Genomic DNA, 114,926 nt, shown 5'->3' with positions numbered 1-114,926 from the left:
ATCACGCTGGTGATATCGCCAATTTTTGCCGACGCGACTTCAATGGACTGCATGGTGCTGATCGCCTGCGATACCACCTCGCCGCCGCGCGCCGCGGCCGCTGAGGCCTTGCTCGCCTGGTCGTTCGCTTCTGCCGCCGATTCATTCGACTGCGTCACGGAGGCGGTGATCTGCTCCACGGCGCTGGCCGTCTCGCGCAGGCTGGATGCCGCCTGCTCGGTACGTCCGGAAAGATCCTGGTTACCTGCGGCAATCTCCTGCGCGGCGTTTTTCACCGATTCGCTGGCGTCACGGAGCTGCACCATCACCACCGACAGCTTATCGCTGAAGGCGTTAAAGGCCTGGGCAATCTGCGCGACCTCGTCTTCGCCGTTATCCGGCAGGCGCTGGGACAGATCGTTAGTGCCGTTAGCAATGTTGTGCATCGCGTCGCGAATGTCGGACAAACGCTTGAGCAGGCGGGCAATCAGGAAATGCACAATCGCCGCGCTCAGGAGTGCGAGGATCACCAGCGAAATCCCCGAGGCTTTAAGCAGGGAACGCATGCCGGAGGTGGCGTCACCGCTGTCGAGCGCGACGACTAACAGCCAGTTTGTGCCCGGCACGGCTGTCGCCACGAAGGTTTTTTCCGCGTCGTTCAGCGTTCCGTCGACGGGGTTACCGCTTTTCAGCGCAGCAAAATCAATGCCCTTGATCGTCTCACCAAACGGTTTCAGCGTCAGAGCCGGATCGTTAGCGGCAATCACGCTGCCGTCGCTGTTCAGAAGCAGCCCGCTGCTGGCCGGGGTGGGATGGATCCCGCGCACGTTAGCCACCACGCTGTCCATCGCCACATCGCCCGCCACCACCGCTTTGAGCGTGCCATTTTCTTTCACCGGCACGGCGAAGGTTACCACCAGTTTACCGGTCCCCGCGTCAACGTAGGGCGCGGTGACAACCGGAGCGTCCGTGCTGACCACCTGCTGATACCACGGGCGAATAGTGGGGTCATAGTCCGCCGGAACGCCCGCCGGTTCAGAGAATTTCGCCGTTTTGCTGGCGTAGCCAACATAGACGTTGGTGAATCCACCCGCCTGCGCAAGCTGTTTAAACACCGGAACCGGGTCGTCATTCAGCGCAACGGTCTGCGCGGAGGCGATCACCGTCATCTTGCTTTTTACCCAGTCGGCAATCGCCATGTTATGGCTGGCGCTGGTGCTGGTCAGGATATCGCGCTGGGACTGCTGGTTATCCTGGCGCGTGACCTGGAAGTTGATAACGGTATTAAGGAGAAGGGCGACGACCAGACAGCCTGCCGTCGCCACGATGATGCGTGCACGAATCGATCTGAACATAAGTGAAATACCTGCTGTGTTGTTTCCATGCCTATCGGCAACCCCGCAGGTAAACTTGATGCTGAAACCGCGTCCATAAGAAAATAATATTTTTACGGGTTTATTATTAAAAAGTTAATACTTTATCGGCGGACAGCGTCCACTCGGCCAGCTCAACCAGCGTACCAATCTCTACGCCATCAATCAGCGGCAGACCGGTAATGCCGCGGCCGTCGGTGCAGGTCTTGCACAGCTTCACCGGCACGTTTTGCGCGGTGAGGATCTCCAGCATCTGCTGAATGTTATAGCCTTCTGCCGGTTTTTGACCCTTCAGCCCCGCGGTGACCGCGTCCGACATTAAAAAGAGTCGTAACGCCAGGTCGCTCTCTTTTTCACGCAGCGCAATCGCCAGGCGCAGGCTGTTGAAAAGGGATTCGCTGCCGTAAGCCGCACCGTTGGCGACGATCACAATCTTTTGCATGTTGACTCCTGTTCTTATAAAGGCACGAATATTGCTTAACTTTCCCGAGTTTCGCTGTTCTGGAGAGTAAGCATGACATTAATGGCTGGCATTTTGCCAGGCGCTGCTGAATGGCTCGAGCGCGCAAGAATGATGCGCCGGGAGCAGCTCAGCAAGCTGGCACAGCTTGGCGTGCTTGTGCACGGTATTAGCCAACTTGTGCATATGTTACAGTGCGAGCGTGGGGCGTCCAACGTCTGGCTCTGCTCACAGGGTAAGCTCTACGCCCCTGAATGCAAAGCCAGCCGGGCGCTGGTGGATGAAAACCTCGCTGCACTTTATGACATTCTTGAAAAACAGTCGCCGATCCCGGGAAGTACCGTTTGTGAACGTATCGGCGGCGCGCTTCAGAGCCTGGACATGCTTCCCGCGCTGCGCGACGGTGTTATTCAGCAAACGGTAACGGCGCCGCAGGCGATGGAACACTACTCCCGCATGCTTCGCCATCTGCTCAGTATCGTGCCGCAGCTCAATGACAGCATTGACGATCCGCAAATCGCCGGGCGTTTTGTTGCCCTTTATAGCCTGATGCAGGGGAAAGAGCTGGCGGGACAGGAACGGGCCCTAGGGGCGATTGGCTTCACGCAGGGCTTTTTCGATGATGTGACTCGCCAGAGGCTGGTTGACCGCATCGACGGGCAGCAGGCCTGCTTTGAAATTTTTCTCTCACACAGCTCCGCTGACGTCCAGACCACCTTTTCTCTCCACTGCCAGCCCGATCGTGAAACGGAGCAACTCCGGCGCGTAGCCTGTACTCGCCAGCCTGCCGCGGATGATGGCCTTACCGCTCTGGCCTGGTTTGCTCTGCAAACCGCGCGCCTTGAGCATCTGCGCACGCTGGAGGAGACGCTCATCGCCGATCTGATGACGGCGGTGGACGAGCGTATTTACCGTAACGATGAGTACGTGCCTCCCGCCGATGAGCAGGACGACCCGCTGATACAGTATCCGGAAAAACCGTTGCTCACCCTGGTGCGCCAGCAGGCACGCGAGATAGAACAGCTCTCGCGCCAGCTAGCATCGCTGCGCGATACGCTTGAAGAGCGCAAAGTCATTGATAAAGCGAAAAGCGTGCTGATGACCCACCAGAATATGAGTGAGGAACAGGCCTGGACGGCGCTGCGCAAAATGGCGATGGACAAAAACCAAAGGATGGTGGATATCGCCCGCGCGCTGCTAATGGTGAAGAATTTATGGCAGGTAACACCAAAGGAGTAGCTGCACGGTCAGCGGGCATTTTGTGCCTGATTAAGGTGCGTGCAGGCGAGGGGAGTTCGGTTAGCGCCCCGGAAACTGCGGGTTAAAACCTGGCATTCACTTTGCATTATCGGATTAACCATTTTTGACGATGCGCCAACGGCGGCGCATGCGTCTTCGGGATAAAGGCGTCCACTGGTGCTTCGGCATCGTGGGCGCTTTTTTTTGGTTTTTTTTCAGGAGTGGTTGGTCATGGCGGATTTGTCGAGACGGCGTTTTTTGCAGGCCAGCGTGCTGGCGAGTGGCGCAATGCTGTTACCGGGTATCATGCAGGCCGCATGGGCGGCAGGCTCGGATAAACCGGAGCAGGAAACGGTGCGCATCGGGTTTATCCCGCTGACCGACTGCGCCCCGGTGGTTATCGCGGCGCTGAAAGGCTTTGATAAAAAATACGGTATTACCATCGTGCCCACCAAAGAGGCGAGCTGGGCGGCTGTGCGCGACAAGCTGGTGGCGGGCGAACTCGATGCCGCGCACATTCTCTACGGCCTGCTGTACGGCCTGGAGCTGGGCATCGCCGGCAAGCCGCAGCAGATGGCGAACCTGATGACGCTCAATCAGAACGGCCAGGCGATTACGCTTTCCAGCGATCTGGCTGAGAAGGGCGTACGAGACCTTGACGGGCTGAAAAAGCTCATTGGGCAGCAGGCGCCCGGCACCTACACCTTCGCGCACACCTTCCCGACCGGGACGCACGCCATGTGGCTCTACTACTGGCTGGCCAGCGCGGGCATTAACCCCTTTGACGACGTGCGCACGGTGGTGGTGCCGCCGCCGCAGATGGTGATGAACATGCGCATTGGCAACATGGTTGGCTTTTGCGTCGGCGAGCCGTGGAACGCCCGGGCAATCAACGACCGCATCGGTTTTACCGCCGCCACGTCGCAGTCTATCTGGGCCGATCATCCGGAAAAAATCCTCGGTACGCGCCGCGACTGGGTGGCGAAAAACCCGCACACCGCGCGGGCGCTGGTGAGCGCGGTACTGGAGGCGGCGCGCTGGATCGAAGCCTCCCCGGAAAACAAACGCGAGACCGCGCAGATCCTCTCCCGCCGGGCGTGGCTCAACTGCAAAGAACAGTATCTCACCGGACGCATGCTCGGCGAGTACGACAATGGCCTGGGCCAGCGCTGGCAGGACGCGCACCCGATCCGCTTCTTCAACGAGGGGGCCGTCAGCTACCCGTATCTCTCCGACGGCATGTGGTTCTTAACCCAGTTCCGCCGCTGGGGCTTGCTCAAATCCGCGCCGGACTACGCGGGCATCGCGCAGCGCATTAACCAGACCGCGGTCTGGCAGGATGCCGCCACGGCGGTGGGGGGCATCAGCACACCGACTTCACCATTACGCAGCAGCACATTGATGGACGGCACCGTCTGGAACGGTACAGACCCGGAAGGATACGCCAGCCGTTTCGCCATTCACCGTAAAGAGGCCTGATTATGCAGCATCTGCAAAAGACGAATTCACACGAGACGCCGGAGAGTGGGGAGGTGATTGTCCTGCCTCCGGTGCAGGTTCGCCGCCGTACGCCGACGTTTGCGCGTCGGATTAACGCGATCCTCCAGCGCATCATCCCGGCGTTTCTCGGTCTGGGACTGCTGGTGGTGCTCTGGCAGCTGGCGGCGATTAACAGCAAAGGTTTCCCGACGCCGCTCAGCACGCTCGATTCCGCCATCACCCTGTTTGCCGATCCGTTTTATCGCGACGGGCCTAACGATATGGGCATCGGCTGGAACGTGCTCGCCTCATTACAGCGCGTGGCGGTGGGCTTTGGCCTGGCCGCGCTCGCCGGGATCCCGCTCGGCTTCCTGATTGGTCGCTTCACCTTTTTCTCTCGCATGTTCGGCCCGCTGATCGCGCTGTTACGCCCGGTTAGCCCGCTGGCCTGGCTGCCCATCGGCCTGCTGCTGTTCCAGAAAGCGGAACCCGCGTCGAGCTGGACCATTTTCATCTGCTCCATCTGGCCGATGGTGATCAACACCGCCGAAGGCGTACGCCGCATTCCGCAGGACTACCTCAACGTGGCCCGGGTGCTGCAGCTTTCCGAGTGGACCATCATGCGCCGCATTCTCTTCCCGGCGGTGCTGCCCGCGGTGCTGACCGGGGTGCGTCTCTCCATCGGCATCGCCTGGCTGGTGATCGTCGCCGCTGAGATGCTCACCGGAGGTTTAGGGATCGGCTTCTGGATCTGGAACGAGTGGAACAACCTCAATGTCGAAAACATTCTCATCGCCATCGTCATCATTGGCGTGGTCGGGCTGCTGCTGGAGCAGGGGCTGATGCTGATCGCCCGTCGCTTTAGCTGGCAGGAAAAATAAGGAGCGAACATGAAACCATTAATTCAGGTCCAGGCCGTGAGCCAGCGTTTTTCCACCGCCAGCGGCGAGTTTCTGGCGCTGCAAAACGTCTCTTTTGATATCCACGAGGGCGAAACCGTCAGCCTGATCGGGCACTCCGGCTGCGGCAAATCGGCGCTGCTGAACCTCATCGCCGGTATTACCCTGCCGACGGAAGGCGGGCTGATCTGCGACAACCGTGAAATCGCCGGGCCGGGTCCGGAGCGCGCCGTGGTCTTTCAGAATCATTCGCTGCTGCCGTGGCTCACCTGCTTCGACAACGTGGCCCTGGCGGTCGATCACGTGTTTCGCCACAGCATGAGCAAGGCGGAGCGCAGGGAGTGGATTGAGCATAACCTCGACCGCGTGCAGATGGGGCACGCCCTGCACAAGCGCCCGGGGGAGATCTCCGGCGGCATGAAGCAGCGCGTCGGTATTGCCCGCGCGCTGGCGATGAAGCCGAAAGTCCTGCTGATGGATGAACCCTTCGGCGCGCTCGACGCCCTGACGCGCGCGCATCTGCAGGACTCGGTGATGCAGATCCAGCAGGCGCTGAACACCACCATCGTGCTCATTACCCACGACGTGGACGAGGCGGTGCTGCTCTCCGATCGCGTGCTGATGATGACCAACGGCCCGGCGGCCACCGTCGGGGAGATCCTGCGCGTGGACCTGCCGCGCCCGCGCAACCGGGTGCAGCTGGCCGACGACAGCCGCTATCACCACATGCGCCAGCAGATCCTCCATTTCCTCTATGAAAAGCAGCCGAAAGCGGCGTAACGAGGGGGCTTTGATGCGACTGGTCATTATCGGAAATGGCATGGCGGCCACGCGGCTGATTGCCGCGCTCACCGGGCGTGCTGCCGGTCGTTTCGCTATCACCGTCATCGGTGACGAGCCGGAGCATGCCTATAACCGCATCCAGCTTTCGCCGGTCCTGGGCGGTGAAAAGCAGGCTGCAGACATCTGTCTGCAGGATGAAGACTGGTACCAGTCGCGCGGCGTGACGGTGCTGCGGGGTGAAAAGGCGATCGCCGTGAACGTGGACGCGCGGGAAGTGCAAACCACCGCCCGCACGCTGGGCTGGGACGCGCTGGTGTTTGCCACCGGATCAACGCCCTTTATTCCGCCAATCCCCGGCTGCGATGCGCCGCATGTGTTCACGTTCCGCACCCTGGAGGATACCCGTGCCATTCGGACGATCGCCGGTCCGGCGGTGGTGCTGGGCGGCGGCGTGCTCGGGGTTGAGACGGCGGCAGCGCTGGCGTGCTCAGGTGACAACGTCACGTTGGTTCATCGCGGTCCGTGGCTGATGGAGCAGCAGCTGGATCGGCAGGCGGGAATGCTGCTGGAAGAGACGCTGGCGGCGCGGGGCGTGCGCTGTGAGCTCGCCTCGGGCATCGCAGCGGTGAGCGGGAATAGCGTGACGCTGCTCAACGGGCGCCGCGTCGTCGCCGCTCGCGTGGTGCTGGCGACCGGCGTGCAGCCCAGCGTCGCGCTGGCGCAGGCCAGCGGCATTCGCTGCGCGCGCGGCATCGTGGTGGATCACCAGATGCAAACCTCCGAACCGAACGTCTACGCCATCGGCGAGTGCTGCGAAATTGACGGGAAGACGTTTGGCCTGGTCGCCCCCTGCCTGGCGCAGGCGGAAATCCTGGCCGCGCGGCTGGCCGGGGACGCTACCGCGCCGTTTACCCTGACCGACAGCGGGATGCGCCTCAAGGTGACGGGCGTGGAGCTGTTCAGCCTCGGCCGTGCGGCGGAGCAGGAGGGCGACGTGGTCTGGAGCGCATGGGATCCGCTGACCCGTCACTATCGTCGTTTATTGATCCATCAGGGGGCGCTGGCTGGCGCGCTGCTGATGGGCGACTGCCGCAGCGCGGCAACGTTTACCGATTTACTGGCAACGGCTGCGCCCGCCCACGCGGACTGGCTGTTCGATCGTTTCACTACGCAACCGCAGGTTGCAGGACAGAATGCTATGACAAAACCTACTCTGGTGGTGGTTGGGCACGGTATGGTCGGCCATCATTTCCTCGAAGACTGCGTTAAGCGCAATCTGCATCAGCAGTATCAGATTGTCGTCTTTGGCGAGGAGCGCTATGCCGCCTACGACCGCGTGCATTTGTCGGAATATTTTGGCGGCCGCAGCGCGGCGTCGCTCTCGCTGGTGGAGGGGGATTTCTTTGCCGACAGCGGCATTGAGCTGCGCCTGTCGCAGCAGATCGTCGCTATCGATCGCGACGCGCGCGTGGTGCGTACCGCCAGCGGGCATGAGACCCACTGGGAAAAGCTGGTGCTGGCGACCGGCTCATACCCGTTCGTTCCGCCCGTGCCGGGCAACGATTTGCCGGGCTGTTTTGTCTACCGCACTCTTGACGACCTGGACAACATTGCTGCACATGCGGCGGGCTCGCGCCGCGGCGTGGTGATTGGCGGCGGCCTGCTCGGACTGGAGGCGGCGAATGCCCTGAAGCAGCTCGGGCTGGAAACCCACGTGGTGGAGTTTGCGCCCAACCTGATGGCGGTCCAGCTCGACAACGACGGCGCGGCGATGCTGCGCAAGAAAATCGAGGCGCTGGGCGTCGGCGTTCACACCAGTAAAGCCACGACGGAGATCGCCACCGCGGACGGCGGGCTGGTGCTGCGCTTTGCCGATGGCGAACAGCTGGAAACGGACATGGTGGTCTTTTCGGCGGGCATCCGTCCGCAGGACGCGCTGGCGCGCAGCAGCGGGCTGGCTATCGGCGAACGCGGCGGGATCTGCATTGACGACGGCTGCCAGACCTCCGATCCGGACGTGCTGGCCATCGGCGAATGCGCCCTGTGGGAGGGGAAAATCTTCGGTCTGGTCGCGCCCGGCTATCAGATGGCGCGCGTGGCCGCCGCCGCGCTGACGGGAGAGGATAGAACCTTCACCGGCGCGGATATGAGCACTAAGCTCAAGCTGCTCGGCGTGGACGTGGCCTCGTTCGGCGACGCCCACGGGCGCACCCCGGGGGCGCTGAGCTACCAGTGGACGCACGGCCCGCAGCAAATCTACAAGAAAATCGTGGTCAGCCACGACGGCAAAACGCTGCTCGGCGGCGTGCTGGTGGGCGGCGTGCTGGTGGGCGATGCCAGCGAATACGCCACGCTGGTGCAGATGATGCTTAACGGCATCAGCCTGCCGAAAGAGCCGGAAACGCTCATTTTACCCGCGTCGTCAGGCAGCGCGCCAAAAGCGCTCGGCGTGGCGGCGCTGCCGGAAAGCGCGCAGATCTGTTCGTGTCATAACGTCAGTAAAGGCGATATTTGCCGGGCGGTGAGCGCGGGCGCGGCGGATATCGGCGCCGTTAAGCAGTGCACCAAAGTGGCGACCGGCTGCGGCGGATGTAGCGCGCTGGTGAAGCAGGTGATGGAGTTCCAGCTGGCGGAGCAGGGCGTGGAGGTGAAAAAGGACATCTGCGAGCACTTCCCGTACTCGCGCCAGGAGATTTACCACCTCGTGCGCGTCAACCATATCCGCACCTTTGACCAGCTTATCAGCCGCTACGGACAGGGGCACGGATGCGAGATCTGCAAGCCGCTGGTGGGATCGGTGCTCGCCTCCTGCTGGAACGAGTATCTGCTGAAACCGGCGCACCTGCCGCTGCAGGATACCAACGACCGCTACTTCGCCAACATCCAGAAGGACGGCACATACTCCATCGTGCCGCGCATGCCCGCAGGGGAAGTGACCGCCGACGGGCTGATTGCCATCGGGCAGATTGCGAAACGCTACAGCCTGTACAGCAAAATTACCGGCGGTCAGCGTATCGACCTGTTTGGGGCCACCCTCGAACAGCTGCCGGCGATCTGGCAGGCGCTGGTGGAGGCCGGGTTTGAAACCGGACACGCCTACGGTAAATCCCTGCGCACGGTGAAATCCTGCGTCGGCTCGACCTGGTGCCGCTACGGCGTGCAGGACTCCACCGGCCTCGCGGTCCGGCTGGAGCACCGCTACAAGGGCCTGCGCGCGCCGCACAAAATCAAAATGGCGGTCTCAGGCTGCACCCGCGAATGCGCGGAGGCGCAGAGCAAAGACGTAGGGGTGATTGCCACCGATAAGGGCTGGAACCTCTATCTGTGCGGCAACGGCGGGATGAAGCCGCGCCACGCGGATCTCTTCGCCAGCGATCTGGACGACGAAACGCTGATCCGCACCGTCGACCGTTTCCTGATGTTTTACATCCGCACGGCGGATCGCCTGCAGCGCACCAGCACCTGGATGGACAACCTGGAAGGCGGCCTCGACTATCTGCGGGAGGTGATCATCACCGACAGCCTCGGCATCGCCCACGAGCTGGAGCAGGAGATGGCCCGGGTGGTGGAAGCCTACCAGTGCGAATGGCAAACCACGCTCAGCGATCCCAGCCGCCTGGCGCTGTTCCGCACGACGGTGAACGAGACTGCGCCGGATGAAAGCAAGCGCTGGCAGGAAATTTGCGGCATCGACGATATCCCCGAGCAGGCGGGCATCGGCGCGCGGCTTGGACGTAAGCCGATTGCGCTCTTCCGCTTTGGTAAAACCGTTTACGCCCTCGACGATCGGGAGCCGGGCGGCGATGCGAACGTGCTTTCACGCGGCATTCTTGGCGATGCGGCGGGCGAGCCGGTGGTGATTTCACCGCTCTACAAGCAGCGCATTCGCCTGCGCGACGGCTGTCAGGTGGAGAGCGGCGAACCCGCGGTGCGCGCCTGGCCGGTGAAAATTGAAAACGGCAAGGTGTGGGTTGGCAGCGACGCCCTGGTAATGCGTGCGGAGGCCTCATGACGGAAACCCGGACAACGTGCCCCTACTGCGGGGTGGGCTGCGGCGTGATCGTCCGCGTGCAAGGTGAAGCGCTCAGCGTTCGGGGAGATGAAACCCATCCTGCGAACCTGGGTCGCCTGTGCGTGAAAGGATCGGCTCTGGGGGAGACCACGGGCTTACAGGGGCGGCTTTTGCGCCCGGTCGTTGACGGCCTTGAGGTGGACTGGGCGCAGGCGCTGAGCGCGGCAGGAGAGCGCCTGCGGGAGATTATCGATAAATGGGGGCCGCAGGCGGTGGCGTTTTACGCCTCCGGCCAGCTGTTGACCGAGGATTACTATGCCGCCAACAAGCTGATGAAAGGATTTATCGGCGCGGCAAACATCGATACCAACTCCCGGCTCTGCATGTCCTCGGCTGTGGTGGGCTACAAGCGCGCCTTTGGCGAAGACGTGGTGCCGTGCGGCTACGAGGATGTGGAAAACAGCGATCTGGTGGTGCTGGCTGGCTCGAACGCGGCCTGGACGCATCCGGTGCTCTACCAGCGGCTGGTGCAGGCGAAGCACGACAACCCGCGGATGAAGGTGGTGGTGATCGATCCCCGCAGAACCGCCACCTGTGATATTGCCGATCTGCATCTGGCGCTCGCCCCCGGCAGCGACGCCGGGCTGTTTGTCGGTCTGCTTAATGTGATTCAGGGAACGGATGAGTGGCCCGTTGAGCGCGTGGCGGCGTTTTGCGGCCTCTCGCCGCAGGATATAGGCACCTTTTATGACTGGTTTATGACGGCGCCCCGGGCCATCACGCTCTACACCATGGGGATCAACCAGTCCGCCAGCGGCAGCGACAAGTGTAACGCCATCATTAACGTTCATCTTGCCAGCGGGAAGTTCAACCGTCCGGGCTGCGGCCCGTTTTCGCTGACCGGACAGCCAAACGCGATGGGCGGACGGGAAGTGGGCGGGCTGGCTAACCAGCTGGCGGCGCACATGAACTTTGAGCCGGACGATCTCTCGCGGGTGGCGCGTTTCTGGGGAACGGAACGGCTGGCGCAAACCCCGGGCCTGATGGCGGTGGAGCTGTTTGACGCCATTGCCCGCGGCGAGGTGAAGGCGGTGTGGATCATGGGCACTAACCCTGCCGTGTCGCTGCCCGACAGCCACGCGGTGTGTCAGGCGCTGGCGAGCTGCCCGCTGGTGATGGTTTCTGAGGTGATGAAGGATACCGATACCAGCCGGTTCGCCCATATCCGTTTTCCGGCGCTGGGCTGGGGGGAGAAGGACGGGACGGTGACAAACTCGGAACGCCGCATTTCGCGCCAGCGCGCGTTTCTGCCCGCGCCGGGCGAAGCGAAGCCGGACTGGTGGATCGTCGCGCAGATGGCGAAACGGCTGGGCTACGGCGAGGCCTTTGCCTGGCAACATCCGCACGAGATTTTTTGCGAACATGCGGCGCTGACGGCCTTTGAAAATGACGGCGCGCGGGCATTGAATCTTCATGAACTGGCTGCGCTAACCCGTGAGGAGTGGGATCAGCTTGAGCCTTATCAGTGGCCGACGGGGAGTTTTCCGCGCCGAAACATCGTTCCCGTTATCCCTCTGTCGCACGGCGCGACGGTCAGCGCCTTATACCCGCTGATTCTCAACTCGGGGCGCATCCGCGATCAGTGGCATACCATGACCCGAACGGGATACGTGGCGAGGCTGATGCAGCATATCGCCGAACCGTTTGTTGAGGTTGGCCCGGCAGACGCCGTTCGTTTTTCCCTGTGCGACGGCCAGCTGGCGCGCATCAGCTCGCCGCGCGGCGTGATGGTGGCAAGAGTGCGAATCAGCGACGGGATACGGGAAGGCGAGGCGTTTGCCCCGATGCACTGGAACGCCGGGTTTGCCCGCCAGGGAAAGGTGAATGCGCTGGTGGAAGGGCGCTGCGATCCGGTTTCGGGCCAGCCAGAGAGTAAACAAACCGCCGTCAGGATCCTGCCCTGGCAGCCCGCCTGGCAGGGGGAACTCTATGCCCGGGAATGGCCGGAAATGCCCTCTTCGGCTTATTGGTGGCGTAAAGCCTCACGCCTGACGGTGGCGGGCGATCAACCGCTGCTGCCGTGGGTAATGGAATACGCCAGCGCTCGTGGCTGGCAGCTGCAGGTTGCGCAAACCGGCGAACGCAGCAGCGTGCTGGCCTGGCATGAAGGCCAGCTGATGCTGGGCTTCTGGGAGGGCTCCGCGTTACCGGCGCTGGCGCATGCGGTGATTGAAGCCGCTTTTCAATCCCCACCCGTGCTTCTCGCAGAACGCCACGCCTTGTTGAACGGGCAGAGCGTCGGGGAGGCGGCGGATCCGGGACGCATCATCTGCAGCTGTTTCAGCGTCGGGGAGAATGCGATACGGGAGGCGATCGTCGGCGGGTGTGATTCCGTCACCGCGCTGGGGGCGACGCTGCGCTGCGGTACGAACTGTGGCTCCTGCGTGCCGGAGCTGAAAGGGCTGTTTCAGGATAATCCTGAAATGTCCGCCTGGACTGCATTTCAAGGCTTATCGCGTTAACATAATAAGAGTTTATTCATTAACACAGGTTCTTATTTACGACGTTGATGGCTGTATCGTCCCGCATTCGTTTGCTGTTTTTACTCTCCCTTGTTACGGCCGGAGCCGTTCACGGTGCGCCGAATTCCTTTATCCAGCAGGCGCAAAATCCCTTCGATAATAACGGGGATAGTTTGCCCGACCTCGGCATGGCGGCGCCAACGGGCGAGGGGGAAAAACACCTGGCCGAAATGGCGAAAGCCTTCGGTGAAGCCAGCATGACCGACAATGGCATGACAACGGGCGAGCAGGCGCGTCAGTTTGCGTTTGGTCAGGTGCGCGACGCGGTGAGCGGCGAAGTGAACCAGCAGATTGAATCCTGGCTTTCGCCCTGGGGGAACGCCAGCGTGAACCTACTGGTGGATAACGACGGCAAATTTAACGGCAGCAGCGGGAGCTGGTTTATCCCCTGGAACGATAACAACCGTTACCTGAGCTGGAGCCAGCTTGGCCTGACCCAGCAGGCGGATGGTCTGGTCAGTAACGCCGGAATAGGCCAGCGCTGGGTCGCCGGGAAATGGCTGCTGGGTTACAACACGTTTTACGATAACCTGCTGGATGAAAACCTGCAGCGTGCCGGGCTGGGCGCGGAAGCGTGGGGGGAAAATCTGCGCCTGTCAGCCAACTATTATCAGCCCTTTGCTGGCTGGCGCGATCGCTCTGACGTCCAGGAGCAGCGCATGGCGCGCGGCTATGACGTCACCGCTAAAGCCTGGCTGCCGTGGTTCCATCATCTGAATACCAGCGTGAGCTTCGAGCAATACTTCGGCGATAACGTCGATCTCTTCAACAGCGGAACGGGCTATCACAATCCGGTGGCGGTGAATCTGGGGCTTAACTATACCCCCGTGCCGCTGGTCACCCTGACCGCCGCGCACAAGCAGGGCGAAAGTGGCGCGAGCCAGAATAACCTCGGGCTGAAGCTCAACTATCGCTTTGGCGTGCCGCTGGTGAAGCAGCTTTCCGCCGGTGAAGTCGCCGCCACGCGCTCCCTGCGCGGAAGCCGCTACGACTCGCCGGAGCGCAATAGCCTGCCGGTGATGGAGTTCCGCCAGCGTAAAACGCTGTCCGTCTGGCTGGCGACGCCGCCGTGGGATCTGAAAGGGGGCGAGACCGTTATGCTGAAGCTTCAGGTTCGCAGCGCGCACGGCATTCGTGAGATCCACTGGCAGGGGGATACGCAGGCGCTGAGCCTGACGTCGCCGTCCAAAAGCAACAGCAGCGACGGCTGGAGTGTAATTATGCCTGCCTGGGATGACCGTGAAGGGGCGACAAACCGCTGGCACCTGTCGGCGGTAGTGGAAGATGAGAAAGGCCAGCGCGTCTCGTCCAATGAGATCGTGCTGACCGTCGTGCAGCCGCTGGTCGCATTGCCGGACAACGACCCGCGCTGGAAGCTTCTGCCGGAGGAGTAATCCTTAAAAAATGCGTTCCTGATGCACCCACACCGCGGCTTCAACGCGGGATTTTAGCTTCATTTTCTTCAGCATATGCTTCACGTGCACTTTGACCGTGCTTTCGGTGATGTCCAGGCGGCGGGCGATCATTTTGTTCGGCAGCCCCTGGGCAATGAGTTTGAGAATATCGCGCTCGCGCGGGGTTAACTGGCTGACGTCGCGGTCAGAGGTGGCGCGATTGGCGCGCAGGCTGGCGGCCAGCACCGGCGTTAAGGCTTCGCTGAGAACCATCTCGCCCGCCGCGGCCTGCTGCAGCGCCTTAAGCAAGTCTTCCGGCTCCATATCCTTGAGCAGATAACCATCCGCCCCGCGCTTCAGCGCCGTGACCACATCCTCTTCATGGTTCGACACGCTAAAGACGACGATGCGCCCGGAAAGCGATTTTTCCCGCAGCTTGTCGAGGGTTTCCAGACCGTTCATGCCGGGCATATTCAGATCCAGCAGGATCAGATCGGGATCGAGGGATTCGGCAAGCTCAATGCCCTGTTCACCGTTGCTGGCTTCGCCAACCACGGTGATATCGGGCGCCATGCTGACCAGCTGTTTCACGCCAGTACGCAGCATCGGATGGTCGTCGATCAACAGGATGGATGCCGGTTCCTGATTAGTCATGGGTTTCTCCTTGAGCAGTTGTAAGCGGTTTCTCGGGAATAAAGGTGACCACGACTTCCGTGCCACCCGTCTCTCTCCGGCGAACCTGGCAATCACCGCGCAGGCTTTGGGCGCGGTCTCGCATAATAATTAAACCATAGTGGTTAGTGCGTTCGGCATTTTCCGGCACGCCGCGGCCGTTGTCGTGAACCGTGAGCTTCACCTGATTGCTGTGCTGGCTGACGGTGACCGTTACCGCCGTCGCGCCGGAATGCTTGAGCACGTTGCTCAGTGCTTCACGGGCGATTTGCAGTACATGTATGGCCTGGTGGGAGGGGACAAACCGCGGCGGCAGCTGGTAGTCCAGCTTCACCGGGAACCCCAGTCGGGCGCTAAATTCGTGACAGCTGGCCTCCAGCGCCGGGCGCAGACCCGGCTCGGTCAGCTGCAGACGGAAGGTAGTCAGCAGCTCGCGAAGCTGTATCCAGGAGGTGTTCAGCTCGTTGCGGATCTGGCTGAGCAGCTGCTTGTTGCTTTCGGGCATCTCCGCATCCTGCATCTGCAGGCAGCTCACCTGCATTTTCATACAGGAGAGCGACTGGGCGATAGAGTCGTGAAGCTCGCGGGCGATGGTCGCGCGCTCTTCCATGACGATCAGCTGCTGCTGCTTTTCCTGATGCCTGTCGAGCGCCAGCGTGGCCGTTAGCTGTTCGACCAGCGTATCGACCAGTTGCTGCTGGTCGTGGCTCAGGTGACGCCCGGCTGGCAGCGTTGCCAGCAGAATACCGTACTGGGTGTGGCTGTCGGTCAGGCGCCACTTCAGGGTGGTGCCGCCGGACGTCAGCGGCGGCAGGCCGCGAGGGCAAAGATGGCAGCCTTTGTCATCGCAGGACATATCCGACTGGCAGGTAAATTCCTGATGGTTATCTTCGTCTTCCACGTCGTAGACGCGCAGCTCAAGGTCGTGAAGGAGGGTCAGATTTTGCAGGCCGTTCAGCACCGGAGAGAGGCGTTCGCATAGCGGCACCTGCATGTGCAGACGACGGTTGGCCTGCCACAGGAAGGAGAGGATTTCGTTTTTCTGCTCCAGTCCGGCCGTTTTTTCCTGAACGCGCTGTTCCAGCACCGCGTAGCTCTCGGAGAGCTCTGCAGACATGGTGTTGAGCGCCTGGCCGAGCATGGCCATCTCGTTGCGCCCGCTGATGTGCGTGCGCTGGGTAAAATCGCGTGCGGTCACCGCGCGGGCCATTGCCAGCAGCTGTTTCCACGGGTTCAGCAGCCGCGCACGAAGCCAGACGATGGTGAAGATCAGCAGCAGCCCCATAAACAGCGCCATGGCGCGGTGCACCATCACCACCCGGTCGATGCGTAATTCGGTGGTTTGGTCGAAAGAGGAGACCAGCGCATCAATGCGTGAGACGAACCCCGCCACGTCCTGCGCAACGGTTTCCGTGCTGCGCGCCTGTTTCAGCCCGGGCTCCAGCTGGGTGTGCCAGTAGCCCTGAAGGGCTTTAAGCTGATATTGCTGACCGGCGCGGATGGCGGCGTTTTCCAGTTCGGGGCTGAAGACCGTGCGCTCCATTTCATCAATCAGAGGCCGATCGTCCTGCGTCAGGGGAACCGACGCCAGCAGGCGATAACTCTGCATGCGTAGCGAGCCTGCCTCGTTGATGGCATGCGCATTACCCTGTACGCCCTGTACCAGCCAGCCGGAGATCGCCATGCCGGTCACGCCGATGGCGGTGGACAGCAAAACAATCAGAGCGAGCTGATTCACGAGCGTCAGCGGAGATAAACATCTTTTTAACATAGAGGTGGCGTGCTCCTGACGTGGCCTGCTTGCAGGAATGGCGCTATTCTGGTGCATACCCTGGAGTATACCCATACCAATAAAGGATTACCCCTAAATTGCCAACGGAGTAGGGGGAAGGAGGTGGGGGTAGTCTGGAACCGTCAGTGCCGTGAAAAACCACGTCTTTTTTACCGAATTAGCCTACTCACTAAGGGTGAGGCCTTATTTTACGCCGCAAATTCTCCCACTTTTCCTTTGATTTATATCAACTTACCGCCGCCCTAAAGCCCTAATGTTTGCAGCATCATTCGAGAATCAGAGGTGTCTATGAGTCACTCATCCGCTCCCGAAAGGGAAAATGGTGCCGTTATTACAGACTGGCGTCCAGAGGATCCGGCGTTCTGGCAACAGCGCGGCCATCGTGTAGCCAGCCGGAATCTGTGGATTTCCGTGCCGTGTTTGTTATTAGCGTTTTGCGTATGGATGTTGTTTAGCGCGGTGGCGGTCAACCTGCCGAAAGTTGGGTTTACGTTTACGACCGATCAGCTGTTTATGCTGACCGCGCTGCCGTCGCTGTCAGGCGCGCTGCTGCGTGTGCCTTACGCGTTTATGGTGCCGGTGTTTGGCGGTCGTCGCTGGACGGCGTTCAGTACGGGTATCATGATCGTCCCCTGCGTCTGGCTTGGCTTCGCAGTGCAGGATACCTCTACGCCGTTCAGCGTGTTCGTGATTATTTCCCTGCTGTGCGGTTTTGCGGGTGCGAACTTCGCCTCCAGCATGGCGAACATCAGCTTCTTCTTCCCGAAAGCGAAGCAGGGCGGTGCGCTGGGCATTAACGGCGGCCTGGGGAATATGGGCGTCAGCGTGATGCAGTTGATTGCCCCGCTGGCGATCTCTGTTTCTATTTTCGCGGCCTTTGGCGGCGGTGGCGTTGAGCAGGCGGATGGTTCTTCCCTCTATCTGCAGAACGCCGCCTGGATCTGGGTACCTTTCCTGGTGGTCTTCACCCTCGCAGCCTGGTTCTTTATGAATGACCTGTCCGCGTCGAAGGCGTCGCTGAGCGAACAGCTGCCGGTGCTGAAGCGTGGACACCTCTGGGTGATGGCGCTGCTGTATCTGGCCACCTTCGGTTCGTTTATCGGCTTCTCTGCGGGCTTCGCGATGCTGTCGAAAACGCAGTTCCCGGAGATTCAGATCCTGCACTTTGCCTTCTTCGGGCCGTTTATCGGTGCCCTGGCGCGTTCGCTGGGCGGCATGGTCTCTGACCGTCTCGGCGGTACCCGCGTGACGCTGGTGAACTTCGTCGTGATGGCGGTCTTCTGCGCGCTGCTGTTTCTCACTCTGCCCGTCGACGGGCAGGGCGGTAACTTCATCGCCTTCTTCGGCGTGTTTATGGTGCTGTTCCTGACGGCCGGTCTGGGGAGTGCCTCTACCTTCCAGATGATCTCCGTGATCTTCCGTAAGCTGACGATGGATCGGGTGAAGGCGCAGGGCGGGAGCGAAGAGCAGGCCATGCGCGAAGCGGCGACGGATACGGCCGCGGCGCTGGGCTTTATCTCTGCCATCGGCGCGATTGGCGGCTTCTTTATCCCGAAAGCGTTCGGTATCTCTCTGGACCTGACCGGCTCACCGGCCGGTGCCATGAAAGTCTTCCTCGTCTTCTATATCGCCTGCGTTGTGATTACGTGGCTGGTATATGGCCGAAATACCAAGAAAAATAAGTAAGTGTGATTATCCGTTTACGCGGCCTTCGGGCCGCGTTTTTTTTGCCAACATAATAGTTACAACATACTTACGGCTTTTACGGCAGACGCCTGCGGTGACACTGTGATCGCCATCGCTTTGCAGGTGGCTCTACCCCTTAATACCTGAGATGTTAAATGTTGACTGGCTTTTTGTACGATAAAATAAAAATAACTCTATATTTCATGATGATATGAAATTTTTGAAGATACCGCTTTGGTGGTATTTGGTGTAACCCCTCGCCTGAAAGTCCCTCCTCGTCTTGATCGTTATCAATTCTCCCCCTCTTTCAGGGCGTTACCTTCGCTGCAAATCAGCAATGTCGATTTAGAGAGCCACAGGCTCCACACAGGAGATACCCGATGAGCAAATTTTTGGACCGGTTTCGCTACTTCAAACAGAAGGGTGAAACTTTTGCCGATGGGCACGGCCAGGTTCTGGATACCAACCGGGACTGGGAAGACGGTTACCGCCAGCGCTGGCAGCATGACAAAGTCGTCCGTTCGACCCACGGCGTGAACTGTACCGGTTCATGCAGCTGGAAGATTTTCGTTAAAAACGGTCTGGTGACCTGGGAAATGCAGCAGACCGACTATCCGCGCACCCGCCCGGATATGCCAAACCACGAACCGCGCGGCTGCCCGCGTGGTGCCAGCTACTCCTGGTATCTCTACAGCGCCAACCGTCTGAAATACCCGCTGATGCGCAAGCGCCTGATGAAAATGTGGCGTGAGGCGAAAGTACAGCACAGCGATCCGGTGGATGCCTGGGCGTCCATCATCGAAGACGCTGACAAAGCAAAAAGCTTCAAGCAGGCTCGCGGTCGCGGCGGTTTCGTTCGCTCCTCGTGGAAAGAGGTAAACGAGCTGATTGCCGCCTCCAACGTCTACACCGTCAAAACCTACGGTCCTGACCGCGTGGCGGGCTTCTCGCCAATTCCGGCGATGTCGATGGTCTCTTACGCCTCCGGCGCGCGCTATCTGTCGCTGATCGGCGGTACCTGCCTGAGCTTCTACGACTGGTACTGCGACCTGCCGCCTGCGTCTCCGCAGACCTGGGGCGAGCAGACCGACGTGCCGGAGTCCGCGGACTGGTACAACTCCAGCTACATCATCGCCTGGGGCTCTAACGTTCCTCAGACCCGTACGCCGGACGCGCACTTCTTTACCGAAGTCCGTTACAAAGGCACCAAAACCGTGGCGGTCACCCCTGACTACGCGGAAATCGCCAAGCTTTGCGATCTGTGGCTGGCGCCGAAACAGGGTACCGACGCGGCGATGGCGATGGCGATGGGCCACGTCATGCTGCGTGAATTCCATCTTGATAAGCCAAGCCAGTACTTCACCGACTACGTTCGCCGCTACACCGACATGCCGATGCTGGTCATGCTGGAAGAGCGGGAGGGCTACTATGCCGCGGGCCGCACGCTGCGCGCCGCCGATCTGGTGGATTCGCTGGGCCAGGAAAACAACCCTGAGTGGAAAACCGTTGCGTATAACAGCAACGGCGAGCTGGTGGCGCCAAACGGCTCTATCGGCTTCCGCTGGGGCGAGAAGGGCAAGTGGAACCTTGAGCAACGCAACGGCACCACCGGCGAAGAGACGGAGCTGCGCCTGAGCATGCTGGGTAGCCAGGACGAGATCGCCGAGGTCGGGTTCCCGTACTTCGGCGGTGAAGGTTCAGAGCACTTCAACAAGGTTGAACTGAAAAACGTTCTGATGCACAAACTGCCGGTTAAGCGCCTGCAGCTGGCCGACGGCTCTACCGCGCTGGTCACCACCGTTTATGACCTGACCATGGCGAACTACGGTCTGGAACGCGGTCTGGGCGATGAAAACTGCGCAACCGGCTATGACGACGTGAAGGCCTACACCCCGGCCTGGGCGGAACAGATTACCGGCGTGCCACGTGCGCACATTACCCGTATCGCACGTGAGTTCGCTGAAAACGCGGACAAAACGCACGGCCGTTCGATGATCATCGTCGGCGCGGGTCTGAACCACTGGTATCACCTCGATATGAACTATCGCGGTCTGATCAACATGCTGATCTTCTGCGGCTGCGTTGGTCAGAGCGGCGGCGGCTGGGCACACTACGTCGGCCAGGAAAAACTGCGTCCGCAGACCGGCTGGCAGCCGCTGGCGTTTGCCCTCGACTGGCAGCGTCCGGCACGCCATATGAACAGTACCTCCTACTTCTATAACCACTCCAGCCAGTGGCGCTACGAAACGGTCACCGCACAGGAGCTGCTGTCGCCGATGGCGGATAAATCCCGCTACAGCGGCCACCTGATCGACTTCAACGTGCGTGCTGAACGCATGGGCTGGCTGCCGTCGGCGCCGCAGCTGGGCACTAACCCGCTGCGCATTGCGGAAGCGGCGAAGCAGGCGGGCATGTCACCGGTGGATTACACCGTGAAATCCCTGAAGGATGGCTCTATCCGCTTTGCGGCAGAACAGCCGGAGAACGGTAAAAACCACCCACGCAACCTGTTCATCTGGCGCTCCAACCTGCTGGGCTCGTCCGGTAAAGGCCACGAGTACATGCTGAAATACCTGCTCGGTACCGAAAACGGTATCCAGGGGAAAGATCTCGGCAAGCAGGGCGGCGTGAAGCCGGAAGAGGTGGAGTGGAAAGATAACGGTCTCGACGGCAAGCTGGATCTGGTGGTGACGCTCGACTTCCGTCTGTCCAGCACCTGTCTGTACTCCGACATCGTGCTGCCAACCGCCACCTGGTACGAAAAAGACGACATGAATACCTCGGATATGCATCCGTTTATTCATCCGCTGTCTGCGGCCGTTGACCCGGCGTGGGAATCGAAAAGCGACTGGGATATCTACAAAGACATCGCGAAGAAATTCTCCGAAGTCTGCGTAGGGCACCTCGGCAAAGAGACCGACGTGGTGACGCTGCCAATCCAGCACGACTCGGCCGCCGAACTGGCGCAGCCGCTGGACGTGAAGGACTGGAAAAAAGGCGAATGCGACCTGATCCCGGGCGTGACCGCGCCGCACATTATTCCGGTTGAACGCGACTATCCGGCAACCTACGAGCGCTTTACCTCTATCGGCCCGCTGATGGAGAAAATCGGTAACGGCGGGAAGGGGATCGCCTGGAACACCCAGAGCGAGATGGATCTGCTGCGCAAGCTCAACTTCACCAAAGCGGACGGCCCGGCGAAAGGCCAGCCCATGCTGAACACGGCGATTGATGCAGCAGAGATGATCCTGACCCTGGCCCCGGAAACCAACGGTCACGTTGCCGTCAAAGCCTGGGCGGCGCTGAGCGAGTTCACCGGCCGCGACCATACGCACCTGGCGACGAATAAAGAGGAAGAGAAAATCCGCTTCCGCGATATTCAGGCGCAGCCGCGCAAGATTATCTCCAGCCCGACCTGGTCTGGCCTGGAAGATGAGCACGTGTCCTATAACGCGGGCTACACCAACGTTCACGAGCTGATCCCATGGCGCACCCTGTCAGGCCGTCAGTCGCTGTATCAGGATCACCAGTGGATGCGCGATTTCGGTGAAAGCCTGCTGGTTTACCGTCCGCCAATCGACACCCGCTCCGTGAAAGCGGTGATGGGCGCGAAATCGAACGGTAACCCTGAGAAGGCACTGAACTTCCTGACGCCGCACCAGAAGTGGGGTATTCATTCCACCTACAGCGACAACCTGCTGATGCTGACCCTGTCTCGCGGCGGTCCGATTGTCTGGATGAGCGAAACGGACGCCAAAGATCTGGGTATCGAAGATAACGACTGGATCGAAGTGTTCAACAGCAACGGTGCCCTGACGGCGCGTGCGGTGGTGAGCCAGCGCGTACCGGCCGGGATGACCATGATGTACCACGCGCAGGAACGTATCGTTAACCTGCCGGGGTCAGAAATTACCGAGCAGCGCGGCGGGATCCACAACTCCGTGACCCGTATTACGCCGAAGCCGACCCACATGATCGGTGGCTATGCGCAGCTGGCCTACGGCTTTAACTACTACGGCACCGTAGGATCGAACCGCGATGAGTTCGTGGTGGTACGTAAGATGAAGAATATTAACTGGTTAGACGGCGAAGGTAATGACCAGGTACAGGAGAGCGTAAAATGAAAATTCGTTCACAAGTCGGCATGGTGCTGAATCTGGATAAATGCATCGGCTGTCATACCTGCTCGGTCACCTGTAAAAACGTCTGGACCAGCCGCGAAGGTATGGAGTACGCCTGGTTCAACAACGTGGAAAGCAAGCCGGGCACCGGCTTCCCGACCGACTGGGAAAACCAGGAGAAGTGGAAGGGCGGCTGGATCCGTAAAATCAACGGCAAGCTGCAGCCGCGCATGGGTAACCGCGCGATGCTGCTGGGTAAAATCTTCGCTAACCCGCACCTGCCGGGCATCGACGATTACTACGAGCCGTTTGACTACGACTACCAGAACCTGCACAACGCGCCGGAAAGCAAACACCAGCCGATCGCCCGTCCGCGCTCGCTGATCACCGGTCAGCGCATGGACAAGATCACCAGCGGTCCAAACTGGGAGGAGATTCTGGGCGGCGAGTTCGAGAAGCGCGCCAAAGACCATAACTTCGAGAACATGCAGAAGGCGATGTACGGCCAGTTTGAAAATACCTTCATGATGTATCTGCCGCGCCTGTGCGAGCACTGCCTCAACCCGGCGTGCGTGGCGACCTGCCCGAGCGGCGCTATCTACAAGCGTGAAGAAGATGGCATCGTGCTGATCGACCAGGACAAGTGCCGCGGCTGGCGTATGTGCATCACCGGCTGCCCGTACAAAAAAATCTACTTCAACTGGAAGAGCGGCAAGTCTGAGAAGTGCATCTTCTGCTACCCGCGTATTGAAGCCGGAATGCCGACCGTCTGCTCAGAAAGCTGCGTAGGCCGTATTCGCTACCTCGGCGTGCTGCTGTATGACGCGGACGCGATTGAAAATGCCGCCAGCACCGAGCACGAGAAAGATCTGTATCAGCGTCAGCTGGACGTGTTCCTCGATCCGAACGATCCGAAGGTGATCGAGCAGGCCCTGAAAGACGGCGTGCCGCAGAGCGTCATCGACGCGGCGCAGCAGTCACCGGTGTACAAAATGGCGATGGACTGGAAGCTGGCCCTGCCGCTGCATCCGGAATACCGCACCCTGCCGATGGTCTGGTACGTGCCGCCGCTGTCGCCGATTCAGTCTGCCGCTGACGCGGGCGAACTGGGCAGCAACGGCATCCTGCCGGACGTGGAAAGCCTGCGTATTCCGGTTCAGTACCTGGCGAACCTGTTGACCGCAGGGGATACCCAGCCGGTACTGCTCGCGCTGAAACGTATGCTGGCGATGCGTCACTTCAAACGCGCGGAAACCGTAGACGGCGTGATCGATACCCGCGCGCTGGAAGAGGTTGGTCTGACCGAAGCGCAGGCGCAGGAGATGTACCGCTATCTGGCGATTGCCAACTACGAAGACCGTTTCGTGGTGCCGAGCAGCCACCGCGAGCTGGCTCGTGAAGCCTTCCCGGAAAAAAATGGCTGTGGCTTTACCTTTGGCGACGGTTGCCACGGGTCAGACAGCAAATTCAACCTGTTCAACAGCCGTCGCATCGATGCCATGGATGTGACCAGCAAAACGGAGCCGCACCAATGATTGAACTCGTCATTGTTTCGCGTCTGCTCGAGTACCCGGATGCTGCGCTTGCGCAGCATCAGCAGGAACTCTTTGATGCACTCGCGTCATCTGAAAACCTGGATAAAGACGATGCCCAGCGGCTTGGCGTTTTCCTCCGCGATCTGTTAGCGCGCGATCTCCTGGACGCGCAGGCGGACTACAGCCAGCTGTTTGACCGTGGTCGTGCGACCTCGCTGCTGCTGTTTGAACACGTTCACGGTGAGTCACGTGACCGCGGTCAGGCGATGGTGGACCTGATGGCCCAGTACGAACAGCACGGCCTGCAGCTCGATAGCCGCGAGCTGCCGGATCATCTGCCGCTGTATCTGGAGTACCTGGCGCAGCTGCCGAAAGAAGAGGCGCTGGGCGGTCTGCAGGATATCGCGCCGATCCTGGCGCTGCTCGGTGCGCGTCTTCAGCAGCGCGAGAGCCGCTATGCTGTTCTGTTCGATCTGCTGGTGAAGCTGGCCAACGCCGCGGTCGACAGTGAAAAAGTTGCGGAGAAAATTGCGGATGAAGCCCGCGATGATACCCCACAGGCGCTGGATGCGGTCTGGGAAGAAGAGCAGGTGAAATTCTTTGCTGACCAGAACTGCGGCGAGTCTGAAATCTCCGCTCACCAGCGTCGCTTTGCCGGCGCGGTTGCCCCGCAATATTTGAATATCTCTAACGGAGGACGGCACTAATGCACTTCCTGAATATGTTCTTCTTCGACATTTACCCGTATATCGCGGGCACCGTGTTCCTGGTGGGAAGCTGGCTGCGTTACGACTACGGCCAGTACACCTGGCGTGCGGCCTCCAGCCAGATGCTGGATCGTAAAGGGATGCATGTGGGCTCTAACCTGTTCCACATCGGTATTCTGGGGATTTTTGCCGGTCACTTCCTCGGGATGCTGACGCCGCACTGGATGTATGAAGCGTGGCTACCGATCGAGGTGAAGCAGAAGATGGCGATGATCGCCGGCGGTGCCTGCGGCGTGATGACTCTGGTGGGTGGCCTGCTGCTGCTGAAACGTCGTCTGTTCAGCCCGCGCGTGCGTGCGACCACGACCGCAGCGGATATTCTGATCCTCTCCCTGCTGATGGTGCAGTGCGCGCTGGGCCTGCTGACCATTCCGTTCTCGGCGCAGCATATGGACGGCAGCGAAATGATGAAGCTGGTCGGCTGGGCGCAGTCCGTGGTGACCTTCCACGGCGGAGCCTCCGCGCACCTGGACGGCGTGGCGTTTATCTTCCGCGTTCACCTGGTGCTGGGGATGACGCTGTTTGTGCTGTTCCCGTTCTCTCGTCTGGTGCATATCTGGAGCGCGCCGGTGGAGTACCTGACGCGCAAATACCAGATTGTGCGCGCCCGTCGCTAATTCGCCGTTTTGATACCAACCCCGCACTCGCGGGGTTTTTTTTCGCCCCAGCCCAGGTTATTGCCCGCGGCAGCAAACAGGATCAGCGCGCCGCCCGCCAGCTGCGTCAGGTTCAGCGAGTGTCCGAACACCAGATTATCGACAACGATCGCCACCACCGGATAGATAAACGACAGGGAGCCGGTAATGGGCGTAGGCAGCTTCTGGATCGCGCTGTAGAGCAGCTGGTACATAATGCCGGTATGGACGATGCCCAGCGTCAGCAGGATCGGCCAGGGAAAATCACCGGAAAATGACGACATGCTGGCAAACGGTAAAAGCATCACGACGCCCGTCAGCACCTGGATAAAGGCAATATGCTGCGGCGCAACGGATCTGAGCTTGCGGGCAATAATGGCCGTGACCGCATAGAAGAAAGCCGCGGCCATCGCCAGGCCGATTCCGGCGAGCCATTCACCGCCGTGCGCGCCGGTCAGCTCGCTGGAGAGCAAGATCACCACGCCGCCGAAGGCGAGGAACAGCCAGCCCCATTTCACCAGGCTAACGCGCTCACCTAAAAACATCCCCATTAAGACCAGCATAAACGGCTGGGTGTTATAGACCACGGTAGAAAGACCAATCGAGATCCGTTCATAGGCCGCGAAGAGCAGCAGCCAGTTCACCACGAGCGCTACGCCGCCGAGAATGGCCAGCAGCAGCGTGGTGCGGGTGAGGGGACTGAAGGGCTTTTGACTTGCTCGGATAAAAATAAAAAGCGCCATTGCCCCGATAAGACAGCGCCAGAACACCACCTCTGTCACTGGCAGACCGCTGAGTAAAACAAACGCACCGATAGAGCCGGAAATTAACATCGCCAGGCTCATTTGCAAGACGCCTTTATGAAAATCACGCATCATCCACCTCCTGATTGTATGACGCTATTGTCGAAAATCGCTGTCGGGTTTTACAGGGATGAGATAAGGTGAAATGCAGTGATGACTTTTTAAAATTAGGTGAAAACGATGGAATACCTTCTCGATGATATCGACCGTCAAATTTTAGCCTGTCTGGTCGAAGATGCGCGCATGTCTTTGAAGGTGCTCAGCGGACGCATCGGTCTGACTTCCCCCAGCACGGCAGAACGCCTGAAGAGGCTGGAAGAGCGCGGTGTGATTCAGGGGTATGGCGCACGGGTGAATCTGGCGGCGCTGGGGTATACGCTGCAGGCGCTGGTGCGCGTGCGTCCTTTGCCGGGGTTGTTGCATAAGGTGGATAAATACATTCAGGCGATGCCGGAGTGTATAGAGAGCGACAAAGTCACAGGGGAAGATTGCTTTGTGATTAGGCTGGTGGTGCGATCGATAGAGCAGCTGGATGAGTTGCTGGACGGCCTGGCGGAGCATGCCCAGTGCAATACGTCGATTGTGAAGAGTTCGCCGGTGAAGCGTCGTTTGCCGCCGATGTAGGCTTCTGGCTTCTGTCGCCGGGTGGCGGCTGCGCCTGCGAAGGTTTCCCCGTTACGGAAATGCATGATGCCTGGTGCAAAAAGGAGGTTTGGAGTTATTTGAAAGTGATGGTGGTGGGGGAAGGATTACTCGGCGCCTTGCGCCTCGCCCTTCGGGTCGTTGCCTGCGGCAACGCTTTCTCGCTACGCTCGAATCGAACCTTAGTCGAAGCTTCTCATCCTTCCCCGTTACGGAAATGCATGATGCCTGGTGCAAAAAGGAAGTTTGGAGTTATTTGAAAGTGATGGTGGTGGGGGAAGGATTCGAACCTTCGAAGTCGATGACGGCAGATTTACAGTCTGCTCCCTTTGGCCGCTCGGGAACCCCACCAGGGGTAATTCAAATTTTGAGGTCGTGCTGAGAGATGGTGGTGGGGGAAGGATTCGAACCTTCGAAGTCGATGACGGCAGATTTACAGTCTGCTCCCTTTGGCCGCTCGGGAACCCCACCACGGGGTAATGCTTTTTACTGGCCTGCTTCCTGCTGGAAGCGGGGCGCATCATATCAAATGAGGCGCCCCTGTAAAGCATTCCTTTAGGTAAATGAAGCTGTTTGCCTGCTTTTTATCCGTAAAGGCGCAAAGCTAATCAATTCATTTTCTGAAAGATTAAAGAATGATGGTTCTGTTGCCGTAGACAAAGACACGCTGCGCCAGCACCTGATACAGCGCACGACTGAGCACGTTCTTCTCAACGTCACGCCCTGCACGCATCATGTCCTCGGCCGTGTAGGTGTGGTCCACGTGAATCACGTCCTGCATGATGATTGGACCTTCGTCCAGGTTGTCATTCACATAGTGCGCGGTCGCACCGATGATCTTCACGCCGCGCTCGTAGGCCTGGTGGTAGGGACGCGCACCAATAAAGGCCGGCAGGAACGAGTGGTGAATGTTGATGATCTTGTTCGGGAAACGCGCCACGAAGGATGGCGTTAACACGCGCATGTATTTCGCCAGCACCACGTAGTCCGGGTTATGCGCTTCAATGGCCTGCGCCATCAGATCGTCGTGTTCTTCACGGGTATGGCCTTCGTGGCTCACCAGCTCGAACGGAATATCAAAACGCTCGACCAGCGTGCGCAGCGTCTCATGGTTGCCAATAACGGCAGCTATTTCCACGTCCAGACCGCCGTAGTTTGCTTTCATCAGCAGGTCGCCCAGACAGTGTGCTTCTTTGGTCACCAGGATCACGATGCGGCGTCGACCGGCTGGGGTCAGCTCGCGCACGGAACCTTCCGGAAGCGCGCTGTCGAGATCGGCAAGCAGGGTGGTGTCGTTGAAAATACCTTCGAGTTCGGTACGCATAAAGAAGCGGCCGGTACGGTGGTCAACGAACTCGTTGTTCTGCACGATATTCAGTTCATGTTTGTAGCAAATGTTGGTAATTCGTGCGATCAGTCCTTTTTGATCGGGACAGATGGTGCGCAGAACTTTACGTTGTAATGATTGCATCGCCGGGAAATCCTGTTTGTATTTGCGAAGTCTGGGTTGTCAGGCATTACTGCCCGCAACACTTTTTAAATTTTTTACCTGAACCACACGGGCAGGGATCGTTACGACCAAACTGTGGGCGCGTTCCGTCAATATAATACCACTGCCCGCTTTCCTTTAAGAACCGGGAACGCTCGATAATGGCACCTGGTTTATTATTCTCGGTAAAACGAGCAACAAAGCTGACGTAACCTTCATCCACATGACTGCCCGTTGAGGATTCATAGACGGTGAGGCCGAGCCACTGCGTGTTCGCGAAGCCGGCTTCGATGTCTTGTCTGAATTCGGCAGCATGGCAGGAGGGATGCCAGGTTTTAATCAGGTAGTCTGCGTCTTTGATCACAAAAGCGGTGTAACGTGAACGCATGAGGTGTGACGGGTCTGGTGCAACCTGATCGCCAGACAGATATCGCTGGCAACATAGGCTATACTCCAGAGCGCTACCACAAGGGCAGAGTTGAGACACGATTCTCTTCCTGGAACAAATAATAAAGGCGTAAAACGCTTCGGGTAGCACTATGTTAACTGAGCTGTTGCGTTGACGCTATGTCAGGAATCCAGGGGAAGTAAAACAGGGCTAATGAGAAAGGTTAAAATTGGACTGGCGCTGGGCTCAGGTGCAGCCCGGGGATGGTCACACATCGGCGTGATTAATGCCTTAAACAAGATGGGCATTAACGTAGATATTGTCGCAGGTTGTTCAATAGGATCGCTTGTCGGCTCCGCCTACGCGTGCGGGAAGCTTCCGGAACTCGAGACCTGGGTGCGTTCCTTCAGTTACTGGGACGTCCTGCGTCTGATGGACCTCTCGTGGCAGCGTGGTGGGCTGTTGCGCGGCGAACGTGTCTTTAACCAGTTCCGCCAGGTTATGCCTCTCGAAGACTTCACTGATTGTCAGATGCCCTTTGGCGCCGTCGCGACGAACCTCAGCACGGGACGCGAACTCTGGCTAACCGAAGGGGATATCCATCTTGCCGTGCGCGCCTCCTGCAGCATGCCGGGGCTTATGGCGCCTGTCCCACACAACGGTTACTGGCTTGTCGACGGTGGCGTTGTAAACCCGGTTCCCATCTCTCTGACCCGTGCAATGGGGGCGGATATCGTAATTGCCGTCGACCTGCAGCACGACGCCCACCTGATGCAACAGGACCTCATGCCGGTCAATCTCCAGAGCGAAGATGCCGAGGGCGAGAAACTGGCCTGGCATGAGCGCCTGCGCGGTAGAATCGGGCGTATGGCCGCGCGACGCTCGGTTGCCGCGCCGACGGCGATAGAAATCATGACCACGTCAATCCAGGTACTGGAGAATCGCCTTAAGCGCAATCGTATGGCAGGCGATCCGCCAGATATTCTTATTCAGCCTTACTGTCCGCAAATCTCTACTCTTGATTTCCATCGGGCTGAGGCCGCCATCGCAGCGGGCTCGTTAGCCGTCGAAAAGAAAATGGACGAATTGTTGCCTTTTGTGCAAACAGCACGTTAAGCACCTTTTTTTGACTACTTCAGCAAAATCTGACAGGCGATAGTGCCGATCGCATGCCACTATTTAGTTACTGTCAGCCAGGGGAGGAACCATGACGCAGCCATTGGCCGGAAAACACATTTTGATTGTTGAAGACGAGCCCGTTTTCCGATCGCTACTGGATTCGTGGTTATCCTCGCTGGGAGCAATCACTTCACTGGCTGAAGATGGTATAGACGCCCTGGAAAAAATGATCAGCATTACGCCCGATTTAATGATTTGCGACATTGAGATGCCGCGCATGAATGGGCTGAAGCTGGTTGAACATCTGCGTAACGAAGGCAACCAGACGCCGATTCTGGTGATCTCTGCCACAGAGAATATGGCGGATATCGCCAAAGCATTGCGACTCGGTGTCCAGGATATTCTGCTTAAACCGGTCAAGGATCTGAACAGGCTGCGAGAAACGGTCTTAGCGTGCCTGTATCCGAATATGTTTAATTCCCGGGTAGAGGAAGAGGAGCGTCTTTTCCAGGACTGGGATGCCCTGGTGAGTGATCCTCCTGCTGCGGCGAAACTGTTGCAAGAACTTCAGCCACCCGTACAGCAAACTATTTCGCACTGCCGCGTAAATTATCGTCAGCTGGTGGCGGCTGATCAGCCGGGACTGGTACTGGATATCGCACCTTTATCTGATTCCGACCTTGCGTTTTATTCTCTGGATGTCACCCGGGCAGGGGATAATGGCGTATTAGCCGCGTTACTTCTTCGTGCGCTTTTTAATGGTTTGCTGCAGGAACAGTTATCGCATCAGGGACAACGGCTGCCGGAGTTAGGCAGTTTGCTCAAACAGGTAAACCAGCTTTTTCGCCAGGCTAATTTGCCCGGACAGTTCCCGCTGCTGGTCGGCTATTACCACAGCGGTTTAAAGAATCTGATCCTCGTTTCAGCAGGTCTCAACGCTTCACTGAATACCGGTGAACATCATATTCAGGTGAGTAACGGCGTTCCGCTTGGGACATTGGGTACGGCGTATCTTAATCAAATTAGCCACCGCTGTTCCTCCTGGCAGTGCCAAATTTGGGGCGCCGGGGGACGGCTACGCTTAATGTTGTCCACGGAATAAGCAATTGGATCTTAATTTTAAGATTGCTTTACCTGTGTTTTACGGGGAGTGCTACTATCGCTGCCCAGATTCATGCGTATTTGTCCTAATTGATCGGCAACGCGTTCTTTTCAGACCCGGACTGCGGGGTGAGGCTGATATACTCAACGCGTTATTTATTGCATAAAAGTTCAAAACTTGAACAGCTCAGGAGAATTTGAATGGCTGCCCTAAATTCGAAAGTCAGAAAGGCCGTCATCCCGGTAGCGGGATTGGGGACCAGGATGTTACCAGCAACTAAGGCAATTCCTAAAGAGATGCTGCCTCTGGTTGATAAGCCATTAATCCAGTATGTCGTTAATGAATGTATCGCAGCCGGCATCACTGAAATTGTGCTGGTTACGCATTCATCAAAAAACTCTATCGAAAACCATTTCGATACAAGCTTTGAACTTGAAGCCATGCTGGAAAAACGTGTTAAGCGTCAGCTGTTAGAAGAAGTTCAGTCTATTTGCCCGCCTCACGTTACCATTATGCAGGTTCGTCAGGGCCTGGCTAAAGGTTTGGGCCACGCTGTGATGTGTGCACATCCTGTTGTAGGTGATGAGCCTGTAGCGGTAATTCTGCCTGACGTAATTCTGGACGAATACGAATCCGATCTTTCTCAGGATAACCTGGCAGAGATGATCAAACGTTTCGACGAAACCGGTAGCAGCCAGATTATGGTTGAGCCTGTTGAAGACGTGACGGCATACGGTGTGGTTGACTGCAAAGGCGTTAACCTTGAGCCGGGCGAAAGCGTGCCAATGGTTGGCGTGGTAGAGAAGCCTAAAGCCGACGTAGCGCCTTCAAACCTGGCTGTTGTAGGTCGCTATGTTCTGAGCGCTGAAATCTGGCCTCTGCTGGCGAAAACGCCTCCAGGAGCGGGTGATGAGATTCAGCTGACGGATGCCATTGATATGCTGATCGAGAAAGAGACCGTCGAGGCTTACCATATGAAAGGTAAGAGCCATGACTGCGGTAATAAGCTTGGTTATATGCAGGCGTTTGTTGAATATGGTATTCGCCACAATACTCTTGGTGAAGAATTTAAAACCTGGCTCAAAGAGAGCGTAGGTATTAAGAAATAAGCCACGGGTACATATGTCCGAAACCGGTGAGGCGCTGCCCACCGGTTTTTTTATGCCCTAAACACTTCTGAAACCTGTCTCTAAGTACAGTTATTAAAATTGCCAAATAATGCTTTATGACAGAGTGTAAGGGGATGTTTGCGACAAATTTAGGTTAAAAAAAATCCCGCATTACGCGGGATTTTTCTGAATACGGCTGGATTAATCCTTGATCAGGAAGTCGTCCAGCTGTTTACCTTGTTCGTCCATGGCTTTCTTGATAACAGCAGGAGTGCGGCCCTGGCCAGTCCAGGTTTTAGTTTCGCCGTTCTCGTCAACGTAGCTATATTTAGCAGGACGAGCAGCACGCTTGGCTTTAGTACCAGTTTTAGCTGCAGCCATGCTGTTCAGCAATTCATTTGGATCGATACCATCAGCAATCAGCATTTCACGATATTGCTGCAGTTTACGAGTACGTTCTTCGATTTCAGCAGCAGCTGCGCTTTCTTCTTCACGACGTTCATTAACTACAACTTCTAATTTTTCCAGCATTTCTTCAAGCGTTTCGAGGGTGCATTCTCTTGCCTGCGCACGAAGAGTACGGATGTTGTTCAGAATTTTAAGTGCTTCGCTCATTGTAGTAATCTCAAACTTATAATGGGGGGTGGTTTGTTGACCTAATAATAGAGCCATAAATTCAGTTGTGCAATAGCCAGGAATGTAAGGAATTCAAAAAATACTAAATAATGCCGCTATTATTAATTACGCTAACTTAAATTTCATCACCCAACAGTCTCGTTTGTTATCAGCTAACCCGGCTGGACCCGGTCGATTGCCTCTTTTTTTTGTGACATTTACCGCAGGAATTATAGTTGCGGCGGAGAAATATCAGCCTTTTGTATTAGTTCCCCACCGTGATGTTAAGACTGAAATAGTTAATAAATAGTGAATTTTAATGAACAGCGATTCCACTATAAAAAGCAGTGTTATGTTTGGCTAAACATATAACATATTGGCCAGGCTGAAGGAGTTTACTTCATGTTTTAGCGGGTTATTTTCATGAAAAGAAGGTTGTGAACTCCGCGCTGAAACGCTTCCTCTGTGTGCTACATCGCTGATGACCAGACAAATTATGGTACAATGAATCATCGGGAATATTACACATTGAATAGGGTTTTACGGCCAATGGCACAACTTTATTTCTACTATTCGGCAATGAATGCCGGGAAATCCACCGCGTTGCTGCAATCCTCGTACAATTACCAGGAGCGCGGGATGCGTACCGTTGTTTATACGGCTGAAATTGACGATCGCTTTGGCGCAGGGAAGGTGAGCTCCAGAATAGGGCTCTCGTCGCCTGCCAGACTGTTTAACCCTAAAACCGATCTATATGAGGACATTCGTACAGAACATGCTTTGCAGCCCATTCACTGTGTTCTGGTAGATGAGAGCCAGTTTCTGACGCGTGAACAGGTTCATGCCCTTTCAGAGGTGGTTGATGAGCTCGATATTCCCGTGCTGTGTTACGGCCTGCGTACGGATTTCCGCGGTGAGCTCTTTGCTGGTAGCCAGTATTTGCTTGCCTGGTCGGATAAGCTTGTCGAATTGAAAACAATCTGCTTCTGCGGTCGAAAAGCCAGCATGGTGCTTCGTCTTGACCAGGCCGGGAAACCTTATGCAGATGGCGAGCAGGTGGTTATAGGCGGTAATGAACGCTATGTTTCAGTCTGTCGTAAGCATTATAAAGAAGCGTTGTCTGTAGGCTCGCTGACGGCGATTCAACACGACAACAGGAAATAACGCCAGCCTTGTTATACAGACATAAAAAAAACCCGCCATAAAGGCGGGTTTTTTCTTCTGCTTTCAATTAAGCGCTTTTCTTCGCTTTCTTGTCAGCTTTGATGACAGGAACTTCTGTTTTCACAGCGGCAACGTCACCTTCTTTGAACTCACGACCGTAGAAGGTATCCAGCAGAATCTGTTTCAGCTCGGAGATCAGTGGGTAGCGCGGGTTAGCACCAGTACACTGGTCATCGAATGCATCTTCAGACAGCTTATCTACGTGAGCGAGGAAGTCAGCTTCCTGAACGCCTGCTTCACGGATAGATTTTGGAATACCCAGCTCAGCTTTCAGGCTTTCCAGCCATGCCAGCAGTTTCTCAATCTTCGCAGCAGTGCGGTCACCCGGTGCGCTCAGACCAAGGTGGTCTGCGATTTCAGCGTAACGACGGCGCGCTTGCGGACGGTCGTACTGGCTGAAAGCAGTCTGCTTGGTTGGGTTGTCGTTAGCGTTATAACGGATAACGTTGCTGATCAACAGGGCGTTCGCCAGACCGTGAGGAATGTGGAACTGAGAACCCAGCTTGTGCGCCATAGAGTGGCAAACACCCAGGAAGGCGTTCGCAAACGCAATACCGGCGATGGTTGCTGCACTGTGAACGCGTTCACGTGCTACTGGGTTTTTAGACCCTTCGTTGTAGGACGCTGGCAGGTTTTCCTTCAGCAGTTTCAGCGCCTGCAGAGCCTGACCGTCAGAGAACTCAGATGCCAGCACAGAAACGTAAGCTTCCAGGGCGTGAGTGACCGCATCCAGACCACCGAACGCACACAGTGATTTCGGCATCTCCATGACCAGGTTCGCATCAACGATAGCCATGTCTGGGGTCAGTGCATAGTCAGCCAGTGGGTATTTCTGACCTGTTGCATCGTCCGTTACTACTGCGAATGGCGTAACTTCTGAACCGGTACCGGAAGTGGTGGTTACCGCGATCATTTTCGCTTTTACGCCCATTTTCGGGAACTTGTAGATACGTTTACGGATGTCCATAAAGCGCAACGCCAGTTCTTCGAAGTGGGTTTCAGGATGCTCGTACATGACCCACATGATTTTCGCGGCGTCCATTGGGGAACCGCCACCCAGAGCGATAATCACATCTGGTTTGAAGGAGTTAGCCAGTTCAGCACCTTTACGTACCACGCTCAGGGTAGGGTCAGCTTCAACTTCAAAGAACACTTCAGTTTCAACGCCAGCCGCTTTCAGTACAGAGGTGATCTGGTCAGCGTAGCCGTTGTTGAACAGGAAACGGTCAGTCACGATGAGCGCACGTTTGTGGCCATCAGTAATCACTTCATCCAGCGCGATTGGCAGAGAGCCACGGCGGAAGTAGATAGATTTCGGAAGTTTGTGCCACAACATGTTTTCAGCTCGCTTAGCAACGGTTTTCTTGTTGATCAGGTGTTTTGGACCAACGTTTTCAGAGATGGAGTTACCACCCCAGGAACCACAACCCAGAGTCAGGGAAGGTGCGAGTTTAAAGTTGTACAGGTCACCGATACCACCCTGAGAAGCAGGGGTGTTAATCAGGATACGTGCAGTTTTCATCATCTGACCGAAGTGGGCAACGCGTTCTGGCTGGTTGTCCTGGTCGGTGTACAGACAAGACGTGTGACCGATACCGCCCATGGCAACCAGTTTCTCGGCTTTCTCTACCGCGTCTTCGAAATCTTTCGCACGGTACATGGCAAGCGTTGGAGACAGTTTTTCATGTGCAAACGGCTCGCTTTCGTCAACAACTTTCACTTCACCGATCAAGATTTTGGTTGTTGCCGGAACGGTAAAGCCTGCGAGTTCAGCAATTTTATATGCCGGCTGACCCACGATAGCGGCGTTCAGTGCGCCATTTTTCAGAATAATGTCCTGAACTGCTTTCAGCTCTTTGCCCTGCAGCAGGTAGCCGCCGTGGCTGGCGAAACGTTCACGAACAGCGTCGTACACGGAATCAACAACAACAACAGACTGTTCAGATGCACAGATCACGCCGTTATCGAAGGTTTTAGACATCAGTACAGACGCAACGGCACGTTTGATGTCAGCAGTTTCGTCGATAACAACAGGGGTGTTACCGGCGCCCACACCGATCGCTGGTTTACCGGAGCTGTATGCGGCTTTAACCATGCCAGGACCACCGGTCGCCAGGATCAGGTTAATGTCCGGGTGATGCATCAGCGCATTGGAGAGCTCAACAGAAGGTTGGTCGATCCAGCCGATCAGATCTTTTGGTGCGCCAGCAGCGATCGCCGCCTGCAGGACGATATCCGCAGCTTTGTTGGTCGCGTCTTTCGCACGTGGGTGTGGAGAGAAGATGATTGCGTTACGGGTCTTCAGGCTAATCAGTGATTTGAAGATAGCCGTAGACGTTGGGTTAGTTGTCGGAACAATACCGCAGATGATGCCGATAGGTTCAGCGATGGTGATGGTACCGAAGGTGTCGTCTTCGGACAGCACGCCACAGGTTTTCTCATCTTTATAGGCGTTGTAGATATACTCGGAAGCAAAGTGGTTTTTGATCACTTTATCTTCCACGATACCCATGCCGGATTCGGCAACGGCCATTTTAGCGAGAGGGATTCGAGCATCTGCAGCAGCCAGTGCGGCCGCGCGGAAGATTTTATCAACCTGTTCTTGGGTGAAATTGGCATATTCACGCTGGGCTTTTTTAACGCGCTCGACGAGGGCGTTCAGTTCAGCGATATTAGTAACAGCCATAATGCTCTCCTGATAATGTTTAAACTCTTTTAGTAAACCAGCGCTCGATACGTCACACAGTATAGACAGAGCCGATACGACTTGCGTAACACAAAGTAAAACAAAGAGTTACTTTCTGCGTCAGCACACTAATTTACTAAAAGAGCCTTACCTTAGCATCATCCCTTTTTGTCAGGTGATCTCCCTGGGGGCGTAACCAAGATTACTCACTTCTGAGTACGGAAATCATGATCTGCGTCAATTTTCCCCCAAGCTGATACCTTTCAGCAGGGTTATTTCGTTGAGATTTTTCAAGTGTTAAATAATTACGTAAGTAATGGAAGCGACGCTATCATTGATTATACATATGTTTAACATCCTGAAATGATAACGTTTTTCCACAGATTTCGAGTGAAGTATGCTAATAAAAAGGGTATCTTCAGCGCGATTTCTCATGACAAAGTGTCAGTCCCGGGCATGTGTATAAGCGGAGCAAAACGTGATCCAAACGCTCTTTGATTTTCCAACGTATTTTAAATTTTTTATTGGTTTGTTTGCCCTGGTCAACCCGGTGGGGATCATTCCTGTCTTTATTAGTATGACGAGTTACCAGACGGCGGCGGCGAGGAATAAGACCAACCTCACCGCTAACCTGTCAGTGGCTATCATATTGCTCACCTCCCTTTTTCTTGGGGACGCCATTCTCCAGCTCTTCGGCATTTCGATTGACTCTTTCCGCATAGCGGGTGGTATCCTGGTCGTGACCATCGCGATGTCCATGATCAGCGGTAAGCTGGGCGAGGATAAACAGAACAAGCAGGAGAAGTCAGAAACAGCTATCCGCGAGAGTATTGGCGTGGTGCCGCTGGCCTTACCGCTCATGGCTGGCCCTGGCGCCATCAGTTCAACCATTGTCTGGGGCACGCGTTACCATAGCCTGATGCACCTGATTGGCTTTTCCGTTGCCATTGCGCTTTTCGCACTCTGCTGTTGGGGAGTATTCCGCATGGCGCCCTGGCTGGTGCGCCTGCTGGGGCAGACGGGCATTAACGTCATAACGCGTATTATGGGTCTGCTGTTGATGGCGTTAGGGATAGAATTCATCGTTACAGGAATTAAAAGCATTTTCCCCGGTTTGCTGCACTGATATTTCGTATGAAAGAACGGAGCCACGGCTCCGTTTTTTTACGTCATTATCAGTAAATCCTATAACTAAAGTTGAAATGCTCACATATCATAATAAATTCTACTAATAATGTTCATTGCTTGTATTTCAATGAGTTATTAATTCCCGCCAAACCCGCCTGCGCAGAAAACCTTCGATCGATCTGTTATTTTACTCACATGATACTCTGGGGCTTGCTGAGAGATAACCGAAATGATATTAGTAAATTCAACATTCCCCTAGATGAATGTGCTAAATAATAACCAGTTGTTAAATTTTTGTGCAAAATCACTCGATGATAGCGCAGCGACGCGCGTGTAGAGAAAATTTTCTCTATCTTATTGAATATCATGATCTTTAAGTGGTGTTCGATGTCCGGCAGGGCTGCCCTCAACGATGAGGTACTCACCGTAAAAGAGAATTGCTTAACAAATTTGCAAAATGTATTGGCGCGCGTTTACGCCATTTGATACTTTCCGGCCTAATATTTTGCAGCATAAAACAAGCAGATGAGAATTATTTTCATATAGTTCTCTTCTCAGATATCCAGTGCAGGTCTCAAACAGGGGAGGCCTGTAAAGAATCGACGCAAGACGGCCATACGAGCGGTCAGTAATAAAAAAGTCGGTGATAGCAAGCAGTAAAAGAAGAACCTGACAGCAGCAAAAAAAACTCCTGCGCTGTACAGGCCCCAAAAGGGGATTACACAGCTGGCGAAGGCCAGTCATTATAATGAGTGGAGTACCAACACAATGTCCATCATCACAAAAAAAAATCTGGTAGCGGCGGGGATTTTAACTGCGCTAATCGCGGGCAACGCTGCAATGGCTGCGGACGTTCCTGCAGGTGTTCAACTGGCGGAGAAACAGACGCTGGTGCGTAACAACGGTGCGGAAGTTCAGTCTCTTGACCCGCACAAAATTGAAGGTGTTCCTGAGTCTAACGTTAACCGCGACCTGTTCGAAGGCCTGCTGGTGACAGACGTAGACGGCCACCCGGCGCCGGGTGTTGCAGAAAAATGGGAAAACAAAGATTTCAAAGTCTGGACCTTCCATCTGCGTAAAGATGCGAAATGGTCCGACGGTACACCGGTCACGGCCGAAGATTTCGTTTATAGCTGGCAGCGTCTGGCGAATCCAACCACCGCCTCTCCGTATGCGAGCTACCTGCAATATGGCCACATCGCCAATATTGATGACATCATCGCGGGCAAAAAACCTGTTACCGACCTGGGCGTAAAAGCGATCGATGCCAATACCTTTGAAGTGACGTTGAGCGAACCTGTTCCGTACTTCTATAAGCTGCTGGTTCACCCGTCCGTCTCCCCGGTACCAAAATCCGCCGTGGAAAAATTTGGTGAGAAATGGACGCAGCCTGCCAATATCGTGACCAACGGTGCCTATAAGCTGAAAGACTGGGTGGTCAACGAACGTATGGTGCTTGACCGTAACCCGCAGTATTGGGATAACGCGAAAACCGTTATTGACCAGGTGACCTACCTGCCAATTTCGTCCGAAGTGACTGACGTTAACCGCTATCGCAGCGGTGAAATCGACATGACCTATAACAACATGCCGATTGAACTGTTCCAGAAACTGAAAAAAGAGATCCCTAAAGAAGTTCACGTCGATCCGTACCTGTGCACCTATTACTACGAAATTAACAACCAGAAAGCACCGTTTACCGACGTACGTGTTCGTACCGCGCTGAAGCTGGCACTGGATCGCGATATCATCGTGAACAAAGTGAAAAACCAGGGCGATCTGCCGGCGTACAGCTATACCCCTCCATACACCGATGGCGCAAAACTGACCGAGCCAGAGTGGTTCAAACAGACTCAGGAACAGCGTAACGCAGAAGCGAAGAAACTGCTGGCCGAAGCGGGCTACACCGCAGATAAGCCGCTGACCTTCAGCCTGTTGTACAACACTTCCGATCTGCACAAAAAACTGGCTATCGCCGTTGCCTCAATCTGGAAAAAGAACCTGGGCGCGAACGTGAAGCTGGAAAACCAGGAGTGGAAAACCTTCCTCGACAGCCGTCATCAGGGCACCTTTGATGTGGCACGAGCTGGCTGGTGTGCGGACTATAACGAACCGACCTCCTTCCTGAACACCATGCTGAGCGACAGCTCGAACAACACCGCGCACTATAAGAGCCCGGCGTTCGACAAGCTGATTGGCGACACGCTGAAAACCACTGACGAAGCGCAGCGTACAGAACTGTACTCTAAAGCCGAGCAGCAGCTGGATAAAGATTCCGCGATCGTTCCGGTTTACTACTACGTTAACGCCCGTCTGGTGAAACCGTGGGTAGGTGGATATACCGGTAAAGACCCGATGGATAATATCTACGTTAAAAACTTGTATATTATCAAGCATTAATGGCAATGAGTGGGGCGGGCATGCTCGCCCCACGGTGTCTAACCAACGTCACATAATATAGGCACACGCCAGAAGGTACGGGCAATGTTGAAATTTATCCTACGTCGCTGTCTTGAAGCGATTCCAACGCTATTTATTCTCATCACGATTTCCTTCTTCATGATGCGTCTTGCGCCGGGCAGTCCATTTACCGGTGAGCGTACGCTGCCGCCTGAAGTCATGGCGAATATCGAAGCGAAATACCACTTAAACGATCCAATCTCCACCCAGTACTTCAATTACCTGAAGCAGCTGGCCCACGGTGATTTTGGACCGTCATTTAAATATAAAGACTATTCCGTTAACGACCTGGTCGCGTCCAGCTTCCCGGTTTCGGCTAAGTTGGGTGCTGCGGCATTTATTCTGGCCATCGTTTTCGGGGTCACCGCAGGCGTCATCGCCGCGCTCAGACAAAATACCAAATGGGATTATGCCGTAATGGGGGTGGCAATGACCGGGGTAGTGATACCCAGCTTCGTTGTCGCGCCATTACTGGTGATGATATTTGCCATCACGCTGAAGTGGCTGCCTGGCGGCGGCTGGAACGGCGGGGCACTGAAGTTCATGATTTTGCCGATGGTGGCATTATCTCTGGCGTACATCGCCAGTATCGCGCGTATCACCCGTGGTTCAATGATCGAAGTGCTGCACTCGAACTTCATTCGTACCGCGCGCGCTAAAGGGCTGCCGATGCGTCGGATTATCTTCCGCCACGCGCTCAAACCGGCGCTGTTGCCCGTGCTTTCCTACATGGGACCGGCATTCGTCGGGATCATCACTGGCTCTATGGTTATCGAAACAATCTACGGCCTGCCCGGCATTGGTCAGCTGTTCGTTAACGGCGCGCTCAACCGCGACTATTCGCTGGTGCTGAGCCTGACCATTCTCGTCGGTGCGCTGACCATTCTCTTTAACGCTATCGTCGATGTGCTGTATGCCGTCATCGATCCGAAAATTCGTTACTAACGCTGGAGCACGCCATGATGTTGAGTAAGAAAAACAGCGAGGCGCTGGAAAACTTCAGTGAAAAACTGGAAGTAGAAGGTCGTAGCCTCTGGCAGGACGCGCGCCGTCGCTTTATGCACAACCGTGCAGCGGTTGCCAGTCTGGTTGTTCTGGTGATCATCGCACTGTTTGTGACCCTGGCGCCGATGCTGTCGCAATTTACCTATTTCGACACCGACTGGGGCATGATGTCCAGCGCGCCGGATATGGAATCAGGCCACTATTTTGGCACGGACTCCTCGGGACGCGATCTGCTGGTGCGTGTCGCTATCGGTGGCCGTATCTCGCTGATGGTAGGTATTGCTGCCGCGCTGGTGGCGGTGATCGTGGGTACGCTCTACGGTTCACTTTCCGGCTACCTCGGCGGCAAAATAGACTCGGTAATGATGCGTCTGCTGGAAATCCTGAACTCCTTCCCGTTCATGTTCTTCGTCATCCTGCTGGTGACCTTCTTCGGCCAAAATATCCTGCTGATCTTCGTGGCTATCGGGATGGTTTCCTGGCTGGATATGGCGCGTATTGTTCGCGGCCAGACGCTGAGCCTCAAACGCAAAGAGTTTATCGAAGCCGCGCAGGTAGGCGGTGTGTCCACCGGGAATATCGTGGTTCGCCATATCGTTCCTAACGTGTTGGGCGTGGCCGTGGTCTACGCGTCGCTGCTGGTACCGAGCATGATTCTGTTCGAATCTTTCCTGAGCTTCCTGGGTCTGGGTACACAAGAGCCACTGAGCAGCTGGGGCGCGCTGCTGAGCGATGGCGCAAACTCGATGGAAGTTTCACCGTGGCTGCTGCTTTATCCGGCGGGTTTCCTGGTCGTCACCCTGTTTTGTTTTAACTTTATCGGCGATGGCCTGCGTGATGCCCTCGACCCGAAAGACCGTTAAGGAGCGCCGTCATGACAATTATTGAAACGGCCACTGCGCCACAGGCGCAACAGCAGAATAACCTTCTGCTGGATGTGAAAGACCTCCGCGTGACCTTTAAAACGCCGGACGGGGATGTTACCGCCGTCAACGATCTCAACTTCAACCTGCGCGCGGGTGAAACGCTGGGGATCGTAGGGGAATCCGGTTCCGGAAAATCCCAGACTGCCTTTGCGCTGATGGGCCTGCTGGCTGCTAACGGCGTGATTGGCGGCTCCGCTAAATTCAACGGTCGTGAAATCCTCAACCTGCCGGAACACGAGCTGAACAAGCTGCGCGCTGAGCAGATCTCGATGATTTTCCAGGATCCCATGACCTCGCTGAATCCGTATATGCGCGTAGGCGAGCAGCTGATGGAGGTTCTGATGCTGCACAAAGGCCTGGGCAAAGCGGAGGCCTTTGAAGAGTCGGTCAAAATGCTGGATGCGGTGAAAATGCCGGAAGCGCGCAAGCGTATGCGCATGTTCCCGCACGAGTTTTCTGGCGGTATGCGTCAGCGCGTGATGATTGCGATGGCGCTGCTGTGCCGGCCAAAGCTGCTGATTGCCGATGAACCTACCACCGCGCTGGACGTTACCGTTCAGGCGCAAATCATGACCCTGTTGAACGAGCTGAAGCGCGAGTTCAACACGGCGATTATCATGATCACTCACGACCTGGGCGTTGTGGCGGGCATCTGCGACAAAGTGCTGGTGATGTACGCCGGTCGTACCATGGAATACGGCAAAGCGCGCGATGTCTTCTACCAGCCTGCGCATCCGTATTCGATTGGTCTGCTGAACGCGGTGCCGCGTCTTGATGCGGAAGGGGAATCCCTGCTCACCATTCCGGGCAACCCGCCAAACCTGCTGCGTCTGCCGAAAGGCTGTCCGTTCCAGCCGCGCTGCCCGCACGCGATGGAAATCTGCAACAGCGCTCCGCCGCTGGAAGAGTTTGCACCAGGCCGTCTGCGCGCCTGCTTTAAGCCGCAGGAGGAGCTGGTATGAACGCATTAGATGAAAAACGCAACGTGCTGCTCGAAATCGCCGATCTTAAAGTGCATTTCGACATTAAAGACGGCAAACAGTGGTTCTGGCAGCCGCCGAAGACCCTGAAAGCGGTGGACGGCGTCACGCTGCGCCTGTACGAAGGGGAAACCCTGGGCGTGGTGGGAGAGTCCGGCTGCGGTAAATCGACCTTTGCGCGAGCCATTATCGGTCTGGTCAAAGCCACCGACGGTAAAGTGGCCTGGCTGGGTAAAGATCTGCTGGGCATGAAGCCCGACGAGTGGCGCGAGGTGCGCAGCGATATCCAGATGATTTTCCAGGATCCGCTGGCATCATTAAACCCGCGCATGACCATCGGTGAGATTATTGCCGAGCCGCTGCGGACCTATCATCCGAAGATGTCTCGTCAGGAAGTGCGCGACCGCGTGAAGGCGATGATGATGAAAGTCGGCCTGTTGCCAAACCTCATCAACCGCTATCCGCATGAGTTCTCCGGCGGTCAGTGCCAGCGTATTGGTATTGCCCGTGCGCTGATCCTCGAACCGAAGCTGATTATCTGCGATGAGCCGGTTTCCGCGCTGGACGTATCCATTCAGGCGCAGGTGGTTAACCTGCTGCAGAAACTGCAGCGCGAAATGGGGCTGTCGCTGATCTTCATCGCGCATGACCTGGCCGTGGTGAAACACATCTCTGACCGCGTGCTGGTAATGTATCTGGGGCATGCCGTGGAGCTGGGCACCTATGACGAGGTGTACCATAATCCGTTGCACCCTTACACCAGAGCGCTGATGTCCGCGGTGCCGATCCCCGATCCGGATCTGGAAAAGAATAAAACGATCCAGCTTCTGGAAGGGGAATTACCCTCACCGATTAACCCACCGTCAGGCTGCGTCTTCCGCACGCGCTGCCCGATGGCCGGGCCGGAATGTGCTAAAACGCGACCGGTTCTGGAAGGCAGTTTCCGACATGCGGTTTCCTGCCTGAAAGTAGACCCGTTATAATCGCAAGGGCTGACATGATGTCAGCCCTTATTTTTTGCGAGGTAACTGTGTCGCGTTTATTCACGTCAGCCCGTCGGCGGCTATATCATTTTTTATTCGATCCTGAAACGGTTTCCGGGCGACGCTTCGAAGGTCTGTGCGGTTTATTTGCGCTCCTCAGCGTGGTAGTCATCTTTATTGAATCGGGTGCCGGGACGCAATACCACCTGACGTTTGACGAATGGCATATTTTTGTCTGGCTTGAGCTGGCGATTACCCTGGTTTTTACCGCTGAATATCTCCTCCGGGTAATAGCCTGGCCCAATCCGGCCAGATATGTTTTCAGCTTCTGGGGATTTATCGATTTAGCCACCATCCTGCCGCTCTATGTCATGTGGCTGTGGCCGGAGATCAGCCTGAGTTATGTCTTTGCCTGGCGCGCGATGCGCGTGATTCGGGTATTACGTATTCTGAAATTGCTGCGTTTTATGCCGTCATTACGCGTGTTCTGGAGTGCGATCGTCAGCGCCCGGCATCAGCTTATTTTGTTCTACTCGTTTATTGCCATCGTCATGATTGTTTTTGGCGCGCTGATGTATTTAATAGAAGGGCCTAAATATGGTTTTACGACGCTCAATGCGTCGGTTTACTGGGCCATTGTGACCGTCACGACCGTGGGCTACGGTGATATCACGCCCCATACGCCACTGGGTCGCATTGTGGCGTCCGTGCTGATTTTGATTGGCTATTCGGTGATTGCGATCCCGACGGGACTTATTACCACACATATGAGCAGCGCCTTCCAGAACCGCAAGCAGCAGCGCAAGTGTCCTCATTGCCAGCAGGGCGAACATGAACACAGCGCGCGGTTTTGTTACCGCTGCGGCAGTGAATTGCCGGAGTAAATAAAAAAGGCTGCAATCGCAGCCTTTTTTATTATTCGCGCCAGAGAATATGGCACAGCTTGTGGTCTTTCTCGCGACAGAGCAGGACGCGGGCGAAAATATCGTTAATTTCGCCGCCGTCTTCATCGGCCAGCCCAATCACCACTTCGGCAAAGAAGTCTGGATTCAGGTCGAAATCCACATGCTCAGCCCAGTCTTCTGAAGGGTCGAACAATTCAGCGCCGCCACGCTCTTCGAACTGCAGATTGAAGAGGATCACGTCTGCGGGATCGAGATTATCAACCGCCAGTTCGAGAAAAATGTCATAGGCCTGCTCGAGCGTTTCGTCTTCGGTCAGGCGATTGTTCAGATCCATTTCCATGATGACTACCTGTTTAACATCGTTGGGCACGTTTTACAGCAACGGACTAAAGAAGTAAAACAGTCGTTCGGCAATTCTCTGCCACATCGGACGTTTTACCCACAGTCTGGCATCCAGCAGCCGCGAGCGGGAGATATAATCATCCTGCACCGCCGCAAGGTCGCCGCCAAAGCCAGCATCATCAATGACCAGCGTGATTTCAAAGTTAAGCCACAGGCTGCGCATATCCAGGTTGACCGTGCCCACCAGGCTCAGCTCACCGTCGACGAGAACGCTCTTGGTGTGGAGCAATCCGCCTTCAAACTGATAAATTTTTACCCCTGCGGCCAGCAGTTCGCTAAAGAATGCCCGGCTGGCCCAGCCCACCAGTAGGGAGTCATTTTTGCGTGGCAAAATGATGCTCACATCGACACCGCGCTGCGCGGCGGTACAGATCGCGTGCAGGAGGTCGTCGCTGGGGACAAAGTAGGGCGTCGTCATGATCAGATATTCACGCGCCGAGTAGGTTGCTGTCAGCAGCGCCTGATGGATTAAGTCTTCCGGGAAGCCCGGCCCGGAAGCAATGGTATGAATGGTGTGACCGCTGGCCTCTTCAAACGGCATAATATTGCCGTCCGGCGGTGGCGGCAGGATACGCTTGCCGGTTTCTATTTCCCAGTCGCAGGAATAAACGATGCCCATCGAGGTGGCAATCGGCCCCTCCATTCGCGCCATCAAATCAACCCATTGACCTACGCCCGAGTCCTGTTTGAAGAAGCGCGGGTCAACCATATTCATGCTGCCGGTGTAGGCAATATAGTTATCGATCATGATCATTTTGCGATGCTGACGGAGATCCATCCTGCGCAGAAACACGCGCAGGAGATTTACCTTCAGCGCTTCAACCACTTCGATCCCGGCATTACGCATCATGCCCGCCCACGGGCTACGGAAAAATGCCACGCTACCCGCGGAGTCAAGCATCAGGCGGCAATGAATGCCGCGCCGCGCGGCGGCCATCAGCGACTCAGCGACCTGGTCAGCCATCCCGCCGGGCTGCCAGATATAAAAAACCATCTCGATATTATGACGAGCCAGCTGAATATCGCGGATTAACGCCTGCATGACGTCGTCGGACGAGGTCAGCAGCTGCAGTTGATTGCCTTTAACGCCGCCAATCCCCTGACGGCGCTCACACAGCTTAAACAGTGAGGAGGCGACGCTGCTGTTCTCCTCGGCAAAAATATGTTTGCAGGCCTTAAGATCGTTCAGCCACTTCGCGGTGGAGGGCCACATGGCACGGGCGCGCTCGGCGCGGCGTTTACCCAGATGAAGCTCGCCGAAAGAGAGATAGGCAATAATTCCCACCAGCGGGAGGATATAAATGATTAGAAGCCAGGCCATGGCAGAGGGTACGGCTCTGCGCTTCATCAGGATGCGTAATGTCACACCCGCGATTAACAGCCAGTATCCCAAAATGACCAGCCAACTCACCACGGTGTAGAAGGTTGTCATAGGTAAAAAAATCCTTTTGAAAGCGTATTGTTATGAGTGTACGCATCAGGATTCATCTGGCAAATAAAAACGCCAGGTAAAAGCACTGGTTTGCTGCCGGGTTGGGTTTATAATGGCGACTCTGTAAGTTAAAGAGTTGTAGACATGAAGCGCAGTAGAACAGAAGTAGGGCGCTGGCGCATGTTGCGACAGGTGAGTCGTCGCAAGGCTCGTTGGCTGGAAGCACAATCCCGCCGCAATATGCGTATTCACGCCATCAGAAAATGTGGATTGACCAGGCACCGCAATGCGTTGCTGTTCGCAGTCCAGGATATCTGAAACCATGAGGGCACCGTAACGGGTGCCCGCTGATTTTATAGCGTCTGATTTTTTAGGAATAGCGTATTTGCAGCGATATTCCTGTTGTGTTTAGCAAAAGGAGGGAGAAGTGTTTGCGGAGTTTGGCGTACTGAATTTCTGGACGTATGTTGTCGGCGCGTTTTTTATCGTGCTGGTGCCAGGGCCGAATACCCTGTTTGTGCTAAAAACCGGGATCGGTCACGGCGTTAAAAAAGGGTATCTTGCCGCCACGGGCGTGTTTATCGGCGATGCGGTGCTGATGTTTCTGGCCTGGGCGGGCGTCGCGGCATTAATCCAGACCACGCCGGTACTGTTTAATATCGTGCGCTATCTCGGGGCTTTCTATCTGCTCTGGCTGGGTGGCAAAATGCTCTGGTCAGTGGTGAACCGCCAGAAAAATGCGAATGAGAGCGGCCCCGAACCGGCCAGTATGATCATGAAACGTTCGCTGGTATTAAGCCTGACCAATCCCAAAGCGATTCTGTTCTACGTATCGTTCTTCGTTCAGTTCATTGACGTGAATGCACAGAGTACCGGAACTTCTTTCCTGATCCTCGCGACGACGCTGGAGTTGATAAGCTTTATGTACATGAGCTTCCTGATCTTCTCCGGCGCGTTTGTCACGCGTTATCTGAAAACGAAAAAGAAACTGGCAAAGCTGGGGAACGGGCTGATAGGGCTGCTGTTTGTCGGGTTTGCGGCGAGGCTAGCGTCGCTGCATTGATGGTTTGAAAGGCTCCTGAGGGAGCCTTTTTTATTATGTTTGACAACCCTTCACTATTTAGTTGTATAGTGCAACTAAATGATGAGGGCACAACATGCACAGCGAAACCCCGGTAGTCAGTGTTATTCGACGTTCCTCGCGCCTTATGGTGCGAGAGTTAGGTTTTATGGCCTCGACCCTGGCCTCAACGAATTACTCACCGTCGGCCGTCCATACCCTGGTCGAAATAGCCCTACGCAAAGAGATGACGGCGAGTCAGCTGGTGCAGCTGCTGGGCCTGGATAAATCCAGCGTCAGCAGGATGTTGGCTCGCCTGATTACCGCGGGCGAACTCGAGGAAGTGACTTCACCTGAAGATGCGAGAGCGAAGAGTCTCAGGCTGACCGCGAAAGGTCATGAGACGGTCAGTAAAATTAATACCTTTAGCAACGAGCGCGTGGTCTCAGCAATAAAGAGTCTGGCTCCTGCGCAGCAGCAGACCATTTCTCAGGGACTTTCCCTTTATGCCAACGCGCTGCTGGCGTGCCGTAAGACAGGCAGCGACACGCGGCCCGACGAGCTCACGATAGTGCAGGGATATATTCCCGGCATGATTGGCCGTGTCGCGGAGATGCACGGGGTCTATTACGCGCGCGAGCATCATTTTGGCCGTTTTTTTGAGGCTAAAGTGGCCGCAGGGGTTGCAGAATTTAGTGACCGCCTGGATAAGCCATGCAACCAGATCTGGCTGGCGGTGATGAACGGCAGGATAGTGGGGTCAGTGGCGATAGATGGCGAGGATTTAGCGCCGGGTGAAGCGCATCTTCGCTGGTTTATTCTCGACGATGGCTGCCGGGGACACGGGGTGGGGGAAAAACTGCTGACCGATGCGATGCGCTTTTGCGACAGCGCTGGTTTCTCTGCTGTGCATCTCTGGACATTCCATAAGCTGACCGCCGCACGGCGTTTATACGAATCGTTTGGATTTACGCTCGTCAAGGAGTGGGAGGGCGATCAGTGGGGAACCCTTATAACGGAGCAGCAGTTTACCCGGCGCAGAGACGCGTAACCTCTACTATAAAAAAGGCTCCTTTCGGAGCCGCTTTGGTATCAGAACACTTTCTTGTATGGTCGAACCGTCACTTTCGCATATACACCTGCGGCAACATACGGATCTGCGTCAGCCCATGCCTGAGCGCTTTCCTGAGATTCAAACTCAGCAATCACTGTGGAACCGGCAAAACCGGCGGCGCCAGGATCGTTGCTGTCTACTGCAGGCATAGGGCCGGCGGTCAGTAAACGGCCTTCATCCTGGAGCAGCTGCAAACGTGCCAGATGCGCAGGGCGCACAGACTGGCGTTTTTCGAGCGAATCAGCAACATCTTCAGAGTAAATCACGTAAAACACGGCGAAGCTCCTTAACCGGTAAAAGTGTCAGTTACGTTATGTGAAAGGGCAAACGACTGCAATGTAAAATAAAAACAATGTTAATACCCTGATCTGAATGCGCCTTTTTTGGCCTCTCATGCGCTAAAGTTGCGCCAGAACAAAGTGTCTTATTGAATATGATTGCTATTTGCATTTAAAATCAGTGTTCGGTTTTTTAACGTTGATGATTATGACTTCGATGACCCTTGATTTACCTCGCCGCTTCCCCTGGCCGACGCTGCTTTCTGTCGTGATTCACGGTGCTGTTGTGGCGGGTTTGCTGTATACCTCGGTTCATCAGGTTATTGAAATGCCCGCGCCCGCGCAGCCGATTTCGGTGACGATGGTATCGCCAGCGGATCTCGAACCGCCGCAGGCTGCACCTCCGCCACCGCAGCCGGTGGCTGAACCTGAGCCAGAGCCCGAGCCTGTTCCGCCGCCACCGAAGGAAGCGCCGGTGGTGATCCACAAGCCTGAACCGAAGCCAAAACCTAAGCCGAAGCCAAAACCGGTGAAGAAGGTCGAGGAGCGTCCGAAACGCGAGGAACGTCCGGTTGAACCGCGTGCGACCCAGACGGTCGAGAATGCGGCGCCTTCGCGTCCGGTGATGAATAACACCGCAACCGCGCCTAAGCCGACAGTCAGTGCCCCTGCGGGCCCGCGCGCGCTGAGTCGCAACCAGCCTCAATATCCGGCGCGAGCGCAGGCCTTACGTATTGAAGGCCGCGTACGGGTTAAATTTGACGTCACTGCCGATGGCCGCGTGGATAACGTGGAAATCTTGTCCGCTCAGCCTTCCAATATGTTTGAGCGCGAAGTGAAATCGGCGATGCGCAGATGGCGCTATGAAGCCGGAAAACCGGGCAGCGGACTGATTGTGAATATTGTTTTCCGCCTGAACGGCGGGGCGCAGATGGAATAAAAAAAGCCTCCTGATGGAGGCTTTTTTTTTGCCTGTCAATCAGGCCTGCGGAAGTTGACGAGGTTTTCCCTCGCTATCCACTGCAACATAAATAAACAGCGCTTCAGTGGCCTTATAACGCTGCCCAATGGGTTCAGAAGAGACTTTCTTAACCCACACTTCGATGTTGATTGAAATAGAGGTATTGCCGCGTTTGACGCAGCGCGCGTAGCAGCAAACCACATCTCCCACCGCAACCGGGCGCAGGAAGGTCATGCCGTCCACTCGCACAGTCACCACGCGCCCGTGGGCAATCTCTTTTGCCAGAATTGCGCCGCCCATATCCATCTGCGACATCAGCCAGCCGCCAAAAATATCGCCATTGGCATTGGTGTCAGCGGGCATTGCCAGTGTGCGTAAAACCAGTTCGCCCTGCGGGGCGTTAGTTGTTGTCATTGTTTTAACTCGTAACGGAAGACTTCAGGCGGGATGCTACTATGATTTCACAGCGGAGAGAATAGACCAGAACGCCTGTCATAGACGTTCTGGTCAGTCATTAATCAGTGCTTGTCGTCCTGCGGCATGTGGCGATAGATGTATACGCCGCTTAACAGCGTGAAGATAAGCGTCAGCGCGGTCAGGCCGAAGACCTTAAAGTTGACCCAGATATTCTGCGGCAGCCAGAAGGCAATATAGATATTGGCAAGACCACAGAGAATAAAGAAGACCGCCCAGGCGATATTCAGACGGGACCAGACTTCCTGAGGCAGCGTCAGCTCTTTGCCCAGCATGCGCTGGATCAGCGGCTTTTTCATGACCCACTGGCTAATTAACAATGCGCCCGCAAACAGCGCGTAAATAACGGTCACTTTCCACTTAATAAATTCATCATTGTGGAAGAACAGAGTAAGCCCGCCGAATACGGCGACCAGGACGAACGTTATCAGCGCCATCTTTTCGACTTTGCGATAGCGCACCCAGCTGTAGATGAGTACAACAGCGGTCGCAACGATCAGCGCAGTAGTCGCGGCATAAATATCGTACAGCTTATAAAAAGCAAAAAAGACCACGAGCGGTAAAAAATCAAGAAACTGCTTCATTCTGTGATTCCATCTTCTGAGCGGGGCGGGAGGCAGCGATGCCGCCCGCCTCAGGATTACTGACGAATTAACATATACAGGCGGAACAGATAGACCAGCAGTACCGCTGAAATCAGATTGCTCAGCGTATTCGCCACTACCGCGCCAACGTTCGGCGTTAATACCGCAAAATTCGGTGCAAACAACAGCAGGAGCGTTTTGGCGAGCAGCCAGCCGATCACGGCGGGAGCCACCAGACGCATATTAGCCCATGCCAGTCTGATGCTGCTGCGCATCGCGGTAAAAATCCCCATTTTATCCTGCACCACCATCACAGGCGCAAATGAGAGCACGATAGCCAGTAATACGCCCGGCACCACCACCAGCATAATCCCCATTTGCACCAGCATGGTGGTTAAAAAGATCAGAATAAACAGCTTAGGTAAGACTGGCGCACTCGCACCAATCGCCCGTAAGGCGCTGACCCGGTGACCCGCCGAGACCAGCTGAATCATCAGCAAAACGCCGCCCGCCAGAACCGCATTACCGATCAGGCCCGAGAACGTGGACGCGGCAGACGCCCGCAGCAGAATTTGCTGCTGCTCCGGCGTCATGTTTTGCACCAGTTCAAACAGCCCCACGCTTCCGGCAAGATGGTCGCCCTGGCTCAGGCTGGCAATCTGTTCTTCACTCGGTGAGAAGGCATGGCCCAGCACCACCGTGATAAAGGCACATAGCAACGCGATCAGTAAAAAGGTTATGAACTGATTGCGGAAAAAGTTTCCCGTGTCACGGTAGACAGACTTCGCCGTGATAGACATGCACTCTCCTTGAGTATTGCAGGTGTTAATTAGCCGGCAATTGTACACCGGATGCACCTGCTGTGGCAGCATCAAGGCTTGTATGGAAAAGCATATCTTTGTAAAGCGGCGGTAATCCAACGCGCGCCCGGGCGCGATTGCAGGCTTCGTTGACCTGCCCATCTTCCCCCGACATGGCAAATTCCCGGCACGGGCTGGGCCGGTCATCATAGATAGAACACCGGGTAGAGACCCCTGGCTCACCCTGTAGCGCTACGCAGCGGGCCTGCTTTTGGTTTGTGCCGCTCATGCAGCGCAGAAAGGGCGTTAACGGCTCAGTAAGATGAACCGGAACGGTACCGCCGCCATCGCTGGCTTCGGCCCAGTAGAAAGAGACTCGAAAATACGCACAACAGGCTCCGCACGTCATGCACGGGTTGATATCACTCATGGCACACCTGCAAAAGAAGAACGCATCAAATCAACTTGTGAGAGCGATAAATTATCCAGCCGTCAGAGGAAGAGCAAGAGGGGAAAAAGGGAAAATTTTGTAACCGTGAAATGCCAAAAATTGACATGGAAACAACTTATCGCTTTTGGATGCGTAACAAAAAATTAATCCAGATCAATGAATGTTAAGTTACTGGTTTTAATGTGATCTGTAGCAGATCACTTATTACTCATTTGTGAGTATATTCTCATCCGCGATTAAAACCACAACGATGGAGCGGATATGAAAAAATTAGCGGTGGCAGCCCTTGTATTAAGCAGTCTCTCTGGCGGCGCGTATGCGCATGAAGCAGGCGAATTCTTTATTCGTGCCGGTTCGGCTACGGTTCGCCCGACTGAAGGATCGGATAACGTGCTGGGTATGGGCGGTTTTAACGTCAGTAATAACACCCAGTTAGGGTTAACGTTCACCTATATGGCGACGGAAAACGTTGGTGTTGAGCTTCTGGCTGCAACGCCGTTCCGTCATCGCGTGGGTCTGGGCGCAACCGGTGATATCGCTACGGTTCACCATTTACCGCCAACGCTGATGGCGCAATGGTACTTTGGCGATGCCAGCAGCAAGGTGCGTCCTTATATTGGCGCCGGTGTGAACTACACCACCTTCTTCGACGAGAAGTTTAACGATACCGGTAAAGAGGCCGGTCTGACTGACCTCAGCCTGAAAGATTCGTGGGGTATGGCGGGGCAGGTCGGTCTGGACTATCTGATTAACCGCGACTGGCTGATTAACGCCTCGGTCTGGTACATGGATATTGATACGGACGTACGCTTCAAGGCGGGCGGTCAGCAGCAAAGTATCAATACTCGCCTGGATCCGTGGGTGTTTATGTTCTCTGCGGGTTATCGTTTCTGATCCCCCGTCAAACTGGCCACAGGGTGGCCAGTTTGCTTTGCTCACTTCAAAACGACGGATAAACCGGCCGCTCATCAAGCTTTACGCAGTGCCTCAGGATATTTTCCCCATCATATAAATAGCTGAAAGCGTCGCTGGACAGGGAATGAAAAAGAATATCGCCGTTGGCAAACGGGATGATTTCGGTATCTCCCGCACGTTTATGTCCCGCACCGGTTTCAAAATGACCGTGCCATCGCTCCTGGGTATGGTCATAAACGTGCAGAATGACCTCGACAAGTCCTCTTTGCGGACAATTAAGGCGCAGGAAGGTAGAAGAGAAATTCAGGGGCAGCGCATGGAAGGGAATTAATAAGGCGAAAACCAGTAAAGCTCGTAAATACATCAAACCGCGAAAACCTCCTTCAAAAGGGAAGTGAGATTTTACTTAAGTCAAAGATCGCGTTTTTGCCGTGGATCAAGATGTCTTGTAATTCAATGGGATAAAGGCCCCTCGCGAGGCCCTTAGCGATCATTTTTGAATCAAATAGCGAATGGTCGGGCCATCCTGCTGGATATCCAGCACCGTGTAGCCGTGGTTTTTCGCATCCAGCGGAATGTTGTTGATGGACTGCGGACAGTCGCTGACCACTTCCAGAATTTCCCCTTTTTTGAGCTGCGGTAGGGCTTCAAGCGTGGCAACAGCCGGATAAGGGCAGGGTTCACCAACCATATCCAGACGGTAATCGGGCACGATCTCTTTCATGCAGCATTCTCCTGGGTTTCTGTTTTAACACTCGCGCGACGGAAGAAGCGTTTCTCCTGCGCGACAACCAGTAAAAAAGCGACCAGCAGCAGGGCGTAGGTGACCAGCAGGCCGCCGAGAGGGCCGAAGGTGCTCAGCAGGTTGACCTTGTCCCAGTTCGTGGCAAGCGCCGGGGACAGATCGTCCCAGAAGTACGCCAGGATCGTCGAGCCGATAACATTTCCCAGGCCCACCCACCAGTAATGCACCTGACCTTCAACGGCGCGGTACATCCAGCCGGTTTCACACCCGCCAGCCAGCACAATCCCGAAGCCAAACAGCAGGCCGCCAATCACCGCGTTAGGGCCAGCCCACATGATTTTCGGTTCAACGCCCAGCTGAACATAGCTGAAGATACCGATGGCGCTGACCGCCATCCCGGCGATAATCGCCTTTGCCATCATCGTGCGGCCGGTGATCCACATATCGCGAAACGCGGAGGTAAAGCAGATCTGCGCGCGTTCAATGAGCAGACCAAAACCCACGCCGAACAGCATCGCCAGGCCGAGTTTGGGCTGATTCATCGCAGTGCAAAGCGCCCAGGCGACCATAGCCAAAAAGACCAGCATACCGAGGCGGAAACGGCGACGCGCCTGGTCCGGCTTCTGGGTTAACGGAGACGCTGCGCTGACTTTTGTCATTTTCACCGGAATGCGGAACAGCGGCAGCAGGGTAAATTTGGCACCGAAGTAAGAGCCGATGGCCGTGGCGACTGCAAAGAACCAGGCGTGAAGCGAAAACTGAGGAATACCCGTAAAGAAAGCGGCCAGGTTACAGCCCATCGCCAGACGGGCGCCAAACCCGGCAATGATACCGCCGACTACCGCCTGCATTATGCGAATACGGCTTTTGGGCATCCGCAACTTAACGTTGTTTGCCCACAGCGCCGCCGCGAAACAGCCGCCGAACATGCCGACGATCATCATCCCGTCGATGCGGGTGAGCGGTGTGCCATCCAGATGGATGAGTTTAAAGTAACCCCACTCTTCGGTATGCACGCCAGCGAGCTGTAGCAATTGACCACCCCAGCGGGTGAACTCGCCGGTCACGGCCCAGAAGGTGCCGGTGATGCCGAAATAGTAGGTAGAGAGAATGCCTGCCGCGATAACGGCCGGAACAGGTGACCAGAACTTAACCAGGTAAGTCTGTTTGAAGGCGTGCCATGACATGAATAAGCCTCTGAACTCAGAAGGATTAAAGATAAAAAAGAGTCCAGATCATACGCTTGCACGCCAGAATGGAAAGCCATTCACGCCGAAAATATCGACGGGATCAATTTTGAGGTAATCCGTTGTAGAAGGTGTGGAAGGAAGGGTAACCGTCTGGCAGGAAGCCAGACGGTAGAGAGGTTATGCTTTACGCGTCGCCGCTTTCATTACGGTCACAAACGCTTTCAGCTCGGCCAGCATCTGCTCTGGCTTGTCCACGTTCTTTTCGATGATCTTCACAATCGCGGAGCCGGAGATGGCACCTGCCGCCTTCGCGTCAACCGCTGCGGTGACCTGATCCGGGGAGGAAATCCCGAATCCCTGCAGCGGAGGCGCGGCATGATACTCGGCCAGCTTCTCCACCAGATGATGCAGCGGCAGTGCGGCTTTTTTCTCGGCACCGGTCACGCCCGCGCGGGAGAGCAGGTAGGTATAGCCGCGTCCGTAAGAGGCAATCTGGCGCAGCAGGGCGTCATCGGCGTTCGGCGGGCAGATGAAAATCGGGGCGACGTTATGGCGCATGGCCGCCTGACGGAATGGCGCAGATTCCTCGACCGGCACGTCTGCCACCAGAACGGAGTCGACGCCCACGCGGGCGCACTCGGCGTAAAACTCATCGATACCGCGGTTGAACACCAGGTTGGCGTACATCAGCAGGCCAATCGGAATGGTCGGGTGCTTCTGGCGAATCGCCGCCAGCATCTCGAAGCACTGGGTCGGTGTCACACCGGAGGCGAATGCGCGCAGCGTCGCGTTCTGGATGGTCGGGCCATCCGCCAGCGGATCGGAGAACGGAATACCCAGCTCCAGCGCGTCGGCACCAGCCTCAATCAGGGTGTCGATGATCTTCAGCGACTGTTCCGGGCCCGGATCGCCCAGGGTGACGAAGGGAACGAACGCGCCTTCCTGGCGGGATTTCAGCTCTGCAAATACGTTGTCGTAGCGTTCCATCAGATTTCCCCTCGTGCTTTCAGAATATCGTGAACGGTGAAGATATCTTTGTCACCGCGTCCGGAAAGGTTCACCACCAGCAGCTGCTCTTTTTCCGGGTTTTCTTTCATCATTTTCAGCGCGTGCGCCAGGGCGTGCGAAGACTCCAGCGCCGGGATGATCCCTTCGCTGCGGCACAGCGTTTTAAAGGCTTCCAGCGCTTCGTCATCGGTAATGGAGACATAGTCCGCGCGGCCGGTACTGTTCAGGAACGCATGCTGTGGCCCGACGGACGGGAAGTCGAGGCCGGCAGAAATAGAGTAAGACTCTTCAATCTGACCCTCATCGGTTTGCATCATCGGGGATTTCATCCCGAAGTAGATCCCCACGCGGCCATGCTTCAGCGGCGCGCCGTGTTCACCCGATTCAATGCCGTGACCGGCAGGCTCTACGCCAATCAGGCCGACGCTGGCGTCGTCGATAAAGTCTGCGAACATGCCGATGGCGTTAGATCCGCCGCCAACGCAGGCGATCACCGCATCCGGCAGACGCCCCTCTTTTTCGAGGATCTGCGCTTTGGTCTCTTCACCGATCATGCGCTGGAATTCGCGCACGATAGTCGGGAACGGGTGCGGGCCCGCCGCGGTACCGAGCATATAGTGCGCGGTTTCATAGCTGCCAGACCAGTCGCGAAGCGCTTCGTTACAGGCATCCTTCAGCGTCGCGGAGCCGCTGTGCACCGGGATCACTTCCGCTCCCATCAGACGCATACGGAAGACGTTCGGAGACTGACGCTCAACGTCTTTCGCTCCCATATAGATGCGGCATTTCAGACCGAGCAGGGCGCTGGCAAGCGCAGAGGCCACGCCGTGCTGACCCGCACCGGTTTCGGCGATGATTTCGGTTTTGCCCATACGCTTCGCGAGCAGCGCCTGGCCCAGCACCTGGTTAGTTTTATGCGCGCCGCCGTGCAGCAGGTCTTCACGCTTCAGATACAGCGTGGTTTTGGTGCCTTCCGTCAGGTTGCGGCATTTGGTCAGCGCGGTCGGACGACCGGCGTAATTTTTCAGCAGGTCGGTAAATTCAGCCTGAAACGCCGGGTCTTTCTGCGCGCTGACAAACGCTTCTTCCAGCTGGCGCAGCGCGGGCATCAGGATTTGCGGGACGTACATCCCGCCGAACTCACCAAAATACGGGTTAAGTAATGTCGTCATCTTCTCTTCCTTAATATGCACGCAGAGTTTTAAAAACCGAGGCCAGCTTGCTGGCATCTTTGATACCCGGTTGGGACTCTACGCCTGAATTGAAATCGAGGCCTGCGCAGCCGGTTTTAGCGGCTTCTACGCAGTTATCCGGGCCTAATCCACCCGCCAGCAGGACGTTGTCCAGCTTTTCGCCGTTCAGCAGCGACCAGTCAAAACGCTGGCCGGTACCGCCCTGGCCGTTATCGAGGACGTATTTATCCACGTGGTTTAGGTTACGCGAGGGCAACGTATCGCCAACGCTTTGCGCTTTCCAGATCTGCACCTGTGGTGCCAGCGCGGCGCGCAGGGCATCGATGTAGCTCTGGTCTTCATCGCCGTGGAGCTGCACCGCGCTCAGGGATAACGCGTCGGCTTTGGCCGCAACGTCTGCAATATCTGCGTTGCGGAAAACGCCCACGTAGCTGAGCGGAGCCGCTGCGATGACCTTACGCGCCTGCTCTTCACTGACCGCGCGAGGAGAGGAGTCCACAAAGATCAGCCCGCCATAAATCGCCCCGGCTTCATACGCGGCCTGGGCATCCTGTTCGCGTGTTAAGCCGCAGACTTTGTTTTCACCCAGCAGCACGCGACGCACGGCCGCATTGAGATCGTCATGTTCCATCATGGCGGAGCCAATCAGGAAACCGTTGGCGAAGTGGCTCAGCTCGCGCACCTGGGCGTAGCTGTTAATGCCGGATTCGCTGATCACCGTGACGCCAGACCCCAGACGCGGTGCCAGCTGACGCGTACGGTTAAGGTCAATGGACAGGTCGCGCAGATCGCGGTTGTTAATGCCGACCACTTTGGCTTCCAGCGCAATCGCGCGCTCCAGCTCCTCTTCGTTGCTCACTTCGGTCAGTACGCCCATGTTCAGGCTGTGCGCCACAGCGGAAAGCTGGCGATACTGCTCGTCGTCGAGCACCGAGAGCATCAGCAGGCAGGCGTCGGCCTGGTAAAAACGCGCCAGCCAGATCTGATACGGGTCGATAATAAAGTCTTTGCACAGGATCGGCTGCGGCGCTATGCCGCTGACGATGGGCAGAAAATCGAAGCTGCCCTGAAAATATTTCTCATCCGTCAGCACGGAGATGGCTGAAGCATGATGCTTATAAACGCCGGCAATACGCGCCGGGTCGAAATCGTCACGAATAACGCCTTTGGACGGGGACGCTTTTTTGCACTCAAGAATAAACGCGGTGCGCGTACCCCGCAGGGCGTCATAGAAACGACGGCTGCTCGGGACGACGTCATTCTGGAAACTGGCAAGCGGCTGCTGTTGCTTGCGGGCTTCCACCCAGATGGCCTTATCGGCAACGATTTTCGCTAAAACGGTCTGCATTCTTTACCCTCTTGCCGCAAGTGCGGTAACGCGATCGTAAGCTGCACCGGAGCGCAGTACATCCAGAACTTTTTGAACGTTGGCCTTCAGGTCTTCCTCACCGTGCAAACGCATCAGCATGGCGACGTTGGCAGCAACGGCGGCCTCATGGGCGACCTCTCCTTTACCTTGTAATAAGCGCGTGAGAATGTCACGGTTTTCTTCCGGCGTACCGCCTGCCAGCGCTTCCTGATGGTATGGCGCGAGGCCGAAGTCGGCAGCGTCCAGCTGATAGCTCAGGATTTCGCCGTCGCGCAGTTCGGCCACCAGCGTTGGCGCATGAAGAGAAACCTCATCCATACCGCCGCTGTGCACCACGGCGGCACGCTGATAACCCAGCACGCGCAGCGTCTCGGCAATCGGCAGAACCAGCTCAGGGCTGTAAACGCCAATCAGCGCCAGCGGCGGATGAGCCGGGTTGATCAGCGGGCCGAGCACGTTAAACAGCGTGCGGGTTTTGAGCTGCTGACGAACCGGCATCGCGTGGCGGAAACCGGTGTGGTACTTCGGCGCAAACAGGAAGCAGACGCCCAGGTCATCCAGCGCTTCACGGGAACGCTCGGCGTTCATATCGAGGTTAATACCGAATGCGGCGAGCAGATCGGAAGAACCTGACCGGCTGGAAACGCTGCGGTTACCGTGCTTCGCGACCTTCAAACCACACGCCGCCGCCACGAAGGCGCTGGCGGTTGAGATATTGATGCTGTTACTGCCGTCACCGCCGGTACCGACGATATCCGCAAACTGATAGTCCGGGCGCGGGAACGGGGCGGCATTTTCCAGCAGTGCCGTGGCGGCACCGGCAATCTCCTGCGGGCTTTCGCCGCGCACCTTCATGCTCACCAGCGCGGCTGCAAGCTGCTCAGGCTTCAGCTCGCCGCGAACCACGGCGGAGAAGAGCTGATGGCTCTCCTGCTGGCTCAGGGTCTGCGCCTGATACAGTTTTTCCAGAATCGGCTGCAGGGTATTGGTCTGCTCCAGCTTCTGTAACGCCCAGTCGAGCGTCTGCTCCAGCAGGCGGGCGCCGTGGGAGGTCAGGATCGATTCCGGGTGGAACTGCAGGCCGCAGACGCGGTCCGCATCGTGGCGCACCGCCATCACCATGCCTTCAAACGAGGCGTTGATCGTCAGCCCGGCGGGAATATTGCTGCCAACCAGCGAGTGATAGCGCGCGACCGGGAGCGGGTTCGGCAGGCCGGCAAACATCGCCTGGCCGTCATGTTCAATGCTGGACGCTTTACCGTGCAGGATCTCACCCGCCTGGCCGACGTAGCCGCCATAGGCTTCAACAATCGCCTGATGGCCGAGGCAGATGCCGACGATTGGCAGTTTGCCGCGCATACGAGTCAGCAGCTCCGGCATACAGCCGGCTTCGCTCGGCGCGCCTGGCCCCGGGGAGAGCATTAGCACCGGGTTTTGCATGGTGGCCAGACGGTCAATCAGGGTCTGCGCAGGAACGTGGTTGCGGTAGATAACGACGTTGTGGCCATTCGCACGCAGCTGATCTGCCAGGTTATAGGTAAAGGAGTCGATATTATCGAGCAGCAGAATGTCAGCCATCAGAAAATCTCCTGTGCATGGTGTGCGGTAGCAATGGCGCGAAGGACCGCACGGGCTTTACTGCGCGTTTCGTCAGCTTCAGACTGCGGAACAGAATCAAGAACAATCCCGGCACCCGCCTGAACGGTGGCAATACCGTCTTCAACGTAGGCGGAGCGGATTACGATGCAGGTATCGAGATCGCCGTGGGCGGTGAAGTAACCCACCGCGCCGCCGTAGCTGCCGCGACGGCGTCCTTCGGCGGCGGCAATCAGCTGCATGGCGCGTACTTTCGGCGCGCCGCTCAGGGTGCCCATGTTCATGCAGGCGCGGTAGGCGTGCAGCACGTCGAGATCGTGGCGCAGCTCGCCGACCACGCGGGAGACCAGGTGCATCACGAACGAATAGCGGTCAACTTTGGTCAGGTCCGCCACGTAGCGGCTGCCGGGAGTACAAATGCGTGCCAGATCGTTACGCGCCAGGTCAACCAGCATCAGGTGCTCGGAGAGTTCTTTGTGGTCGGTACGCATCTCCAGCTCGATGCGGCTGTCCAGATCCCGGTCAAGCGAGCCATCGGCGCGACGCCCGCGCGGACGGGTTCCGGCAATCGGGTAGATCTCAATCTGACGGCTGGTGGCGTCGTACTTCAGCGAGCTTTCCGGCGAGGCGCCGAACAGCGTGAATTCGTTGTCCTGCATGAAGAACATGTAAGGGCTTGGGTTACTCTTTTTCAGCACGTCGTAGGCTGCGAGCGGCGACGGGCAGGGCAGCGAGAAGCGACGGGACGGCACGACCTGGAAAATTTCCCCGGCGCGAATCGCTTTTTGCATCTGGCGAACCACGGCGCCATACTGATCGTCAGTCTGGTTAACGTCGCAGGTCATTTTCTCCACGCGCTGCACCGGCAGCGCGGGCGGCGCTTCCGTCATCTGATGCTGCAGCTGAGCGATGCGGTGTTCAAGACGGTTTTTCTCAGCGGCAGACGGCGTGAACAGGCTTGCCTGGATGCGGGTGTATTGCTTCTGGTGGTCGATCACCAGCAGCGTTTCAGCCAGATAGAAGCAATAGTCCGGGCAGCGATTACCCTGCTCGGTTTCCGGCAAATCTTCAAAACCGGCGACCAGGTCGTAGGCAAACAGCCCGCCGAAGAACATCGCCTCACGCTCGTCTTCCGGCACGGTGACCAGATTCTGCAGCAGGCGGAAGGCATCGAAAACGGACAGGGAGCAGAGGCGCGCGTCTTCGTCCAGCAGCTGGCTCACCGGCGGGAAATGCAGAATGCGCATTTCTGGATGGCGTTCATTTTCAATGCCTGACGGCAGGGCGGCATCCAGCAGCGGCAGCAGCGATGCGCCATTGTCTGATAATGCTTTGATGGTGACAGTGTCACCTAAAGCGGTAATGCGCAGCGCGCTATCGACCAGCAGCAGGCTTTTGAGATCGTCCTTGCTGTCGATATCCGCCGATTCCAGCAGCAGCGTCGCCGGACGTGCCCCGCACACCTGATGAAACAGCGCGGTCGGGTTGTGGCGATAGGCCGCCTCGCAGGTCAGCAGTTCGAGATGAGGTTTGGCTGTTTGCATGTTGTTGTTCTCATATTTTGTTCAAAAAAAAGCCCGCTGGGTAGCGGGCGGGTATCTGTTTGCATTTCGCAGACGCGTGACACTGCCCGAAGATCAGGAAGTGCGCCACCAGCCGTGCAGAGTGAAATGTGCGGTCATTTTCAGATACCTTTCTCGTGTGAACTTGCGTACTAGTTAACTAGTTCGATGGCAAGTTGTCAACCCTTGATTTCAGAATTTCGCGTTAAGTCGGTATCATGGTGTTTTCGGATGTCTCCAACCTGTTATGGGAAGTGCTTTGAGCGATACCACCTACGCCATTATTTATGATTTACACAGCCATACTCAGGCCTCTGACGGCCTGCTGACACCCGAAGCCCTGGTTCATCGCGCCGTTGAAATGCGTGTCGGCACGCTGGCGATAACCGATCACGATACGACAGATGCCATTCCGGCGGCGCGCGCCGAGATCGCCCGCAGCGGGCTGGCGCTGAATCTGGTGTCCGGCGTCGAGATCTCAACCGTCTGGGAAAACCATGAGATTCATATCGTTGGCCTGAACATCGATATAGACCATCCGGCACTTGTTGCATTTTTGCAAGAACAAAAAACGCGCCGCAATCAGCGTGCAGAGATGATCGGCGAGCGTCTCGAAAAGGCGCATATTCCGGGCGCGCTGGAAGGGGCGCAAAAGATGGCGAACGGCGGGGCTGTCACCCGCGGTCATTTCGCCCGTTTTCTGGTCGAAGCGGGGAAAGCGACGACCATGGCGGACGTCTTTAAAAAGTATCTGGCGCGCGGTAAAACCGGATACGTTCCGCCACAGTGGTGTACAATAAAACAAGCTATTGATGTGATTCATCATTCTGGCGGTAAGGCCGTGCTGGCCCATCCTGGGCGGTATAATCTTTCTGCTAAATGGCTGAAAAGGCTGCTGGCACACTTTGCCGAATGCGGTGGCGAGGCGATGGAAGTCGCCCAGTGTCAGCAGGCGCCCAACGAGCGCGCGCAGCTCGCGACCTATGCCCGCCAGTTCGGCCTGCTTGGGTCACAGGGCTCTGATTTCCATCAGCCCTGCGCGTGGATCGAACTGGGGCGCAAGCTCTGGTTGCCCGCTGGCGTTGAGCCGGTCTGGCAGCTCTGGGAACAGCCGCAGCAAATTGAAGAGAGGGAAGTATGAGTCAGTTTTTCTATATCCATCCGGATAACCCGCAGCCACGTCTGATCAACCAGGCCGTGGAGATCGTCCGCAAAGGCGGCGTGATTGTCTACCCGACCGATTCAGGCTACGCGCTGGGCTGTAAAATTGAAGATAAAGGGGCAATGGAACGCATTTGCCGTATTCGCCAGCTGCCGGACGGCCATAACTTTACCCTGATGTGCCGCGATCTCTCTGAGCTGTCGACCTATGCGTATGTTGATAACGTGGCGTTTCGCCTGATTAAGAACAACACGCCGGGCAACTACACCTTCATCCTGAAGGGCACGAAGGAAGTACCGCGTCGTCTGCTGCAGGAGAAACGCAAAACCATCGGCATGCGCGTGCCGTCGAACCCGATTGCGCAGGCGCTGCTGGAAACCCTCGGCGAACCGATGCTTTCTACCTCGCTGATGCTGCCCGGAAGCGAGTTTACCGAGTCCGACCCGGAAGAGATCAAAGATCGTCTGGAGAAGGTGGTCGAGCTGATTATTCACGGCGGCTATCTCGGCCAGCAGCCGACCACCGTGGTCGACTTAACCGAAGATGCACCGGAAGTGATTCGTGAAGGCGTGGGTGACGTAAAGCCTTTCTTGTAAAGGTATAAGCAGATATACTACGCGGCCATCAAAGCAGGGCTCAGCCCTCTTTTGACCTGATTCGACGCCTGTGAAGGCGACACCTGAGGAAGCTCAATGAGCGAGAAGTTACAGAAAGTGCTGGCGCGTGCCGGCCACGGTTCACGCCGTGAAATCGAAGCCATTATTGAAGCGGGCCGCGTGAGTGTGGACGGTAAAATCGCCACGCTGGGTGACCGCGTAGAAATCGTACCGGGGCTGAAGATCCGCATCGACGGTCATCTTATCTCCGTTAAAGAGTCCGCTGAACAGATCTGCCGCGTGCTGGCTTACTACAAGCCGGAAGGCGAGCTGTGCACCCGCAACGACCCGGAAGGTCGTCCGACGGTGTTTGACCGTCTGCCTAAACTGCGTGGCGCTCGCTGGATTGCCGTCGGCCGTCTGGACGTGAACACCTGCGGTCTGCTGCTGTTCACCACCGATGGTGAACTGGCAAACCGTCTGATGCACCCAAGCCGTGAAGTGGAACGTGAATACGCGGTGCGCGTATTTGGCCAGGTTGACGAAAATAAACTGCGCGATCTGTCGCGTGGCGTTCAGCTGGAGGACGGTCCTGCGGCGTTCAAAACCATCAAGTTTACCGGTGGGGAAGGCATTAACCAGTGGTACAACGTGACCCTGACCGAAGGCCGTAACCGCGAAGTTCGTCGTCTCTGGGAAGCGGTAGGCGTGCAGGTTAGCCGCCTGATCCGCGTCCGTTACGGCGACATTCTGCTGCCGAAAGGTCTGCCGCGCGGTGGGTATACCGAACTGGATCTGACCCAAACCAACTACCTGCGCGAGCTGGTCGGCCTGACGCCGGAAACCACCTCAAAAGTGGCGGTGGAAAAAGATCGTCGTCGCATGAAGGCGAATCAGATCCGTCGCGCGGTGAAGCGACACAGCCAGGTGAGCAGCAGTCGCCGTTCCGGCAGCCGTAACAACAACGGTTAATATAAAAGCCCGGTCAACGAACCGGGCTTTTTTCTTTAGTAATCAATTCCAATTTGCGCTTTGATGCCTGCATCAAACGCATGTTTGACCGGACGCAGCTCGCTGACGGTATCGGCCATCTCCAGAATATCCCGATGACATCCGCGCCCCGTAACGATAACCGTCTGGTGTACAGGACGATTCTTCAGAGCATCCAGCACGGCTTCCAGCGGCAGGTAGTCGTAGGCGACCATGTAGGTGATCTCATCCAGCAGAACCATATTCAGCGAGGGATCGGCTAGCATTCTCTTTGCATGCTCCCAGACGGCGAGACAGGCGGCGGTGTCGGTTTCCCGGTTCTGAGTATCCCACGTAAACCCGGTCGCCATCACCTGAAACTCAACGCCGTGAGGCTCAAGTAAATTCCGCTCACCGTTGGGCCATTCGCCTTTGATAAACTGGATCACGCCCACTTTTTGACCGTGTCCAACGGCGCGTGTCGCCGTGCCGAATGCGGCGGTGGTTTTCCCTTTTCCGTTGCCGGTAAAAACGATGACGATCCCACGTTCGTCCTGGGCTGCCGCGACGCGCGCATCGACCTGTTCTTTCAGACGCTGCTGGCGCTGCTGATGGCGTTCTTCACTCATTGCGAAATTCCTGGTTTACGTCCCGGCTGGGCGTCAAAGGTCATCCCGGTTTTGCGGCGGCTGTCGTCGCCCATCAGCCAGAGATAGAGCGGCATAATGTCTGCCGGGGTTTTCAGCTTCTGCGGATCTTCGCTCGGGAACGCGCTGGCGCGCATTTTGGTGCGCGTACCGCCCGGGTTAATGCAGTTTACGCGCAGATGGCGGTTCTGGTACTCCTCCGCCAGCACCTGCATCATGCCTTCGGTCGCGAATTTTGATACGGCATAGGCTCCCCAGTTTGCGCGTCCTTCACGGCCAACGCTGGACGAGGTAAAGACCAGGGACCCGGACTCGGATTTGAGTAATAAAGGAAGCAATGCCTGTGTGAGGAAAAACGTGCCGTTGACGTTGACCTGCATCACCTGCTGCCAGATATCTGGATCCTGTTCATCCATCGGACGCACTTCACCTAGCAAACCGGCGTTATGCAGCACGCCGTCGAGTCTCGGATAGTGAGCGCTGATGCGCTGGGCTAATTCCTGGCACACCGCAGGCGTGCAGGTCAGTAAATCGAGCGTATACCACGGGGCCGGCGTGCCGCATACGGCCTCAATCTCCTGGGCGACGTTTTTCAGTTTTTCTTCGTTGCGCCCGATCAGAATGACGTTGGCGCCATATTCGGCGTATGTCAGGGCTGCCTCGCGGCCAATCCCGTCGCTGGCACCGGTGACAAGAATAATCCGATTTTGCAGCAGATTTTTTTGCGGTTGATAATGCACGGTGACTCCTCAGGCGACCGGTGACGCAATGGCGCCTTTATGATGACTTTTCGGCTTTATGCCCGAATTAGCCTAATAATTCAATCAGTCTACAGGACGCATTACTGTAAAATTAACAATTTGCAAATATTTAAACTCCAGTCCGGGGATTCCTGAAGGCGGCTCGCAGAGGTAATGTCACGAGCGAGACGCATGGGCAGGGCTGTTGTACACTGCCGTGAAAGATTCGTGGTTAAATCAAGGTGGAACGCGTGGAATTACTTTCTCAATATGGGTTGTTTTTGGCCAAAATCGCGACGGTGGTGGTTGCCATTGCGGTGGTTGCCGTTCTGATTGCCAACCTGACGCAGCGCAAGCGTCAGCGTGGGGAGTTACGCATCACCCGCCTGAGCGAGCAGTATAAAGAGATGCAGGAAGAGATGTCTCTGGCGCTGCTTGATAGTCATCAACAGAAACTCTGGCAGAAAGCGCAGAAGAAAAAGCATAAACAGGAAGCCAAAGCGGCAAAGGCAAAAGCAAAGCTCAATGCGCCGCAGGATAAGGCCACGCCGCGCGTCTATGTGCTCGATTTTAAAGGCAGTATGGATGCGCATGAAGTGTCTTCTCTGCGGGAAGAAGTGACTGCCGTTCTGGCCGTGGCGACACCGCAGGATCAGGTTGTCGTGCGTCTTGAAAGCCCGGGCGGGGTCGTTCACGGTTACGGACTGGCCGCCTCACAGCTGCAGCGCCTGCGTGAAAAACAGATCCCGCTGACCGTTGCCGTGGATAAAGTGGCCGCGAGCGGTGGCTACATGATGGCCTGCGTGGCGGACAAAATTGTTGCCGCGCCGTTCTCCATTATTGGCTCGATCGGCGTGGTCGCGCAAATTCCGAACTTTAACCGCTTCCTGAAAAATAAAGAGATTGATATCGAACTTCACACGGCGGGTCAATACAAACGTACCCTGACGCTGCTGGGGGAAAACACGGAAGAAGGGCGTCAAAAATTCCGCGAAGATCTCAACGAAACGCATCATCTCTTTAAAGATTTTGTACACCGTATGCGCCCAACGCTCGACATTGAACAGGTCGCGACGGGCGAGCACTGGTACGGCGTCCAGGCGCAGGAGAAAGGGCTGGTGGATGAAGTCGGAACCAGCGACGATCTGCTGCTCAATCTGATGGAAGGCCGGGAACTGGTGGGCGTGCGCTTTACCCAGCGTAAGCGACTCCTTGACCGCTTTACCAACAGTGCCGCAGAAAGCGCGGACCGTCTGCTGCTGCGCTGGCTTCAGCGCGGACAAAAACCGCTGCTGTAAACAAAAACGCGAGGCATATGCCTCGCGTTTTGCGTTAATCGACCAGGTGATATTTCTCTGAAAGCGTATGCGCCAGGTATTTGAACATGTTAAACACGGCGGTGCTTTTCGGGGTCGGTAAACCCTGTTCGTCAAGGAAGTATTCGCCGCTGAAAATCAGCACGCCATTACGCTGCTCTACGCCGGTGGCTTCAATGCCCGCCAGCGTATCTTCATGGTCACGGATAAGCTTGTTTGCTTCGATAAGCAGAGAGGCTCGGTCAATAGGTTGGGTCGTATTCTGCATAATCCACTCCTTAAACAGTGACAATAGTCTACGCCGAGGGCGCTTTGGGGGCAAATTTTCCCTGTAATGTGAGGGGATAAGGTGCAGGGTCCTGGCTGGCGGGATCTGCTTTTGCATGCTAATAAAGTTGCGTAACGAATTTTATCAGGTAGAGTGTGCGCTTTCGTCATTCTGGCAACAGAATTGCTTGACATTCAACCGGGAATTCGTCACGAATTACACGAGATGTGAGAAAAATACCCGAAAACTCAATCACCTGGGCGTCTTCTCATTAACGTCCGGTAAGTCAAAGGGGTTGATATCTCCTGACGCAGTCGCAATATCATTGGCTCGTCGTCAGCGGAAGGGAAATCAACGTGCGGCGTATTCCTGGAAGAATTAAATTAGGTAAAGGTGAATATGGGTAAAGCTCTCGTCATCGTTGAGTCCCCGGCAAAAGCCAAAACGATCAATAAGTATCTGGGTAATGACTACGTGGTTAAGTCCAGCGTCGGTCATATCCGCGATTTGCCGACCAGTGGCTCAGCCAGCAAAAAGAGCGCAGACTCTACCTCCACCAAAGGGGCTAAAAAGCCTAAAAAGGATGAACGTAGCGCGCTTGTCAACCGCATGGGTGTTAACCCATGGCATAACTGGGATGCACAATATGAAGTGCTGCCCGGGAAAGAAAAAGTCGTTAACGAGCTGAAGCAGCTTGCTGAAAAAGCAGACCACATCTATCTCGCAACCGACCTTGACCGCGAAGGGGAAGCCATTGCGTGGCACCTGCGGGAAGTGATCGGTGGTGATGACAAACGCTACAGCCGTGTAGTGTTTAACGAAATTACGAAGAATGCGATTCGTCAGGCGTTTGAGAAGCCGGGCGAACTGAATATTGACCGCGTAAACGCACAGCAGGCTCGTCGCTTTATGGACCGCGTTGTGGGCTACATGGTCTCTCCACTGCTGTGGAAGAAGATTGCCCGTGGCCTGTCCGCAGGGCGTGTGCAATCCGTCGCCGTGCGTCTGGTCGTTGAGCGTGAGCGCGAAATTAAAGCCTTCGTGCCGGAAGAGTTCTGGGAAGTCGATGCCAATGTGACCACGCCGGGCGGTGACGCTCTGCCGCTGCAGGTGAGCCATCACAACGACAAGCCTTTCCGTCCAGAAAACCGCGACCAGACCATGGCCGCCGTAGCGCTGCTGGAAAAAGCACGCTATCAGGTGCTGGAACGTGAAGACAAACCGACCAGCAGCAAGCCGGGGGCACCGTTTATTACCTCCACGCTGCAACAGGCTGCAAGCACGCGTCTGGGTTATGGCGTGAAGAAGACCATGATGATGGCGCAGCGCCTGTATGAAGCGGGCTACATCACCTACATGCGTACCGACTCAACCAACCTGAGCCAGGACGCGGTCAGCATGGTGCGCGGCTACATCAGTGACAATTTCGGTAAGAAATACCTGCCGGAAAGCGCTAACCAGTTCGCCAGCAAAGAGAACTCTCAGGAAGCACACGAAGCGATTCGTCCTTCTGACGTCTCGGTGTTAGCGGAATCGCTGAAAGACATGGAAGCCGACGCGCAGAAGCTGTATCAGCTGATCTGGCGCCAGTTCGTGGCGTGCCAGATGACGCCAGCGCAGTACGACTCCACCACGCTGACCGTTGGTGCGGGTGAGTTCCGTCTCAAAGCGCGCGGTCGTATCCTGCGTTTCGACGGCTGGACGAAGGTGATGCCAGCGCTGCGTAAAGGTGATGAAGACCGAACGCTGCCGGCGGTAAATAAAGGGGATGAGCTCTCGCTGGTTGACCTCGTGCCAGCCCAGCACTTCACCAAGCCGCCTGCGCGCTTCAGTGAAGCGTCCCTGGTGAAAGAGCTGGAAAAACGCGGTATTGGTCGTCCATCGACCTACGCGTCCATCATCTCGACGATCCAGGACCGTGGCTACGTACGCGTTGAAAACCGCCGTTTCTATGCGGAAAAAATGGGTGAGATCGTCACTGACCGTCTGGAAGCAAACTTCCGCGAGTTGATGAACTACGATTTCACCGCGCAAATGGAAGACAGCCTCGACCAGGTTGCCAGCCATCAGGCGGAATGGAAAAAGGTACTCGACAGCTTCTTCAGCGACTTTACCGACCAGCTTGAAAAAGCGGAGAAAGACCCTGAAGAGGGCGGCATGCTGCCTAACCAGATGGTTCTGACCAGCATCGACTGCCCAACCTGCGGCCGCAAGATGGGGATCCGCACCGCAACCACGGGCGTATTCCTTGGCTGCTCCGGCTATGCGCTGTCACCAAAAGAGCGCTGCAAAACCACCATCAACCTGGTGCCTGAGAACGAAGTTCTCAACGTGCTGGAGGGTGACGATGCGGAAACTAACGCTCTGCGTGCCAAACGCCGCTGCAAGAAATGCGGCACGGCAATGGACAGCTACCTGATCGATCCAAAACGTAAGCTGCACGTCTGCGGTAATAACCCAACGTGTGACGGGTATGAGATCGAAGAGGGCGAGTTCCGCATTAAAGGCTATGACGGCCCGATTGTGGAATGCGAGAAGTGCGGCTCTGAAATGCACCTGAAAATGGGGCGTTTCGGTAAGTACATGGCCTGTACCAACGACGAGTGTAAAAACACGCGCAAAATTCTGCGTAACGGCGAAGTGGCTCCTCCGAAGGAAGATCCGGTTCCGCTGCCAGAACTGCCGTGCGAGAAATCCGACGCGTACTTCGTGCTGCGTGATGGTGCCGCAGGTGTCTTCCTGGCCGCCAACACCTTCCCGAAATCGCGTGAAACGCGCGCGCCGCTGGTGGAAGAGTTGCATCGCTTCCGCGATCGTCTGCCTGAGAAACTGCGTTATCTGGCCGATGCGCCACAGCAGGATCCGGAAGGCAACAAAACCGTGGTACGGTTTAGCCGTAAAACTAAGCAACAGTATGTTGCGGCCGAGAAAGAGGGTAAAGCGACCGGATGGTCAGCCTTCTTTGTCGATGGCAAATGGGTTGAAGGCAAGAAATAATCTTCCCTTACCGTAACTTACCTGTAAAAGGGCCGGATTTCCGGCCCTTTTTTATTGCCTTGTTATTATTTTTTGTTCCGTACTATACAGTCAGGCTATAAATGATATAGTGGTTATAGTTAACCTGTTTCTTATTATTAAATCGTCTTAAGCGATTGACCGCATGCGCTAAATCGGATGGTCTGGCATGAAATTACAGCAGCTTCGTTATATCGTTGAGGTGGTGAATCATAACCTTAACGTCTCTTCTACCGCCGAGGGGTTGTATACCTCGCAACCGGGCATCAGCAAACAAGTTCGTATGCTGGAGGACGAGTTAGGTATCCAGATATTTGCCCGCAGCGGTAAGCATCTCACCCAGGTGACGCCTGCGGGGCAGGAAATCATCCGCATTGCGCGGGAAGTCCTCTCTAAAGTCGACGCAATTAAGTCGGTGGCAGGAGAACACACCTGGCCGGATAAAGGTTCGCTGTATATTGCCACGACGCATACCCAGGCGCGCTATGCGCTACCCGGCGTTATCAAAGGCTTTATCGAGCGTTATCCTCGCGTCTCTTTGCATATGCATCAGGGCTCGCCAACGCAAATTGCTGAAGCCGTTTCCAAGGGGAATGCAGATTTTGCCATCGCCACCGAAGCGCTTCATCTGTATGACGATCTGGTGATGCTTCCATGCTATCACTGGAACCGTTCTATCGTGGTGACCCCCGATCATCCCCTGGCGGGTAAAGGGTCGGTCACTATCGAAGAGCTGGCGCAATATCCGCTGGTAACGTATACGTTTGGCTTTACCGGACGGTCCGAGCTTGATACGGCCTTTAACCGGGCAGGGTTAACGCCGCGCATTGTCTTTACCGCGACGGATGCCGACGTGATTAAAACCTATGTGCGGCTTGGTCTGGGGGTGGGCGTTATTGCCAGCATGGCGGTGGATCCGGTGTCAGACCCTGACCTGGTGCGTCTTGATGCGCATGATGTTTTCAGTCATAGCACCACAAAGATTGGCTTCCGTCGTAGCACCTTCCTGCGCAGCTATATGTATGATTTTATTCAGCGCTTTGCCCCTCATTTAACGCGTGACGTGGTTGATACCGCCGTTGCATTACGCTCAAATGAAGATATTGAAGAGATGTTTAAAGACATCAAACTCCCCGAAAAATAATCACACCCGGTATCTTTCCCTTAGGGAAAGATACCGAAATAACGCCTCAAAGCTAAATTAGAATTATCATCATCTACGCATCCCCTGTCATATAATGTCATTATCCATTTAATCCGTAAGGTTATAATGTCGTGAATTGGCGACAAAAGTAGAAACTAATTTACGCCTTCGCAAATTTTTCTTTTCAATTATTTATTTCTGGTCAAAAGATTGAATATTTCATACCTTCCGGTGCGTAAATTCACTGGCTTTTCGGCTAAAGTTTCTTTAGGATTTATCTCAACAGATGATTAATTGTACCAATTGTTTGGTCCTAAATGATAAGCGATGTCGATTGTATGAGGTTAGCAATGCCTTCAGGAAGTGAAGAACCGCAAAGGGATCCTGCGCTCAAGCGTAAAGCCTGGCTGGCGGTCTTTCTCGTCTCTACCCTGTTTTGGGTGGTGGTTGCTCTCCTGGCCTGGAAATATTGGGGTTAAATATGGCAGTGACGGTACGTACAGAAACGGTAAAACAGATGTGTCAGCATCGTGACAACGGCCACAGAGGGCGTAAAGCACCTGCGACTGTTGTACCCGCGTCCTGGAAACTGACGCCGCAGCAGCAAGCGTTTATTGATGTGTTCGCAGAAGACGAACCCAAAAAACAATAATTTAGTTAATTGCGTAATGATGCAAATAGTCTGAATATCGACTCTGCACTTTCGTACTCTTTAATAAATACACATCAGCAATATAGCACTGAGGACTTACCTCGGAACTTTTAATAAATAATGCCTGGTGTCCCTATGATGAATAACATGACGTCTCACAAATACTGGTCATGGATCGGCGTTTTTACCGTGTCGATTCTGTTCTGGAGTCAGCTCATCTGGTTGGCCCTCCACTAAATTGTAAAACCTCGCTACGGCGGGGTTTTTTGTTTTTCCTTTCTGGACCAATCCTAAATTTATCAATTTGGGTTGTTATCAAAACGTTACGACATCTTTGTGTTATCTTTAATTACGGCCCTGATGATTGTCGGGGCATCTCTGTGATTAAGGAGGAGCTTATGTCGTTAACCCTACGCGAAGCCAGTAAGGACACGTTACAGGCAGAAAATAAAACCTGGCATTACTACAGCCTGCCGCTGGCTGCCAGAACGCTTGGGGACATTTCGCGTTTACCCAAGTCATTGAAAGTTTTACTGGAAAACCTATTGCGCTGGCAGGACGGTGACTCTGTCACCCTCGATGATATCCAGGCGCTGGCAGGGTGGCTGGAAAATGCCCATGCCGACAGAGAAATAGCCTACCGTCCGGCCAGGGTGCTGATGCAGGACTTTACCGGTGTCCCGGCCGTCGTTGATTTAGCCGCGATGCGCGAGGCCGTTAAGCGTCTCGGCGGAGATACGGCAAAAGTGAATCCGCTTTCCCCCGTTGACCTCGTCATTGACCACTCCGTAACCGTTGACCGCTTTGGTGATGACGACGCCTTTGGCGAGAACGTGCGTCTGGAGATGGAGCGCAACCACGAGCGCTACGTGTTCCTGAAGTGGGGGCAGCAGGCGTTCAGCCGGTTTAGCGTGGTCCCGCCGGGTACCGGTATTTGTCACCAGGTGAACCTTGAATATCTGGGTAAAGCCGTCTGGAGTGAATTGCAGGATAAAGAGTGGGTCGCCTATCCGGACACGCTGGTGGGCACGGACTCCCATACCACCATGATCAACGGTCTGGGCGTGCTGGGCTGGGGCGTCGGGGGTATCGAAGCGGAAGCGGCCATGCTCGGCCAGCCGGTGTCCATGCTTATCCCTGACGTGGTGGGCTTCAAGCTCACCGGCAAGCTGTCTGAAGGCATTACCGCCACCGATCTGGTGCTCACCGTCACCCAGATGCTGCGTAAGCATGGTGTGGTGGGCAAGTTTGTAGAATTCTACGGGGATGGTCTGGATTCGCTGCCGCTGGCCGACCGCGCCACCATTGCCAATATGGCGCCGGAATACGGTGCAACCTGCGGCTTTTTCCCCATCGATGACGTCACGCTGGAATACATGCGCCTTAGCGGGCGCAGCGAAGAGCAGGTCGCGCTGGTGGAGGCCTATACCAAAGCGCAGGGCATGTGGCGAAACCCGGGCGATGAACCGGTCTTCACCAGCACGCTTGAACTCGATATGGGAAGCGTTGAGGCGAGCCTCGCCGGACCGAAACGTCCGCAGGATCGGGTTGCGCTGAGTGACGTGCCAAAAGCCTTTGCCGCCAGCAATGCCCTGGAAGTGAACGTGGCGCAGAAAGATCACCGTCCGGTCGACTATGTTCTGAACGGACATCAGTATCAGCTCCCGGATGGCGCGGTTGTGATTGCGGCCATTACCTCCTGCACCAACACCTCGAACCCCAGCGTATTAATGGCGGCCGGTCTGCTGGCGAAAAAGGCGGTAGAGCTTGGGCTAAAACCTCAGCCATGGGTCAAGGCCTCGCTGGCACCGGGTTCCAAAGTGGTATCGGATTACCTGGCGCAGGCCAAACTGACGCCGTACCTTGACGAACTGGGCTTTAACCTCGTGGGCTACGGCTGTACGACCTGTATTGGTAACTCCGGCCCACTGCCTGAACCCATTGAAACGGCGATCAAGCAGGGTGACCTGACGGTAGGCGCGGTCCTGTCCGGTAACCGAAACTTTGAAGGGCGTATTCACCCGCTGGTGAAAACCAACTGGCTCGCCTCACCGCCGCTGGTCGTGGCGTATGCCCTTGCAGGGAACATGAATATCAACCTGGCGACCGATCCGATTGGTCACGATCGCAAGAACGATCCTGTCTACCTGAAAGATATCTGGCCATCTTCGCGTGAAATCGCGCTGGCCGTTGAAAAGGTCTCAACCGAGATGTTCCGCAAAGAGTATGCGGAGGTCTTTGAAGGAACGCCGGAATGGAAAACCATCAACGTCGTGGGCTCAGATACCTACGACTGGCAGGATGACTCGACCTATATTCGTCTGTCGCCGTTCTTTGATGAGATGCTGGCCGAGCCGGCACCGCTTAAGGATATCCACGGCGCGCGCATACTGGCGATGCTGGGAGATTCCGTCACGACCGACCATATCTCTCCGGCCGGGAGTATCAAAGCCGATAGCCCGGCAGGCCGTTATCTGCAGAGCCGGGGCGTCGAACGCCGCGATTTTAACTCCTACGGATCGCGTCGCGGCAATCATGAGGTCATGATGCGCGGAACGTTTGCCAACATCCGCATTCGTAACGAAATGGTACCGGGCGTGGAAGGGGGCATGACGCGCCATCTGCCGGGGACGGAAGTCGTTTCGATCTATGATGCGGCGGTCAAATATCAACAGGAAGGTACGCCGCTGGCGGTGATCGCCGGGAAAGAGTACGGTTCCGGCTCCAGCCGCGACTGGGCGGCGAAAGGTCCGCGTCTGCTTGGCGTTCGCGTGGTTATCGCCGAATCGTTTGAACGTATTCACCGCTCTAATCTGATCGGTATGGGGATCCTGCCGCTCGAGTTCCCGCAGGGCGTGACGCGTAAAACGCTGGGACTGACCGGGGAAGAGCAGATTGAGATTAGCGGTTTGCAAAACCTGCAGCCGGGTAAAACGGTGCCGGTGAAGTTAACGCGGGCAGACGGGAAAATCGAGGTGCTGGATTGCCGGTGCCGTATTGATACGGCAACCGAGCTGACCTATTACCAGAACGACGGCATTTTACATTATGTGATTCGTAAGATGCTGGACTGATGAAACGAGCCCGGCACCCGTGCCGGGCTTTAGCATCACTCTTTCAGCAGATGGCCCATTTTGGCGGCTTTGGTATCCAGGTAGTGGGCGTTTTTCGGGTTTCGGCCGACAATCAGCGGTACGCGCTCGACGATGTTGATCCCCGCTTCGGTCAGGATCTCCACTTTTTTCGGATTATTGGTCAGCAGGCGAACTTCGTCCACGCCCAGCAGCTTGAACATATCGGCGCACAAGGTGAAGTCGCGTTCGTCAGCGGCAAAGCCAAGCTGATGGTTTGCTTCAACCGTATCGTAGCCCTGGTCCTGAAGCGCGTAAGCGCGGATTTTATTCAGCAGACCAATATTACGACCTTCCTGACGGTGATAAAGCAGCACACCGCGACCTTCTTCTGCAATATGAGACAGGGCGGCTTCCAGCTGGAAACCACAATCACAGCGCAGGCTGAACAGCGCGTCGCCGGTAAGACACTCTGAATGGACGCGGGACAGAACCGGCGTCTGCCCTGAAATGTCTCCATAAACCAGCGCGACATGATCCTGTCCGGTTGCCAGTTCTTCAAAACCCACCATCAGGAAATCGCCCCATGGGGTTGGCAGTTTGGCTTCTGCCACACGTTTAAGCTGCATGTGATTCTCCAGAGTAGGCTGACACGTTTCGTGCCTTTGCCCTGTTTTGCTTTCTGTATCAGTTCATTTTGCCACAAGCTCAGCAGGTTCGCCTAATGGGCACCATGCTATATGAACGTTAAACGCACGATCCGACATATCCACCCGGATGATTAATTTCAGTTATGATTGTGACGCTTAGCGAAAAAGGAGAAGACATGCTTTCAATCGCCAGACGTACGGCAGCAGGTGCGGCCATTTTACTGATTATGCCACTGGCCGTATGGCTTTCAGGCTGGATGTGGCAGCCCGGGCATAATGCCACGTGGCTGAAAACGTTATACTGGATAACGGAAACGGTCACCCAGCCGTGGGGGATTATTACCCACGTACTCCTCTGCGCCTGGTTTCTGTGGTGCCTGCGCTTTCGTTTGCGCGCGGCGCTGGTGCTCTTTGCGATCCTTGGGGGCGCTATCCTTGTCGGTCAGGGCGTGAAGTCCTGGGTTAAAGATCGCGTTCAGGAGCCGCGTCCTTTTGTCGTCTGGCTGGAAAAAACGCATCATGTTCCGGTAGATGAGTTCTACAATTTAAATCGTAAAGATCGTGGCGCGCTGGTGAAAGAACAGCTTGCGGAACAGCAGGATATCCCGAAATTCTTACGTAAACACTGGCAGAAAGAGACCGGGTTCGCGTTTCCTTCCGGTCACACCATGTTTGCGGCCAGCTGGGCGTTGCTGGGGGTTGGGCTGCTTTGGCCAAGGCGTCGAACGATCACTATCGTGATTTTACTGGTCTGGGCGACGGGGGTTATGGGAAGCCGCCTGCTGCTGGGGATGCACTGGCCGCGCGACCTGGTCGTCGCCACGCTCATCTCATGGATGCTGATCGTGCTGGCGACCTGGCTCACTGAACGATTCTGCGGCCCGCTAACGCCACCGCCAGAAGAGAAAGAAGAAATAGCCGAAAGGGACCAGACAGAGGCCTGACGGTTGATATTCCGCATTTTGCCCATAGATCCATGACCTGCGCGTCACTTTTTCCGTTTCGCGCTCGTCGCTAAAATGGTAGTTTATAAGGCTGATTGCGGTGAATTGAACACACTTTATTCGCTTGAACCACATAACGGGAAGTAATGTGAAATATTTACTCATTTTCTTACTGGTATTGGCGATTTTTGTCATTTCAGTCACGTTGGGTGCACAAAACGATCAGCAGGTGACGTTTAACTATCTGCTGGCTCAGGGTGAGTATCGCGTCTCGAGCCTGCTGGCGGTATTATTTGCTGCCGGTTTTGCCATTGGCTGGCTGGTTTGCGGTCTGTTCTGGCTGAAAGTCCGTGTTTCTCTTGCGCGCGCTGAACGTAAAATTAAGCGACTCGAAAATAACATTGCCCCTGCGTCTGACATTCCGGAAAGCTCTGGTGTGCCGGTCGTGAAGGAATAATCGACTATGCTGGAGTTGTTGTTTCTGCTTTTGCCTGTAGCCGCAGCCTATGGCTGGTATATGGGCCGCAGAAGTGCGCAACAAACAAAACAGGATGAGGCCAACCGGCTCTCCCGCGACTACGTTGCGGGGGTGAACTTCCTCCTGAGCAATCAGCAGGACAAAGCGGTAGATCTGTTCCTCGATATGCTGAAAGAGGATACGGGGACGGTTGAAGCGCATCTCACCCTGGGCAACCTGTTCCGCTCGCGCGGCGAGGTCGATCGCGCCATTCGTATTCATCAGACTCTGATGGAAAGCGCCTCGCTGACCTACGATCAACGTCTCCTTGCGGTGCAACAGCTGGGGCGGGATTACATGGCCGCGGGGTTGTACGATCGCGCTGAAGATATGTTCGCGCAGCTGGTGGATGAAACAGATTTTCGCATCGGGGCATTGCAGCAACTCCTGCAGATTTATCAGGCCACCAGCGACTGGCAGAAAGCCATTGATACCGCTGAACGTCTGGTGAAGCTGGGTAAAGATAAGCAGCGCGTTGAGATCGCCCATTTCTACTGTGAGCTTGCGCTTCAGCAGATGGGCAACGACGACATGGATAAAGCCATGGCGCTGCTGAAGAAAGGCGCCGCGGCGGACCGCAACAGCGCGCGCATCTCCATCATGATGGGGCGCGTCTTTATGGCGAATGGCGACTACGCCAAAGCCGTTGAAAGCCTGCTGCGGGTTATCGACCAGGACAAAGAGCTGGTCAGTGAAACGCTGGAAATGCTGCAAACCTGCTATCAACAGCTCGACAAGCAGGAAGAGTGGGTAGCATTCCTGCGTCGCTGCGTGGAAGAAAATACTGGCGCCACCGCTGAACTGATGCTCTCAGACGTCGTTGAGCAGTATGAGGGAAGCGACACCGCGCAGGTTTATATTACGCGTCAGCTGCAGCGTCATCCGACCATGCGGGTGTTCCATAAGCTAATGGATTACCACCTGAACGACGCTGAAGAAGGGCGCGCCAAAGAGAGCCTGATGGTGCTGCGCGACATGGTTGGCGAACAGGTGCGCAGCAAGCCGCGCTATCGTTGCCAGAAGTGTGGTTTTACCGCGTATACGCTCTACTGGCACTGTCCTTCCTGCCGCGCCTGGTCCACCATCAAGCCAATCCGTGGCCTGGACGGACAGTAATTTTTTAAAACGCCGCATTTTAGTTACAACATACTGATGGTTTTTCCACTGTCCTGTGCTCCGTGCGGTTTGCCGGCCTGGCAGGCGCGTAAATGGATCCTGTCAATTTGCGGCGTCGGCAGGTAGAATGCTGGCCGTTTATCTGTTCCGCGCCGCTGCGCGCCCATAGACGAAAAGGGCTGGTCATGACGTCTGTTACATCCTCCACTTCCCGCGTAATTACGGATTCTCCTGTTGTTGTTGCGCTCGATTACAATAAGCGTGACGCTGCACTGGCGTTTGTCGACGGCATCGACCCTCGCGACTGCCGTCTGAAAGTTGGCAAAGAGATGTTCACGCTGTTTGGACCGCAAATCGTTCGCGATCTGCAGCAGCGCGGCTTTGACGTTTTCCTCGACCTGAAATTCCACGATATCCCGAATACCACGGCGCACGCGGTTGCCGCAGCCGCAGAGCTGGGCGTATGGATGGTCAACGTCCACGCATCAGGTGGGGCAAGAATGATGACGGCCGCCCGTGAGGCGCTCCTGCCGTTCGGTAAAGATGCACCGTTGCTGATTGCGGTCACGGTGCTGACCAGTATGGACGAAAACGATATACGCGACCTGGGCGTGACGTTGTCACCCGCCGAGCATGCCGAACGTCTCGCGCGTCTGACGCAGCATTGCGGCCTGGATGGCGTCGTCTGCTCCGCGCAGGAAGCGGTACGTTTCAAATCAGCGCTGGGCCAGGATTTTAAACTGGTTACGCCGGGTATCCGTCCTGCAGGCAGCGAAGTGGGCGATCAGCGCCGTATTATGACGCCTGAGCAGGCGCTGGCTGCTGGCGTTGACTACATGGTCATCGGGCGTCCGGTAACGCAGTCTGCCAACCCGGCTGAGACACTTAAGGCTATCAACGCATCGCTGAAAAAGGGGGCCTAATGACCGATTCCAACAGCCGTCTGGTCTATTCAACCGATAGCGGGCGTATAGACGAGCCGAAAGCGAAAGTGGAACGTCCAAAGGGGGACGGCATCGTTCGGATCCAGCGCCAGACCAGTGGACGAAAAGGGAAAGGGGTTTGCCTAATCTCCGGCATTGACCTGGATGATGCTGAACTGGCAAAGCTGGCGGCCGAGTTGAAAAAGAAATGTGGCTGCGGCGGCGCCGTGAAAGACGGCATTATTGAAATCCAGGGAGATAAGCGCGATTTAATAAAATCTCTGCTGGAAGCCAAAGGTATGAAAGTCAAACTGGCAGGCGGTTAAAATAAATGAGCCACGGTAAATGCCGTGGCTCGTGTTATATACGTGCGTATGTCAGACCTGAAATGCGTTCAAATATCGCAATACCGGGGAAGGCTTAGATAATAATTATTTGCCAACCTGGTGACCGATAATACCACCGACAGCAGCGCCACCTAATGTACCCAGCGTACTACCATCCGTTAATACTGCACCACCGAGAGCACCGGCACCGGCACCAATAGCGGTGTTACGGTCACGTTTAGACCAGTTAGAGCACGCGCTCAGGGACATTGCTACAGTGATTGCCAGAACAGCGGCGGCTAATTTTTTGCTGGTTAAGGTCATAATACTTTCTCCTGAATTATCGATTCACGGAAAGATGTACACGTTAAGTATAGACGAATCGAATACTTAATTCTGTTCTCCGTGAAAGCTGGTCGCGCAGGCGTTACGTAATCACGCAGGTGATAGTCACTTCCTGTTATATCGCTAACATTAATTTTACGACTTTAATGCAGGTTAAACAGGTAAAAACTCTTAAAGAAGTACCAGGAATCATCTCAGAGAAAGAAGGGGCGTATGCGCCCGAAATTCGGGCGCGGAGGGAAACTCAGGCGGTCGTTTTAATAATATTGACGATCAGCCCGTCATCTTCCAGTTTATTACGGTGCGCATCGCTCAACCGTTCATCGGTAATCACGCGGCTAAAGCGTAACACGGGGCCCATCGTGTATGGGTGAACGGCGCCAAATTTAGGACTGTCGGTCAGCACAATGGCTTCACACTCTTTTTCCAGCACGGCATTCACCACGTCGGAGCGCATCATATCCCGGCCGGTAAAACCTGTCTCCGGTTGCCAGCCGTCAATCCCGATAAAGGCCTTGCTGAAATGAACCTGCTGAACATACTGACGGGTCAGCGGGCCTACCATGCTTTCACTTTTTTTCTGGTAAATACCGCCGAGCAGAATCACCTCACAGCGCGTCTCTTTGAGCAAGTGCGCGATATAGCTGCTGACGGTGATGATGGTAACGTCTTTTTGATCGGCAAGCGTGCGCGCCAGAAGGGCATTGCTGCTGCCGTTTTCAATAAAGACGGTCTCGCCGTTGTTCACCAGGGACGCGGCAAATTCCGCCAGTTCACGTTTGAGCGCGTAGTTATTCATCATGCGCGTCTCAACGTCGTCACTGTCCAGCGGGACAGCATATCCGTGCGCGCGACGCAGGTAGCTCTGTTTTTCCAGCAGATTAAGATCCTGGCGGATGGTGACTTCAGAAACGCCGGTGGTTTTAGCGAGGTCGACTACGCTTACGCGTCCCTGATCGATGACCATCTGCAAAATGAGTTGTTGTCGGGAATTCATAGCATCCATTTAATAAAGCGAAACGAGGTCGGAGACGGTGGGATTAAACTTCCCACGGCGCTTTTGGCTGTCTGTTTTCTGGTGCATTGTCAGCACCATTCTGAGCAAGAAGTTCAGACTTCAGGATCTCGAGATTACGGATAGCAGAGTGATAATCGCCCGCCACCAGGATATCCAGCACGGTATCAATTCGTTGTGCTACAGCTTGTGCGTCAATAGTCGACATAATCTCACCCCAGGCGCGAAAAGTTAATATTTTCAATGATGCAGAAATTAGGTTCAAAAGAGAAGGGAAAAAATGCAATAACTAAATTACATAAACATAAGTGATAAATTTATTCCCCCTCATGCAGCAGGCTTAATGACTGGATTAGTCTAAAACTGCGCGCAAGGCGCTTTTTTATAAGAGGAATTAGACTATGACAGTTATCAATCAGCCTACCTGCACACTGTTTACCGATACTGAACGGTTCACTCAGCTGTCAGGGTATTACGAGGCGGAGCGTCACACGGTCTGGATGATGCTGCGGGCTCAGCCACGTCCTTGCTTTAACCATGCGTTAATAGAGGAGATCATGAACTTTTCATGGCTGGTTCGCCAGTCCGGGTTTGCGGTTGATTTTTGGGTAACCGGATCGCTGGTTCCCGAGATGTACAATACGGGCGGTGATTTACAGTTCTTCGTCGAGTGCATTCAGAACGGACGTCGGGAAGCGTTACGGGCGTACGCTCGCGCCTGCGTTGATTGCGTCCATGCGGCCTCACGGGGGTTTGATACGGGAGCCATCACTCTGGCAATGGTAGAAGGCAGTGCGTTAGGGGGCGGGTTTGAGGCCGCTCTGGCGCACCATTTCGTCCTGGCTCAGCGCGATGCCCGTTTAGGTTTCCCGGAGATAGCCTTCAACCTGTTTCCGGGTATGGGAGGATATTCCCTGGTTGCACGCCGTGCAGGCATGAAGCTGGCGGAGGAACTTATCTACAAAGGGGAATCCCATACGGCTGAATGGTACGAGCAGCACGGGCTGGTGGATGTCCTGTTTGAACCGGGACAAAGCTATGTCTCTACACGAACCTTCATCGATACGCTGCGGCCAAAACTGAATGGCGTAAGGGCGATGCTGCGCGCCCGTACGCGCGTTCTGCAATTGCCCCGCAGTGAACTGATGGACATCACGGAAGACTGGGTTGATGCCGCTTTCTGCCTGGAGCCGAAAGATATCGCCTACATGGAACGTCTGGTCACGCTGCAAAACCGCCATCACGCGGCGGGCCTGCGTAAAGCCAGTTAACGTTGATTTCGCGCTTGATATCGTTTTAGCCATCGCTCGAATGCGGCAGCGGGCATCGGCTTAGCAAACAGAAAACCCTGCCGTTCGTTGACGCCGTTCTTGGTCAGAAAGGCGTCTTCTTTTGCATTCTCCACACCCTCGGCAATCACCTGCAGATTTAACGCCTGCGCCACCGCGACGATAGCGCGCACCAGTGACTGGGAAATAGACTGCTTATGAATATCCCTGACGAAAGATTGATCGAGCTTAATGGCGTCGATAGGGAAGCGGGCCAGCTGAGAAAGGGAAGAGTAGCCGGTGCCAAAATCATCCAGATGAATTTGCGCCCCGAGTCGGCTGAACTGCTGGATCACGGACAGCGCCAGCTCTTCATTTTCGATAAGACAGCTTTCGGTCAACTCAACGTCGACCGGGCAGTATTCAAAATTCAGATCCTTCAGCGCCTGCTTTAAGTCGCTGAAGATGGTCTGGTCGGCCAGCTGGCGTGCAGAGACGTTCACCGCCACGCGCAGGTTTATTCCCTTATCGCGCCATTTTGCCACCTGGCGAACCACATCGAGCATCACCCAGCGGCCCAGCGGCACAATCAACCCCGACTCCTCGGCATAAGAGATAAACTCCAGCGGCGGGATCAGGCCGCGTTCTGGTGATTGCCAGCGGACCAGCGCTTCAAGGCTTCTGACTTCTCCGCGCCAGGTTATTTTCGGCTGATAGTGGATCAGAAGCTGATCGTTATCCAGGGCCTTGCGCAGGTTGGTATCCAACCAAAGATACTCAAACACGCGCTGGTTCATCTCGGGTGAGAAGACGCAGAACTTGCCCCGGCCGTTCTCTTTGGCGGTGTACATGGCGGTATCGGCGTTGCGAATAACGCTTTCCCGGTCGTTCCCGTGCTGCGGGGCGAGGGCGATACCCAGAGAGCAGCCGGTATAAATCTCAATCAGACCGATTCGGAACGGCTGGCGCAGACGGGTTAAAATGCGCGACGCCATCGCCTCCAGAGAGCCCTGAGAGGTATTGGTGGCCATGACGATAAACTCATCGCCGCCAAGACGCGCCAGCACCTGTTCTTCATCCAGACAGCTCAAAATGGCGAGGGCGACAGCCTGCAACAGCTGATCGCCAAACATATGCCCGTAAGCGTCGTTGACCTTTTTAAAGTTATCCAGATCGAGATACACCACGCCCACCTGCGTGTCGCCGCGGTTGTCGATGGCGTCAGAAATCAGATCGTGGATCGCATTGCGGTTTGGCAGGCCGGTGATGGTATCGGTATTGGCCAGCACGCGCAGCCGCTCCTGAGCGCGGCGCTCTTCCGTAATATCTGTCCCGGAACAGATAAGGAAAATTTCATTTTTACCGCTGCCGCTGTGCACGAATTTGTTTCTGAACAGAAAAAGGCGCTGCCCTTTACGCGTTTTGATCCAGCGTTCGACTTCGTAGGAGCTGCCGTTGCGAAAAAAACCGGTAATATTGCGCTTTGAGGCTGCCGCTTCGCTGCGGCTCATAAACAGCTTAAACACGTTCTGCCCAATCACTTCTTGCTCTTTCAGGCCGGTGTACTCTTCGCTAAGCCGGTTAAAACGCTGAATATTGCCGTGCTGATCGAGAATAACAATGACGGAGTTGGCCTCAGAGACAACCTGCTCCGCGAAAGAGAGCCCCTGAGCCAGATCGCGCGCCACGGAGGGTGTATCGTTCCAGGCGGAAGCGGTGCCTGCCCACTCGTTGCGGGTAATTTTACGGCCCACAAGATGAACCGGGACATCTTCCCCGTACAGGGAGAGCGACATGGAAATGCTGGAGGTAATAACGGTTAAATGACGGATGAGATCGGCCTGTTCTTCATCCAGCGCCACGACCTGAGTGACATCGGCATTTTCGCTGGTGGAGAGGTGCAGAGCGTTGCTGTCAGCTGACAGGCGCCACCACGGGCTGTGAGTTCCCATGTAGCGAAACAGCAAATTCTGCTCCAGATCGTCCATCATGTTTTCTCCCGCAGCTGTTCATTAGCGCACAAATTATTCATTTGCTGTCGACTTTTCCGTTGAGAAACAGCGGCAAAACCGAAGTGAACCTGTTGTTTTTCCCTGCTTTCTTATAATAAAACGAGTCAGGTTAAAAAGGATACTGAGCGTATAGAAATTCACGTAACCGAATATAACAACACTCTTTTACTGTAGATAATTATGGCGGTTTTGGGCGAAGGGATGCTGAAAATAGTAAGGAAAAATAATGATTTTGTGGCGGGGATAAAAAGAAAAATTGTCGGCCCTTCCGGAAAGGAAATGGCCGACAATTGAACCGGTTATCAGGCGACAGGGCGCGCGATAATACTGCGGGTTTCCATGCGAACTTCGGCGATAGTAACGTCAATCACGTCGGTGACTTTGTAAACTGTTTCACCTTTAATTTGCACGGTACCGTTTTCCTGGCTACAGACCATTTCGTCACGAACCGCGTGCAGGAACGGCGCAGGAATAAACGCGACAGCACCGTTATCGACCAGACGGACGCGCATGCCCCCGCGGCTGATATCGATGATCTCTGCGGCGAAACGGGTGTCCGTACCGGCTTTATCCTGCAGGAAGCGTGCGTACAGCCAGTCACCAACGTCACGCTCGGCCATGCGGTTCAGACGGCGACGATCGGCCATCTGCAGCGTGGTGTCCTCCTGAGGACGGGCAATGGTTTCACCTTTGATAATCGCTTTCAGCAGACGGTGGTTAACCATATCGCCATACTTACGGATCGGCGATGTCCAGGTGGCGTAAGCTTCGAGGCCAAGGCCAAAGTGCGGGCCAGGCTCGGTGCTGATTTCAGCGAAGGACTGGAAGCGACGAATGCGGCTGTCCAGGAAGCCCGACGGCTGCGCGTCCAGTTCGCGGCGAAGCTTGCAGAAGCCCGGCAGCGTCAGCACTTCTTCCGGATCAACGTGCACATCGTGATTTTTCAGCAGGGCCGCCAGCGCTTCGGTATTCGCCGGATCAAAACCGGTGTGGACGTTGTAAATGCCAAAGCCCAGCCTGTCGCGCAGCACGCGTGCGGCACAGATGTTGGCGGAAATCATCGCCTCTTCAACGATGCGGTTCGCAATGCGTCGCGGTTCGGCCACGATGTCCAGCACTTCGCCTTTCTCGCCCAGAACAAAGCGATAATCCGGGCGGTCTTTGAATACCAGCGCATGGGTTTTACGCCATTCGCCGCGGTTCAGGCAGATGCGATGCAGCAGACGGATTTGCGCGGCAATGGCGTCTGATTCAGGTTTCCAGCTACCGGTATTTTCAAGCCAGTCGGAGACGTTATCGTAGGCCAGCTTGGCTTTTGATTCGATGGTGGCGGCAAAGAACTCGATATCGTCTTCAATCGCGCCATCTGCGGCGATAGTCATGCGGCAGGCAAGGACCGGGCGCACTTCATTTGGACGCAGCGAGCAGAGATCGTCTGACAATTCGCGCGGCAGCATCGGAATGTTGAAGCCCGGCAGGTAGTTGGTGAACGCACGGATTTTCGCCGCGTCATCCAGCTTGCTGCCTTCGGCAATCCAGGCGGTTGGATCGGCAATGGCGACGGTCAGATGCAGTTTGCCATCGGCGCTCTCTTCAGCGTACAGCGCGTCATCCATATCTTCCGTGCTGGCGCTGTCGATGGTGACAAACTCCAGCGCGGTGAGATCGCGGCGCGTCAGACCTTCGTCCTGCATCTCGGTCGCTACGCCGTTCGGCGCTTCTTTTTCAAGATTATGGCGTGCCAGCGTGACCCACCATGGCACGAAATGGTCGGCGCCAAAGGTGATGAACTGGGTCAGCTCAGCATAAAAACCGCGATCGCCTTTCAGAGGATGACGGCGCATTTCTGCTACGGCCCAGTCACCTTCTTTAAAATCATGCTCAACGCCACGGGCGGCGCGGCAGGGAATAGCATCTTTCAGCAGGGGATGATCCGGCACGATAGCAAGACGATCGTCTTTTCTCTGCACCTTGCCCACAAAGCGGGTCAGGAACGGTTCGATCAGTTCTTCCGGCTCGGCAGACTCGCGGTCCTTCTCGGTATGAATGACGGCCATGACGCGATCGCCATGCATCACTTTCTTCATCTGCGGAGGCGGAATGAAGTAGCTTTTCTGCGCGTCAACCTCAAGGAAGCCAAAGCCCTTTTCCGTGGCTTTTACGACCCCTTCTGCACGCGGCGTCTGGGAATGCAGTTGCTGTTTAAGCTGCGCTAGCAGCGGGTTGTCCTGAAACATAATGTTCTATTTTCGTAGCCATTGAGCGGCTGACAGTTTTACGCGATTCTCACTGTCTCAGCAAGCGCTCTTTGGGTAATTAGTATGGTTATTCCTCTTTACCAAACGCGACTTTCAGACGATTGAGCCAGCCATCAAACGCGCTCCGGGTAAGCAGCGTGATGGCATGTTCGCCGGGGAGTCCCTGATCCGTGAGCGGGGTAAACTGCGCGGCGCTGAAGCGGTCCGGAGAGCGCGTCAGCAGTTCGACCGCCGCCGAAAGCGCGGGAGACGTCAGCGGGATCGCTTCGCGGGTGTTTAACAGGATTTCTCCGGTCAGGTCGAGCAGCGAAGGCTCATGGCAAAGGACCGGCGTCAGCGCCTCCAGCGCGGGTTCTGCCTGCCAGCGAGACAGCGACTCAAGCTGATGCGCACTCGCATAGCGCAGCTCGACGACGGGCAACAGCGGCACCCAGGCGGCGTGGCTCGCGGGCAGCGTGTGCGGCTGAATATGATGGCCTGGCAACCAGCGAACGGGGTGTCCTAACAGCGCCTGAAAAACCGCGACCACGCGCGCCTGAAAACCAATAAACCCGATAATCTGGTTAATCACCACAATGTCATATATTGACAGGCCAACCTCATCAAGCTGGTTCTGCGCTTTATCATCAATCACATCAGGAGAGCTGGCGAGCTGGCGGGCATACTGCGTAATTTGCGCCAGACGTCGGTTGCTTTCACGCGAGGAGTCGGGGCCGGGAAGCGGGGCGAGGAGGGCGGCGTAATGGTTACAGAGCCGCTGAACGCCGCAGGCCTGGGCGACCGTTAGCGCGGTGCTGAGCCGATCGTAGGCGCTGAGCGTATGCAGGCGGTTCACGGGAATCGAGAGCGGAAACAGCTGGTGGCACAAGGCTCTGGCAGGGGTAAGCCAGCCAGAACAGGCGGCGACAATCTCATCAGGCAGGGCTAAATCGAGCAAAAAACGATCGTCGACGTTAGCGGCTTCGGGCACCAGAGGCAGAACATCTGTCTGCGCGTGGTTCGACTGGGTCTCGTGATACCAGTGGCCTTTGCCGGAAAAACGGCGTTGTTCCATGTGCGTTCCTTGATCTCAAAATGGCGATCAATATCCTGGCGTAAGGCAGATAAAGGGAAAAATATTGTTAGGTGATAACAAATAGCAGAACGGAATAACGAAGGGGTGGTGCGGGGGGAAAACTCTCTTCCCGTGCGGGAAGAGAGTCACAGCTTATTTAATTTCCAGCTCGTTCATTGCAGCGATGTTGAAGCCGCCGTCAACGTGAACCACTTCACCGGAGATACCAGCGGAAAGGTCAGAGCACAGGAATGCTGCAGAGTTACCCACATCTTCAATGGTAACGGTACGACGAATTGGGGTAACCGCTTCGCAGTGTGCCAGCATTTTACGGAAATCTTTAATACCGGAAGCTGCCAGGGTGCGGATAGGACCTGCAGAGATGGCGTTAACGCGCACGCCTTCAGGACCCATTGCGTTCGCCATGTAGCGTACGTTGGCTTCCAGAGAGGCTTTCGCCAGGCCCATAACGTTGTAGTTAGGGATAGCACGCTCAGCACCCAGATAGGACAGGGTCAGCAGGGCTGCGCCCGGGTTCAGCATCGCGCGGCAGGATTTCGCCATCGCAACGAAGCTGTAGGAGCTGATGTCGTGAGCGATTTTGAAGCCATCACGGGTAACCGCGTTCACGTAGTCGCCGTCCAGCTGGTCGCCAGGAGCGAAGCCAATGGAGTGAACGAAACCGTCGAATTTCGGCCATGCTTTTGCCAGTTCAGCAAACATGCCGTCGATGCTTTCGTCTTGTGCAACGTCACATTCCAGAACAATGCTGGAACCCAGCTGCGCGGCAAACTCTTCAACACGGCCTTTCAGCTTGTCGTTCTGGTAGGTGAACGCCAGCTCAGCGCCTTCGCGATGCATTGCCTGTGCGATGCCGTATGCGATGGACAGTTTGCTGGCAACGCCAGTCACCAGAATGCGCTTACCGGAAAGAAAACCCATAGCTTTAATCCTTATATTCATTGCTAATTTTGCCTTGTAATTCATGGCGTTACAGGCAGTATTTCAAAATCATTCGAAATTAGCTCGAAATTATAGCCCACTCACAGCCCCTTGTGTCACGATATTTCTCGCTGTTCTCCGAAGATGCCTGCCCCGAAGAATGCGCCGCGGACTCGCGGGGGCTCAAAATTTCAGCATTCGTCCAGTATATCACCCGGCAACAGGTTCACCTCATCCAACCAGCGAGGAAGCGCGATCCCGCGAGGGTATTCACGCTTTCCTGAGATTGTCGATGAAGCGCGCGATGACGATAAAGAAAACCGGTACGAATAAAATGGCGAGAAGCGTACCGCTAATCATGCCGCCAAATACGCCGGTACCGATGGCATGCTGCGTACTGTCGCTCGCACCATTGGCCAGCATCAACGGAACAACCCCTAAGGTGAAGGCTAACGACGTCATCAGAATAGGGCGCAGACGCTGGCCGGCGGCATGAATGGTTGCCGCCAGCAGGGGCTGCCCCTGGCGATGGAGCTGCCTCGCAAATTCAACAATCAGAATGGCGTTCTTGGCCGACAGGCCAATAAGCGTAATCAGGCCGACCTTGAAGAAAACGTCATTCGTCATGCCGGCAACGGACACCGCGATCACCGCGCCGATAAGACCCAGCGGAACGACCAGCATGACCGCAAACGGAATAGACCAGCTCTCATACAGGGCGGCCAGCACCATAAACACGACCAGTATCGACAGGACGATAAGGCCCGGAAGCTGAGATTCCGATTTTCTCTCCTGCAATGAACTGCCGGCCCACTCGCCAGCCATGCCCTGAGGCAGACTCCTGGACACGTCCTCCATAACCTTCATTGCGGTGCCGCTGGACTCTCCCGGCGCCGCATTTCCGGTAATGCGAATAGCCGAATATCCCTGATAACGCGTCAACTGCTGGGGCGCAACCTTCCAGGAAAGCGTGGCAAACGTCGATACCGGCACCATCTGTCCCATCCGGTTTTTCACTGATAATGTCAGTATCTGCTCAGGCTGCATTCGGTAGGGCGCATCGGCCTGAATAATCACCTGCTGGACGCGGCCATTGTTCGTATAGTCATTGATGTAATTTGAGCCCAGGGTGACGGAGAGCGTCTGGTTGATTTCATCAAATGCGACGCCCATCGCTTCCGCCTTTTCTCTGTCCACCTGGAGCGCGAGGCTTGTTCCTTCCGGCAGACCGTCTATATACACGTCACTCAGTTCAGGGCGCTGGTTGGCCTGCAGGACCAGAGCGTCGGCAGCGCGCTTTAACGCCTCGTAGCCCAGTCCCGCTCTGTCCTGCACGTACCAGGTGAAGCCCGACGAGGTGCCCATATCCGAAATGGCCGGCGGGAGCAGGCTCATCGTGACGGCATCAGAGACGTTTGCCATGCTGGCCTGAATCCGGTCGGCTTCCCCCTGGGCCGTCGAGCCCTGCCGATCTTTCCAGTCCTTCAGCGTGGTGAAGGCCATAGCCGAGTTAGGTCCTGAACCTGAAAATCCAAACCCCAGGATCATAATGTTGCTTTCAATATCCGGCCGGGCCGCAATTTCCTCTTCAAATTTTTTAACCACGTTGAGGGTACGCTGCATCGTGGCATCAGAAGGCAGCTGGATTGAGGACATAAAGTAGCCCTGATCTTCATCCGGCAGAAAGGACGACGGTAACGAAGACAATCCCAGAAACAGCGCAGCACAAAGCGCAGCGTACAGGAGCAGCATACGCCCGGTTCGCTTCAGAACGGCACCCAGTCCGGCTTCGTAACTGGCGGTGAGCGAACGAAAGCGCGCGTTAAACCCGACCGCGAACCTTCCGCCTCTCTTTCCTGGCTTATGCGGCTTGAGTAGCGTTGCGCACAGGGCAGGCGTCAGCGTCAGGGCAAGAAACGCGGACAGCAGTATGGAGACCGCCATGGAAATACAAAATTGTCGGTAGATAATCCCGACGGATCCTTCCGCAAACCCCATGGGGATAAAGACGGCGGTTAGCACCAGCGTGATGCCAATAATCGCCGGAGTGATTTCCTGCATGGCTTGCCGCGTGGCGTCACGCGGGGACAGGCTTTTTTCCTCCATCAGTCGTTCAACGTTCTCCACGACCACGATGGCATCATCAACGATAATCCCTATCGCCAGCACCATGCCGAACATCGTCAGAATATTGATGGAGTAGCCGCTCAACAGCATCACCGTGAAGGTGCCAAGAAGCGCGACGGGAGCAACAATCGCCGGGATAAGCGTACAGCGTATCTTGTGCAGAAACAGCAGCATAACCAGGAAGACGAGGACCATCGCTTCCACAAATGTCTGAACAACCTTCATGATAGAAAGTTTCACGAACGGCGCGGTGTCGAAGGGGATCGTAAACGCCATTCCTTCGGGTAACACCCGGGAAAGTTCGTCGATGCGCGCCCGTACGCCGGAAGCCGTGGTCATCGCATTCGCGCCAGGCGAGAGCTGGATTGCTGCCGCCGTTGCGGGCACGCCATTTTCACGGATACCAAAGGCGTAGCTTTGCAGGCCAGATTCAATCCGCGCAATGTCGGACAGTTTCAGGCGGGCACCGGATGCGTCAGATTTCAGGGTGATATTCCTGAACGCCTCAACCGAGGAGAGCTGTCCCTTCACGGTGATGGGATACGTCACCCCTTGTCCTGCAGAGGCTGGCTCATCTCCCGTTTTGCCGGGCGAAACAAGGGCATTTTGCTGGCCAACGGCGGTAAGAACATCGCTTACCGAAAGCCCGTAGCCGTGGAGCTTCATGGGATCTAACCAGATGCGCAGCGCTTTTTCACCGCCAAACAGCTGAACTTTCCCTACGCCGGGCACGCGACGAAGCTCGTCACTGACGTTTCTGGCAAAATAGTCGCTTAAATCGGCTTCCTCAAATTGACCCGTCGCGGACTTCAGCCCCACCATCATTAAAAAGCCAGAGTTAGCGGCCTCGACGTTGATGCCGTTTTGCCTTACCGCCTGAGGCAGACGAGGCTCGACGATCTTAATCTGATTCTGCAGATCCATCTGCGCCAGCTTGATGTCCGTGCCCGGTTTAAAGGTGACGGTAATCGATGTCGAACCGGTTGTGTCACTGGATGATTCAAAGTAGAGCAAATTATCTACGCCGGAGATTTCGCGCTCGATTAACGATACCACCGACGTGTTCATGATATCGGGGCTGGCCCCCGGGTAACTGACGGAAATAATGATTCCAGGCGGCGCCACCGCCGGATACTGCGCAACCGGCAAACGGGGAATAGACAGGAGCCCTGCCAGAACGATAAAAAGCGCTACTACCCAGGCGAAAACGGGGCGTTCAATAAAAAAATGCGGCATTAAATTAACGTCCCATTACGTGAATTTCATCATCTGTGGATACGCGCTTGCCGATATCCCTGAGCTGCGAAAATTTCTCAAGAAGCTGCGGCGCGTCATCGAGGCTCGTCGCGAACATCCACATGTAGGTCATCACCGAGTAAATATGTCCGGCGGTGATGCCGGTTGAGCGCGTCATCCAGACGATGGTCAGCGTAAAAAGCGCGGCAACAAGCACGCCGACCCACAAATAACCCCACGCCTCGCGGTCAGATAATGCGATACGCAAACGCGCCAGCGTGGAGTAATGGCGGTGAAGGGTAGCCGTGCCCGCCTTATGAACATAATCCACTTCTTTTTCCAGCCGATTATTCAGGCGCATGAACAGCCATTCATTTTTACGGGCATATCCTGAGACAAATCCGAGCAGGATAAATACAATCGCAAAGCACATGACGCCGGCCCAAAATTCAATAAACAGCAACATGATTGCGGCACCAAAAAGTGAGCTCAGCGAGGTAATAAGCAGGGGAAGGTGCATTTCAAAGAAATCCACATATTCGCGCGAGAGCGTTACCCTGGCGGCGATCGCCGAATGGTTAAGCTGATATTTGCGCTGTGCCAGGACGACGGAAACCGCGAGTCCGGCATAAATGCGTGCAAACGTGCGCGTGTCTACGCTTCGTCTGGCTGCTCCGATGAACCACATGCAAAGTACCATCAGGCCATACAGCGCGGCGTTAAGCGTTTCACCGGCGAGGATGGCATTTATCGCGATGCCAGCCAGAACGGGATAAAGTAAAAACGTCACGTTTTCGGCCACCACCAGGAAAAAAGTGACAACCAGTTTTTTCCGGTGCCGTATCGCGAGTTTTTTTAGCGAGTGCATCACTCCGACAGGTTCAGAAGAACGAAGATTATTACGGTTCATCATTATGGATAAGTTTTATCAGATTCTTAGGTGAGTTATTTTTGTACAAAATAGCGTGAGGGAGAGTCTACCGCGCGCCTGTTTAGCGGAAATGGGCGGTTTGTGGAGGCTATGTGGAGCAACGTCTCAAATCATTCTCATAATAAGGTACAGCGGGGCTCCACCAAAAAAAATGATCAAATAACACTCGTAGTAAAAGACCAGATCCTCGATATCGGGCATCGCGTTTAACAGCACGGTGAACGTAATAATGAGATAAACAAAAATCACCAACAGCCAGAAGGCGACGACGAGTAGCTCAGTCAACGCGCCGGCTTTATTCTGGATTATCAGAGAGACAACCGACAATGCGATGCAGCCATAGATAATGGGTGAAGAGAGCAGCGTAGAGGCGACTTTTTCATCCATTTTGTGTACCAGCATCAGCCAGATATAAAGTAATCCCCAGGACAGCAGCAGGAACAGGGAATATAAGCCCAGTTTTTTAGGAGAGAAATATTTAGAAAGTTCCATGTTCATTATTTCAGCCAACTTCATAAAGTCTTTAAGTAACAGGGATAACGTGCAACGCTAAATGTAAAAAGAGTTTTGTCTCAATAGCGATTTTGAACGGGCATTGTCGAGTCATTATTGACGGAATGTGTAGGCTGTATGGAGAAATAACCGGGCAGGTAAATCAGCCGGGAAATTTTCTTAGCTACGGCACTTTTTCCCGGAGGCTGTGTCTTATTGTGCTAAAGATATCTGATAGCGAGCTCAAAGGGATTTCACCCGCGGAGATAAAATGCACAAAAATACGCTGCTCCTTGTTGTTGAAGATGAAGACGAAATCGCCGATATACTGATGAGCTACCTGGAGCGTTCGGGAATGAAAACGCTCCGAGCCAGGCAGGGCGAACAGGCCATAGCGCTCAATCGCCTCCATAAACCGGATCTCATATTGCTGGACATTCACCTGCCCGTATGTGACGGCTGGAGCGTACTTACCACGCTTCGTCAGGAAAGCGCTGTCCCCGTCATCATGGTTTCCGCTCTCGATCAGGATGTCGATAAGCTCATGGGGCTGAGGCTGGGCGCGGATGATTACGTGATCAAACCCTTCAACCCTTCTGAAGTTGTCGCCCGGGTTGAGGCGGTGCTGCGCAGGACAAAACCCGCGCTTCAGCAGGCGGGTTCCCAGCCGCTCAGAACGCCATTTATTACGGTCTATCCGGATGACTTCTACGTGGAAGTCACCGTGGGCGCAGAGGTTGTCTCCCCGGTATTAACGACGACCGAATTTAAATTGCTCACATACCTGGTGAGATATCCGCGAAAGGTCTGCTCCCGCGAAGAGCTGCTCAACGCGTGTCTGCCGGAAGGGGATACGCTCGACAGAACGGTCGACAGCCATATGAGCAAGTTGCGTAAAAAACTGGAGCTTGCCGGCCTCTATGGTGTTCCCGAGAGCATCAGAGGCATGGGCTACCGGCTTGGGGAAAAGAAATGAACAAAGAGTCTGTTCTGAGCCGTCAGATCTTAACGTATATGCTGTTGCTGACGTTTATGATCATTGCCATCGCCATACTTGGCTCCTGGTTTTTTTACTCCTTTATTCTGGATCACCTCCCGGGCGGCCCTGCTGCGGGCGATGACGAGCAGATGACGATGTGGGACTGGGTATGGATTGGGACCGCGACTACGATCAGTATGATTATTGCCCTCTTTTTCACGGTCAAACTGTCATCGCGGATCCTCACCCCGCTAAACGCGGTAGCGTCCAGCCTGAAAAAGATTTCTCAGGGCGATCTGGACGCCCGGGCATTCTGCGCCAGTTCCCGGCTGGGTGAGATCAATCACCTGGTGACGGATTTCAATGAAATGGCGGAAAAACTACAGACGCTGGATATTCAGAGGAAATCCTGGAATGCCGCTATTGCGCATGAGCTGAGAACCCCTGTCACGATCTTACGCGGACGGCTTCAGGGGTTGGTTGACGGCGTTTTTACCCCGGATCCGGTGCTGTTTAATAATCTTCTCAAACAGACGGAAGGGTTAACCCGCCTGATTGAAGATCTCCGGGTTATCAGTTCGGATGGCGGGGCGGGATACACGTTATGCCAGTCAAGAACGGATCTAAAAGTGACAATACAGAACGCACTCGATACGTTCATGCCCGAGTTCAGCCGTAAGGCGTTTACCGTCAATACAGACCTGAGGGAGCAGCAGTGCATATTCGATCCATTACGCATCAATCAGTGTCTGACCGTTTTATTTGATAATGCCTTACACTATTCAACCTCGCGCACGCTCATCGTGAAAAATGGCGTTTCTGATAAAGGCAATTTTATCCTTATTCAGGACGGGGGACCGGGCATCCCCAGAGAGTTTCATGATTTCCTGTTTCAGCCCTTTCAGCGCGATAATGGCGCCAGACATGTGAACCCGGAAGGCTGTGGTTTGGGCTTGTCGGTGGTAAAAGCCATCATGCTGGCTCATGGTGGCGATGTTACCTATACCTTATCGACGCAAAACCACTCGATATTTAAACTCACCTGGCCCGACTCGTGAGCTTCAGCGGCAGGTCAAATGTGCCTGCCGGCGATAAATGCCATATTTTTCCTAACTTAGCATCCCATTCCTGGGGGGTAATCGTCAGCTTACCGCGTCTCGGGCTTAAGGTTATTTCGCTGAAATAGATTTCATCTTTTTTTAGCATAAGGTCAACGCGGCAGTAGTCAATTCCATGCGCCAGCTCCTGGGAGGCCAACAAAGCCTGGCGGAACAAGAGCGGTTCGCCTGGTTCTGCTGAAGTATTTGGATATTCCATCCGGAAGGGTTGTAAGTTCCAGTACCTGTCATAAACGTTGATAAACCCTTTGCCGTTATCATCCGTAAAATCCGCTTCTACATAGTGGGCAACGCCGTGAAAACAATGGATCCTCAGCATTTCGGGCGTTGTGTTCCTGTCAGCGTCGTCGAAGAGATCGACAAACGGCTCGCAAATTATACTCGGCGTAATGTTTTTGTACTGCCATTCGCGCGTGGTGTAGTAAAGATTTTTCTTTAACGCGAGGCTCAGCTTTTTACACGCTTCTTTTTCATTAAATTGCGCTTTGTTTGTACATATTATTGTGCTGCCGCTGTCATGGTTGCACTTAAGGACGAATTTGTCAGGAAGAACTGAAAAATCAATCTGTGACGGCCGGGTATAAACGCCAATTAATGGCACCGTTTTCACGCGCGTTGTTCTGGAGGAAACGTATGCCCGAACGGCGAGTTTATCGGCAAGCATCGTGTAGAAGTTATTATGGTCATAGACCAGACGATGACATATTTTTTCACTCAACGTCGCGGGCGAGTTAATGTCAGGGGTTTTCCCGGTTGTTTTCTTAAGCCTCACGGTATGAAAATGCAGGTCCGTCATTAAAAATGAGCGGCATTTTCTGATGAGATACTCTGTGTATTTTAAAATGTAAGTGGCGGTGTTCATTTCTTCTCCTCCGTAATGTCCGGATATTCTGGAGAAGAACTGTTGATTGATATTGCTTAAAATATGGAGCAGGGATGGAGACGAAAAATTAAAGGATTAAATAGCGCACGCAGGCTACTTAATCCTTAATTTAGTGGGGCAATTTGTGTTGAGCGTCGCGCTTAGCGGTCCTTTCTCCACGCATCGGCGGTTAATGCTTCACCAAAATGACCGGCAATCAGCCGTTTTGTCAGCTCATGAAGCGGAGAGGCCATCACATCCGCCGTGCTGCCGCGCTCGACCACTTCGCCCTGGTGCATGACCATCACCTGATCGCTGATGTGCTTCATCATTCCCAGATGCTGGGTGACGTAGATATACGAGATCCCCTGTTTTTCCTGTAATTCCAGCATCAGGTTAATCAGCTGCGAGCGCATCGACATATCCAGCGAGGCAAGCGCTTCATCCGCAATGATCACTTTTGGCCGCAAAATCAACGCACGCGCCAGGCCCAGGCGCTGTTTCTGGCCGGGGGCCAGCATATGCGGGTAGTAGCTTTCGTGATCCGGCAACAGCCCAACCATACGCAGGGTTTCAAATACGCGCTTACGGCGCGCCTCTGGCTCCAGGTCGGTGTTCAGACGCAGCGGAAAATCGAGGATCTGAGAGATGCGCTGGCGCGGGTTAAGCGAGGTCGAGGGATCCTGGAAAATCATGCGGATGCGCTGGCTGCGGAAAGAGTAATCGCCGAACGTCAGAGGATGATCGTCAATCAACACTTCGCCTGCAGTCGGTTCAACCATGCCGGCGAGCATTTTCGCCAGGGTGGATTTCCCGGAACCGTTCTCGCCGATGATCGCCAGGGTCTGTTTTTCACGCAGCGTAAAGCTCAGCGGCTTCACCGCGTCGACAGTTTGACGATGAAACAGCCCCGTGCGGTAGCGAAAGGTCTTACTCAGGTTGCGAACTTCCAGTAAGGTTTCGACCATTTCACTCTCTCTCCATGTTCAGCGGGAAATGACAGGCGTACAGATGATTTTTGGCCCCGGTCAGGCGTGGTGTTTCGATACATTTACGCTGAGCATAGGGGCACCTTGGCCCCAGACGACAGCCTATCGGCAGGGATTCCAGCAGCGGAATCGCCCCCGGCAGGGTATTCAGGCGGCTCTTATGCGGCATCGCGCTGCCAAAATCCGGAATGGCGCGGATAAGCGCCTGCGTATACGGATGATGCGGCGCGCCGATCAGATCTTCACTCGGCGCGGTTTCGACCGTTTGCCCGCAGTACATGACGTCAATTTTATCCGCCCATTTGCTGAGCATTTGCAGGTCATGGCTGATCAGCAAAATGGTGGTGTTGTTATTCTGGTTGAGACGCGACAGCAGGCGGAAAATTTGCACCTGCGTGGTGGGTTCCATCGCGTTGGTGGGCTCATCCGCAATCAGCAAACGCGGCTGATTTGCCAGCGCGATGGCAATCATCACTTTCTGACATTCGCCGTCGGTCAGCTCATAGGGGAAGCTGCGCATCGCATCTTTGTGATCTTTAATCCCAACGCGGTGTAAAAGCTCGATGGCGCGGCGCTTGCGCCAGCCAACGCGTTGCCACCAGCGGCCTTTATAGGTCCAGCCGGGAATGTTCTGCATGAGCTGTTTACCCACGCGTTCGGACGGGTCGAGACAGGACTGCGGCTCCTGGAAAATCATCGAGACGTTATGCCCGACAAGCTTTCTCCGCTCGCGGGGGGAGAGACGCAGCAGATCGATATCGTCAAAACGCATACGGTCTGCCGTCACGCGCCAGTTGTCTTTCGCCACGCCGCAGATAGCCTTGGCAATCAGGCTTTTTCCCGAGCCGGATTCCCCCACCAGCCCGCGAATTTCACCCTCCGCAAGTGTGATGCTGATGCGATCGACGGCTTTAACCCAGCCTTCACCGGTTTTGAATTCGATAGTGAGGTTGCGAATATCAAGAAGCGGCATTATTGCACCCCCGCGTTAATTGCACGGCGAATACCGTCGCCCAGCAGGTTGATAAGCAGCACGCTCACCATAATGGCCGCACCCGGCAGCATGACCGTCCACGGTGCCACGTAGATCAACTCCAGCGCGTCGCCGAGCATCGCACCCCATTCGGGCGACGGCAGCTGTGCACCGAGGTCGAGAAAGCCGAGCGCCGCGATGTCCAGGATCGCCATCGAAAGGGCGCGGGTGATCTCAGTGACCAGCCCGGCGGCGATGTTGGGCAGCACGGCAAACCACAGAATGTTGAAGGTCGTCGCGCCGTCCAGACGCGCGGCGACGACGTACTCTTTTTCCAGCTCATCATGCACCATGCTGTAAACCGAGCGCACGATGCGGGGCAGGATAGCCAGCCAGACGGCGAACATGGCGTGCGACAGGTGCGGACCGGCAAAGGCAACAACAATGATTGCCAGCAGCAGGGACGGAATCGACAGCAGCGTATCCAGAATGTGGTTAAGGACCGCCGAACGCAGGCCATGGGTGGATCCCGCAAAAATACCGAGCGCCAGCCCGCAGATCGTAGCCGCGAGCGTCACCACAAATGCGCCGCCCACCGTCGGGGCTGCACCGCTCAACAGGCGGCTCAACACGTCACGTCCGAGGTCGTCCGTTCCCAGGAAGAAAGAGACTTCACCGTAGCGCGACCAGGACGGCGGCAGCAGCTGATAGCCAAGGAACTGCTGGTCGATGCCGTACGGTGCGAACCACGAGCCAAAGACGCAAAGCAACACCAGGCCGGCGCAGCCGTAAAGGCCGATCATCGCCGTGGTGTCACCATAGAATTTACGCCACACGGTACGCAGCACGCCGGGCGTGCGCTTTTCACTGTATACGCTATCGTAAGGCATACCATTCCTTATGCTTCAATGGGTTAGCCATGGCACCCAGAATATCGGACAACACGTTAACAATAATCACCAGCGAACCAATCACCATCACGCCCGCAGAGATAGCGGCGTAGTCCTGCTGGCGGATGGCGTTAATCAGCCATCGCCCCAGGCCTGGCCAGCTAAAGACCATCTCGGTGATCATCGCCAGCGTCAGCATGGTGGAAAACTGTAATCCCAGACGCGGAATTACCGGCGGCAGCGCGTTGTGCAGGACGTTGCGGCGCAGTATGGTCAGGCGTGACAGCCCGCGCGTGGCCGCGGCTTTGACGTAGTTCTGGTCAAATACCTCGATGGTGCTCAGGCGCATCAGGCGGATCACTTCGGTTGTTGGCGCAACCGCCAGCGTCAGTACCGGCAATACCATATGGCGCACGGCGCTGACGATCATCTCATGGCGCCACACCGAATCGGACAGCCACGCGTCAATGATGGCAAAACCCGTCACCGTTTTAACCGTATAGAGCAGGTCAAAACGACCCGAAACCGGCAGCCAGCCCATCGTCAGCGAGAAGAACAGCGTCAGCAGCAGCGCCAGCCAGAATACCGGGATGGAAAAGCCGAACAGGGCGAGGGCGCTGATAAACTTATCCTGCCATTTGTTGCGATAGATCCCGGCCAGCATGCCCACGGGGATGCCGACCATCAGGGCAAAGCCGAAGGCCAGAATACACAGCTCCATCGTGGCCGGGAAAACCTCTTTCAGCTGCTGGGAAATCAGCTGCCCGTTAATGCTGGACACGCCGAAATCCCAGTGCAGCAGCCCGTTAAACCAGAACAGCCAGGCATCCCACAGCGACGACCCCTGGAGCGGGGCGTGGGGCGTGAAATAGCTCAGGCTGAAGCCGACAAAGTTCAGGAAAAAGAGCGTCACCAGCAGCAAAAGGAGCCGACGTAAGGTAAAAATAATCATGGTTTTTTCACCTCTTGTTCTTTTTCACGCGACACGCCGGCGAACGAGGCGTTGCCGAACGGACTCAGCACCAGGCCTTTAATATCATAACGATAGGCCTGAAGACGCAGGGAAGAGGCCAGCGGCAGCACCGGCAGCTCCTGGGCAAGGATCTTCTGCGCTTCATCATAGGCGTCGATGCGTGAGGCCAGCTGCTGGGAAGCCAGCGCTTTTTGCAGCACGGCGTCAAACTCCCGGTTACACCAGTGGGCGTAGTTGGTCTGCGAGTTTATCGCCGCACAGCTTAGCAGCGGCCGGAAGAAACTGTCCGGATCGTTACTGTCGGTCGCCCAGCCGGTCAGGGTTAAATCATGATTCATGTCCATCAGGCGCGCCTCCTGGAAACGGCCCTCAACCGGTACGATGATCACTTTGACGCCCACCTGCGCCATATCTGCCTGCAGCAGTTCGGCGGTCTTGAGCGGGCTCGGGTTCCACGCCTGGGAGCTGGTTGGCACCCAAAGCTGCAAAGTGAGGTTTTCCGCCCCCAGCGCCTTCAGCTGTTCACGCGCTTTTGCCGGATTGTATTCCGTAATTTTAGCTTCACCGTCATAGGCCCACGAGGCGCGCGGTAAAATTGAGGCGGCGGTTTCCGCCGTGCCGTAGTAGATCGACTGCATCAAACGCTGGTTGTTAATCGCCAGCGCCAGAGCGTGGCGTACGGCAGGGTTATTCAACGGCGGCTTATCCGTGTTAAAGGCCAGATAAGCGATATTCATGCCGGGGCGTAACGTCAGGCGCAGGCGCGGATCGTCACGCAAAATGGTGAGCTGGCTGGCCGCGGGCCAGGCGAGCACGTCGCACTCCCCGGTGAGCAGTTTCGACAGACGTCCCGTTCCACCTGAACCGAGATCGACCACCACCTGCGGCATCAGCGGAGTGCCGCGCCAGAAATGCTCATGGCGCTGCAGACGAATATACTGCCCTGCGCGGTATTCAGCGAGCTGGAACGGACCGGTGCCGACCGGCTGACGATCGAGCAACTCCTGACGATCTTTTTTCGTCAGGTTTGCCGCGTATTCAGCGGACATGACTGACGCATAGTGGGTCGCCAGATGCCAGAGGAAGGAGGCATCCGGGCGCGTCAGCGTAAATTCAACCGTCCGGTTGTCCAGCTTGCGCACGCTCTTGACGGTATCAGCAAACTGCAGGCTGTCGAAATAGGGGAAATTATCCCCGTTAACGTTATGCCACGGGTGGTTGCGGTTAAAGATGCGCTGGAAGGTAAAGACCACGTCATCTGCGTTCAGCTTGCGCGTGGGGGTAAACCAAGGCGTGCGCTGAAACGCGACGTCATCGCGCAGGTGAAAACGGTAGGTTGCGCCGTTATCCAGCACTTCCCAGCTTTCCGCCAGCTCAGGCACCAGACGGTAGGTGTATGGGTCAACATCAAGCAGACGGTCGTAAAGCTGCGCGGCCAGGGTATCCACGATCAGGCCGCTGCCCGCTTTTTGCGGGTTGAAGGTATCCACCTGGCCGCTTACGCAATAGACAAAGCCGCTGTCACGAATGTCAGGCTGTGGAGTTTGCCCGGGCGCGGCAAAGGCCAGGCTGCTAAACAGACCGAGTGCTAAAAAGGACGATAAAACCAGACGCATAATTTTTAAGGTTTTTAGGTTCGATCTGCAAAGTGTATCGCACTTACGCCTGCTTCGTAAAAATGTCTGCAGGTAAGTGCTGATATTGTCAGCGCATTTGATGCTTTTTGAGCAATGCCCTCAATTGATGGTAGGTCAGACCCAGCAGTTCAGCCGCCCGTTTCTGGTTATATTTTGCCGACTTCAGGCTTTGCTCCAGCAGCTGTTTCTCCTGATCGTTCTGGAACTGGCGTAAATCAAGGGGGAGAGTAGGGAGATCGCCTGAAGGCGCTGGTGCGGACAGTGGCGCTGCGCTGCGCTGAAAAGGATCGATAATGATATTGTCCAGCTCCGTCTCGCTGCTGCCGTGGCGATAGACGGAGCGCTCCACGACGTTTTTCAGTTCGCGGATATTTCCCGGCCAGTGGTAAGCCAGCAGCGTCTCCTGCGCATAATCGCTGAAGCCGGGGAACAGCGGCAGTCCGAGCTCGCGGCACATCTGAATCGCAAACTGGTCAGCCAGCAGCATGATGTCGCTTCTGCGCTCGCGCAGGGGTGGAAGCTGAACGACGTCAAAGGCCAGGCGGTCAAGCAGGTCGGCACGGAATTTCTCCTCCGCCACCATCTCCGGCAGGTTGGCGTTCGTGGCGCACACCAGGCGTACGTTAACCTGCAGCGGCTGGCTGCCGCCGACGCGCTCCAGCTCGCCGTACTCAATCACGCGCAGCAGTTTTTCCTGCACCAGCATCGGCGCGGTGGCCAGCTCATCCAGAAACAGCGTACCGCCGTCGGCGCGCTCAAAGCGTCCGGGATGGCGTTTCTGGGCACCGGTAAACGCCCCCGCTTCATGGCCGAAGAGCTCGGTGTCGAGCAGGTTTTCATTCAGCGCCGCGCAGTTAAGGGAAATGAAGGGGCCATCCCAGCGCCCGGAGAGGTAATGCAGACGGTTGGCTATCAGCTCTTTCCCCGTTCCGCGTTCACCGACGATCAGCACCGGTTTATTGAGCGGCGCCAGGCGAGAGACCTGTTCCAGCACTTCGAGAAAGCTGTTTGCTTCGCCGAGTAAATTGTCTTTGTATCCGGGCATGATGAAATTAACCACTCCTTAGCGATATTCACCAGGGAAGAATAGTCTGTTGCTGCGCAAAAATCAATCAGACTCTGAAAAATCAATAAGATAAAAACCTGGCATGATGTTTGTATTATCCGTACAGCAGGGCATCGCCCGATAACAGAACTATGAGGATTAGAATATGGGTATTTTTTCTCGTTTTGCCGACATCGTGAACGCCAACATCAACTCACTGCTTGAGAAAGCGGAAGATCCGCAGAAGCTGGTCCGCCTGATGATTCAGGAGATGGAAGACACGCTGGTTGAAGTGCGTTCAACCTCCGCCCGCGCGCTGGCGGAGAAAAAACAGCTTACGCGTCGTATTGAACAGGCAACCGCTCAGCTGAACGAATGGCAGGAAAAAGCGGAGCTGGCGCTGCGTAAAGACAAAGAGGATCTGGCCCGTGCGGCGCTGATCGAAAAACAGAAGCTGGCTGATATGGTCGCGACGCTCGAGCATGAAGTCACGATGGTGGATGACACGCTCACCCGTATGAAGAAAGAGATTGGTGAGCTTGAAAATAAACTTAACGAAACCCGCGCGCGTCAGCAGGCGCTGACCCTGCGTCACCAGGCGGCAAGCTCTTCCCGCGACGTGCGTCGTCAGCTGGACAGCGGTAAGCTTGATGAAGCGATGGCGCGTTTTGAATCGTTTGAACGTCGTATCGACCACATGGAAGCGGAAGCTGAAAGCCACGGCATCGGCAAGCAGAAGTCGCTGGATCAACAGTTCGCCGATCTGAAGGCTGATGATGAAATCAGCGAGCAGCTGGCGGCACTGAAAGCCAAAATGAAGCAAGACAACCAATAATAATTCCTGCGGCACCTGAGCGTGCCGCCTCATAAGACAAGGAGTACACATGAGCGCGCTTTTTCTGGCCATTCCCCTGACAATTTTCGTGCTGTTCGTTTTGCCGATTTGGCTATGGCTGCACTACAGCAACCGTTCTTCTCGGGGCGAACTCTCCCAGAGTGAACAACAGCGTCTGGTGCAGCTCTCCGACGAGGCGAACAAAATGCGCGAACGCATTCAGGCGCTGGAAGCCATCCTGGATGCTGAGCATCCAAACTGGAGGGACCGTTAATGTCTGGACTGAATCTGAACAAAAAGCTGTGGCGTATTCCACAGCAGGGCATGGTGCGCGGCGTTTGTGCCGGGCTGGCTCACTATCTTGATGTCCCGGTCAAACTGGTCCGCGTGGTCGCGGTGCTATCGATCTTCTTTGGCCTGGCGTTTATTACCCTGGTGGCATACATCGTCCTGTCGTTTGTTCTTGACCCGATGCCCGAAGGAGAACTGGCTGCGGAGGGAGCCCCGACCAGCAGCGATCTTCTCAATGCCGTTGATGAGCAACTCGCCGCTGGTGAGAAGCGGCTACGGGAAATGGAACGCTATGTCACGTCGGATACCTTTACGCTGAGAAGTCGCTTTCGTCAGCTTTAAGAGAGAGATGAGATGAAACAACACTGGCAACAGGCCGGTCAGAAGGTAAAACCCGGCCTGAAAATCGCAGGTAAACTGGTCCTGCTGACCGCGTTACGGTTCGGCCCGGCAGGTGTGGCGGGTTGGGCGATCAAATCCGTTGCCCGCAAACCGGTCAGAATGGTGCTGGCCGTGGCGCTCGAACCACTGCTGCAAAAGGTGGCAAAACGGCTTTCTCGCCGTTACTTATCCCAATAATTCCTGCTGGCGTTAGCCCTTTCCCTGACGGGGGAGGGACTGGCGACGGTTAACCGCATTTCCTCTTTTCCCGGTTCTTTCTTTGCGGCAGCTCACAATATTGCGCTGAGCTGCTTTGCAATCACCTTTTTCTCCTTTCTGGTCCGTTGACAGATATTTTTCATGGGAGTAGATTGCCACTCCGTGGGACCGCTACCATGGAAAATGAAATGAATACAAAAATTAAAGAACTCATTAATCTTGTTTACGGGGAAACGTTTTCTGATGCCCATCTTAATGTGCTGCTGGAAAATATTGGAAATGCCGCTTCTGTTATTACGGAAAAACGTAAAACGGGTTGGGATGAAAAAGACGTTGTCCTGATTACCTATGCCGATCAGTTTTCAGCGAAAGGGGAGAAGGCGCTACCGGTGTTTACACATTTTTATAACAGGTGGCTTTCTCGTTCTTTTTCTCATGTTCATCTCTTGCCTTTTTATCCATGGTCTTCGGACGACGGGTTTTCGGTTATTGATTATCACGAGGTTGCACCGGAAACCGGAACGTGGCGAGACGTTGCCGAATTAAAACAGTCAGCCAGTTTAATGTTCGATTTCGTATGCAACCATATGTCAGCCAAAAGCAAATGGTTCGCTAATTACCTGAAGCAAATGCCAGGATATGAAGATTTCTTTATTTCTGTCGATCCTGAAACAGACTTATCCGCGGTGGCGCGTCCGCGTGCCTTACCGCTTCTTACACCTTTCACGCTGCATGACGGCAGCGTGCGACACCTGTGGACCACCTTCAGCGAGGACCAGGTCGATCTCAATTTCGCCTCTCCGCAGGTGCTGATCGCGATGGTTGACGTGCTGCTGCATTACCTGATTGAAGGGGCGCGATACATTCGTCTGGATGCGGTGGGATTCATGTGGAAAATACCCGGAACAAACTGCATCCACCTTGAGCAAACCCACCAGCTCATCCAGCTTTTCCGCGCGATTACCGAGGCTGTCGCCCCTGGAACGGTGATTGTTACCGAGACGAACGTTCCGCATAAAGATAACGTTGCTTACTTCGGTGACGGCGAAAATGAAGCGCAGATGGTTTATCAGTTCTCTTTGCCCCCGCTGGTGCTGCATGCGGTGCATTCTCAGGACGTCGGGACGCTGAGCCAGTGGGCAGCGTCGCTGACGTTGCCTTCCACGAAAACCACCTGGTTTAACTTCCTGGCCTCGCATGACGGGATTGGTCTGAATCCGTTACGCGGAATTTTACCCGAGTCGGAAATCCTCTCGCTTGTGGAAAAACTTCAGGCTGAAGGGGCGTTGGTTAACTGGAAAAATAACCCAGATGGTACACGCAGTCCTTATGAAATTAATGTGACCTATCTGGATGCTTTAAGTACGCGTGACAGTCTTGATAGCGATCGGATTGCCCGGTTTATTCTGGCGCATGCCGTCCTTTTAAGCTTCCCCGGCGTGCCTGCGGTTTATATCCAGAGCATTCTCGGCTCGCGTAATGATTATGCAGGTGTTGAACGACTGGGATATAACCGTGCGATTAATCGTGAGAAATACACGGCAGGAAAAATTGATGGCCTGCTTGAAGATAAAAATAGCCTGCGTTCTCAGGTCTATCGCTCGTTAAGCCAGTTAATCACGCTGCGTCGGGCGGAGAAAGCATTCCATCCTGACAGTGAAGCTTATTTCAGTACGTTAGGTAGACATGTTTTAAAAATCGTTCGCGTCGCGGATTGTGTTGAGAAAGTAACGGCGCTGTTTAATTTCAGTGATGGCATTCAAACGGTAGAATCCGATATTCATTCCGGAACGGAATTGATTTCCGGGAAAGATATTACAGATAAAACGCTGACCCTATATCCATGGCAGGTGTTGTGGATTAAAGAAAACTAAAAAGGACCTTAAAAATGAAAATGCCCAGAATTGTGCTGATTTCAGCACTGGTTTCGTGCGCCTTGTTATCAGGGTGCAAGGACGACAAAAAGTCTGCTGTCACCATTGAGTTTATGCACTCGTCAGTCGAGCAGGAGCGCCAGGCGGTTATCACGAAGCTTATCGAAAAGTTCGAGAAAGAGAACCCCGGCATCACGGTGAAACAGGTGCCGGTCGAAGAGGATGCCTACAACACCAAGGTTATTACGCTCGCCAGAACGGGCGCGCTGCCAGAGGTGATTGAAGTCAGCCATGACTACGCGAAAGTCATGGACAAGGAACAGCTGCTGGATCGCAAAGCTATCGGCGAAGCCATTAAAGCGGTAGGCGAGGACACCTTCTATGACGGCATCTTGCGTGTTGTTCGTACGGAAGACGGTTCTGCCTGGACGGGTGTGCCAGTCAGCGCCTGGCTATCCGGCGTCTGGTATCACAAAGATGCACTGGCTGCGGCGGGTATCCAGGAGCCGCATAACTGGGCGCAGCTGCTGAAAGCCAGCCAGAGCCTTAACGACCCGGCCAAAAAACATTACGGCATTGCGCTGCCCACCGCCGAAAGCGTGATGACGGAGCAGGCATTCTCCCAGTTTGCGCTTTCCGGCGGCGCGAACGTTTTTGATGCCAAAGGGAACGTCAACATCGATACCCCTGAAATGGCAAAAGCCCTGGCGTTTTATAAAGATCTGGCCGCGACCACCATGCCGGGTTCAAACGACGTCATGGAGATCAAAGATGCCTTCATGAACGGTTCTGCGCCGATGGCGGTTTACTCCACCTACATCCTTCCGGCGGTATTCCAGGACGGAAACCCTGCCAACCTGGGCTTCGTCGTCCCAACAGAAACCTCTTCTGCCGTTTACGGCATGGTCACGTCGCTGACGATTACCACCGGTCAAACCGAAGATGAGACTCAGGCGGCTGAAAAGTTTGTGACCTGGATGGAGCAGGCTCAAAACGCAACCGACTGGGTCATGATGTCGCCCGGCGCGGCACTGCCGGTGAACAAGCTGGTGGTGGGCACCGATACCTGGAAAAACAACGATGTGATTAAAGCGTTTGGGCAACTGCCTTACGAACTGATTGCGCAGTTCCCGAATGTGCAGGTATTTGGCGCCGTGGGCGACAAAAACTTCACACGCATGGGCGATGTTACCGGGTCCGGCATCATCAGTTCCATGGTGCATAACGTCACGGTGGGGAAAAAAGATCTCAGCAACACGCTTAGTAACAGCCAGAAGCGTCTGACCGATCTGATTTCACAACGATAGGAGCGCTCTGCGGAAGGAAATTATGAAGACGTTGTTTTCTGGTCGTTCAGATATGCCTTTCGCCATGCTGCTGTTGGCCCCCAGCTTGATTTTGCTGGGGGGCCTGGTGGCCTGGCCAATGATTTCCAATATTGAAATCAGTTTCTTACGTCTGCCGCTTAACCCGCGCATTAGCGCTGTGTTTGTCGGGCTGGATAATTACATTCGCATTCTCAGTGATGCAGCATTCTGGCACTCGCTGTGGATGACGTTCTGGTACACCGCACTGGTGGTGATCGGCAGCACGGGGTTGGGGCTGGCGGTGGCGATCTTCTTTAACCGTGAATTCCGTCTGCGGAAAACGGCACGTTCACTGGTGATTTTATCCTACGTCACCCCGTCCATTTCGCTGGTGTTTGCATGGAAATACATGTTCAACAACGGCTACGGCATTGTGAACTATCTGGGCGTTGACCTGCTGCATCTGTATGACCAGGCGCCGCTGTGGTTCGACAATCCTGGCAGCAGCTTTGTGCTGGTGGTGCTGTTCGCCATCTGGCGCTACTTCCCGTACGCGTTCATTTCGTTCCTCGCGATTTTGCAGACCATTGATAAGTCGCTGTATGAAGCGGCGGAAATGGACGGCGCGAATGCCTGGCAGCGTTTTCGAATCGTTACGCTGCCCGCGATTATGCCGGTGCTGGCAACGGTGGTGACGCTCCGCACTATCTGGATGTTCTACATGTTTGCGGATGTCTACCTGTTGACGACCAAGGTCGATATTTTAGGCGTCTACCTCTACAAAACCGCATTCGCTTTCAACGATTTGGGTAAGGCTGCGGCGATCTCTGTCGTGCTGTTCGTGATCATCTTCGCGGTGATTCTGCTGACCAGAAAAAGGGTAAACCTCAATGGCAACAAATAAACGCGTACTGAGCCGTATTGGTTTTTATCTCGGGCTGGCGGTGTTTCTGGTCATCACGCTGTTCCCGTTCTTCGTGATGCTGATGACGTCATTTAAGAGCGCGAAAGAGGCGATATCGCTTAACCCGACCATTTTGCCGCAGGCGTGGACGCTTCAGCATTACGTCGACATCTTTAATCCGCTGATTTTCCCGTTCGTGGACTATTTCAAAAACAGCATGGTGGTGTCGCTGATCTCCTCGGTAATTGCCGTATTTCTCGGCACGCTGGGGGCTTACGCCTTGTCCAAACTGCGTTTTAAGGGCCGCACGACGATCAATGCGAGTTTCTACACCGTCTACATGTTCTCCGGGATATTGCTGGTGGTGCCGCTGTTCAAAATCATCACTGCCCTTGGGATCTACGATACCGAGCTGGCGCTGATTATCACCATGGTGACCCAAACGTTACCGACAGCGGTGTTCATGCTGCGCAGCTATTTCGACACCATCCCGGACGAAATCGAAGAAGCCGCGATGATGGACGGCCTTAACCGCCTGCAAATCATCTTCCGCATCACCGTGCCGCTGGCGATTTCCGGGCTCGTGTCGGTGTTTGTCTACTGCTTCATGGTGGCGTGGAACGACTATCTGTTTGCGTCCATTTTCCTGTCCAGCGCCAGCCATTTCACCTTGCCGGTTGGGCTGAACACGCTCTTTAGCACGCCAGATTATATCTGGGGTCGCATGATGGCGGCATCGCTGGTGACAGCGCTTCCGGTGGTCATCATGTACGCCCTGTCTGAACGTTTTATTAAAAGTGGTTTGACCGCCGGTGGCGTGAAGGGCTGAGGCGGCCAATTTTAACAAGGAGTCAGTCATGAAAAAATTAGTTGCGACAGGGCCACGCGTGGCGGCGCTGGTGGAGTATGAAGATCGTCCGGTTGCCGTCCATGAAGTGAAAATTCGCGCCCGCTTTGGCGTGCCTAAACACGGTACCGAAGTGGTGGATTTCCGCGCCGCCAGTCCGTTTATTGACGAAGAGTTCAACGCGGAGTGGCAGATGTTCACCCCACGTGAAGAGGGGGCGGCCCGCGGGATCGAATTCGGTAAGTTCCAGCTGGGCAATATGATTGTTGGCGAGATTATCGAATGCGGTGCTGACGTCACGGAATACCAGATCGACGACAGCGTCTGCTGCTACGCACCGCTGCAGGAAACGGTGATCGTTAACGCGGTGAACAACTATAAGCTGCGTAAAATGCCGCAGGGCGCCTCCTGGAAAAACGCCGTTTGCTACGATCCGGCGCAGTTCGCCATGAGCGGCGTGCGTGATGCTAACGTCCGCGTGGGCGACTTTGTGGTCGTGGTCGGTCTGGGAGCCATTGGGCAAATTGCGATCCAGCTGGCGAAAAAAGCCGGTGCGTCAATCGTCATCGGCGTCGACCCTATCGAACACCGCTGTGAGATTGCCCGCCGTCATGGGGCAGACCACTGTCTGAACCCAATCGGCACCGATGTCGGTCTGGAAATCAAAAAGCTGACCGGGAAGCAGGGCGCGGACGTGATCATCGAAACCAGCGGCTTTGCAGATGCGCTGCAGTCCGCGCTGCGCGGGCTCGCCTATGGCGGCACTATCTCCTACGTAGCCTTCGCGAAACCGTTCGCGGAAGGCTTTAACCTCGGCCGCGAAGCGCATTTCAATAACGCGAAGATTGTCTTCTCCCGCGCCTGCAGCGAACCCAACCCGGATTACCCGCGCTGGAACCGTAAACGTATTGAAGAGACCTGCTGGGAACTGCTGATGAACGGCTATCTAAATTGTGAAGATCTCATCGACCCGGTCGTCACCTTCACCACCAGCCCGGAAAGCTACATGAAGTATGTCGATCAGCACCCGGAACTGAGCATCAAAATGGGCGTCACTTTTTAAGCTAAGGAAAGCAAAACATGAAAATCGCAACACAAAATCAGGCCTTTTTCCCGGTCAGTATCATGGAGAAATTCCAGTACATCAAAGCGATGGGTTTTGATGGCTACGAAATTGACGGCAAGCTGCTGGTGGAAAACCTCGCCGAGGTAAAAGCGGCGATTAAGGCCACCGGTCTGCCGGTGACGACGGCCTGCGGCGGATACGATGGCTGGATTGGCGACTTCATCGAAGAACGTCGTCTGAACGGGTTAAAGCAGATTGAACGTATCCTGGAAGCGCTGGCGGAAGTGGGCGGCAAGGGCATTATCGTGCCTGCTGCCTGGGGGATGTTTACCTTCCGTCTGCCGCCAATGACCTCCCCACGCAGCCTGGACGGTGACCGCAAAGCCGTAAGCGCCTCCCTGCGCTGTCTGGATGAGGTGGCGGCGCGCACCGGAACGACCGTCTATCTGGAGCCGCTGAACCGCTATCAGGATCACATGATCAACACCCTGGCTGACGCGCGTCGCTATATCGAAGAGAACGGCCTGAAGCACGTGCAGATCATCGGCGATTTCTATCATATGAACATCGAAGAAGACTCGCTGACGGATGCGCTGCATCAGCACCGCAATCTGCTGGGCCATGTGCACATTGCAGATAACCACCGCTACCAGCCGGGCAGCGGCAGCCTCGATTTTGCCAGCCTTTTCGATCGGCTGCGTGCGGATAACTACCGGGGTTACGTGGTGTATGAGTGCCGTGTTCGCGCCGAGGATCCGGCTCAGGCATACCGGGATTCGCTCACTTACTTGCGTAAATGCTAAGGATGACGAGCGTGATGAGTGCTTCTATACCTTCGCCTCTGCGCGTCGCCATCATTGGCGCCGGGCAGGTCGCGGATAAAGTGCATGCCTCGTATTACGCCACGCGCAGGGATGTTCAGATGGTGGCTGTCATGGACAGCCATCCTGAACAGGCTCGGGCGTTTGCGGAACGTCATGGTATTCACTCGATATGGCAGGATGCGCGAGAGATGCTCGAGGCGGTTAAGCCGGATGTGGTGAGCGTCTGTTCGCCTAACCGGTTCCATTTCGGGCACGTCATGGCAGCGCTGGAAGCAGGCTGCCACGTGATGTGTGAAAAACCGCCTGCAATGACGCCGCAGGAGGCCGATCGGATGCGCATGGCCGCGCGCAAGGCGGGAAAAGTGCTGGCGTATGATTTTCACCATCGTTTTGCTCTCGATACGCAACTGCTGCGTGAAGCTGTGATGAAGGGGGCGCTGGGAGAAATTTATTACACCACGGCGCAGGCGTTACGCCGCTGCGGGGTTCCCGGCTGGGGCGTCTTTACCAACAAAACGCTTCAGGGCGGTGGGCCGCTGATTGATATCGGCATCCATATGCTCGATGCCGCGATGTACGTGCTGGGGTTCCCGGCGGTAAAAAAGGTGACGGCGCACAGCTTTCAGAGGCTGGGAAACCGTAAAAGCAGCGGCCAGTTTGGCGAGTGGGATCCCACGCAGTTTACCGTTGAAGATGCCCTGTTTGGCACCATTGAATTTTGCAACGGCGGCATTCTACGTCTGGACACGTCGTTTGCGCTCAATATCCGTGAACAATCCATCATGAACGTCGCATTCTGCGGTGAAAAGGCTGGCGCCATGCTGTTCCCGGCGCACATCTACAACGACGAAGCCGGTACTTTAGTCACCCTCACGCAGCGTGAAGAGGCTGACGATCGGCGTCATATGCGCAGTATGGATGCCTTCGTACGGCATGTGCAGGGAGAACCCGTCATGATCGCTGATGCGGAGCAGGGGCTGGTTATCCAGCAGCTCGTCGCCGCGCTGTATGAATCAGCAGAAACAGGGGAAAGCGTGACGTTATGCTAAACGTGTCTGTATTAACCGACCCGGGCTTTTGTCCACACAGCCTGAATAAATACGCCTCCATCATGGCCTGCGGTAATGGCTACATGGGGATCCGCGCTGCGCACGAAGAAGATTACACCCAGCAAACCAGAGGCATGTATCTTGCGGGCCTCTATCATCGTGCTGGTCGCAACGAGACCACTGAGCTGATCAATCTGCCGGATATCATCGGTATCGATGTTGAGCTGGATGGCGTCAATTTCACGCTCCTGTCAGGCGAAATCCTCGAGTGGCAGCGCGAGCTGGCGTTTGCTAATGGCGAGCTTCGTCGCAGCGTCGTCTGGCGCTCGCCTGACGGGAAACGCTATCGTCTGGAGAGCCGTCGTTTTGTGTCGCTGGACCAGTTGCCCTTAGTGGCCATGCAGCTTTCGATTACACCGCTCGATACCGCCACGCAGGCCGTGGTGCAAACCGGCATTGACGCAACGCAAACGAACAGCGGCAGACAGCATCTGGATGAAATGTCGGTCAGAGTGTTCGACCAGCAATATATGCAGGGCGTGTATGAAACGCAGGACCGCGCGTCTGAGATTGTTGTTTCAGCATATTGTCAGCTCTCCGCGAAGAGCGATAGCTGTTTCACCGCCAAAAATCGTCGTCTCAGCGTTCATCATTCGCTGACGATTGCTAAGGGTGACACTGTCACGCTTGAAAAAATCGTCTGGGTGGCACATCGCAGTGATAAAGCACTGTCGCAGGCCTCGTTCGCCCGAAACGCGCTGGCCGATCTTAAGGTCTGTGCGGCAAGAGGCTACGACGCCTTGCTTGAGAGTTCGGCGTGTGCCTGGCAAGAGGTCTGGTGCGATGCTCGGGTGGAGGTGGAGTCTACGGAACATCAGGATCAGATGGCGCTGGATTACGCCGTCTGGCATTTGACGACCATGACGCCAGCCCATGATGAGCGAAGCAGTATCGCCGCCAAAGGGCTGACGGGCGAGGGGTATAAAGGCCACGTCTTCTGGGATACCGAAATTTTCCTGCTGCCTTTCCATCTCTTCACGCGACCTCAAATCGCCCGTAGCCTGCTGCGCTATCGTTGGCTCAACCTGGCCGGGGCGCGGGAAAAAGCCCGTCGCAACGGCTGGCCCGGCGCGTTGTTCCCATGGGAAAGCGCCGCCAGCGGGCTGGAAGAGACGCCGGAGTTCGCGGCTATCAACATCCGAACCGGCACGCGCCAGAAGGTGGCCTCCGCGCTGGCGGAACACCACATCGTGGCGGACATTGCCTGGGCCGTCGTCGCTTACTGGCAGGCGACGCAGGATGAGACCTTTATGCGAAACGAAGGCCTGACGCTGCTGATGGAAACCGCCGCGTTCTGGATGGGCCGCGCGACGGAAATTAATGGTCGTCTCGAAATCCATGATGTTATCGGACCGGACGAATACACCGAGCATGTGAACAACAACGCGTATACCAACTATCTGGCCTGGCACAACGTTGCCTGCGCTCGCCAGTTTATGGCGATATTTGGGCGCGAGGATGAAGGTTTTACGCACAAAGCGACACGGTTCCTGACGTGCTTATGGCTGCCGGAGGCCAATCCAGACGGTGTGATCCCGCAGGATGATACCTTCATGGCCAAACCGGCCATCGATCTCAGCCGCTACAAAGCCAAAGCGGGTAAGCAGACCATTCTGCTCGATTATTCCCGCGCGGAAGTCAACGACATGCAGATCCTTAAGCAGGCTGATGTGGTGATGCTTACCTACCTGTTGCCGGAGCGGTTTACCCCGCAACAGTGTGCCGCCAATCTGGCGTTCTATGAGCCCCGCACGATCCATGACTCTTCGCTGAGCAAGGCCATTCACGGCATTGTGACTGCCCGCTGTGGTGACGTCGAAGGTGCCTACGCCTTCTGGCGCGATGGCGTCGCTATCGATCTTGGGGACGACCCGCACAGCTGCGATGACGGAATTCACGCCGCTGCGACCGGCGCTATCTGGTCCGGCGTCATTCAGGGCTTTGCCGGTATGCAGATAGTG

105 protein-coding genes, 2 tRNA genes, 1 other RNA gene and 1 other annotated feature (2 of these 109 cut by a window edge) are annotated in these 114,926 nt (G+C 55.5%); of the genes, 59 read left to right on the top strand and 49 right to left on the bottom strand.

Annotated elements, in window-relative coordinates; translation table 11 throughout:
• A protein-coding gene (locus ACWKXN_RS10300) for a methyl-accepting chemotaxis protein (RefSeq protein ID WP_454543749.1) crosses the window boundary here: on the bottom strand, positions 1–1,334 show its 5' portion. The gene continues 451 nt to the left of window position 1, outside the view; 1,334 of the gene's 1,785 nt are visible here — the first part of the coding sequence; it begins with the start codon at positions 1,332–1,334; its stop codon lies off the left edge, out of view.
• Positions 1,335–1,440: 106 nt separating this feature from the next.
• Positions 1,441–1,794 (bottom strand): DsrE/DsrF/TusD sulfur relay family protein, encoded by a 354-nt coding sequence (locus ACWKXN_RS10295; RefSeq protein WP_008499522.1) that lies wholly within the window; start codon positions 1,792–1,794, stop codon positions 1,441–1,443.
• 72 nt (positions 1,795–1,866) lie between these two features.
• On the opposite strand from ACWKXN_RS10295, the gene nasR reads away from it, so the two are divergent.
• From nasR to ACWKXN_RS10260, 7 genes are all read left to right on the top strand, one after another.
• The gene (nasR, locus tag ACWKXN_RS10290) at positions 1,867–3,051 is read left to right on the top strand and encodes a nitrate regulatory protein NasR (RefSeq protein WP_454543748.1); all 1,185 of its coding nucleotides are present in this window, start codon (positions 1,867–1,869) and stop codon (positions 3,049–3,051) included.
• Positions 3,052–3,282: 231 nt separating this feature from the next.
• Positions 3,283–4,530 (top strand): CmpA/NrtA family ABC transporter substrate-binding protein, encoded by a 1,248-nt coding sequence (locus ACWKXN_RS10285; RefSeq protein ID WP_033145771.1) that lies wholly within the window; start codon positions 3,283–3,285, stop codon positions 4,528–4,530.
• Positions 4,531–4,532: 2 nt separating this feature from the next.
• Positions 4,533–5,411 carry a nitrate ABC transporter permease gene (gene ntrB, locus ACWKXN_RS10280; RefSeq protein WP_033145770.1) on the top strand — a complete coding sequence of 293 codons (879 nt, stop codon included), beginning with the start codon at positions 4,533–4,535 and terminating at the stop codon, positions 5,409–5,411.
• Between the two features lie 9 nt (positions 5,412–5,420).
• Complete coding sequence (locus ACWKXN_RS10275; protein WP_454543747.1) at positions 5,421–6,209, top strand: ABC transporter ATP-binding protein; 789 nt, start codon at positions 5,421–5,423, stop codon at positions 6,207–6,209.
• Positions 6,210–6,222: 13 nt separating this feature from the next.
• Entirely contained in the window at positions 6,223–10,224 is a 4,002-nt protein-coding gene (gene nirB, locus ACWKXN_RS10270) for a nitrite reductase large subunit NirB (protein WP_454543746.1), read from the top strand.
• On the top strand, positions 10,221–12,746 hold the full coding sequence (locus ACWKXN_RS10265) for a nitrate reductase (RefSeq protein WP_454543745.1): 2,526 nt from the start codon (positions 10,221–10,223) through the stop codon (positions 12,744–12,746). Before nirB ends, ACWKXN_RS10265 begins: the two co-directional genes overlap by 4 nt.
• Positions 12,747–12,793: 47 nt before the next feature.
• Positions 12,794–14,200, top strand: coding sequence for a YchO/YchP family invasin (locus tag ACWKXN_RS10260; RefSeq protein ID WP_454543744.1), 1,407 nt, complete (start codon positions 12,794–12,796; stop codon positions 14,198–14,200).
• Positions 14,201–14,203: 3 nt separating this feature from the next.
• On the opposite strand, the gene narL is transcribed toward ACWKXN_RS10260, so the two are convergent.
• Positions 14,204–14,854, bottom strand: a complete 651-nt coding sequence (narL, locus tag ACWKXN_RS10255) for a two-component system response regulator NarL (RefSeq protein WP_008499531.1) — start codon at positions 14,852–14,854, stop codon at positions 14,204–14,206.
• A complete protein-coding gene (gene narX / locus ACWKXN_RS10250) occupies positions 14,847–16,643 on the bottom strand; it encodes a nitrate/nitrite two-component system sensor histidine kinase NarX (RefSeq protein WP_033145766.1) in 1,797 nt (598 codons plus the stop codon). Before narX ends, narL begins: the two co-directional genes overlap by 8 nt.
• Before the next feature lie 309 nt (positions 16,644–16,952).
• On the opposite strand from narX, the gene ACWKXN_RS10245 reads away from it, so the two are divergent.
• From ACWKXN_RS10245 to narI, 5 genes are all read left to right on the top strand, one after another.
• Positions 16,953–18,350: a NarK family nitrate/nitrite MFS transporter gene (locus tag ACWKXN_RS10245; protein ID WP_033145765.1), complete on the top strand. Its 1,398-nt coding sequence runs from the start codon at positions 16,953–16,955 to the stop codon at positions 18,348–18,350.
• A 380-nt stretch (positions 18,351–18,730) separates the two neighbouring features.
• Complete coding sequence (locus ACWKXN_RS10240) at positions 18,731–22,474, top strand: nitrate reductase subunit alpha (protein ID WP_454543743.1); 3,744 nt, start codon at positions 18,731–18,733, stop codon at positions 22,472–22,474.
• Entirely contained in the window at positions 22,471–24,006 is a 1,536-nt protein-coding gene (narH, locus tag ACWKXN_RS10235) for a nitrate reductase subunit beta (RefSeq protein WP_454543742.1), read from the top strand. Before ACWKXN_RS10240 ends, narH begins: the two co-directional genes overlap by 4 nt.
• Positions 24,003–24,713, top strand: coding sequence for a nitrate reductase molybdenum cofactor assembly chaperone (gene narJ / locus ACWKXN_RS10230; protein WP_045888023.1), 711 nt, complete (start codon positions 24,003–24,005; stop codon positions 24,711–24,713). Before narH ends, narJ begins: the two co-directional genes overlap by 4 nt.
• Positions 24,713–25,390 carry a respiratory nitrate reductase subunit gamma gene (narI, locus tag ACWKXN_RS10225; RefSeq protein WP_023312107.1) on the top strand — a complete coding sequence of 226 codons (678 nt, stop codon included), beginning with the start codon at positions 24,713–24,715 and terminating at the stop codon, positions 25,388–25,390. The genes narJ and narI overlap by 1 nt, the downstream gene beginning before the upstream one ends.
• On the opposite strand, the gene ACWKXN_RS10220 is transcribed toward narI, so the two are convergent.
• Positions 25,387–26,283 carry a DMT family transporter gene (locus tag ACWKXN_RS10220; protein WP_454543779.1) on the bottom strand — a complete coding sequence of 299 codons (897 nt, stop codon included), beginning with the start codon at positions 26,281–26,283 and terminating at the stop codon, positions 25,387–25,389. The two genes, narI and ACWKXN_RS10220, sit on opposite strands and share 4 nt — an antisense overlap.
• Positions 26,284–26,391: 108 nt before the next feature.
• Between ACWKXN_RS10220 and ACWKXN_RS10215 the strand changes: the two genes are divergently transcribed.
• Positions 26,392–26,835 (top strand): Lrp/AsnC family transcriptional regulator, encoded by a 444-nt coding sequence (locus ACWKXN_RS10215; RefSeq protein WP_033146544.1) that lies wholly within the window; start codon positions 26,392–26,394, stop codon positions 26,833–26,835.
• A gap of 108 nt (positions 26,836–26,943) precedes the next feature.
• Here the strand turns inward: ACWKXN_RS10215 and ACWKXN_RS10210 are convergent.
• The 5 genes from ACWKXN_RS10210 to ACWKXN_RS10190 form a co-directional block, all read right to left on the bottom strand.
• A non-coding RNA gene (locus tag ACWKXN_RS10210) (RtT sRNA) lies at positions 26,944–27,074 on the bottom strand.
• Between the two features lie 45 nt (positions 27,075–27,119).
• A tRNA-Tyr gene (locus ACWKXN_RS10205) sits at positions 27,120–27,204 on the bottom strand.
• Between the two features lie 35 nt (positions 27,205–27,239).
• A tRNA-Tyr gene (locus ACWKXN_RS10200) sits at positions 27,240–27,324 on the bottom strand.
• Between the two features lie 157 nt (positions 27,325–27,481).
• A complete protein-coding gene (gene purU / locus ACWKXN_RS10195) occupies positions 27,482–28,324 on the bottom strand; it encodes a formyltetrahydrofolate deformylase (protein WP_023312104.1) in 843 nt (280 codons plus the stop codon).
• Positions 28,325–28,370: 46 nt separating this feature from the next.
• Positions 28,371–28,829 (bottom strand): YchJ family protein, encoded by a 459-nt coding sequence (locus ACWKXN_RS10190; protein WP_045888025.1) that lies wholly within the window; start codon positions 28,827–28,829, stop codon positions 28,371–28,373.
• A gap of 114 nt (positions 28,830–28,943) precedes the next feature.
• Between ACWKXN_RS10190 and rssA the strand changes: the two genes are divergently transcribed.
• The 3 genes from rssA to galU all read left to right on the top strand — a co-directional run bounded on the left by rssA (position 28,944) and on the right by galU (position 32,060).
• Positions 28,944–29,846: a patatin-like phospholipase RssA gene (gene rssA, locus ACWKXN_RS10185; protein ID WP_023312102.1), complete on the top strand. Its 903-nt coding sequence runs from the start codon at positions 28,944–28,946 to the stop codon at positions 29,844–29,846.
• A 91-nt stretch (positions 29,847–29,937) separates the two neighbouring features.
• Entirely contained in the window at positions 29,938–30,951 is a 1,014-nt protein-coding gene (gene rssB, locus ACWKXN_RS10180) for a two-component system response regulator RssB (protein ID WP_033145760.1), read from the top strand.
• A 200-nt stretch (positions 30,952–31,151) separates the two neighbouring features.
• Positions 31,152–32,060 (top strand): UTP--glucose-1-phosphate uridylyltransferase GalU, encoded by a 909-nt coding sequence (galU, locus tag ACWKXN_RS10175; RefSeq protein WP_008502780.1) that lies wholly within the window; start codon positions 31,152–31,154, stop codon positions 32,058–32,060.
• Positions 32,061–32,261: 201 nt separating this feature from the next.
• Here galU and hns read toward each other — a convergent pair whose 3' ends face one another.
• On the bottom strand, positions 32,262–32,675 hold the full coding sequence (gene hns, locus ACWKXN_RS10170; RefSeq protein ID WP_008502781.1) for a histone-like nucleoid-structuring protein H-NS: 414 nt from the start codon (positions 32,673–32,675) through the stop codon (positions 32,262–32,264).
• A gap of 549 nt (positions 32,676–33,224) precedes the next feature.
• Between hns and tdk the strand changes: the two genes are divergently transcribed.
• Positions 33,225–33,839, top strand: a complete 615-nt coding sequence (gene tdk / locus ACWKXN_RS10165) for a thymidine kinase (protein ID WP_033145758.1) — start codon at positions 33,225–33,227, stop codon at positions 33,837–33,839.
• A gap of 67 nt (positions 33,840–33,906) precedes the next feature.
• Here the strand turns inward: tdk and adhE are convergent, their stop codons facing one another.
• Positions 33,907–36,585, bottom strand: coding sequence for a bifunctional acetaldehyde-CoA/alcohol dehydrogenase (gene adhE, locus ACWKXN_RS10160; protein WP_023312099.1), 2,679 nt, complete (start codon positions 36,583–36,585; stop codon positions 33,907–33,909).
• A 478-nt stretch (positions 36,586–37,063) separates the two neighbouring features.
• On the opposite strand from adhE, the gene ACWKXN_RS10155 reads away from it, so the two are divergent.
• From ACWKXN_RS10155 to ACWKXN_RS10125, 7 genes are all read left to right on the top strand, one after another.
• Positions 37,064–37,711, top strand: a complete 648-nt coding sequence (locus ACWKXN_RS10155) for a YchE family NAAT transporter (protein WP_023312098.1) — start codon at positions 37,064–37,066, stop codon at positions 37,709–37,711.
• A 770-nt stretch (positions 37,712–38,481) separates the two neighbouring features.
• On the top strand, positions 38,482–40,113 hold the full coding sequence (oppA, locus tag ACWKXN_RS10150; RefSeq protein WP_033145757.1) for an oligopeptide ABC transporter substrate-binding protein OppA: 1,632 nt from the start codon (positions 38,482–38,484) through the stop codon (positions 40,111–40,113).
• Between the two features lie 84 nt (positions 40,114–40,197).
• A complete protein-coding gene (oppB, locus tag ACWKXN_RS10145) occupies positions 40,198–41,118 on the top strand; it encodes an oligopeptide ABC transporter permease OppB (protein ID WP_008502786.1) in 921 nt (306 codons plus the stop codon).
• 14 nt (positions 41,119–41,132) lie between these two features.
• Complete coding sequence (gene oppC / locus ACWKXN_RS10140; protein ID WP_454543741.1) at positions 41,133–42,041, top strand: oligopeptide ABC transporter permease OppC; 909 nt, start codon at positions 41,133–41,135, stop codon at positions 42,039–42,041.
• A gap of 11 nt (positions 42,042–42,052) precedes the next feature.
• Positions 42,053–43,066 carry an ABC transporter ATP-binding protein gene (gene oppD, locus ACWKXN_RS10135; RefSeq protein ID WP_023312095.1) on the top strand — a complete coding sequence of 338 codons (1,014 nt, stop codon included), beginning with the start codon at positions 42,053–42,055 and terminating at the stop codon, positions 43,064–43,066.
• Complete coding sequence (gene oppF, locus ACWKXN_RS10130; protein WP_023312094.1) at positions 43,063–44,067, top strand: murein tripeptide/oligopeptide ABC transporter ATP-binding protein OppF; 1,005 nt, start codon at positions 43,063–43,065, stop codon at positions 44,065–44,067. Before oppD ends, oppF begins: the two co-directional genes overlap by 4 nt.
• Positions 44,068–44,081: 14 nt before the next feature.
• Positions 44,082–44,951 (top strand): ion transporter, encoded by an 870-nt coding sequence (locus tag ACWKXN_RS10125; protein ID WP_048975814.1) that lies wholly within the window; start codon positions 44,082–44,084, stop codon positions 44,949–44,951.
• 31 nt (positions 44,952–44,982) lie between these two features.
• Here ACWKXN_RS10125 and ACWKXN_RS10120 read toward each other — a convergent pair whose 3' ends face one another.
• Positions 44,983–45,312 (bottom strand): HI1450 family dsDNA-mimic protein, encoded by a 330-nt coding sequence (locus tag ACWKXN_RS10120; protein ID WP_006810881.1) that lies wholly within the window; start codon positions 45,310–45,312, stop codon positions 44,983–44,985.
• A gap of 33 nt (positions 45,313–45,345) precedes the next feature.
• Positions 45,346–46,806, bottom strand: a complete 1,461-nt coding sequence (gene cls / locus ACWKXN_RS10115; protein WP_029741729.1) for a cardiolipin synthase — start codon at positions 46,804–46,806, stop codon at positions 45,346–45,348.
• Between the two features lie 144 nt (positions 46,807–46,950).
• Here cls and ACWKXN_RS10110 point away from each other — a divergent pair, with 144 nt between their 5' ends.
• From ACWKXN_RS10110 to ACWKXN_RS10100, 3 genes are all read left to right on the top strand, one after another.
• Positions 46,951–47,124 carry a YciY family protein gene (locus ACWKXN_RS10110; protein WP_086379783.1) on the top strand — a complete coding sequence of 58 codons (174 nt, stop codon included), beginning with the start codon at positions 46,951–46,953 and terminating at the stop codon, positions 47,122–47,124.
• 109 nt (positions 47,125–47,233) lie between these two features.
• Complete coding sequence (gene leuE, locus ACWKXN_RS10105) at positions 47,234–47,869, top strand: leucine efflux protein LeuE (protein ID WP_033145755.1); 636 nt, start codon at positions 47,234–47,236, stop codon at positions 47,867–47,869.
• 94 nt (positions 47,870–47,963) lie between these two features.
• A complete protein-coding gene (locus ACWKXN_RS10100) occupies positions 47,964–48,917 on the top strand; it encodes a bifunctional helix-turn-helix transcriptional regulator/GNAT family N-acetyltransferase (RefSeq protein WP_454543740.1) in 954 nt (317 codons plus the stop codon).
• A 41-nt stretch (positions 48,918–48,958) separates the two neighbouring features.
• Here the strand turns inward: ACWKXN_RS10100 and ACWKXN_RS10095 are convergent, their stop codons facing one another.
• Entirely contained in the window at positions 48,959–49,255 is a 297-nt protein-coding gene (locus ACWKXN_RS10095; protein ID WP_023312090.1) for a YciI family protein, read from the bottom strand.
• 220 nt (positions 49,256–49,475) lie between these two features.
• Here ACWKXN_RS10095 and tonB point away from each other — a divergent pair, with 220 nt between their 5' ends.
• Positions 49,476–50,198 carry a TonB system transport protein TonB gene (gene tonB / locus ACWKXN_RS10090; protein ID WP_058841307.1) on the top strand — a complete coding sequence of 241 codons (723 nt, stop codon included), beginning with the start codon at positions 49,476–49,478 and terminating at the stop codon, positions 50,196–50,198.
• 39 nt (positions 50,199–50,237) lie between these two features.
• Here the strand turns inward: tonB and yciA are convergent, their stop codons facing one another.
• From yciA to ACWKXN_RS10070, 4 genes are all read right to left on the bottom strand, one after another.
• A complete protein-coding gene (yciA, locus tag ACWKXN_RS10085; RefSeq protein WP_008502796.1) occupies positions 50,238–50,633 on the bottom strand; it encodes an acyl-CoA thioester hydrolase YciA in 396 nt (131 codons plus the stop codon).
• A 104-nt stretch (positions 50,634–50,737) separates the two neighbouring features.
• The gene (locus tag ACWKXN_RS10080; RefSeq protein WP_023312088.1) at positions 50,738–51,277 is read right to left on the bottom strand and encodes a septation protein A; all 540 of its coding nucleotides are present in this window, start codon (positions 51,275–51,277) and stop codon (positions 50,738–50,740) included.
• Positions 51,278–51,333: 56 nt separating this feature from the next.
• On the bottom strand, positions 51,334–52,077 hold the full coding sequence (locus ACWKXN_RS10075; protein WP_032656704.1) for a YciC family protein: 744 nt from the start codon (positions 52,075–52,077) through the stop codon (positions 51,334–51,336).
• Positions 52,078–52,102: 25 nt separating this feature from the next.
• Positions 52,103–52,507 (bottom strand): YkgJ family cysteine cluster protein, encoded by a 405-nt coding sequence (locus ACWKXN_RS10070; protein ID WP_047651122.1) that lies wholly within the window; start codon positions 52,505–52,507, stop codon positions 52,103–52,105.
• A 282-nt stretch (positions 52,508–52,789) separates the two neighbouring features.
• Here ACWKXN_RS10070 and ompW point away from each other — a divergent pair, with 282 nt between their 5' ends.
• A complete protein-coding gene (gene ompW, locus ACWKXN_RS10065) occupies positions 52,790–53,422 on the top strand; it encodes an outer membrane protein OmpW (RefSeq protein WP_023312086.1) in 633 nt (210 codons plus the stop codon).
• A 46-nt stretch (positions 53,423–53,468) separates the two neighbouring features.
• Here the strand turns inward: ompW and ACWKXN_RS10060 are convergent, their stop codons facing one another.
• From ACWKXN_RS10060 to trpL, 9 genes are all read right to left on the bottom strand, one after another.
• Positions 53,469–53,807, bottom strand: coding sequence for a hypothetical protein (locus ACWKXN_RS10060; RefSeq protein WP_071891551.1), 339 nt, complete (start codon positions 53,805–53,807; stop codon positions 53,469–53,471).
• A 126-nt stretch (positions 53,808–53,933) separates the two neighbouring features.
• Entirely contained in the window at positions 53,934–54,167 is a 234-nt protein-coding gene (yedF, locus tag ACWKXN_RS10055) for a sulfurtransferase-like selenium metabolism protein YedF (RefSeq protein WP_003856774.1), read from the bottom strand.
• Complete coding sequence (gene yedE / locus ACWKXN_RS10050) at positions 54,164–55,375, bottom strand: selenium metabolism membrane protein YedE/FdhT (protein ID WP_454543739.1); 1,212 nt, start codon at positions 55,373–55,375, stop codon at positions 54,164–54,166. The genes yedF and yedE overlap by 4 nt, the downstream gene beginning before the upstream one ends.
• Before the next feature lie 180 nt (positions 55,376–55,555).
• The gene (gene trpA, locus ACWKXN_RS10045; protein WP_454543738.1) at positions 55,556–56,365 is read right to left on the bottom strand and encodes a tryptophan synthase subunit alpha; all 810 of its coding nucleotides are present in this window, start codon (positions 56,363–56,365) and stop codon (positions 55,556–55,558) included.
• Positions 56,365–57,558 carry a tryptophan synthase subunit beta gene (gene trpB, locus ACWKXN_RS10040; protein ID WP_047061021.1) on the bottom strand — a complete coding sequence of 398 codons (1,194 nt, stop codon included), beginning with the start codon at positions 57,556–57,558 and terminating at the stop codon, positions 56,365–56,367. The genes trpA and trpB overlap by 1 nt, the downstream gene beginning before the upstream one ends.
• Positions 57,559–57,568: 10 nt before the next feature.
• A complete protein-coding gene (gene trpCF, locus ACWKXN_RS10035; protein WP_454543737.1) occupies positions 57,569–58,927 on the bottom strand; it encodes a bifunctional indole-3-glycerol-phosphate synthase TrpC/phosphoribosylanthranilate isomerase TrpF in 1,359 nt (452 codons plus the stop codon).
• A gap of 3 nt (positions 58,928–58,930) precedes the next feature.
• Positions 58,931–60,526 carry a bifunctional anthranilate synthase glutamate amidotransferase component TrpG/anthranilate phosphoribosyltransferase TrpD gene (gene trpD / locus ACWKXN_RS10030; protein ID WP_058841298.1) on the bottom strand — a complete coding sequence of 532 codons (1,596 nt, stop codon included), beginning with the start codon at positions 60,524–60,526 and terminating at the stop codon, positions 58,931–58,933.
• A complete protein-coding gene (locus ACWKXN_RS10025) occupies positions 60,526–62,088 on the bottom strand; it encodes an anthranilate synthase component 1 (protein WP_063441935.1) in 1,563 nt (520 codons plus the stop codon). The genes trpD and ACWKXN_RS10025 overlap by 1 nt, the downstream gene beginning before the upstream one ends.
• A gap of 23 nt (positions 62,089–62,111) precedes the next feature.
• Positions 62,112–62,205: a sequence feature (Trp leader region), on the bottom strand.
• Entirely contained in the window at positions 62,182–62,226 is a 45-nt protein-coding gene (gene trpL, locus ACWKXN_RS10020; protein WP_106993556.1) for a trp operon leader peptide, read from the bottom strand. Its footprint overlaps the feature before it by 24 nt.
• A gap of 139 nt (positions 62,227–62,365) precedes the next feature.
• On the opposite strand from trpL, the gene rnm reads away from it, so the two are divergent.
• The 3 genes from rnm to rluB all read left to right on the top strand — a co-directional run bounded on the left by rnm (position 62,366) and on the right by rluB (position 64,836).
• Complete coding sequence (gene rnm / locus ACWKXN_RS10015; protein ID WP_063145422.1) at positions 62,366–63,247, top strand: RNase RNM; 882 nt, start codon at positions 62,366–62,368, stop codon at positions 63,245–63,247.
• Positions 63,244–63,864 carry an L-threonylcarbamoyladenylate synthase gene (locus ACWKXN_RS10010; protein WP_003856793.1) on the top strand — a complete coding sequence of 207 codons (621 nt, stop codon included), beginning with the start codon at positions 63,244–63,246 and terminating at the stop codon, positions 63,862–63,864. Before rnm ends, ACWKXN_RS10010 begins: the two co-directional genes overlap by 4 nt.
• 96 nt (positions 63,865–63,960) lie before the next feature.
• Positions 63,961–64,836 (top strand): 23S rRNA pseudouridine(2605) synthase RluB, encoded by an 876-nt coding sequence (gene rluB / locus ACWKXN_RS10005; RefSeq protein ID WP_023312076.1) that lies wholly within the window; start codon positions 63,961–63,963, stop codon positions 64,834–64,836.
• Positions 64,837–64,871: 35 nt separating this feature from the next.
• Here the strand turns inward: rluB and cobO are convergent, their stop codons facing one another.
• Complete coding sequence (gene cobO, locus ACWKXN_RS10000; protein WP_023312075.1) at positions 64,872–65,462, bottom strand: cob(I)yrinic acid a,c-diamide adenosyltransferase; 591 nt, start codon at positions 65,460–65,462, stop codon at positions 64,872–64,874.
• Positions 65,459–66,220, bottom strand: a complete 762-nt coding sequence (locus tag ACWKXN_RS09995; protein ID WP_023335951.1) for a YciK family oxidoreductase — start codon at positions 66,218–66,220, stop codon at positions 65,459–65,461. The genes cobO and ACWKXN_RS09995 overlap by 4 nt, the downstream gene beginning before the upstream one ends.
• Before the next feature lie 251 nt (positions 66,221–66,471).
• Between ACWKXN_RS09995 and sohB the strand changes: the two genes are divergently transcribed.
• The gene (sohB, locus tag ACWKXN_RS09990; RefSeq protein ID WP_048975113.1) at positions 66,472–67,518 is read left to right on the top strand and encodes a protease SohB; all 1,047 of its coding nucleotides are present in this window, start codon (positions 66,472–66,474) and stop codon (positions 67,516–67,518) included.
• Between the two features lie 34 nt (positions 67,519–67,552).
• Here sohB and ACWKXN_RS09985 read toward each other — a convergent pair whose 3' ends face one another.
• The gene (locus ACWKXN_RS09985; protein ID WP_023312072.1) at positions 67,553–67,804 is read right to left on the bottom strand and encodes a YciN family protein; all 252 of its coding nucleotides are present in this window, start codon (positions 67,802–67,804) and stop codon (positions 67,553–67,555) included.
• Between the two features lie 399 nt (positions 67,805–68,203).
• Between ACWKXN_RS09985 and topA the strand changes: the two genes are divergently transcribed.
• The 6 genes from topA to acnA all read left to right on the top strand — a co-directional run bounded on the left by topA (position 68,204) and on the right by acnA (position 75,689).
• Complete coding sequence (topA, locus tag ACWKXN_RS09980) at positions 68,204–70,801, top strand: type I DNA topoisomerase (protein ID WP_033145741.1); 2,598 nt, start codon at positions 68,204–68,206, stop codon at positions 70,799–70,801.
• Between the two features lie 187 nt (positions 70,802–70,988).
• The gene (gene cysB, locus ACWKXN_RS09975; protein WP_008502814.1) at positions 70,989–71,963 is read left to right on the top strand and encodes an HTH-type transcriptional regulator CysB; all 975 of its coding nucleotides are present in this window, start codon (positions 70,989–70,991) and stop codon (positions 71,961–71,963) included.
• A gap of 338 nt (positions 71,964–72,301) precedes the next feature.
• Complete coding sequence (locus ACWKXN_RS09970; RefSeq protein WP_213327741.1) at positions 72,302–72,442, top strand: YmiA family putative membrane protein; 141 nt, start codon at positions 72,302–72,304, stop codon at positions 72,440–72,442.
• 2 nt (positions 72,443–72,444) lie between these two features.
• Entirely contained in the window at positions 72,445–72,615 is a 171-nt protein-coding gene (locus tag ACWKXN_RS09965) for a hypothetical protein (protein WP_032656727.1), read from the top strand.
• 138 nt (positions 72,616–72,753) lie between these two features.
• On the top strand, positions 72,754–72,852 hold the full coding sequence (gene ymiC, locus ACWKXN_RS09960; RefSeq protein ID WP_032623144.1) for a small membrane protein YmiC: 99 nt from the start codon (positions 72,754–72,756) through the stop codon (positions 72,850–72,852).
• Between the two features lie 161 nt (positions 72,853–73,013).
• A complete protein-coding gene (gene acnA, locus ACWKXN_RS09955; protein ID WP_048979148.1) occupies positions 73,014–75,689 on the top strand; it encodes an aconitate hydratase AcnA in 2,676 nt (891 codons plus the stop codon).
• Between the two features lie 35 nt (positions 75,690–75,724).
• Here the strand turns inward: acnA and ribA are convergent, their stop codons facing one another.
• On the bottom strand, positions 75,725–76,315 hold the full coding sequence (gene ribA, locus ACWKXN_RS09950) for a GTP cyclohydrolase II (RefSeq protein WP_008501210.1): 591 nt from the start codon (positions 76,313–76,315) through the stop codon (positions 75,725–75,727).
• Positions 76,316–76,512: 197 nt separating this feature from the next.
• On the opposite strand from ribA, the gene pgpB reads away from it, so the two are divergent.
• The 5 genes from pgpB (at position 76,513) to yciH (ending at position 80,162) form a co-directional block, all read left to right on the top strand.
• The gene (pgpB, locus tag ACWKXN_RS09945) at positions 76,513–77,280 is read left to right on the top strand and encodes a phosphatidylglycerophosphatase B (RefSeq protein WP_454543736.1); all 768 of its coding nucleotides are present in this window, start codon (positions 76,513–76,515) and stop codon (positions 77,278–77,280) included.
• A gap of 148 nt (positions 77,281–77,428) precedes the next feature.
• The gene (locus tag ACWKXN_RS09940; protein WP_023312067.1) at positions 77,429–77,737 is read left to right on the top strand and encodes a LapA family protein; all 309 of its coding nucleotides are present in this window, start codon (positions 77,429–77,431) and stop codon (positions 77,735–77,737) included.
• 6 nt (positions 77,738–77,743) lie between these two features.
• Positions 77,744–78,913: a lipopolysaccharide assembly protein LapB gene (gene lapB / locus ACWKXN_RS09935; protein ID WP_023335944.1), complete on the top strand. Its 1,170-nt coding sequence runs from the start codon at positions 77,744–77,746 to the stop codon at positions 78,911–78,913.
• A 185-nt stretch (positions 78,914–79,098) separates the two neighbouring features.
• Positions 79,099–79,836: an orotidine-5'-phosphate decarboxylase gene (pyrF, locus tag ACWKXN_RS09930; RefSeq protein WP_182930776.1), complete on the top strand. Its 738-nt coding sequence runs from the start codon at positions 79,099–79,101 to the stop codon at positions 79,834–79,836.
• Positions 79,836–80,162: a stress response translation initiation inhibitor YciH gene (gene yciH, locus ACWKXN_RS09925; RefSeq protein WP_023312064.1), complete on the top strand. Its 327-nt coding sequence runs from the start codon at positions 79,836–79,838 to the stop codon at positions 80,160–80,162. Before pyrF ends, yciH begins: the two co-directional genes overlap by 1 nt.
• Before the next feature lie 105 nt (positions 80,163–80,267).
• Here the strand turns inward: yciH and osmB are convergent, their stop codons facing one another.
• The 3 genes from osmB to ACWKXN_RS09910 all read right to left on the bottom strand — a co-directional run bounded on the left by osmB (position 80,268) and on the right by ACWKXN_RS09910 (position 81,730).
• Positions 80,268–80,486 carry an osmotically-inducible lipoprotein OsmB gene (osmB, locus tag ACWKXN_RS09920; protein WP_008501216.1) on the bottom strand — a complete coding sequence of 73 codons (219 nt, stop codon included), beginning with the start codon at positions 80,484–80,486 and terminating at the stop codon, positions 80,268–80,270.
• Between the two features lie 265 nt (positions 80,487–80,751).
• Positions 80,752–81,504 (bottom strand): DNA-binding transcriptional regulator YciT, encoded by a 753-nt coding sequence (yciT, locus tag ACWKXN_RS09915; protein WP_454543735.1) that lies wholly within the window; start codon positions 81,502–81,504, stop codon positions 80,752–80,754.
• A 43-nt stretch (positions 81,505–81,547) separates the two neighbouring features.
• Complete coding sequence (locus ACWKXN_RS09910) at positions 81,548–81,730, bottom strand: YciZ family protein (protein WP_024907126.1); 183 nt, start codon at positions 81,728–81,730, stop codon at positions 81,548–81,550.
• 193 nt (positions 81,731–81,923) lie between these two features.
• Between ACWKXN_RS09910 and ACWKXN_RS09905 the strand changes: the two genes are divergently transcribed.
• Complete coding sequence (locus ACWKXN_RS09905; protein WP_039263551.1) at positions 81,924–82,793, top strand: crotonase/enoyl-CoA hydratase family protein; 870 nt, start codon at positions 81,924–81,926, stop codon at positions 82,791–82,793.
• Here ACWKXN_RS09905 and pdeR read toward each other — a convergent pair.
• The 7 genes from pdeR to crrC all read right to left on the bottom strand — a co-directional run bounded on the left by pdeR (position 82,790) and on the right by crrC (position 93,866).
• On the bottom strand, positions 82,790–84,781 hold the full coding sequence (pdeR, locus tag ACWKXN_RS09900; protein WP_047061011.1) for a cyclic di-GMP phosphodiesterase: 1,992 nt from the start codon (positions 84,779–84,781) through the stop codon (positions 82,790–82,792). The two genes, ACWKXN_RS09905 and pdeR, sit on opposite strands and share 4 nt — an antisense overlap.
• Before the next feature lie 323 nt (positions 84,782–85,104).
• A complete protein-coding gene (locus ACWKXN_RS09895; protein ID WP_087822726.1) occupies positions 85,105–87,039 on the bottom strand; it encodes an exoribonuclease II in 1,935 nt (644 codons plus the stop codon).
• Between the two features lie 88 nt (positions 87,040–87,127).
• Positions 87,128–88,114, bottom strand: a complete 987-nt coding sequence (locus ACWKXN_RS09890) for a CMD domain-containing protein (RefSeq protein ID WP_045143074.1) — start codon at positions 88,112–88,114, stop codon at positions 87,128–87,130.
• Positions 88,115–88,267: 153 nt separating this feature from the next.
• Positions 88,268–89,056, bottom strand: coding sequence for an enoyl-ACP reductase FabI (gene fabI, locus ACWKXN_RS09885; protein WP_003856831.1), 789 nt, complete (start codon positions 89,054–89,056; stop codon positions 88,268–88,270).
• A 270-nt stretch (positions 89,057–89,326) separates the two neighbouring features.
• The gene (locus ACWKXN_RS09880; protein WP_454543734.1) at positions 89,327–92,419 is read right to left on the bottom strand and encodes a multidrug efflux RND transporter permease subunit; all 3,093 of its coding nucleotides are present in this window, start codon (positions 92,417–92,419) and stop codon (positions 89,327–89,329) included.
• A 4-nt stretch (positions 92,420–92,423) separates the two neighbouring features.
• Entirely contained in the window at positions 92,424–93,332 is a 909-nt protein-coding gene (locus tag ACWKXN_RS09875; RefSeq protein WP_454543733.1) for an ABC transporter six-transmembrane domain-containing protein, read from the bottom strand.
• Positions 93,333–93,455: 123 nt separating this feature from the next.
• A complete protein-coding gene (gene crrC, locus ACWKXN_RS09870; protein WP_143346893.1) occupies positions 93,456–93,866 on the bottom strand; it encodes a colistin resistant protein CrrC in 411 nt (136 codons plus the stop codon).
• Positions 93,867–94,113: 247 nt separating this feature from the next.
• On the opposite strand from crrC, the gene ACWKXN_RS09865 reads away from it, so the two are divergent.
• Positions 94,114–94,818 carry a response regulator gene (locus ACWKXN_RS09865; protein ID WP_454543732.1) on the top strand — a complete coding sequence of 235 codons (705 nt, stop codon included), beginning with the start codon at positions 94,114–94,116 and terminating at the stop codon, positions 94,816–94,818.
• Entirely contained in the window at positions 94,815–95,879 is a 1,065-nt protein-coding gene (locus tag ACWKXN_RS09860) for an ATP-binding protein (protein WP_454543731.1), read from the top strand. Before ACWKXN_RS09865 ends, ACWKXN_RS09860 begins: the two co-directional genes overlap by 4 nt.
• On the opposite strand, the gene ACWKXN_RS09855 is transcribed toward ACWKXN_RS09860, so the two are convergent.
• From ACWKXN_RS09855 to pspF, 7 genes are all read right to left on the bottom strand, one after another.
• Entirely contained in the window at positions 95,860–96,801 is a 942-nt protein-coding gene (locus ACWKXN_RS09855; RefSeq protein ID WP_454543730.1) for an ATP-grasp fold amidoligase family protein, read from the bottom strand. The genes ACWKXN_RS09860 and ACWKXN_RS09855 overlap by 20 nt on opposite strands.
• A 161-nt stretch (positions 96,802–96,962) precedes the next feature.
• Positions 96,963–97,769 (bottom strand): putrescine export ABC transporter ATP-binding protein SapF, encoded by an 807-nt coding sequence (gene sapF / locus ACWKXN_RS09850; RefSeq protein ID WP_023312051.1) that lies wholly within the window; start codon positions 97,767–97,769, stop codon positions 96,963–96,965.
• Position 97,770: 1 nt separating this feature from the next.
• Entirely contained in the window at positions 97,771–98,763 is a 993-nt protein-coding gene (sapD, locus tag ACWKXN_RS09845) for a putrescine export ABC transporter ATP-binding protein SapD (protein WP_454543729.1), read from the bottom strand.
• A complete protein-coding gene (gene sapC / locus ACWKXN_RS09840; RefSeq protein ID WP_032656751.1) occupies positions 98,763–99,653 on the bottom strand; it encodes a putrescine export ABC transporter permease SapC in 891 nt (296 codons plus the stop codon). The genes sapD and sapC overlap by 1 nt, the downstream gene beginning before the upstream one ends.
• Positions 99,640–100,605, bottom strand: coding sequence for a putrescine export ABC transporter permease SapB (gene sapB, locus ACWKXN_RS09835; protein ID WP_023312049.1), 966 nt, complete (start codon positions 100,603–100,605; stop codon positions 99,640–99,642). Before sapB ends, sapC begins: the two co-directional genes overlap by 14 nt.
• Positions 100,602–102,242: an ABC transporter substrate-binding protein SapA gene (gene sapA / locus ACWKXN_RS09830; RefSeq protein WP_048976563.1), complete on the bottom strand. Its 1,641-nt coding sequence runs from the start codon at positions 102,240–102,242 to the stop codon at positions 100,602–100,604. Before sapA ends, sapB begins: the two co-directional genes overlap by 4 nt.
• Positions 102,243–102,330: 88 nt before the next feature.
• The gene (gene pspF / locus ACWKXN_RS09825; protein WP_033145730.1) at positions 102,331–103,308 is read right to left on the bottom strand and encodes a phage shock protein operon transcriptional activator; all 978 of its coding nucleotides are present in this window, start codon (positions 103,306–103,308) and stop codon (positions 102,331–102,333) included.
• A gap of 166 nt (positions 103,309–103,474) precedes the next feature.
• On the opposite strand from pspF, the gene pspA reads away from it, so the two are divergent.
• From pspA to ACWKXN_RS09765, 12 genes are all read left to right on the top strand, one after another.
• On the top strand, positions 103,475–104,143 hold the full coding sequence (pspA, locus tag ACWKXN_RS09820) for a phage shock protein PspA (protein ID WP_454543728.1): 669 nt from the start codon (positions 103,475–103,477) through the stop codon (positions 104,141–104,143).
• A gap of 49 nt (positions 104,144–104,192) precedes the next feature.
• Positions 104,193–104,417 (top strand): envelope stress response membrane protein PspB, encoded by a 225-nt coding sequence (gene pspB, locus ACWKXN_RS09815; protein WP_023312045.1) that lies wholly within the window; start codon positions 104,193–104,195, stop codon positions 104,415–104,417.
• Positions 104,417–104,776 (top strand): envelope stress response membrane protein PspC, encoded by a 360-nt coding sequence (gene pspC, locus ACWKXN_RS09810; protein WP_023312044.1) that lies wholly within the window; start codon positions 104,417–104,419, stop codon positions 104,774–104,776. Before pspB ends, pspC begins: the two co-directional genes overlap by 1 nt.
• A gap of 12 nt (positions 104,777–104,788) precedes the next feature.
• Positions 104,789–105,013 (top strand): phage shock protein PspD, encoded by a 225-nt coding sequence (gene pspD, locus ACWKXN_RS09805; protein ID WP_023312043.1) that lies wholly within the window; start codon positions 104,789–104,791, stop codon positions 105,011–105,013.
• A gap of 197 nt (positions 105,014–105,210) precedes the next feature.
• On the top strand, positions 105,211–106,908 hold the full coding sequence (locus ACWKXN_RS09800) for a sugar phosphorylase (RefSeq protein WP_454543727.1): 1,698 nt from the start codon (positions 105,211–105,213) through the stop codon (positions 106,906–106,908).
• 14 nt (positions 106,909–106,922) lie between these two features.
• A complete protein-coding gene (locus ACWKXN_RS09795) occupies positions 106,923–108,215 on the top strand; it encodes an ABC transporter substrate-binding protein (protein WP_033145727.1) in 1,293 nt (430 codons plus the stop codon).
• A gap of 22 nt (positions 108,216–108,237) precedes the next feature.
• On the top strand, positions 108,238–109,119 hold the full coding sequence (locus ACWKXN_RS09790) for a carbohydrate ABC transporter permease (protein WP_023312040.1): 882 nt from the start codon (positions 108,238–108,240) through the stop codon (positions 109,117–109,119).
• Positions 109,106–109,948: a carbohydrate ABC transporter permease gene (locus ACWKXN_RS09785; RefSeq protein ID WP_047061003.1), complete on the top strand. Its 843-nt coding sequence runs from the start codon at positions 109,106–109,108 to the stop codon at positions 109,946–109,948. Before ACWKXN_RS09790 ends, ACWKXN_RS09785 begins: the two co-directional genes overlap by 14 nt.
• A gap of 28 nt (positions 109,949–109,976) precedes the next feature.
• Positions 109,977–111,029 carry a zinc-dependent alcohol dehydrogenase gene (locus tag ACWKXN_RS09780; protein WP_454543726.1) on the top strand — a complete coding sequence of 351 codons (1,053 nt, stop codon included), beginning with the start codon at positions 109,977–109,979 and terminating at the stop codon, positions 111,027–111,029.
• Positions 111,030–111,046: 17 nt separating this feature from the next.
• The gene (locus ACWKXN_RS09775; RefSeq protein ID WP_454543725.1) at positions 111,047–111,835 is read left to right on the top strand and encodes a sugar phosphate isomerase/epimerase family protein; all 789 of its coding nucleotides are present in this window, start codon (positions 111,047–111,049) and stop codon (positions 111,833–111,835) included.
• 14 nt (positions 111,836–111,849) lie between these two features.
• Entirely contained in the window at positions 111,850–112,905 is a 1,056-nt protein-coding gene (locus ACWKXN_RS09770) for a Gfo/Idh/MocA family protein (protein WP_214538468.1), read from the top strand.
• Positions 112,899–114,926: the 5' portion of a glycoside hydrolase family 65 protein gene (locus ACWKXN_RS09765; protein WP_454543724.1), read on the top strand. The gene runs 252 nt beyond the window's last position; only the first 2,028 of its 2,280 coding nucleotides appear in the window; its start codon is at positions 112,899–112,901; its stop codon lies beyond the right edge, outside the window. Before ACWKXN_RS09770 ends, ACWKXN_RS09765 begins: the two co-directional genes overlap by 7 nt.

Source organism: Enterobacter sp. UPMP2060 (genome assembly GCF_053709655.1).
Note: the sequence above shows the minus strand (reverse complement) of the source record. Positions and strands in the feature narration are given on the sequence as shown.

Excerpts from the sequence above, each read along its gene's own strand:
- ACWKXN_RS10295 (WP_008499522.1), bottom strand. The coding sequence starts at position 1,794 with ATGCAAAAGATTGTGATCGTCGCCAACGGTGCGGCTTACGGCAGCGAA.
- nasR (WP_454543748.1), top strand. The coding sequence starts at position 1,867 with ATGACATTAATGGCTGGCATTTTGCCAGGCGCTGCTGAATGGCTCGAG.
- ACWKXN_RS10285 (WP_033145771.1), top strand. The coding sequence starts at position 3,283 with ATGGCGGATTTGTCGAGACGGCGTTTTTTGCAGGCCAGCGTGCTGGCG.
- ntrB (WP_033145770.1), top strand. The coding sequence starts at position 4,533 with ATGCAGCATCTGCAAAAGACGAATTCACACGAGACGCCGGAGAGTGGG.
- ACWKXN_RS10275 (WP_454543747.1), top strand. The coding sequence starts at position 5,421 with ATGAAACCATTAATTCAGGTCCAGGCCGTGAGCCAGCGTTTTTCCACC.
- nirB (WP_454543746.1), top strand. The coding sequence starts at position 6,223 with ATGCGACTGGTCATTATCGGAAATGGCATGGCGGCCACGCGGCTGATT.
- ACWKXN_RS10265 (WP_454543745.1), top strand. The coding sequence starts at position 10,221 with ATGACGGAAACCCGGACAACGTGCCCCTACTGCGGGGTGGGCTGCGGC.
- ACWKXN_RS10260 (WP_454543744.1), top strand. The coding sequence starts at position 12,794 with ATGGCTGTATCGTCCCGCATTCGTTTGCTGTTTTTACTCTCCCTTGTT.
- narL (WP_008499531.1), bottom strand. The coding sequence starts at position 14,854 with ATGACTAATCAGGAACCGGCATCCATCCTGTTGATCGACGACCATCCG.
- narX (WP_033145766.1), bottom strand. The coding sequence starts at position 16,643 with ATGTTAAAAAGATGTTTATCTCCGCTGACGCTCGTGAATCAGCTCGCT.
- ACWKXN_RS10245 (WP_033145765.1), top strand. The coding sequence starts at position 16,953 with ATGAGTCACTCATCCGCTCCCGAAAGGGAAAATGGTGCCGTTATTACA.
- ACWKXN_RS10240 (WP_454543743.1), top strand. The coding sequence starts at position 18,731 with ATGAGCAAATTTTTGGACCGGTTTCGCTACTTCAAACAGAAGGGTGAA.
- narH (WP_454543742.1), top strand. The coding sequence starts at position 22,471 with ATGAAAATTCGTTCACAAGTCGGCATGGTGCTGAATCTGGATAAATGC.
- narJ (WP_045888023.1), top strand. The coding sequence starts at position 24,003 with ATGATTGAACTCGTCATTGTTTCGCGTCTGCTCGAGTACCCGGATGCT.
- narI (WP_023312107.1), top strand. The coding sequence starts at position 24,713 with ATGCACTTCCTGAATATGTTCTTCTTCGACATTTACCCGTATATCGCG.
- ACWKXN_RS10220 (WP_454543779.1), bottom strand. The coding sequence starts at position 26,283 with ATGCGTGATTTTCATAAAGGCGTCTTGCAAATGAGCCTGGCGATGTTA.
- ACWKXN_RS10215 (WP_033146544.1), top strand. The coding sequence starts at position 26,392 with ATGGAATACCTTCTCGATGATATCGACCGTCAAATTTTAGCCTGTCTG.
- purU (WP_023312104.1), bottom strand. The coding sequence starts at position 28,324 with ATGCAATCATTACAACGTAAAGTTCTGCGCACCATCTGTCCCGATCAA.
- rssA (WP_023312102.1), top strand. The coding sequence starts at position 28,944 with ATGAGAAAGGTTAAAATTGGACTGGCGCTGGGCTCAGGTGCAGCCCGG.
- rssB (WP_033145760.1), top strand. The coding sequence starts at position 29,938 with ATGACGCAGCCATTGGCCGGAAAACACATTTTGATTGTTGAAGACGAG.
- galU (WP_008502780.1), top strand. The coding sequence starts at position 31,152 with ATGGCTGCCCTAAATTCGAAAGTCAGAAAGGCCGTCATCCCGGTAGCG.
- hns (WP_008502781.1), bottom strand. The coding sequence starts at position 32,675 with ATGAGCGAAGCACTTAAAATTCTGAACAACATCCGTACTCTTCGTGCG.
- tdk (WP_033145758.1), top strand. The coding sequence starts at position 33,225 with ATGGCACAACTTTATTTCTACTATTCGGCAATGAATGCCGGGAAATCC.
- adhE (WP_023312099.1), bottom strand. The coding sequence starts at position 36,585 with ATGGCTGTTACTAATATCGCTGAACTGAACGCCCTCGTCGAGCGCGTT.
- oppA (WP_033145757.1), top strand. The coding sequence starts at position 38,482 with ATGTCCATCATCACAAAAAAAAATCTGGTAGCGGCGGGGATTTTAACT.
- oppB (WP_008502786.1), top strand. The coding sequence starts at position 40,198 with ATGTTGAAATTTATCCTACGTCGCTGTCTTGAAGCGATTCCAACGCTA.
- oppC (WP_454543741.1), top strand. The coding sequence starts at position 41,133 with ATGATGTTGAGTAAGAAAAACAGCGAGGCGCTGGAAAACTTCAGTGAA.
- oppD (WP_023312095.1), top strand. The coding sequence starts at position 42,053 with ATGACAATTATTGAAACGGCCACTGCGCCACAGGCGCAACAGCAGAAT.
- oppF (WP_023312094.1), top strand. The coding sequence starts at position 43,063 with ATGAACGCATTAGATGAAAAACGCAACGTGCTGCTCGAAATCGCCGAT.
- ACWKXN_RS10125 (WP_048975814.1), top strand. The coding sequence starts at position 44,082 with ATGATGTCAGCCCTTATTTTTTGCGAGGTAACTGTGTCGCGTTTATTC.
- ACWKXN_RS10120 (WP_006810881.1), bottom strand. The coding sequence starts at position 45,312 with ATGGAAATGGATCTGAACAATCGCCTGACCGAAGACGAAACGCTCGAG.
- cls (WP_029741729.1), bottom strand. The coding sequence starts at position 46,806 with ATGACAACCTTCTACACCGTGGTGAGTTGGCTGGTCATTTTGGGATAC.
- ACWKXN_RS10110 (WP_086379783.1), top strand. The coding sequence starts at position 46,951 with ATGAAGCGCAGTAGAACAGAAGTAGGGCGCTGGCGCATGTTGCGACAG.
- ACWKXN_RS10100 (WP_454543740.1), top strand. The coding sequence starts at position 47,964 with ATGCACAGCGAAACCCCGGTAGTCAGTGTTATTCGACGTTCCTCGCGC.
- tonB (WP_058841307.1), top strand. The coding sequence starts at position 49,476 with ATGACCCTTGATTTACCTCGCCGCTTCCCCTGGCCGACGCTGCTTTCT.
- yciA (WP_008502796.1), bottom strand. The coding sequence starts at position 50,633 with ATGACAACAACTAACGCCCCGCAGGGCGAACTGGTTTTACGCACACTG.
- ACWKXN_RS10080 (WP_023312088.1), bottom strand. The coding sequence starts at position 51,277 with ATGAAGCAGTTTCTTGATTTTTTACCGCTCGTGGTCTTTTTTGCTTTT.
- ACWKXN_RS10075 (WP_032656704.1), bottom strand. The coding sequence starts at position 52,077 with ATGTCTATCACGGCGAAGTCTGTCTACCGTGACACGGGAAACTTTTTC.
- ACWKXN_RS10070 (WP_047651122.1), bottom strand. The coding sequence starts at position 52,507 with ATGAGTGATATCAACCCGTGCATGACGTGCGGAGCCTGTTGTGCGTAT.
- ompW (WP_023312086.1), top strand. The coding sequence starts at position 52,790 with ATGAAAAAATTAGCGGTGGCAGCCCTTGTATTAAGCAGTCTCTCTGGC.
- ACWKXN_RS10060 (WP_071891551.1), bottom strand. The coding sequence starts at position 53,807 with ATGTATTTACGAGCTTTACTGGTTTTCGCCTTATTAATTCCCTTCCAT.
- yedF (WP_003856774.1), bottom strand. The coding sequence starts at position 54,167 with ATGAAAGAGATCGTGCCCGATTACCGTCTGGATATGGTTGGTGAACCC.
- yedE (WP_454543739.1), bottom strand. The coding sequence starts at position 55,375 with ATGTCATGGCACGCCTTCAAACAGACTTACCTGGTTAAGTTCTGGTCA.
- trpA (WP_454543738.1), bottom strand. The coding sequence starts at position 56,365 with ATGGAACGCTACGACAACGTATTTGCAGAGCTGAAATCCCGCCAGGAA.
- trpB (WP_047061021.1), bottom strand. The coding sequence starts at position 57,558 with ATGACGACATTACTTAACCCGTATTTTGGTGAGTTCGGCGGGATGTAC.
- trpCF (WP_454543737.1), bottom strand. The coding sequence starts at position 58,927 with ATGCAGACCGTTTTAGCGAAAATCGTTGCCGATAAGGCCATCTGGGTG.
- trpD (WP_058841298.1), bottom strand. The coding sequence starts at position 60,526 with ATGGCTGACATTCTGCTGCTCGATAATATCGACTCCTTTACCTATAAC.
- ACWKXN_RS10025 (WP_063441935.1), bottom strand. The coding sequence starts at position 62,088 with ATGCAAACAGCCAAACCTCATCTCGAACTGCTGACCTGCGAGGCGGCC.
- ACWKXN_RS10010 (WP_003856793.1), top strand. The coding sequence starts at position 63,244 with ATGAGTCAGTTTTTCTATATCCATCCGGATAACCCGCAGCCACGTCTG.
- rluB (WP_023312076.1), top strand. The coding sequence starts at position 63,961 with ATGAGCGAGAAGTTACAGAAAGTGCTGGCGCGTGCCGGCCACGGTTCA.
- cobO (WP_023312075.1), bottom strand. The coding sequence starts at position 65,462 with ATGAGTGAAGAACGCCATCAGCAGCGCCAGCAGCGTCTGAAAGAACAG.
- ACWKXN_RS09985 (WP_023312072.1), bottom strand. The coding sequence starts at position 67,804 with ATGCAGAATACGACCCAACCTATTGACCGAGCCTCTCTGCTTATCGAA.
- topA (WP_033145741.1), top strand. The coding sequence starts at position 68,204 with ATGGGTAAAGCTCTCGTCATCGTTGAGTCCCCGGCAAAAGCCAAAACG.
- cysB (WP_008502814.1), top strand. The coding sequence starts at position 70,989 with ATGAAATTACAGCAGCTTCGTTATATCGTTGAGGTGGTGAATCATAAC.
- ACWKXN_RS09970 (WP_213327741.1), top strand. The coding sequence starts at position 72,302 with ATGAGGTTAGCAATGCCTTCAGGAAGTGAAGAACCGCAAAGGGATCCT.
- ACWKXN_RS09965 (WP_032656727.1), top strand. The coding sequence starts at position 72,445 with ATGGCAGTGACGGTACGTACAGAAACGGTAAAACAGATGTGTCAGCAT.
- ymiC (WP_032623144.1), top strand. The coding sequence starts at position 72,754 with ATGAATAACATGACGTCTCACAAATACTGGTCATGGATCGGCGTTTTT.
- acnA (WP_048979148.1), top strand. The coding sequence starts at position 73,014 with ATGTCGTTAACCCTACGCGAAGCCAGTAAGGACACGTTACAGGCAGAA.
- ribA (WP_008501210.1), bottom strand. The coding sequence starts at position 76,315 with ATGCAGCTTAAACGTGTGGCAGAAGCCAAACTGCCAACCCCATGGGGC.
- pgpB (WP_454543736.1), top strand. The coding sequence starts at position 76,513 with ATGCTTTCAATCGCCAGACGTACGGCAGCAGGTGCGGCCATTTTACTG.
- lapB (WP_023335944.1), top strand. The coding sequence starts at position 77,744 with ATGCTGGAGTTGTTGTTTCTGCTTTTGCCTGTAGCCGCAGCCTATGGC.
- pyrF (WP_182930776.1), top strand. The coding sequence starts at position 79,099 with ATGACGTCTGTTACATCCTCCACTTCCCGCGTAATTACGGATTCTCCT.
- yciH (WP_023312064.1), top strand. The coding sequence starts at position 79,836 with ATGACCGATTCCAACAGCCGTCTGGTCTATTCAACCGATAGCGGGCGT.
- osmB (WP_008501216.1), bottom strand. The coding sequence starts at position 80,486 with ATGACCTTAACCAGCAAAAAATTAGCCGCCGCTGTTCTGGCAATCACT.
- yciT (WP_454543735.1), bottom strand. The coding sequence starts at position 81,504 with ATGAATTCCCGACAACAACTCATTTTGCAGATGGTCATCGATCAGGGA.
- ACWKXN_RS09910 (WP_024907126.1), bottom strand. The coding sequence starts at position 81,730 with ATGTCGACTATTGACGCACAAGCTGTAGCACAACGAATTGATACCGTG.
- ACWKXN_RS09905 (WP_039263551.1), top strand. The coding sequence starts at position 81,924 with ATGACAGTTATCAATCAGCCTACCTGCACACTGTTTACCGATACTGAA.
- pdeR (WP_047061011.1), bottom strand. The coding sequence starts at position 84,781 with ATGATGGACGATCTGGAGCAGAATTTGCTGTTTCGCTACATGGGAACT.
- ACWKXN_RS09895 (WP_087822726.1), bottom strand. The coding sequence starts at position 87,039 with ATGTTTCAGGACAACCCGCTGCTAGCGCAGCTTAAACAGCAACTGCAT.
- ACWKXN_RS09890 (WP_045143074.1), bottom strand. The coding sequence starts at position 88,114 with ATGGAACAACGCCGTTTTTCCGGCAAAGGCCACTGGTATCACGAGACC.
- fabI (WP_003856831.1), bottom strand. The coding sequence starts at position 89,056 with ATGGGTTTTCTTTCCGGTAAGCGCATTCTGGTGACTGGCGTTGCCAGC.
- ACWKXN_RS09880 (WP_454543734.1), bottom strand. The coding sequence starts at position 92,419 with ATGCCGCATTTTTTTATTGAACGCCCCGTTTTCGCCTGGGTAGTAGCG.
- ACWKXN_RS09875 (WP_454543733.1), bottom strand. The coding sequence starts at position 93,332 with ATGATGAACCGTAATAATCTTCGTTCTTCTGAACCTGTCGGAGTGATG.
- crrC (WP_143346893.1), bottom strand. The coding sequence starts at position 93,866 with ATGAAGTTGGCTGAAATAATGAACATGGAACTTTCTAAATATTTCTCT.
- ACWKXN_RS09865 (WP_454543732.1), top strand. The coding sequence starts at position 94,114 with ATGCACAAAAATACGCTGCTCCTTGTTGTTGAAGATGAAGACGAAATC.
- ACWKXN_RS09860 (WP_454543731.1), top strand. The coding sequence starts at position 94,815 with ATGAACAAAGAGTCTGTTCTGAGCCGTCAGATCTTAACGTATATGCTG.
- ACWKXN_RS09855 (WP_454543730.1), bottom strand. The coding sequence starts at position 96,801 with ATGAACACCGCCACTTACATTTTAAAATACACAGAGTATCTCATCAGA.
- sapF (WP_023312051.1), bottom strand. The coding sequence starts at position 97,769 with ATGGTCGAAACCTTACTGGAAGTTCGCAACCTGAGTAAGACCTTTCGC.
- sapD (WP_454543729.1), bottom strand. The coding sequence starts at position 98,763 with ATGCCGCTTCTTGATATTCGCAACCTCACTATCGAATTCAAAACCGGT.
- sapC (WP_032656751.1), bottom strand. The coding sequence starts at position 99,653 with ATGCCTTACGATAGCGTATACAGTGAAAAGCGCACGCCCGGCGTGCTG.
- sapB (WP_023312049.1), bottom strand. The coding sequence starts at position 100,605 with ATGATTATTTTTACCTTACGTCGGCTCCTTTTGCTGCTGGTGACGCTC.
- sapA (WP_048976563.1), bottom strand. The coding sequence starts at position 102,242 with ATGCGTCTGGTTTTATCGTCCTTTTTAGCACTCGGTCTGTTTAGCAGC.
- pspF (WP_033145730.1), bottom strand. The coding sequence starts at position 103,308 with ATGCCCGGATACAAAGACAATTTACTCGGCGAAGCAAACAGCTTTCTC.
- pspA (WP_454543728.1), top strand. The coding sequence starts at position 103,475 with ATGGGTATTTTTTCTCGTTTTGCCGACATCGTGAACGCCAACATCAAC.
- pspB (WP_023312045.1), top strand. The coding sequence starts at position 104,193 with ATGAGCGCGCTTTTTCTGGCCATTCCCCTGACAATTTTCGTGCTGTTC.
- pspC (WP_023312044.1), top strand. The coding sequence starts at position 104,417 with ATGTCTGGACTGAATCTGAACAAAAAGCTGTGGCGTATTCCACAGCAG.
- pspD (WP_023312043.1), top strand. The coding sequence starts at position 104,789 with ATGAAACAACACTGGCAACAGGCCGGTCAGAAGGTAAAACCCGGCCTG.
- ACWKXN_RS09800 (WP_454543727.1), top strand. The coding sequence starts at position 105,211 with ATGGAAAATGAAATGAATACAAAAATTAAAGAACTCATTAATCTTGTT.
- ACWKXN_RS09795 (WP_033145727.1), top strand. The coding sequence starts at position 106,923 with ATGAAAATGCCCAGAATTGTGCTGATTTCAGCACTGGTTTCGTGCGCC.
- ACWKXN_RS09790 (WP_023312040.1), top strand. The coding sequence starts at position 108,238 with ATGAAGACGTTGTTTTCTGGTCGTTCAGATATGCCTTTCGCCATGCTG.
- ACWKXN_RS09785 (WP_047061003.1), top strand. The coding sequence starts at position 109,106 with ATGGCAACAAATAAACGCGTACTGAGCCGTATTGGTTTTTATCTCGGG.
- ACWKXN_RS09780 (WP_454543726.1), top strand. The coding sequence starts at position 109,977 with ATGAAAAAATTAGTTGCGACAGGGCCACGCGTGGCGGCGCTGGTGGAG.
- ACWKXN_RS09775 (WP_454543725.1), top strand. The coding sequence starts at position 111,047 with ATGAAAATCGCAACACAAAATCAGGCCTTTTTCCCGGTCAGTATCATG.
- ACWKXN_RS09770 (WP_214538468.1), top strand. The coding sequence starts at position 111,850 with ATGAGTGCTTCTATACCTTCGCCTCTGCGCGTCGCCATCATTGGCGCC.